This is a genomic window from Flavobacterium sp. YO64 (assembly GCF_004119505.1).
In the GTDB taxonomy this organism is placed as follows: domain Bacteria; phylum Bacteroidota; class Bacteroidia; order Flavobacteriales; family Flavobacteriaceae; genus Flavobacterium; species Flavobacterium oncorhynchi.
On the sequence record NZ_NRQV01000005.1, the window covers coordinates 1 to 115,343 of the forward strand.

Annotated in this window: 95 protein-coding genes and 1 pseudogene (1 of these 96 running past the window's edge); 34 read left to right on the plus strand and 62 right to left on the minus strand. The window is 37.2% G+C overall.

Annotation, left to right across the window (positions count from 1 at the left end):
* Positions 1-666: 666 nt before the first annotated feature.
* Complete coding sequence (locus BOW57_RS04750) at positions 667-2,244, plus strand: arylsulfatase (protein ID WP_241687381.1); 1,578 nt, start codon at positions 667-669, stop codon at positions 2,242-2,244.
* 74 nt (positions 2,245-2,318) lie between these two features.
* Here the strand turns inward: BOW57_RS04750 and BOW57_RS04755 are convergent, their stop codons facing one another.
* Complete coding sequence (locus BOW57_RS04755; RefSeq protein ID WP_129053219.1) at positions 2,319-2,729, minus strand: helix-turn-helix transcriptional regulator; 411 nt, start codon at positions 2,727-2,729, stop codon at positions 2,319-2,321.
* A 181-nt stretch (positions 2,730-2,910) separates the two neighbouring features.
* Here BOW57_RS04755 and BOW57_RS04760 point away from each other — a divergent pair, with 181 nt between their 5' ends.
* The 10 genes from BOW57_RS04760 (at position 2,911) to BOW57_RS04805 (ending at position 16,491) form a co-directional block, all read left to right on the plus strand.
* Complete coding sequence (locus tag BOW57_RS04760; protein ID WP_129053220.1) at positions 2,911-3,468, plus strand: hypothetical protein; 558 nt, start codon at positions 2,911-2,913, stop codon at positions 3,466-3,468.
* A 223-nt stretch (positions 3,469-3,691) separates the two neighbouring features.
* The gene (locus tag BOW57_RS04765) at positions 3,692-4,525 is read left to right on the plus strand and encodes a universal stress protein (RefSeq protein ID WP_129053221.1); all 834 of its coding nucleotides are present in this window, start codon (positions 3,692-3,694) and stop codon (positions 4,523-4,525) included.
* A 19-nt stretch (positions 4,526-4,544) separates the two neighbouring features.
* Positions 4,545-5,591, plus strand: a complete 1,047-nt coding sequence (locus BOW57_RS04770; protein WP_129053222.1) for a beta-ketoacyl-ACP synthase III — start codon at positions 4,545-4,547, stop codon at positions 5,589-5,591.
* Between the two features lie 94 nt (positions 5,592-5,685).
* Entirely contained in the window at positions 5,686-6,771 is a 1,086-nt protein-coding gene (locus tag BOW57_RS04775; protein ID WP_129053223.1) for a sensor histidine kinase, read from the plus strand.
* Positions 6,772-6,776: 5 nt separating this feature from the next.
* The gene (locus tag BOW57_RS04780; protein ID WP_129053224.1) at positions 6,777-7,529 is read left to right on the plus strand and encodes a LytTR family DNA-binding domain-containing protein; all 753 of its coding nucleotides are present in this window, start codon (positions 6,777-6,779) and stop codon (positions 7,527-7,529) included.
* A gap of 520 nt (positions 7,530-8,049) precedes the next feature.
* The gene (locus BOW57_RS04785; protein ID WP_129053225.1) at positions 8,050-9,183 is read left to right on the plus strand and encodes an efflux RND transporter periplasmic adaptor subunit; all 1,134 of its coding nucleotides are present in this window, start codon (positions 8,050-8,052) and stop codon (positions 9,181-9,183) included.
* A gap of 31 nt (positions 9,184-9,214) precedes the next feature.
* A complete protein-coding gene (locus tag BOW57_RS04790; RefSeq protein ID WP_129053226.1) occupies positions 9,215-12,370 on the plus strand; it encodes an efflux RND transporter permease subunit in 3,156 nt (1,051 codons plus the stop codon).
* Between the two features lie 2 nt (positions 12,371-12,372).
* Positions 12,373-13,782, plus strand: coding sequence for an efflux transporter outer membrane subunit (locus BOW57_RS04795; protein WP_129053227.1), 1,410 nt, complete (start codon positions 12,373-12,375; stop codon positions 13,780-13,782).
* Between the two features lie 535 nt (positions 13,783-14,317).
* Complete coding sequence (locus BOW57_RS04800; RefSeq protein ID WP_129053228.1) at positions 14,318-15,817, plus strand: S41 family peptidase; 1,500 nt, start codon at positions 14,318-14,320, stop codon at positions 15,815-15,817.
* 338 nt (positions 15,818-16,155) lie between these two features.
* A complete protein-coding gene (locus BOW57_RS04805) occupies positions 16,156-16,491 on the plus strand; it encodes a DUF5367 family protein (RefSeq protein WP_241687391.1) in 336 nt (111 codons plus the stop codon).
* A gap of 1,371 nt (positions 16,492-17,862) precedes the next feature.
* On the opposite strand, the gene BOW57_RS04810 is transcribed toward BOW57_RS04805, so the two are convergent.
* The 6 genes from BOW57_RS04810 to BOW57_RS04835 form a co-directional block, all read right to left on the minus strand.
* On the minus strand, positions 17,863-19,047 hold the full coding sequence (locus BOW57_RS04810) for a DUF3570 domain-containing protein (RefSeq protein ID WP_129053230.1): 1,185 nt from the start codon (positions 19,045-19,047) through the stop codon (positions 17,863-17,865).
* 17 nt (positions 19,048-19,064) lie between these two features.
* The gene (locus BOW57_RS04815; protein ID WP_129053231.1) at positions 19,065-19,298 is read right to left on the minus strand and encodes a DUF4266 domain-containing protein; all 234 of its coding nucleotides are present in this window, start codon (positions 19,296-19,298) and stop codon (positions 19,065-19,067) included.
* A complete protein-coding gene (locus BOW57_RS04820) occupies positions 19,295-20,245 on the minus strand; it encodes an FAD:protein FMN transferase (RefSeq protein ID WP_241687382.1) in 951 nt (316 codons plus the stop codon). Before BOW57_RS04820 ends, BOW57_RS04815 begins: the two co-directional genes overlap by 4 nt.
* Positions 20,229-20,666: a thioredoxin family protein gene (locus BOW57_RS04825; RefSeq protein ID WP_129053232.1), complete on the minus strand. Its 438-nt coding sequence runs from the start codon at positions 20,664-20,666 to the stop codon at positions 20,229-20,231. Before BOW57_RS04825 ends, BOW57_RS04820 begins: the two co-directional genes overlap by 17 nt.
* 112 nt (positions 20,667-20,778) lie before the next feature.
* Positions 20,779-21,468: a VIT family protein gene (locus BOW57_RS04830; protein ID WP_129053233.1), complete on the minus strand. Its 690-nt coding sequence runs from the start codon at positions 21,466-21,468 to the stop codon at positions 20,779-20,781.
* Complete coding sequence (locus BOW57_RS04835; protein WP_241687383.1) at positions 21,458-21,847, minus strand: hypothetical protein; 390 nt, start codon at positions 21,845-21,847, stop codon at positions 21,458-21,460. Before BOW57_RS04835 ends, BOW57_RS04830 begins: the two co-directional genes overlap by 11 nt.
* A gap of 464 nt (positions 21,848-22,311) precedes the next feature.
* Between BOW57_RS04835 and BOW57_RS04840 the strand changes: the two genes are divergently transcribed.
* Entirely contained in the window at positions 22,312-22,914 is a 603-nt protein-coding gene (locus BOW57_RS04840; protein ID WP_129053235.1) for a murein L,D-transpeptidase catalytic domain-containing protein, read from the plus strand.
* 174 nt (positions 22,915-23,088) lie between these two features.
* On the opposite strand, the gene BOW57_RS04845 is transcribed toward BOW57_RS04840, so the two are convergent.
* The 5 genes and pseudogenes from BOW57_RS04845 to BOW57_RS04865 all read right to left on the minus strand — a co-directional run bounded on the left by BOW57_RS04845 (position 23,089) and on the right by BOW57_RS04865 (position 31,326).
* The gene (locus tag BOW57_RS04845; RefSeq protein WP_129053236.1) at positions 23,089-24,525 is read right to left on the minus strand and encodes a TolC family protein; all 1,437 of its coding nucleotides are present in this window, start codon (positions 24,523-24,525) and stop codon (positions 23,089-23,091) included.
* The gene (locus BOW57_RS04850; protein WP_129053237.1) at positions 24,515-27,721 is read right to left on the minus strand and encodes an efflux RND transporter permease subunit; all 3,207 of its coding nucleotides are present in this window, start codon (positions 27,719-27,721) and stop codon (positions 24,515-24,517) included. Before BOW57_RS04850 ends, BOW57_RS04845 begins: the two co-directional genes overlap by 11 nt.
* Before the next feature lie 21 nt (positions 27,722-27,742).
* On the minus strand, positions 27,743-28,825 hold the full coding sequence (locus BOW57_RS04855) for an efflux RND transporter periplasmic adaptor subunit (protein ID WP_129053238.1): 1,083 nt from the start codon (positions 28,823-28,825) through the stop codon (positions 27,743-27,745).
* A 158-nt stretch (positions 28,826-28,983) separates the two neighbouring features.
* On the minus strand, positions 28,984-29,373 hold the full coding sequence (locus BOW57_RS04860; RefSeq protein ID WP_129053239.1) for a hypothetical protein: 390 nt from the start codon (positions 29,371-29,373) through the stop codon (positions 28,984-28,986).
* Between the two features lie 181 nt (positions 29,374-29,554).
* Positions 29,555-31,326 (minus strand): annotated as a pseudogene (locus BOW57_RS04865) (chloride channel protein).
* Between the two features lie 483 nt (positions 31,327-31,809).
* Between BOW57_RS04865 and BOW57_RS04870 the strand changes: the two are divergent.
* On the plus strand, positions 31,810-33,123 hold the full coding sequence (locus BOW57_RS04870; protein WP_129053240.1) for a DUF389 domain-containing protein: 1,314 nt from the start codon (positions 31,810-31,812) through the stop codon (positions 33,121-33,123).
* A 158-nt stretch (positions 33,124-33,281) separates the two neighbouring features.
* On the opposite strand, the gene nhaA is transcribed toward BOW57_RS04870, so the two are convergent.
* Both nhaA and BOW57_RS04880 read right to left on the minus strand, forming a co-directional pair.
* Entirely contained in the window at positions 33,282-34,463 is a 1,182-nt protein-coding gene (nhaA, locus tag BOW57_RS04875) for a Na+/H+ antiporter NhaA (protein WP_129053241.1), read from the minus strand.
* Between the two features lie 99 nt (positions 34,464-34,562).
* Positions 34,563-35,636 carry a succinylglutamate desuccinylase/aspartoacylase family protein gene (locus tag BOW57_RS04880; RefSeq protein ID WP_129053242.1) on the minus strand — a complete coding sequence of 358 codons (1,074 nt, stop codon included), beginning with the start codon at positions 35,634-35,636 and terminating at the stop codon, positions 34,563-34,565.
* A 361-nt stretch (positions 35,637-35,997) separates the two neighbouring features.
* Here BOW57_RS04880 and BOW57_RS04885 point away from each other — a divergent pair, with 361 nt between their 5' ends.
* The gene (locus BOW57_RS04885; RefSeq protein WP_129053243.1) at positions 35,998-36,399 is read left to right on the plus strand and encodes a hypothetical protein; all 402 of its coding nucleotides are present in this window, start codon (positions 35,998-36,000) and stop codon (positions 36,397-36,399) included.
* 158 nt (positions 36,400-36,557) lie between these two features.
* On the opposite strand, the gene BOW57_RS04890 is transcribed toward BOW57_RS04885, so the two are convergent.
* The gene (locus tag BOW57_RS04890) at positions 36,558-36,926 is read right to left on the minus strand and encodes a hypothetical protein (RefSeq protein ID WP_129053244.1); all 369 of its coding nucleotides are present in this window, start codon (positions 36,924-36,926) and stop codon (positions 36,558-36,560) included.
* A 330-nt stretch (positions 36,927-37,256) separates the two neighbouring features.
* On the opposite strand from BOW57_RS04890, the gene BOW57_RS04895 reads away from it, so the two are divergent.
* From BOW57_RS04895 to BOW57_RS04910, 4 genes are all read left to right on the plus strand, one after another.
* A complete protein-coding gene (locus tag BOW57_RS04895; protein ID WP_129053245.1) occupies positions 37,257-37,691 on the plus strand; it encodes a hypothetical protein in 435 nt (144 codons plus the stop codon).
* Between the two features lie 17 nt (positions 37,692-37,708).
* On the plus strand, positions 37,709-38,296 hold the full coding sequence (locus BOW57_RS04900) for a hypothetical protein (protein WP_129053246.1): 588 nt from the start codon (positions 37,709-37,711) through the stop codon (positions 38,294-38,296).
* Positions 38,297-38,553: 257 nt separating this feature from the next.
* Entirely contained in the window at positions 38,554-39,858 is a 1,305-nt protein-coding gene (hemA, locus tag BOW57_RS04905; protein ID WP_129053247.1) for a glutamyl-tRNA reductase, read from the plus strand.
* A 315-nt stretch (positions 39,859-40,173) separates the two neighbouring features.
* The gene (locus BOW57_RS04910) at positions 40,174-40,617 is read left to right on the plus strand and encodes a response regulator (protein WP_129053248.1); all 444 of its coding nucleotides are present in this window, start codon (positions 40,174-40,176) and stop codon (positions 40,615-40,617) included.
* 67 nt (positions 40,618-40,684) lie between these two features.
* Here BOW57_RS04910 and BOW57_RS04915 read toward each other — a convergent pair whose 3' ends face one another.
* Positions 40,685-40,888 (minus strand): hypothetical protein, encoded by a 204-nt coding sequence (locus BOW57_RS04915; protein WP_129053249.1) that lies wholly within the window; start codon positions 40,886-40,888, stop codon positions 40,685-40,687.
* Between the two features lie 509 nt (positions 40,889-41,397).
* Between BOW57_RS04915 and BOW57_RS04920 the strand changes: the two genes are divergently transcribed.
* From BOW57_RS04920 to BOW57_RS04960, 9 genes are all read left to right on the plus strand, one after another.
* The gene (locus BOW57_RS04920) at positions 41,398-42,081 is read left to right on the plus strand and encodes a DUF1080 domain-containing protein (RefSeq protein ID WP_129053250.1); all 684 of its coding nucleotides are present in this window, start codon (positions 41,398-41,400) and stop codon (positions 42,079-42,081) included.
* Positions 42,082-42,135: 54 nt separating this feature from the next.
* A complete protein-coding gene (locus BOW57_RS04925) occupies positions 42,136-43,872 on the plus strand; it encodes a DUF6377 domain-containing protein (RefSeq protein WP_129053251.1) in 1,737 nt (578 codons plus the stop codon).
* A gap of 472 nt (positions 43,873-44,344) precedes the next feature.
* The gene (locus BOW57_RS04930; protein ID WP_129053252.1) at positions 44,345-47,416 is read left to right on the plus strand and encodes a TonB-dependent receptor; all 3,072 of its coding nucleotides are present in this window, start codon (positions 44,345-44,347) and stop codon (positions 47,414-47,416) included.
* Between the two features lie 10 nt (positions 47,417-47,426).
* Positions 47,427-48,905 (plus strand): RagB/SusD family nutrient uptake outer membrane protein, encoded by a 1,479-nt coding sequence (locus BOW57_RS04935; protein WP_164973668.1) that lies wholly within the window; start codon positions 47,427-47,429, stop codon positions 48,903-48,905.
* 12 nt (positions 48,906-48,917) lie between these two features.
* The gene (locus BOW57_RS04940; protein WP_129053254.1) at positions 48,918-50,381 is read left to right on the plus strand and encodes a SusF/SusE family outer membrane protein; all 1,464 of its coding nucleotides are present in this window, start codon (positions 48,918-48,920) and stop codon (positions 50,379-50,381) included.
* Between the two features lie 2 nt (positions 50,382-50,383).
* On the plus strand, positions 50,384-52,144 hold the full coding sequence (locus BOW57_RS04945) for a glycoside hydrolase family 66 protein (protein WP_129053255.1): 1,761 nt from the start codon (positions 50,384-50,386) through the stop codon (positions 52,142-52,144).
* A 286-nt stretch (positions 52,145-52,430) separates the two neighbouring features.
* Positions 52,431-54,788, plus strand: a complete 2,358-nt coding sequence (locus BOW57_RS04950; RefSeq protein ID WP_241687384.1) for a glycoside hydrolase family 31 protein — start codon at positions 52,431-52,433, stop codon at positions 54,786-54,788.
* Positions 54,789-54,896: 108 nt separating this feature from the next.
* Complete coding sequence (locus BOW57_RS04955) at positions 54,897-56,957, plus strand: glycoside hydrolase family 97 protein (RefSeq protein WP_129053257.1); 2,061 nt, start codon at positions 54,897-54,899, stop codon at positions 56,955-56,957.
* A gap of 235 nt (positions 56,958-57,192) precedes the next feature.
* Positions 57,193-59,097, plus strand: coding sequence for a glycoside hydrolase family 65 protein (locus tag BOW57_RS04960; RefSeq protein ID WP_241687392.1), 1,905 nt, complete (start codon positions 57,193-57,195; stop codon positions 59,095-59,097).
* 723 nt (positions 59,098-59,820) lie between these two features.
* Here the strand turns inward: BOW57_RS04960 and BOW57_RS04965 are convergent.
* Positions 59,821-63,003: a M1 family aminopeptidase gene (locus tag BOW57_RS04965; RefSeq protein ID WP_241687385.1), complete on the minus strand. Its 3,183-nt coding sequence runs from the start codon at positions 63,001-63,003 to the stop codon at positions 59,821-59,823.
* A gap of 189 nt (positions 63,004-63,192) precedes the next feature.
* A complete protein-coding gene (locus BOW57_RS04970) occupies positions 63,193-64,080 on the minus strand; it encodes an ABC transporter ATP-binding protein (protein ID WP_129053259.1) in 888 nt (295 codons plus the stop codon).
* A 204-nt stretch (positions 64,081-64,284) separates the two neighbouring features.
* On the opposite strand from BOW57_RS04970, the gene BOW57_RS04975 reads away from it, so the two are divergent.
* Both BOW57_RS04975 and BOW57_RS04980 read left to right on the plus strand, forming a co-directional pair.
* On the plus strand, positions 64,285-65,115 hold the full coding sequence (locus tag BOW57_RS04975) for a sensor histidine kinase (protein WP_129053260.1): 831 nt from the start codon (positions 64,285-64,287) through the stop codon (positions 65,113-65,115).
* Positions 65,115-65,819 carry a LytTR family DNA-binding domain-containing protein gene (locus tag BOW57_RS04980; protein ID WP_129053261.1) on the plus strand — a complete coding sequence of 235 codons (705 nt, stop codon included), beginning with the start codon at positions 65,115-65,117 and terminating at the stop codon, positions 65,817-65,819. Before BOW57_RS04975 ends, BOW57_RS04980 begins: the two co-directional genes overlap by 1 nt.
* Here BOW57_RS04980 and BOW57_RS04985 read toward each other — a convergent pair.
* Together BOW57_RS04985 and BOW57_RS04990 are read right to left on the minus strand one after the other, a co-directional pair.
* On the minus strand, positions 65,814-66,518 hold the full coding sequence (locus tag BOW57_RS04985; RefSeq protein WP_129053262.1) for a LytTR family DNA-binding domain-containing protein: 705 nt from the start codon (positions 66,516-66,518) through the stop codon (positions 65,814-65,816). The genes BOW57_RS04980 and BOW57_RS04985 overlap by 6 nt on opposite strands.
* Positions 66,515-67,636 carry a sensor histidine kinase gene (locus BOW57_RS04990; protein ID WP_129053263.1) on the minus strand — a complete coding sequence of 374 codons (1,122 nt, stop codon included), beginning with the start codon at positions 67,634-67,636 and terminating at the stop codon, positions 66,515-66,517. Before BOW57_RS04990 ends, BOW57_RS04985 begins: the two co-directional genes overlap by 4 nt.
* 216 nt (positions 67,637-67,852) lie before the next feature.
* On the opposite strand from BOW57_RS04990, the gene BOW57_RS04995 reads away from it, so the two are divergent.
* Positions 67,853-69,106: a S41 family peptidase gene (locus BOW57_RS04995; RefSeq protein WP_129053264.1), complete on the plus strand. Its 1,254-nt coding sequence runs from the start codon at positions 67,853-67,855 to the stop codon at positions 69,104-69,106.
* Between the two features lie 447 nt (positions 69,107-69,553).
* On the opposite strand, the gene BOW57_RS05000 is transcribed toward BOW57_RS04995, so the two are convergent.
* The 41 genes from BOW57_RS05000 to BOW57_RS05195 form a co-directional block, all read right to left on the minus strand.
* Positions 69,554-70,750: an alginate export family protein gene (locus BOW57_RS05000; RefSeq protein WP_073414691.1), complete on the minus strand. Its 1,197-nt coding sequence runs from the start codon at positions 70,748-70,750 to the stop codon at positions 69,554-69,556.
* Positions 70,751-71,214: 464 nt separating this feature from the next.
* Entirely contained in the window at positions 71,215-72,003 is a 789-nt protein-coding gene (locus BOW57_RS05005) for a cation transporter (RefSeq protein ID WP_035691042.1), read from the minus strand.
* Positions 72,004-72,007: 4 nt separating this feature from the next.
* Positions 72,008-74,188 carry a TonB-dependent receptor plug domain-containing protein gene (locus tag BOW57_RS05010; RefSeq protein WP_008463705.1) on the minus strand — a complete coding sequence of 727 codons (2,181 nt, stop codon included), beginning with the start codon at positions 74,186-74,188 and terminating at the stop codon, positions 72,008-72,010.
* Positions 74,189-74,261: 73 nt separating this feature from the next.
* Entirely contained in the window at positions 74,262-74,585 is a 324-nt protein-coding gene (locus BOW57_RS05015; protein WP_012025079.1) for a DUF6660 family protein, read from the minus strand.
* Positions 74,586-75,148: 563 nt separating this feature from the next.
* The gene (locus BOW57_RS20840) at positions 75,149-75,355 is read right to left on the minus strand and encodes a GDCCVxC domain-containing (seleno)protein (protein ID WP_012025078.1); all 207 of its coding nucleotides are present in this window, start codon (positions 75,353-75,355) and stop codon (positions 75,149-75,151) included.
* Positions 75,352-75,951 carry a mercuric transport protein MerTP gene (gene merTP, locus BOW57_RS05025; RefSeq protein ID WP_008463709.1) on the minus strand — a complete coding sequence of 200 codons (600 nt, stop codon included), beginning with the start codon at positions 75,949-75,951 and terminating at the stop codon, positions 75,352-75,354. The genes BOW57_RS20840 and merTP overlap by 4 nt, the downstream gene beginning before the upstream one ends.
* Positions 75,948-76,322: a metalloregulator ArsR/SmtB family transcription factor gene (locus BOW57_RS05030; protein WP_008463711.1), complete on the minus strand. Its 375-nt coding sequence runs from the start codon at positions 76,320-76,322 to the stop codon at positions 75,948-75,950. The genes merTP and BOW57_RS05030 overlap by 4 nt, the downstream gene beginning before the upstream one ends.
* 133 nt (positions 76,323-76,455) lie before the next feature.
* Positions 76,456-76,629: a hypothetical protein gene (locus BOW57_RS20570; protein ID WP_157498527.1), complete on the minus strand. Its 174-nt coding sequence runs from the start codon at positions 76,627-76,629 to the stop codon at positions 76,456-76,458.
* Between the two features lie 128 nt (positions 76,630-76,757).
* Positions 76,758-77,321 (minus strand): RNA polymerase sigma factor SigZ, encoded by a 564-nt coding sequence (sigZ, locus tag BOW57_RS05035; RefSeq protein ID WP_008463713.1) that lies wholly within the window; start codon positions 77,319-77,321, stop codon positions 76,758-76,760.
* Between the two features lie 33 nt (positions 77,322-77,354).
* Positions 77,355-77,918, minus strand: coding sequence for a hypothetical protein (locus BOW57_RS05040; RefSeq protein WP_073414693.1), 564 nt, complete (start codon positions 77,916-77,918; stop codon positions 77,355-77,357).
* Between the two features lie 73 nt (positions 77,919-77,991).
* Positions 77,992-78,564: a Crp/Fnr family transcriptional regulator gene (locus tag BOW57_RS05045; RefSeq protein ID WP_129053266.1), complete on the minus strand. Its 573-nt coding sequence runs from the start codon at positions 78,562-78,564 to the stop codon at positions 77,992-77,994.
* Positions 78,565-78,585: 21 nt separating this feature from the next.
* Positions 78,586-79,320: a metallophosphoesterase gene (locus BOW57_RS05050; protein WP_129053267.1), complete on the minus strand. Its 735-nt coding sequence runs from the start codon at positions 79,318-79,320 to the stop codon at positions 78,586-78,588.
* Positions 79,321-79,327: 7 nt separating this feature from the next.
* Positions 79,328-80,413 (minus strand): ACR3 family arsenite efflux transporter, encoded by a 1,086-nt coding sequence (arsB, locus tag BOW57_RS05055; RefSeq protein ID WP_129053268.1) that lies wholly within the window; start codon positions 80,411-80,413, stop codon positions 79,328-79,330.
* Position 80,414: 1 nt separating this feature from the next.
* On the minus strand, positions 80,415-81,029 hold the full coding sequence (locus BOW57_RS05060; protein WP_129053269.1) for a low molecular weight phosphatase family protein: 615 nt from the start codon (positions 81,027-81,029) through the stop codon (positions 80,415-80,417).
* Positions 81,030-81,071: 42 nt separating this feature from the next.
* Positions 81,072-81,545 (minus strand): DUF6428 family protein, encoded by a 474-nt coding sequence (locus BOW57_RS05065; protein WP_008463724.1) that lies wholly within the window; start codon positions 81,543-81,545, stop codon positions 81,072-81,074.
* A gap of 33 nt (positions 81,546-81,578) precedes the next feature.
* A complete protein-coding gene (locus tag BOW57_RS05070; RefSeq protein WP_008463732.1) occupies positions 81,579-82,085 on the minus strand; it encodes a GNAT family N-acetyltransferase in 507 nt (168 codons plus the stop codon).
* Positions 82,076-82,408, minus strand: a complete 333-nt coding sequence (locus tag BOW57_RS05075; protein WP_008463735.1) for a helix-turn-helix transcriptional regulator — start codon at positions 82,406-82,408, stop codon at positions 82,076-82,078. The genes BOW57_RS05070 and BOW57_RS05075 overlap by 10 nt, the downstream gene beginning before the upstream one ends.
* Before the next feature lie 465 nt (positions 82,409-82,873).
* Positions 82,874-85,378: a multicopper oxidase domain-containing protein gene (locus tag BOW57_RS05080; RefSeq protein ID WP_041515707.1), complete on the minus strand. Its 2,505-nt coding sequence runs from the start codon at positions 85,376-85,378 to the stop codon at positions 82,874-82,876.
* Between the two features lie 28 nt (positions 85,379-85,406).
* A complete protein-coding gene (locus BOW57_RS05085; RefSeq protein ID WP_241687386.1) occupies positions 85,407-85,895 on the minus strand; it encodes a DUF305 domain-containing protein in 489 nt (162 codons plus the stop codon).
* A gap of 155 nt (positions 85,896-86,050) precedes the next feature.
* Positions 86,051-86,923: a DUF2911 domain-containing protein gene (locus tag BOW57_RS05090; protein ID WP_129053270.1), complete on the minus strand. Its 873-nt coding sequence runs from the start codon at positions 86,921-86,923 to the stop codon at positions 86,051-86,053.
* A gap of 11 nt (positions 86,924-86,934) precedes the next feature.
* The gene (locus BOW57_RS05095) at positions 86,935-88,179 is read right to left on the minus strand and encodes a hypothetical protein (RefSeq protein ID WP_041515709.1); all 1,245 of its coding nucleotides are present in this window, start codon (positions 88,177-88,179) and stop codon (positions 86,935-86,937) included.
* 29 nt (positions 88,180-88,208) lie between these two features.
* Positions 88,209-90,746: a heavy metal translocating P-type ATPase gene (locus tag BOW57_RS05100; protein WP_041515710.1), complete on the minus strand. Its 2,538-nt coding sequence runs from the start codon at positions 90,744-90,746 to the stop codon at positions 88,209-88,211.
* A 178-nt stretch (positions 90,747-90,924) separates the two neighbouring features.
* Positions 90,925-91,464, minus strand: coding sequence for a DUF3347 domain-containing protein (locus BOW57_RS05105; protein WP_072953512.1), 540 nt, complete (start codon positions 91,462-91,464; stop codon positions 90,925-90,927).
* 18 nt (positions 91,465-91,482) lie between these two features.
* The gene (locus BOW57_RS05110) at positions 91,483-92,697 is read right to left on the minus strand and encodes an efflux RND transporter periplasmic adaptor subunit (RefSeq protein WP_041515712.1); all 1,215 of its coding nucleotides are present in this window, start codon (positions 92,695-92,697) and stop codon (positions 91,483-91,485) included.
* A 3-nt stretch (positions 92,698-92,700) separates the two neighbouring features.
* Positions 92,701-94,041: an efflux RND transporter periplasmic adaptor subunit gene (locus BOW57_RS05115; protein WP_041515713.1), complete on the minus strand. Its 1,341-nt coding sequence runs from the start codon at positions 94,039-94,041 to the stop codon at positions 92,701-92,703.
* Positions 94,019-95,269, minus strand: a complete 1,251-nt coding sequence (locus BOW57_RS05120) for a TolC family protein (protein WP_240475519.1) — start codon at positions 95,267-95,269, stop codon at positions 94,019-94,021. Before BOW57_RS05120 ends, BOW57_RS05115 begins: the two co-directional genes overlap by 23 nt.
* Positions 95,253-97,187 carry an efflux RND transporter permease subunit gene (locus BOW57_RS05125; RefSeq protein WP_008463755.1) on the minus strand — a complete coding sequence of 645 codons (1,935 nt, stop codon included), beginning with the start codon at positions 97,185-97,187 and terminating at the stop codon, positions 95,253-95,255. The genes BOW57_RS05120 and BOW57_RS05125 overlap by 17 nt, the downstream gene beginning before the upstream one ends.
* On the minus strand, positions 97,174-98,484 hold the full coding sequence (locus tag BOW57_RS05130) for an efflux RND transporter permease subunit (RefSeq protein ID WP_008463756.1): 1,311 nt from the start codon (positions 98,482-98,484) through the stop codon (positions 97,174-97,176). Before BOW57_RS05130 ends, BOW57_RS05125 begins: the two co-directional genes overlap by 14 nt.
* Positions 98,485-98,488: 4 nt before the next feature.
* Entirely contained in the window at positions 98,489-98,959 is a 471-nt protein-coding gene (locus tag BOW57_RS05135; protein ID WP_008463760.1) for a heme-binding domain-containing protein, read from the minus strand.
* A 1-nt stretch (position 98,960) separates the two neighbouring features.
* A complete protein-coding gene (locus BOW57_RS05140; protein WP_008463761.1) occupies positions 98,961-99,473 on the minus strand; it encodes a DUF3347 domain-containing protein in 513 nt (170 codons plus the stop codon).
* A 239-nt stretch (positions 99,474-99,712) separates the two neighbouring features.
* Entirely contained in the window at positions 99,713-100,405 is a 693-nt protein-coding gene (locus BOW57_RS05145; protein WP_008463762.1) for a DUF3347 domain-containing protein, read from the minus strand.
* Positions 100,406-100,536: 131 nt separating this feature from the next.
* Positions 100,537-101,607: a hypothetical protein gene (locus tag BOW57_RS05150; protein ID WP_008463763.1), complete on the minus strand. Its 1,071-nt coding sequence runs from the start codon at positions 101,605-101,607 to the stop codon at positions 100,537-100,539.
* A gap of 14 nt (positions 101,608-101,621) precedes the next feature.
* Positions 101,622-102,473, minus strand: coding sequence for a DUF3347 domain-containing protein (locus tag BOW57_RS05155; RefSeq protein ID WP_008463764.1), 852 nt, complete (start codon positions 102,471-102,473; stop codon positions 101,622-101,624).
* A gap of 149 nt (positions 102,474-102,622) precedes the next feature.
* On the minus strand, positions 102,623-102,994 hold the full coding sequence (locus BOW57_RS05160) for a hypothetical protein (RefSeq protein ID WP_035690951.1): 372 nt from the start codon (positions 102,992-102,994) through the stop codon (positions 102,623-102,625).
* Between the two features lie 274 nt (positions 102,995-103,268).
* On the minus strand, positions 103,269-104,024 hold the full coding sequence (locus BOW57_RS05165) for a PcfJ domain-containing protein (RefSeq protein ID WP_241687393.1): 756 nt from the start codon (positions 104,022-104,024) through the stop codon (positions 103,269-103,271).
* A gap of 368 nt (positions 104,025-104,392) precedes the next feature.
* Positions 104,393-105,130 (minus strand): IS21-like element helper ATPase IstB, encoded by a 738-nt coding sequence (istB, locus tag BOW57_RS05170; RefSeq protein ID WP_073411995.1) that lies wholly within the window; start codon positions 105,128-105,130, stop codon positions 104,393-104,395.
* Positions 105,131-105,142: 12 nt separating this feature from the next.
* A complete protein-coding gene (istA, locus tag BOW57_RS05175) occupies positions 105,143-106,696 on the minus strand; it encodes an IS21 family transposase (protein ID WP_073414698.1) in 1,554 nt (517 codons plus the stop codon).
* 317 nt (positions 106,697-107,013) lie between these two features.
* Positions 107,014-107,307, minus strand: a complete 294-nt coding sequence (locus tag BOW57_RS05180) for a putative quinol monooxygenase (RefSeq protein ID WP_073411759.1) — start codon at positions 107,305-107,307, stop codon at positions 107,014-107,016.
* A gap of 101 nt (positions 107,308-107,408) precedes the next feature.
* Entirely contained in the window at positions 107,409-108,269 is an 861-nt protein-coding gene (locus tag BOW57_RS05185; RefSeq protein WP_129053271.1) for an AraC family transcriptional regulator, read from the minus strand.
* A gap of 73 nt (positions 108,270-108,342) precedes the next feature.
* Positions 108,343-108,909 carry a hypothetical protein gene (locus BOW57_RS05190; protein WP_073411755.1) on the minus strand — a complete coding sequence of 189 codons (567 nt, stop codon included), beginning with the start codon at positions 108,907-108,909 and terminating at the stop codon, positions 108,343-108,345.
* A gap of 458 nt (positions 108,910-109,367) precedes the next feature.
* Entirely contained in the window at positions 109,368-109,706 is a 339-nt protein-coding gene (locus tag BOW57_RS05195; RefSeq protein ID WP_129022524.1) for a hypothetical protein, read from the minus strand.
* Positions 109,707-109,869: 163 nt separating this feature from the next.
* On the opposite strand from BOW57_RS05195, the gene BOW57_RS05200 reads away from it, so the two are divergent.
* On the plus strand, positions 109,870-110,868 hold the full coding sequence (locus BOW57_RS05200; RefSeq protein WP_241687387.1) for an MFS transporter: 999 nt from the start codon (positions 109,870-109,872) through the stop codon (positions 110,866-110,868).
* A gap of 507 nt (positions 110,869-111,375) precedes the next feature.
* Complete coding sequence (locus tag BOW57_RS05205) at positions 111,376-112,089, plus strand: hypothetical protein (RefSeq protein WP_129053272.1); 714 nt, start codon at positions 111,376-111,378, stop codon at positions 112,087-112,089.
* Between the two features lie 632 nt (positions 112,090-112,721).
* Here BOW57_RS05205 and dcm read toward each other — a convergent pair.
* Positions 112,722-113,771: a DNA (cytosine-5-)-methyltransferase gene (gene dcm / locus BOW57_RS05210; protein ID WP_129053273.1), complete on the minus strand. Its 1,050-nt coding sequence runs from the start codon at positions 113,769-113,771 to the stop codon at positions 112,722-112,724.
* A 626-nt stretch (positions 113,772-114,397) separates the two neighbouring features.
* Between dcm and BOW57_RS05215 the strand changes: the two genes are divergently transcribed.
* Complete coding sequence (locus tag BOW57_RS05215) at positions 114,398-115,096, plus strand: hypothetical protein (RefSeq protein WP_129053274.1); 699 nt, start codon at positions 114,398-114,400, stop codon at positions 115,094-115,096.
* A gap of 189 nt (positions 115,097-115,285) precedes the next feature.
* A protein-coding gene (locus BOW57_RS05220; RefSeq protein WP_129022521.1) for a hypothetical protein crosses the window boundary here: on the plus strand, positions 115,286-115,343 show its start. It continues 1,325 nt past the right edge of the window; 58 of the gene's 1,383 nt are visible here — the first part of the coding sequence; it begins with the start codon at positions 115,286-115,288; the stop codon falls past the right edge of the window.

Consider the following 115,343-nt stretch of genomic DNA (forward strand, 5'->3'; position numbering starts at 1 on the left):
CTTATCATATCATTTTGATAAGAATTTATAAATGACATCATAATTTTTATTTGGTATTGAATTGATAATTAATTATTTGATGTTTTTTAAGATTTACTGGCATGCAATTTGACTTCATTTATCAAAAATAATTCAACTGTTTTGCATAATAATATAAGATTACATCAATTTTGAAAACGATGTAATTCATTACAGCTGTAATAATAGAATTATAACCCCAAAACAGTATCAATTTTAAAGAAACATGAAAGCAAAAAAAACTAGAAATAAGGAGATTACAAAACGATATTTATCAAATAAATCTATGCTGAGAAAAGATAGAGCCATTAACTTAATTGTGTTTGCTATAGTTTCCTTTATTACCGTTTTGCTAATCTGGCAAATAGTATAGATTGTATTTAATTAGCCTATTTTCAAAATGATACAATTGTATCATTTTGATTTTTTTTCTAGAAATTACATCTAATAAATTTAGTTTTAAAGTCAGATACATTTGCGGAGCAGGGATTTTACGGGACAATTTATTCTGAAAGTTTTTTATTAAATTGTTCTTTCATAGTTTGATAAAATTGTTTCAAATTATAACTTGCAACATCTTCTCGGAATTTTGCTTACTACTTGTTTGTAAATTAGTTATTTAATAACAAACACTTTAAGCATTATATCATGAGAAAGTCTATAGTTTTATTAATGGCACTTGTTTTTGCCACCGAAATCTCTGCACAACAAAATTATTTTAATCCCACTGTAAAAGTAAAAGATTATCTCGAACCAGCAATTCCTCACCCAAATCAGGATAAGGAAATGCAGGATAAAATGAACAAACTGAAGAAAAAACCTAATGTTTTGATCATTTTAATAGATGATATGGGATATGGAGATATTGGTGTTTACGGAGGAGGAGTCGCTATTGGCGCACCAACTCCAAATATGGATAAATTGGCACATGAAGGATTGCAGCTTACTTCGACCTATGCACAGCCAACTTGTACACCAAGCCGGGCAGCAATTATGACGGGCAGAATTCCAGCAAGATCAGGACTCACAAGACCAACTTTGACAGGAGAAAACCCAAAAGTAAATCCATGGGCTTCTGAAAATACAACGGCTAAAATACTTTCTCAAAACGGATACAAAACCGCTATTTCAGGAAAATGGCATTTGGGCGAAAGCAAAGGAAGTCTTCCAAATGAAGTTGGTTATGACGAATGGCTTGGATTTGGTTCTGTTCAATCCGAATATGCACAGTTTGTAAATGAATGGATTTATCCAGATTTAATAAATAAACCAGAAAGGCTTGCTGCGGTTAAAAAAATGGTAGACCAAAACATACTAACAGGTCTAAAGGGAGGAGAAAATAAGATAGTACAGCCAATATCTAATATCGAAGAACTTTCTAAAGTCGATCAGGTTTTTGCTAATTATAGTGAAGATTTTATTCGACGTTCTATTAAAGAAAATAAACCATTTTATTTAATTCATTCTTTTTCTAAAGTGCATAATGACAACTATGTGTCTGAAGGATATAAAGGAAAAAGCCCTGCTGCAATTCCGTATAAAGATGCTATTGTTGAAGTTGATGATATTGTAGGTAGATTGATGAAACTTTTACAAGATTTAAAAATAGATGAAAATACATTAGTATTTCTTACTTCTGACAATGGACCAAATGAAGATGTTTGGCCAGACGGAGGTTATACACCATTTAGAGGAGGAAAGGGAACGACGTGGGAAGGAGGAGTTAGGGTTCCGGGAATTGCATACTGGAAAGGAATGATTGCTCCGGGTCGTATCAGCGATGGTTTATTTGACATTTGCGATATGTTTAATACTTCTCTTTCAGCTGCAGGAGTTCTGGACAAAATACCTTCGACCAATTATATTGATGGAGTAGATCAGTTATCGTTTTTTTTATCTGATAAAGGAGTATCGAATCGAAATGCAGTTTTCATGTATTCAGAAACTAAATTTATGGCTGTCCGCTGGCAGGAATATAAATTACATATGAATGTTTTTAATACTTCGGCCACTAGAAGAAACCTAGATCAGTCCACTATCCAAAGTATCGGAATGAGTCCGTGGGTATATAATATTTACGCTGACCCAAAAGAACAATTGAGTCAAGGGCACCGTTATTTTGAATGGGGAATTCCAGGGGTTATGGGGCTTATTTCTGCACATTTAGCAACCTATCAAAAATATCCAATGAAAGACATCGGTTTAAAGAAACCAGGTGCCGAGTAATATCTTCGACCATTTAAAACTTAAAAAAAAGAGACTCGAAAGTCTCTTTTTTTTGTTGTATTTTTTATAAATAATTATTTGTCCTTAATTAATTTCTCAAGCCTAACCATCATTTCATCTTTCTCTTTCAACATCCTTTCATACAAAGCAATTTTTTCTTCGTGTAGTTTTAAAACCTCTTTTACAGGATTAAAAGTTGGTTGAATATTAATTGCCGAAGCTCCATCTTTAAAATCTGAAAAAGTATTAGAAATAATATTTATCGCCTGCTCTTCATCAAAATTCTGAAAAGCTTCAACAGGAATTTTTAATACTGCCGAGATTTGTTTCAGCAAACTGTCTTCAATTACATCTTTTTGCTCCAGCATAGAAATTTTCTTTTGGTTCCAGTCTTCGCCCAGATCATAAGCTAATGCTTCCTGCTTTATGTTAAGCATTTCTCTAAAACGTTTTACGTTTCTTCCCTGATGTATTTTCTGTTCCATAATGAATATTGGTTTTCTAAAAGCTCAAAGATAAAGCCATTTGGTCTAAAAATGATGAGTTTCAAAGATAAAAAAATATTTTAAAGAAGAATTATTTTGTAAGAATATTATAGTTGTTTGTCGAATAGATTATCCTTTTGAAAGAATAGAATTTCGCTTGATAATTTTAAATGTACTGATTATGAAAAAGAATAAAATATCTTTCGAAACCAGATATTGGGCAGGATATACGACAAAAAATCCGTTTAGAGCAATTAATGCCTTTTTTGACTATGCAGATCTTGATTATTATAAACAGCATTTAAGCGAAATGGTAATTTACAGCTATAAAAGAAAAGTCTATTTACAGGACAATCCCGCTAGTGTTTTTGTTTTATATACTGCATTTAACTCTTTTCTGAAAATTTGTTACTGCCTGCAAGAGAAAAACAAAAAATGGAAGATTAAAGAATCTTTACGCTCTGAAAAGGTTTTTCATCTTTTGTCGCTTACAAAGGAGGAATACGAAAATCCTTTTATTGTATTTCAAAAAGCATTTGATGAATTAACTCTTGAGGAATTTTCGCTATTTCTATGTCAAATCCTCGAGCTTTCGTTGTTTCCTTATGCCGAAGATCCTGATTTTGACCTGACGACGCCTTATATTCATTTAATAAAAATGCTCGATGCCGTGGAGTTAATAAGAGAAAGAGGAGTTGAGAAAATCAAGAAAGTAAACCAGATTAATGCTGTGATGTAATTATTATTGAATATTTTTTTAAGTAAAAATAAACAACCTTAACATTTTGTGGCAAAAAAGGTGTCTACTCCAAAGTAATATTAAATAAAAAAAGCTTCAGTGAAAATTTTCAGAATGTAAAAATTACGGTTGAGTCTAAAAATATGATTCTTCAGTAATTTAAAAAAAAAGGAAAAGTTTAATTCAGCAATTTTACGGCAATAATTGCTTAATCTATATATCTATGATAACTCCACTTACTATAATCGCCGCTACAAATTTTTCTACTATCGCAGACAATGCTGTAACTTATGCTGCAGGACTTGCAAAAGCAACAGGTGCTAAACTTATTTTGTTCAACTCATTTTCGTTAAGTGTTCACAGTGCCAATTCTTTGATTACTGCCGAATCGATGCAGAAACAAATGGATAAAGCAGCTTTACGAGTTCAAACTTTAGGTGAGGAGATCGCAGATTTGTTTAAAATTTCGGTAGAAAGCATTTGCAGTTATTCTTTTTTAGAAGATGAACTTCCTGCTATCATTGATCAAACCAATGCTGATCTTGTTGTGATGGGAATGGCAGAACGTTCGCTGGAGCAGGATTTGCTGGGAAATACAACCACTTCGGTTATTAAAAGTTTAAATATTCCCATTTTGGCTGTTCCACAAAATGCCCGTTTTCAAAACGCAAAAAAAATTCTGTATGCCTGTGATACACTAAGTTTATCATCAATTAGAAGATTTACATGGATTAGAGAGGTGATTGGCAATTTAGGTTCTGAGATTGAATTTTTCAGCGTTGACGAAAAATTGGACGAAATAAGAGAAGAGCAAGGCAAAGTTTTACTAAATTCTTCAATTGGAAATAATTTTGAAGATGTAAAATATATTTATAAAAACGTAAGATCAAATGCGGTGATCGATGAAATTAAGAAAGAAATCAAAAATTTTGAAGCCGATATTTTAGTAATGGTACCTCAAAAATATGGTTTCTGGGATTCACTGATTCATAGAAGTAAAACCAGAATTATGGCCGCAGGTTTAGATATTCCATTATTATCTATTCCAAAGAATTAAAAAAATAAAAAACAAAAAAATGAAGGCAGTAATTACAGCTATCGGCGGTTTTGTACCCACTTCAATCCTAAACAATAAAACAATTTCAGAAACTGTTGAAACTACAGAGCAATGGATTGAGAAAAGAACAGGAATAAAAGAAAGACGAATTGCAGTAGGTAAAAGTACATCTGACCTTGCCTGTGGTGCGATCGAAAATTTAATAAGCAATTATGATGTCGATGCTTCTGAAATTGAAGTTTTGATACTCGCAACAGCCACACCAGATCATATTTTGGCGCCAACAGCCAGTAAAATATGTGAACTGAGCGGCCTTAAAAATGCTTTTGGTTTTGATATGAATGCAGCTTGCAGTGGTTTTTTGTATGCCCTTGAAATGGGTGCAACAATGATTGAAAGCGGACGTTATAAGAAGATTATTGTAGCTGGTGCAGACAAAATGAGTTCGATTGTTGATTATGAAGATCGAAATACTTGTATTCTTTTTGGAGACGGGGCAGGAGCGGTACTTTTAGAAAAGACCGAAACAGAATACGGATTAATGAAGAGTATTTTAAAAACTGATGGAAGCGGTACTGAATCTTTAATTGTACCAGCTGGAGGGTCTAAATTTCCTGCTAGTATGCAGAGTATTCTGCACAAAAAACATTTTATTACACAAGAAGGATCATTTGTATTTAAAAGGGCTGTTGAAGCAATGTCAAGCGTTTCAAGAGATGTTTTGATTAGTAATGGTCTAGATGCAGATGAAATTGACTGGGTTATACCACATCAGGCTAATCTGAGAATTATTAATGCCGTGAGCGAAAATCTTGCTATCGATAATAAAAAAGTAAAAGTTAATATCGAAAGATATGGCAATACAACCTCGGCGACAATTCCGTTATGTTTATGGGATTATGCTGCTGATTTTAAAGAAGGACAAAATCTGCTTATAACTACATTTGGAGCTGGGTTTTCTTGGGGTGCGACCTGTTTAAAATGGGGCATTATGAGAGAAAGAAAACCGCAAAAGTCTAATAAAGCAATTCAAAAAAGGAAAGTTTTAGAGCCGCAATTATCGTAATCTTATAGATTAATGAAAATAGGATTTTTTCAATTTTTATCTTTGTTTAAAATTAAAAGTATAAATTTATTCATAAACCAGTTGTTATATATAAATGGGGGCAAGTATTCAAAATAAAATTACAGGGAAGAATTTTTTCTACAAATACTATAGAATTATAGTTATTCCAGTAGTTTTTTTAGTGTATCTGTCTTCCTATTATCTGTTGAATCCGTATCAGGAAGAATCTTTAATATCGCTTGACTCGACATTCGATATTTTTATTATTCTGATATACTGTGGTGTACTTACAGAATTAAGTCTTTTTGTTGGACGAAGTTTAAATCGTTTAATACGTTGGGAACATAATCCTATTTTTAGAGCAGTTGCGCAATTTATATGCCTCATAGCAGGAAATATTCTTTTAAACTATGTTTTTTCCTATTTATGGAACTATCTCTATCCCGAAGCTTGTTTAGAAGAAAATGAACTGCTTATTATTTGGCAGTCTAATATTATGGCTGTGATATTATCTCTTTTTATTAGTTCAGTGCATACCGGAATTTTTTTATTGAACCGCTGGCGTGTGACCTCAAATGAAGCAGCCGAGCTCAAAATTAAAGCTTCAGAACTTCAGGAAGCCGTAACACGATCACAGTTAGAATCACTAAAATTGCAGTTAGATCCTCATTTCATATTTAATAATTTCAGTACATTGACAGAACTGATTCATGAAGATCAACAAGCTGCAGGATCTTTCTTGGAAAATATTACGCGAGTGTATCGCTATATGATTTCGAACTTAGATAAAGACACTATAACGGTAAGAGAAGAAATGGAGTTTTTAAATGCCTATTTCTATCTGCTAAAAAAACGATTAGGTGAAAAAATTGACTTACATTTAGAAGTGGACAGCGATTGTCTTGATCTTCATTTACCGCCATTAACTTTACAGTTGTTGGTCGAAAATGCCGTAAAACATAATATGGCAACATTATCGAGTCCGTTAATTATATCCATTCATTCAGAAGAAAAAAGTTTAATAGTAAAAAATAATTTACAGCTTACTTCTGGAAAATCCCTAGTTTCTACAGGTGTAGGGCGCAAAAATATAGAATTTCGTTATAAGATTCTATTCAACAAAAAACCTGTTTTTTCACAGTCATTAGAAAGTTTTACAGTGCGTTTACCATTAATATAGAGAGTATGAGAATTTTGATTATTGAAGATGAGAGTATTAATGCCAGTCGACTTAAAAGACTCTTAGAAGAATTAGAACCCAATTGCGAGATCCTTGCTATTATTGATACCGTTGAAGGGGCTGTAAAGTGGCTTCGCGCAAACGAAAAACCGGATTTAATAACCATGGATATTCGACTGGCAGATGGAATCAGTTTTTCTATTTTTGAAGAAATAAAAATTACAAGTCCTGTTATTTTTACCACGGCTTACGATGAATATGCGGTAAGAGCCTTTAAGGTTAACAGTATCGATTATTTGATGAAGCCTATTGATAAGAGCGAATTGGAATTTGCTTTACAAAAGTTTAAAAAACTATCTAAATCTGACAGTAATATTGATATTGCCGAAATTTTAAAAGGTTTTATAAATAAACCGAATTTTCGTCTTCGCTTTTTAGTAACGCATCGTGACGGCTACAAAAGTGTGAATGTTACCGATATTGATTTTATCTATTCCGAATTTAAAACATCAAATTTGGTTTTAAAATCGGAAATGGTGATACCAATTCCACAAACAATGGAAGAATTGGAGCAGGAACTTGATCCAGATGTTTTTTTTCGTGCCAACAGGCAGTTTTTCATACGTGCCGAAAGCATAAAATCAATTGCTAATTATTTTAATGCCAAACTTAAAATTCAGTTAAAAGCTGATCCAGAGCGCGAAGTAATTATAAGCCGCGAAAAAGCACCCTATTTTAAACAATGGATGGATCGATAGGAAAGGTTTAAAGATGCAAAGGTGCAAAGTGACAAAGTTTTTTTATTTTTTTGATGAAAAGCTCTTTTTTTATTTTTTCCTCCGTCAGGAGAACAAAATAGGTGCTAAAAATCCTTTAATCTGCGGTAAAAAAAACTTTGCGACATAATATTGCTAGTGCATTATTAAATCTGCTGAAATCTGCATAATCTGCGTGAAAAATAGAATCTTTTCAATCCTTTAATTCTATCTAACTCTTTTGAAGTTTTTTGTAATAAACTTAAAATTATATGTCTATTTCTAGTTGCTGAGAAAAATCGTTGTGATTTAACCTTCGTTCAAAATAATTATAAAAAAGCCTTTCTATAGCGTATAATCCTATAGCATAAGGTTTTTTTTATGCGCTATTATTTGGGTAGACTTACGTCTTCGTTTCAGTATCGAAAAATTCCGTTTGGGTAAGTTTATCCCGTAAAAAGGCTCTTTTGAGTTGTTAATTTGCTGTCAAATTTCAGGTAATTCATTTAAAATGAAAAGTAAAATGACAAAACAGTTTTTTAAGAATAATAAAGCAATTGGCAGGATTGCGGTTTTATTGATAATCATTTCTTTCTCTTCGTGTGGGAAAAGTGCAGATGCGCAGATGGCGCCTCCAAAACCAGAAGTTGACTTTTTACAGACCAGTTCCGTAACAGGCGATGTCGAAAAAAAATATCCTGGAACAGTCGAAGGTACTGTAAACGTTGATATAAAAGCGCAAGTATCCGGTTATCTTGAAGCTATCTATGTTAAAGAAGGAGATTATGTAAACAAAGGACAATCTCTTTTTAAAATTAAAGGCGACATATATGCCGAGCAGGTAAACAACAGTTATGCCGCCTATAAAAGCGCTTTGGCAAACCAAGCCAATGCAAAGCTGGAAGTAGAAAAAATCAAACCGCTTGTTGAAGGAAAAGTTTTTTCTGATATGCAGTTAAAAACAGCGCAAGCCAGTTACGAAGCGGCGACAGCACAAGTAGCACAAGCTAAGGCAGCTTTAGGATCATCAAAGTTAAATGCCGATTTTTCTTTAATTAAAGCTCCTGTAAGCGGATATATTAGTCGTATTCCAAATCGTATAGGAAATTTAGTTACACCAAACGATGCCGTTCCTTTAACTACGCTATCAGAAATTAACAATGTGTTTGTTTATTTTTCGCTGACAGAAGCCGATTATCTGGCTTTCTCAAAAGATTCAAAAAGCGATCAAACAGTAAGTTTAATTATGGCTGATGACAGTCTATACGATCAAAAAGGGAAATTAGAAGTTGCCAGCGGAAATATTGATCGTGCAACAGGTACAATTGCTTTAAAAGCTATTTTTCCAAACCCGAAAAAAGAATTGCGTTCAGGAGGTTCAGCAAGAGTGGTATTGAACAAAAGTTTATCATCTGTAATTACAGTTCCAATGGCAAGTGTAAAAGATATTCAGGATAAATTTTTCGTTTTTGTTTTGAAAGAAGGCAATAAAGTAGCCATGGTTCCCATTGAAATTGCAGGAAGCGCCGGAGTAGATTACTTCGTAAAATCAGGTTTAAAATCGGGAGACAAAGTAGCTTTAAATTCTATCGATGTGCTTTACGATAATATGGAAGTAGTTCCAAAAATCGCTGGTAAAGCCATAAGCAGTAAATAATATTTGATTTAAACCTATAATAACATTTTCCATGTTAAAGAAAATAATAGACAGGCCGGTATTGGCCACAGTTATCTCTATTGTATTGGTAATCTTGGGGATCATTGGTCTTACGAGATTATCTGTAACGAGATTTCCTGATATTTCGCCGCCAACTGTAATGGTAAGCGGTACGTATCCAGGAGGAAATAGTGAAACCGTTATTCGTTCAGTGGTAACCCCATTAGAGGAACAAATTAACGGAGTTGAAAATATGGAGTACATTAAATCTACTGCCAGTAATGATGGATCTTTTTCGATCAGCGTTATTTTTAAACAAGGCGTAGATCCAGATCAGGCCGCGGTAAATGTGCAGAACAGAGTGCAGCAAGCGACGCCGAAATTACCGCAGGAAGTAGTTCGTATGGGACTTACGACCTCGAAACAGCAAAATAGTATGATTGTTATCTTCAACTTATATACAGAAGATAATGCTAAATATGACGAGTTGTTTTTGCAGAATTATGCTAATATTAACTTAGTGCCTCAAATGAAACGTGTTCCGGGTGTGGGACAGGTTCAGATTTTTGGACAGAAAGATTATTCGATGCGAATCTGGCTGGATCCGCGTAAAATGGCAAATGCAGGTTTAGTTCCGTCAGATGTGACGCAGGCTATTGCAGATCAAAGTTTAGAATCGGCTCCGGGAAAATTAGGAGAAGAATCTAAAGCAGCTTTAGAATATGTAATTCGTTACAAAGGAAAAAAGAACAAACCAGAGCAGTATGAAAATATTGTGGTTAAAAATAACGGAAGCAATGTGCTCCGATTAAAAGATGTTGCACGAGTAGAATTTGGTTCTATTTCTTATAGCGGAGATAACAAATCGAACAGTAAAAATGCGGTTACGATGGCAATTTTACAGACTTCGGGATCGAATGCAAACGATATTGAAATTGGGATTAATAAAGAAGTAGAAAGACTTTCAAAATCTTTTCCTCCCGGTATTAAATACGTAAACGTCATGAGTACCAAAGAACGTCTCGATGAAGCAACAGGACAAGTAAAATCGACTTTGTTTGAAGCTTTTATTCTGGTATTTATTGTTGTATTCATATTTCTGCAAGACATTCGCTCGACGATAATTCCAGCTATTGCAGTGCCAGTGGCGATTGTTGGAACTTTTTTCTTCTTGTTGGTTTTCGGATTTACCATCAACATTCTAACACTCTTTGCGTTGGTTCTGGCCATCGGAATTGTAGTGGATGATGCTATTGTTGTGGTTGAAGCTGTTCACAGTAAAATGGAAGAGGATGCTGGAATTTCAGCCAAAGAAGCTACTCACGGGGCAATGGCAGAAATTACTGGAGCAGTAGTTTCGATTACTTTGGTCATGTCGGCTGTATTTATTCCAATTGGTTTTATGACAGGATCTTCGGGGATATTCTATAAACAATTTGCCTATACATTGGCAATTGCGATTATTATTTCAGCAGTAAATGCTTTGACTTTAACTCCTGCATTATGTGCACTTTTGCTTAAAAATCATGGAGATAAACATGGAAATCACGAGCACAAAACCAGTTTTAAAGACCGTTTTTTCGTTGGATTCAATACAAGTTTCAACAATTTTACGGGAAGATATATTAAAGGGGTTCGTTTCCTTATCGGAAGAAAGTGGATCGCAGCAGGATTGGTTACTGGAATAACAGCTCTTGCAGTTTACATGATGATGTCTACACCAAAAAGTTTTGTTCCGCTTGAAGATGACGGATTTATGGTTTATAGTTTATCTATGCCGCCGGGAACCGCACTTGATCGTACCACTGAAGTAGTTCAGAGAATGGAGAAAATATTAGAATCAGAAAAAGCGATTGATGTAAATACCAGTATTACTGGATTTAATATTTTGAGTAACAGTTCCAGTACCGCATACGGATTAGGTTTTATTAAATTAAAGCCTAAAAAAGAAAGAGGTGAAGTTAAAGATATCGATGAAATTTTGAACAGTGTAACGGCTAAATTATCCAAAATCAAAGAAGGTTCGATTATGGTGTTCAGAATGCCGCCTGTTGAAGGATTTGGTGTAACAAGTGGTGCAGAAATTGTATTGCAGGACAGAATGGCAAGAAGTCCGGAAGCTTTAAAAGCAATGTCAGATAAAGTAATCGGACAGATTATGCAGCAACCTGGAGTTCAATATGCGTATACAACTTTTAGAGCCGATTATCCACAGCTGGAATTAGAAGTTGATGAAGACAAAGCCCGCCAGATGGGAGTGAATGTGAAAGAGCTGTTAGGAAATATCCAAACGTATTTTGCGGGAGATCAATCATCAGATTTTACAAGATTTGGTAAGTTTTACAGAGTAAATGTAAAAGCCGATGGAATATTCAGAATGGATCAGGATGCCTTTAATGAAATTTTCGTTAGAAATGCAGAGATGCAGATGGTTCCTGTAAAATCAATTGTAAAATTCCATAAAGTGTACGGACCAGAATCGGTAAACCGTTACAACCTTTACAATTCGGTGAATATTACTGCAATGGCATTACCAGGTTATAGTAACGGTCAGATTATGGGTAATTTAGAAAAGGTTTTGGATAAACTTCCTTCTGATTACAGTTACGAATGGACAGGTTTAAGTTTGGAAGAAAAAGCAGGAGGAAATCAAACCGTTGCCATTTTCGGATTATGTCTGTTGTTTGTATTCTTTTTATTAGCAGCACAATACGAAAGTTATTTATTACCGTTAGCGGTTTTACTTTCAATTCCAACAGGAATATTAGGTGCTTTTGCCGGAGTAAAAGCAGTTGGGTTAGATAACAACATTTACGTTCAGGTTGGACTCATTATGCTTGTGGGACTTCTCGCTAAAAATGCCATTTTGATTGTAGAGTTTGCATTGCAAAGACGTTTATCAGGCTTAAGTATTGTTGAAGCGGCAATTGAAGGAGCAAGATCAAGGCTGCGACCAATTATTATGACTTCATTGGCCTTTATTGTAGGTATGATTCCGTTGATGTTTGCTTCTGGAGGAACCGCAGTTGGAAACAGATCGATTAGTGTCAGCGCTTCAATCGGAATGTTGAGCGGTGTTATTTTAGGAATTTTTGTAATTCCGCTGCTTTTTATCGTATTCCAATATTTACAGGAAAAAGTATCGGGTAAGAAGGTTACGGTGCAAGTTCAAACTATAAAAGAATAATAATGAAAACACTATATAAAATTGGAATGGTTTTACTTACCGGAACGCTCATGACATCATGTGTGGTAGGAAAAAAATATTCCCGTACAGATTTACAAGCGCCGGAAAAATACCGTGAAGAAATTGCGGTTACCGCCGACACGGTTTTACTGCCGTGGAAAAATTATTATAAAGATCCTTTGTTGGTTAATTTGATTGAAAAAGCCCTCGTTAAAAACAACGAGGTGCTTATTGCAGTCAAAAGTATGGAACAGCTTGATCTTGCTTACAAGCAAGCCAAGTTGTCCTTACTTCCAACACTTGATTTTGATGCAGGGGCAAGCCGTTCCTATCTTTCAAAGAATTCGTTAAACGGATCTTTAAGTTCACAGTTTACAAGTAAAGATTATATGGACGATTATAACGCTTCTTTAAAAATGTCTTGGGAAGTTGATATTTGGGGAAAAGCAGCCATGCAGAAAAGAGATGCAAAAGCGGCTTATTTTGCTCAGAAAGAAAACCTATCTGCTTTAAAAACAAGAATTATTGTTCAGGTGGCACAATCGTATTACAATCTTTTAGGATTGGATGAACAATTGAAAATTGCTGAAAAGAATATTGAATTAAGTGATAATACACTTAAAATGATGAAACTGCAGTACAATTCGGGCTCTATAAGTTCTTTGGCAGTAAATCAGACTGAGGCTCAGAAAAAAACAGCAGAATTGCTCGTTCCTTTAGCAAAAGCCAATATAGCTGTTCAGGAAAATGCTTTGCAGATTTTGTGCGGCGAATATCCAAACACAATAGAGCGTTCAGGAAACTTAAATGTTGATGAATTTGCTTTCAAGATGCCATCAGGAATTCCAGCTTCACTTTTAAGCCGAAGACCCGATGTAAAAGCGAGTGAATATGCAGTTATGTCGGCAACAGCAAAAACAGGTTTAGCTGAAGCCACCATGTATCCAACGTTGAGTTTAAGTCCGTCAATTGGAATCAATTCATTTGAGTTTGATACTTGGTTTAATTTTCCCGGATCAGTTACAAAAAATATAGCAGCGAATCTGGCACAACCGATTTTTCAGAAAAAAGCTTTAAGAACAGCTTATGAGGTTGCCGTTTTAGAACAGGAAAAAGCAGTTGTATCGTTTAAACAATCGTTTATTACTGCTGTTGGTGAAGTTTCAGACGCCATGTCAAGATTGAAATATGCTGACCAGCGTATTGAACTGGCTCAAGAAAAAGCGGCTTCTTTAGACAAAGCTACTGCCGATGCTTCCCTTTTATATAAAAGCGGAATGGCAAATTATCTTGAAATTATTGCAGCACAAAACAGTGCATTGCAAAATGATCTCGATTTGGTTACTATAAAATTAGAAAGATTAAATGCGTCGGTGAACCTTTACCGTGCTTTAGGTGGAGGAGTGGAGTAAGCTCCAAATAGAATTAATTCATCATCTCTATCAAGGCAGATTGAGATGATGAATTTTTGTATGTTAAAGAAAAAAAAAGTCAACTATAATTAAACTTTTTCAATTAGTCTGTGATTAATTTGAATTTTACAGGTTGAAAAAAGATATTTGAATTTTTCTCAAAATAAATTCCATTTTCGTTTTCATCAAATTTTACTTTGTAATTATGAATTATGCTAGTTTGTGCAATCATATTTATCTGGTAAGTATCTCCAATTTTATTTGCTTTGGATATATCTTGAACAATACCATTAATCACAACCGATTTAGGAACAACAGCAGTGTCATTTAATTTAAAACTAACTATATATCCTCTTTCACTATTGCTGTTATAACTTTTATACGTTTGATTTTTAATATCTAAAAGTTGTCTTGAACAAGAAAGAAAAAAAGTCCAAAAGAAAATAATAAAAACACGGCTTTAGGGATACTATTTTTCATAATTTTAGCGTTTTACACTTACAAAATTAACTTAAATTAAACGATTGAAAAAATAATGAAATTAGAATATATTGTTAAGACATTACTTGTAGGATTGGTTTTTACAGCTTGCAGTAAAGATTCTGATTCTGACGCTAAAGAAGCTACAGTTACCAAGCCAGACGAGATTAACAACTTTGTTTGGAAAGCTATGAATTCTTGGTACTACTGGCAGCCCAACGTTGCCAATTTGTCCGATGACAAAATCACTTCTACCGAAGTATATAACAATTTAGTCAACGGAAAAACTCCCGATGCGCTTTTTTATTCACTCTTATATCAAAGAGGAACTGTCGATAGGTTTTCCTGGATTGAAAACAGTAATGAGATAGTGCGTGTTTCAAAAATTGCAGAAGTGGAAAAAGAAGGTGGTTTTAACTTCGCAATCTACCCTAAAGATGCATCCAATACAAATTTGGTAGCCTTAATTAACTACATTGTACCTGGCTCGCCAGCAGCTTTGGCAGGATTGAAAAGAGGTGACGTTATTACAAAAGTAAATGGAAGCCAGCTTACTTCAAGTAATTATGACCAGCTGGAAAACACACAATTGACAATTACTTTGGCAGCAAACGTGCAATTTTCAAGCGGTGGTTTAGTAACCATAGACAAAGCAGGAACTGTGAGTGTGTCAAAAGCCGAAATTGATGAAAACCCAGTGGCTTATTACGAAAAGAAAGTATATGGAGCAAAGAATATTGGTTATCTTGTTTTTAATGGTTTTAAATCTGATTATAATGATGAACTCAATTTGGCTTTCGCTAAAATGAAATCGGATGGAATTAATGAATTGGTTTTAGATTTAAGATACAATGGAGGCGGTTCATTAGAAACAGCAGTTGCCTTGGCTCAAATGATTAATGGCAGTTTTACCAATCAACCATATATTTATTTAGACTTTAATAATAAACACAATAGTGAAGACGGTTATGAAAATCTTTCTGAAAAAGTAAACATTTTTAACTTGGTTGATAACAAACCAACTTTTCAGAGAGAAGAAAGTATAAACAGCCTTGCTTTGACAAAAATATATGTACTGGTAAGTTTTCAAACCGCTTCTGCCAGCGAGCTCACGATACAATGTCTAAAAAAATACATTAACGTAATCACAATAGGCGAAGAAACCGTTGGCAAATTTGTTGGCTCAAACACACTATACGATTCTCCTGCTAGTGATTATATGTCCTATGCCAATCGAAGCACTAAACACAAATGGCAATTGCAACCCATAACTTTTTCATATTACAATAAAGACAAAGATGCAAATCCAGTGAAAATTGTACCTGATTACGAAATCAATCCTTACAGTACTTTCTTAAACCTGGTTGAATTTGGAAACGTAAAAGATCCTTATTTGAATAAAGCTCTCGAATTAATTACAGGTCAAACTGTGCGAACTACAGCAAAAACCGCCAATTCTTCTTTTTCATTAAAAATTGATAATCTTGCCGCATTCAACCCTACAAATACAGTCAAAGGTTTATATATAGAGGATTTTAAAAGGTTGAAAAAATAATAAATAGCAACGAAACTAAATTTAGAAATTTAAAACATCAATCTTAATTAAGGCTATTTCAATTTAGATAAAATTCGTGTTTAAAGTATAAATTAGCTCTTTTATTTTTGATAAAAGAGCTTTGCTTTTTTATAGGAATAAATCTTTTTGTGCCTCAGTTGAGGAATAATTAATAATTGAAAGTACGCATGTTTTAAAAGTGTTTTTTTTGTTAAATTTGCTATCAATGCGATTGATAACTACTGAATTTATACAAAATATAACACACAATTTTAAACCAGATAATTATAATGAATTACAAAGTTTTGAGCTTCTTGGTCGGTTTCGGCATTTGGTTAATGGCAACAATTACATTTAGGCTTTTTGGACATTATTTTTTTATAACAGACAATACTTTTATTTTGATAGCATTGTACATTATTTTAATTCCCGTGCTTGGAATTATTGTTAATAGTGTAATTAATAAATACAAATTGAATAAATTGGAGGCGATTCACTCTACCGTGATTATGATCCTTCCGGGAATGCTATTAGATACATTGTGCATTTATTTTTTTTCATTAGTTTTTCCCAATTTGCCAACGACTGATGGTGTTGTATTTAGTTCCTGGCTCATGTGGGCCTATTCGATCGTCCTTATTTTTGGCTTACTAAGAAAAAAGATAAAGACATAATCTTTTATGGTCATTATAGCGCTATTTTATTAGATGCTATATCTTGTTTTTACAATAAAGTTATTACATTTTATTATTAAGACAAAATATATTATATCTAAATAAAATTACCAGCTCTCCGAAGAGTTCTTATGAAAAGCTGTGCGGATGTCTCCTGACTTTGTACATTTTTTTGTTTCTTAGAAATTAAAAACCAGATAGAAGTCTCCTGACTTCAAACATATTTGTATATCCAAGTTGTAAATAAAAATTGATGTATAATTCAATTTTTAAAAGCTGCAAGATCTAAGATAATCAACTAAGTACTTTACAAAAATGCATAAAAAAATCCCATTTCGTTAGAAATGGGATTTTAATTTTGTGACGGGGACAGGACAAATTACAACATCATTTTTGGATGATTTGAAGAAATTGGCTTACTATATGTAGTGTCTGTCTTTCATTGGCTTTATGAATTTGGTTTGGATGTCCTGTTGGGGATTGATGCAAAAAAACATAAAAATTCGATTGAATTATCGCATTAAACTATTATACAATTCTACAACTATTATCGAGGATTTGAAAAGATTATTATGCTTAAGGCAAAATTGTCTTTCTTTGGATCTGTGAATTACTATATGCGATTTAGGTTTTGTGTCACAAATGTAATCCCTTTCAATAAGAACAAGCTTTTTTATTCTGCGGCGGCACAAGCTTTTTACAATGCAGAAAAACCGGAATATGTTGGAAACTGGCAGACAGTTTTTCAGTTTCAGATTATATTTTAGTAAAGTTTTAAAAATTTAAATTGCAAATTTTCTGTATAAATTGAAATATCTAATTTAACTCATTAACTGTCGTTCGATTGAGGTTAAAAATTGATTTATTTCTCTTCTATTGTGTTTATTTGCACGTACAGAACGGAAGGGAATAAATCGACTTTTTGCTTCAGTCGAGCAGCAATTCTATGTAATAAAAAAATGGCGCAAATTCTCTTCAATTGGAGCCATTTGGCGTTGTGACCACGAGCAGGACAAATTACCACATCTTTTTTGGATGATTTGAAGAGATTGGCTCTCTATATGTAGTGTCTGTCTTTCATTGGCTTTGTAAATTTGGTTTAGATGCCCTGTTGGGGATTGATGTAAAAATTATAAAAACTCAATTGGTTTATGGCAGTTAACTAATATACAATTCTGCAGGTATTATTTAGGATTTGGGAAGATTGTTACAGTTAAGGCAGGATTGTCTTTCATTGTACGGCATGAATTAATTGATTGTTGTTCCCTCAGAGCTAAAAATTGATTTATTTCTGATTTAAAACCATAGAGTTGTTTCAAACAAATAAAAAGCCCGATAGTTAAAATCGGGCTCCTTGTTTTTATTCTAATTTTATTTGTATTTAATATTGATGCTGATAATATCCGAGGTCATATTAGTGGTTCTGGTATAATGGCCGTAACGAATCTCCAAAGTATTCCAGTGTTTTAAACCAAATATGCCATTTGGAGGAGTAAATTTCATTCCCATTCCAAAGAAGCTGCTGTCAAACTTGGACAGATCATAATTGCTGGTGTAGAATTCATCAGCGGCTGTATGCTGGCCATAAGGCTTGAAATACTTGGTTCCGCTTTGGGTGTAATAGCGGTAAAACGGGCTTAGTGAAAAGGCCTGGGTCAATTTTACCGGAATTTCAAGATCAGCGGTATGCGCTTTCAGGCTCCAGTTGTCTGTGTAATATCTGTAATAGGCACGAATAATTATATTGTCCCCGAAGAAATAACTGGCCCTGATGCCAAGTGGAATTTTAAGTCTGGTGTCAGGCATTTTCTCCTGATGAACAGAGCCGTCAGCAAAATAAACCCTGTGAAAAGGAAGGCTTAAGTAGCCATTCTGGCTTATTACATCTCCTACAAGCAATATTTGTAAATTTTTATTGATGATCTGGGAATAACTCAGTGTTCCGGCAAAAGTATTTCTATTGGCACTGCCGTAGCCCTCGCTTCCTGGAGGACGGAGTTCAACAGGCTCAATGAGTTTCAGCTGATCGATAAAAGTCTGAAACCTGGCTGTAAATTCACCGTTTTTGTTTTTGGTTTTTTGAGAGAAGGCGATATTCCCTCCAAAAGACTGGTAATCAAACTCGGTTGAAGAGGAAACTCCAACAGCGTAAGTTCTTCCTTTCTCTTCATTTTCTCTCAGATAAGTCAAAGAAGGGTAGAAGCGATTGTCAGAAGAGGATGCAGATGAGTTCGCACTCAGATCAATCATGTCTGAAGATGCAGAAGTATAATGGTCAATTCCCGCTTCAATATCAAAAGTATGCTTGATCCCTGTCTGGCCGTACTTTACCAGTTTTACATCAATGGTATTGGCAATATCGGTAAGGTGCTCCGAACCGATTCCGCCTGTAACGGCAGAATTGTTTCCGTCCTGCTTGTAATAGCTTGATACCAGATTCACCTCTTCGAGTTTTAATTTTTTGCTTTTATAAGCCGTTGAATCAGCGGGAACGTTTTGCGCCCTCAACTGGAACAACGCCAATAAGGCATATCCTGTTATGAATATTCTTTTCATTTTTCAGCGTATGAATATTAGTTGCAGCCGCAGCCACCGCCGCTTTTTCCTGAATTCGCCCCGGAAGCTCCCTCGCGGTAGGATTGGAAACTGAGTTCGGTCTTTTCGATTTTCCTGTTGGAGAGCACCATTTCAGAATCGTTGAGTTTTCCCTTCTGGTATTCCTTCACAGAAGAGCAGGAGGCAAGCAGCAGCACGGCAAGAGCAGTACCGCATAATGGTGCGGGAATTTTTTGCTTTGGCTTTTTCATTTCAGATTAATGTTTTTGGATGTGTAAATTTTATTGTGGTCATCAATTATTATGCAGTACAGATCAGGGATCTGATCTATTAGAAACAAGCCTGCCTTGATGCCCATAACAGCAATTGGAGTGGCCATTGCATCAGCAAATTCTGCATTTGAAGCTATAATAGTGACGCTTTTTATTCCAGTTATGGGAAGACCTGTTTTTGGGTCGATGGTATGCGAATATTTTTTTCCGTCAATGGTCACGAATTTTTCATAGTTGCCGGATGTCGCCACAGCTTTGTTGGATATTTCCATATAAGAAAAAGCGGCATTGGGCGAGTCGGGATCGGCCACCCCGATGGTCCATTTCCTGCCGTCGGGCTGCAGTCCCCAGGCGGAAAGGTCTCCGCTGGCATTGATGATGCCGCTCTGCACATTATGTTTTATAAGGATTTGTTTTGCCATTTCTGCGGCATATCCTTTTCCGATACCTCCAAAACCGATCCTCATTCCTTTTTCTTTTAAGAATACGGTTGTATTTTTCCTGTCAAGGATGATATTTCGGTAATCAATAAGGTGTACCATTTTGAGAGCGGTCTGGGCATCAGGAAGGCTCGTCATGGTTCTGTCAAAATTCCAAAGGCTCTTGTCGATGCTTCCGTATGAAATATCAAATGCACCTTGTGTGATTCTCGAAATTCCGATAGACCTTTCGATAAGGCTGAAGACTTCCAGATCCACTTTTACGGGCCTGATTCCTGCATTATCATTGATCAGATTGGTCTGGCTGTCTTCTTTAAAAGTGGTCAGAAGCCTTTCGATGCGTCTGATTTCTTCAATGGCCAGATCGATATTCTCATTTCCTGTTTTTTCATTCACGGCAACAACTGTTATGGTAAAGCTGTTGCCCATCAGTTTTAGGGATTTCGAATATTTCTGCTTGTTTGCTATGTTATTTTCGGCTCTCACAGATCGCTTTTATTTCGGCAGTCCACTGTTCAGGCGATGCATCGGGTTTTCCGTGCCAGGTTTTGATCACCCTGCCATGTGCATCAAGAAGAAGCGTCAGGGGAAAGCTTCCTTCCTTGTTGTATATTTCGGCCAGATCCTCGTTGCGTTTTACCTGATCAGCTGTTCCTATATTTTTCTTTTTTCTTGGAAAATCAGCATTGACCAGCACCAGGTTTTCATTTGCCATATCGGTGAATCCCTGGCTTTCGAGATAATCCCTGCGAAGCACAATGCATGGACCGCACCAGTCTGAGCCCGAGAAGTTCAGAAGGATCAGTTTATGGTCTTTTTCCGCAGTTTTTTTCGCATTATTGAAATCGGGTTCCCAGTTTATGGAAAACGCCATTGCCATTGTAAGGAATAAAGTAATCAGCTTCATCTTTTTCTTTTTTTGATATATACGAAATAACGAAAGGTATGGTTTGTTATTTTTGCGGTTCGCTTAAGATTAGATTAATGTTTTAAGCGGTTATAAGCCCTGTTTTCTTGCTTCAGGCAGTCTGGACTCCAAAAATATATCCGACCAGGGCTGAGGCTGCCATAGCAAAGGTGCCCCAGATGCAGATCCGAAGGACTGCTTTGGGGATATTTGAGCCTCCGGCCTTGGCGGCCAATATTCCTGAAAAAGCCAAAAAGACAATCGAAAAACCGTATTGATAAAAAATCATGTCTTTAAGGGGAGCAAAAATTGCCACCAGCAGCGGAAGAAAACCTCCAATGATAAAAGATACTGCCGATGCAAAGGCGGCAGTCAGGGGATTGGCCTGCGTGATTTCGTTGATCCCCAATTCATCCCTTGCGTGGGCTTCTAGGGCGTCATGAGTCATTAGTTCAGAAGCCACCTGCCTGGCCAATTTTTCATTGAGCCCTCTTTTTATATAAATCTCTGCCAATTCTTCCAGTTCCTCCTGGGGCATATCCCTTAGGGCCATTTTTTCCCTTTCCAGATCAGCGGATTCAACATCGGACTGCGAGCTAACTGATACATATTCGCCTGCTGCCATGGACAGGGCGCCTGCCACCAGGCCTGCCACTGCAGCGAGAAGAATAGGTTCTCGGGTTACACTTGCTGCTGCAACACCGATCGTAAGGCTCGTGGTTGAAAGGATCCCGTCATTTGCCCCAAGGACTGCGGCCCTTAGCCAGCCGCTTCTGTTGATGTAATGAATTTCAGATTCCATAATTTTTATTTAGCAGTTTTACCCAGTCGCGGTCTTCAGATTTTTTTTGAGTACCGCCAAAATTGGTTTTCATCATTTCCCTGATCTGGAATTGAGTTTTATTTCTGGTGCTGTTTTTCCATTCGTTGAAGTCATAGATATGAATCTGCTGCGCATGGGGGTTTACCACAAAAGAGATCCCGGAGATTGAATTTTTGAAATTTTTGATTTCATTCAGGATATTGCGGCTGGGTACAACAATGAGGATGCTTTCCCAGTCAAGGAAATCTTTGGGGATATCTTCTCTGTCCCTGAGTCCCATGGCATCAAATAAAGCAGTTATTTTCTGATTGTTCAAACTGTTGATTTTTTTATCTATTTCCATAAGGACTCTCTGCATACGGTCTTTATCAGCAATACTCATTTAAGGCGGCTTGAAATTCATAATAAAATTAGCTTAAATCCTCTTTGGATATGGCGATAAGGCCATTAGAATGATTCTAAATTTAACAGGAAATCGTATTCTTATTCCATATCGTCGCATGTCAGCCTGCAATCAAAGCAAGACTGCAAAGGACCTGAAAGCTTTGCACACAGGGTTGTTAATAACCAAATAAACATGCGGGCTGGTTTGAGAACTGTATTGTCTTTAATTGAATATGACAAGGGAGTGACGCGGCAAGGTCCCGGATTTTTATATGCAGTGCAAGAGAAAAAAGGCTACAATGTATTGATTTTTGCAAAAATTATGATATCTTTAACGCAAGAAATGGTAATTATGAAAATGCATACTTAATTTATGCAGCATCATTTCATTTTATATTCATATGCAATCAACCACTACTAAATTACAGCTTACAGTATATGAGACTATTTTTTATTGCGATGATTTTCTCTTTAAGCTCCTTTTCTTCTTTCCATATTTCAGAGCGGGAAGATGCGCTGGATGAGCTTGAACTGGCAAGGCTCACTGATCATGTCAGTGACATAAAAGCCTTCATTTCCTCAAATCCTAAGTACAACAGCAGAATTGCTTTTCTGGTGGATATGAAGATCAAGTCGGGGAAAAACCGTTTTTTTGTTTACGATCTTGAGCATGGCCAGATTATCGACCAGGGACTGGTGGCCCATGGAAAAGGCTCGGAGACCGGCATTAAGGGCGACATTCTACAGTTCAGCAATATGCCTGAATCCAACTGCACCTCTCTTGGAAGATATTCTGTGGAGAGATCTTATAAAGGCATTTTTGGAAAAGCTTACCGTCTTGCGGGACTGGACCCGACCAACAGCAATGCCATGAAGCGTGCCATTGTGCTGCATTGCTATAAAGAGGTTCCCTCCGAAGAGCAGGGGTATTATATCATCAACAGCCATGGATGCCCTATGGTAAACGAAGCTTTTTTTAAAAGGCTTGAAAAAATCATCGAAAGCTCTCCTACAAAAATTATGCTTTCGGTCTATTATTGATATTGGGCAGCCGCAGCATATTTTTTTTACACCAAATTCTAAAGGGAGTCATGCAGGAGGCCTTCCTATTGCATTATGGACATAATAGCTCTTTACTCAAAAGATAAGAGGCTAATTCAAAAAGGAGACCAGCTTTCGGCCAATCTCCTTTTCAAAAAATGAAAATGAAAACTACTAATTCCAGCCGCCTCCGAGCGCTCTATAAACATTAACAAATGCGTTCATCTGCTGTTTTTTGGTTTCAATAAGTTCGAATTTGGATTCCAAAGCATCTTTCTGGGTCAATAAAACCTCCATATAATCTGCTCGTGCAGAACTAAACAAATTGTTAGATATCTGAATAGATTCATTTAAGGCCTCAACTTGTTTTGACTTTAAGTCATAGCTTTTTGCCGTATTCTGGATTTTAGACAATTGGTTGGCCACTTCAACATAAGCATTAACCAATGTCCTTTCATAATTGTAAACAGCCTGAATCTGTTTGGCTCCCGCGGTAAGATATTCTGCTTTAATAGCATTTCTGTTAATCAAAGGTGCTACTAAATCACCTGCAATGGAGTACAATAAAGATTCTGGAGAAGTCAGTAAATATTTGGTATTAAAAGCCTCATATCCAATTCCTGCTGAAATGCCTAGCGAAGGATAAAATTTAGCTTTAGCGGCTTTAATATCCAGTTTCGCGGCGATTAATTCCATTTCTGCCTTTTTGATATCTGGACGATTTTCTAAAAGCTGAGAAGGCACTCCCGCATGAACATCAGCTGGAGTTATCGTGCTGAAAGTACTGCTGTTTCTGGCAATTTTTTGAGGAAAACGTCCTAATAAAAAATTGATTTTATTTTCAGTTTCTGTAATCTGCTGCTGAATATCAAACTGAAGGCTTTGGGTGCTTAAAATCTGCGCTTCGAATCTTCGTACAGCCAATTCGTTTACCCTTGCGGCTTCTTTCTGTATTTTCACCACTTTTAAAGCATTCGTTTGGATATCAATGTTTTGTTTGATGAATTCTAATTGATTGTCCAAAGCCAAAAGTTCATAATACGAATCTGCTATTTCGGCAATCAGATTGGTAATTACAAAATTCTTTCCTTCAATAGAACCTAAATAACGGTTTAAAGCTGCTTTTTTAGCATTATGCAATTTGTTCCAAATATCGATTTCCCAGCTCGATGTAAGTGCAAAACGATAATTGGGAAGGGGATCAGGCGTTTCTCTGCCTGGCATAATATCTGTTGTTGCTTCTCCCGAACCTGTGCTGGTGTATCTTCCGGATTTGGTTACATCAGCACCAGCGCTAAAGCCTACAAAAGGCAGATATTCTCCTTTTCGTGCTTTTACTTCGCTTTTAGCAATTTCAATTTCTTGAAGCGTAATATTCAATTCCTGATTGTTTTTCAATGCTATATCAATCAGATTTTCTAAATTTTCATCTGTAAAATAGCTTCTCCATTTTACTTTTCCTGTATTTAGAGTATCTAAACCATTATCTGCATAGTTTTCTGGTACTGTTTTGTTTTCTGTTTTTTCTACAATAGAAGTTGTTTTACAGCCCGCTATAGAGAGTAATACGCAGGCAAGACCTGCGTATTTTATGTTTCTGTTATTCTTCATTTTCCTCCGTTTGATTGTTTATTGAAAAATCATCTACATGATGTATGAAATCATCTGACAATGAACTTTCTTCTTCTCCTTTAATTAATTTTCGGCCTTCGGCCATTGAACCAAAAATGTAATATAGTCCAGGAACTATGATTACTCCGAAAATGGTTCCGAAAAGCATTCCGCCAAGCGCAGATCCTCCAATAGTTCTGTTGCCGATTGCACCTGCTCCAGAAGCAAAAATTAATGGGATCAAACCAGCAATAAAGGCAAATGATGTCATTAATATTGGTCTAAAACGCACCTTTGCACCTTCAATCGCTGCTTCGAGAATTGTGGCGCCCTGCTGATGTTTGAGGACGGCAAATTCGACAATCAATACGGCATTTTTACCGAGCAATCCGACGAGCATAATAAGCCCAATTTGTGCATAAATGTCGTTTTGCAAGCCCATCATCTGCAGAATGACAAAAGAGCCTAAAATTCCAACCGGAATAGAGAGAATTACTGATAGCGGAATAATAAAACTTTCGTACTGTGCCGCCAATACAAAGTAAACGAAAGCCAATACGACTAAAAAGATATAAAGCGATTCATTGCCTCTTCCAGCTTCATCATAAGAAAGACCTTCCCATGCAATATCGTATCCTTTAGGAAGTGTTTTAAGAGCGGTTTCCTGCACTGCTTTAATGGCATCTGCCGTGGTGTATCCTTTTGCAGGCTGACCCTGAATAGCGGCAGAATTATACATGTTGTAACGCGTGATCTCATTAGGGCCCTGCGTTTTTTTGAGTGTCATGAATGCCGAATAAGGCACCATTTCTCCGTGATCATTTTTTACAAAGAGATTCAATACATCTGATGGTAGCCTTCTGAATTTTGGATCAGATTGGACATACAATTTAAAAAACCTTCCAAATTTGATAAATCCCTGTTCGTAGGTGCTTCCGATTAAAATATTTAGGTTTTCCATTGCCTTGCCGATAGAAACGCCTTTTTGCATAGCCAGATCATTATTAATCTCTAGTTCGTATTGCGGATAATTGGCAGCAAAGAAAGTAAACAGACCAGAAAGTTCTTTACGTTTGCCCAGTTCGGCCATAAACTGCTTGTTGATTTTATCAAATTCCTGATAATTGGTGCTGGTTGTTTTGTCTAATAAACGCATAGAAAAACCTCCAGAAGAACCAAATCCAGGAATTGCTGGCGGTTCAAAAAATTCTACAACAGCACCCAGATCTTTAGATTTCTTTTCGAGTTCTTCCATGATTTCTGTTACAGAATGTTTTCTGTCTGACCATGATTTCAAGTTAATCAGACAGGTTCCAGCATTAGAACCACGACCTTCGGTCATGATTTCGTAACCTGCCAGAGAAGAAACCGATTCAACGCCTTCAACCTTTTCGCAGATTTTCTGCAATTTCTGAGCAACCTGATTGGTTCTTTCTAATGTAGCACCTGGCGGCGTTTGTATGATTCCGTAAATGGTTCCCTGATCTTCACTAGGAATAAATCCTGAAGGAAGCACTTTGTTTTCTATAAAAATGAAAGCGCAAAACGCAATCAGGATTCCAAAAGTCAATACTCTTCGGCTTACAATTGTTTTTAGAACAGCAACATAACGGCCTGTAAGCCTTTCAAACCATCTGTTGAAAGCATCAAGCGATTTTGTCAAGATATTTCCTTTTTTCTCTTTTCCATGGTTGTTTTTCAAAAGAATGGCGCAGAGAACAGGAGTAAGGGTCAAAGCTACAATAGCAGAAATGATAATCGAGCTGGACATGGTAACCGAAAACTGTCTGTAGAAAGTTCCCACCGGTCCCGACATAAACGAAACGGGAATAAAAACAGAAACCATAACGGCTGTAATAGCAATAATGGCACCTCCAATTTCGCCCAATACTAATTTAACGGCATGATAAGGCGTAATATGCGGGAATTCTTCAAACTTGGCATGGACGGCCTCGACGACGACAATGGCATTATCTACTACAATTCCGATTGCCAGTACCAAAGAAAACAGCGTTACCAAGTTGATTGACATTCCAAACAGCTGAATAACAAAGAAAGCCCCAATCAACGATACAGGAACCGCTATAATCGGAATTAAAGTAGAACGCCAATCTCCTAAAAATATAAACACAACCAAAGCAACCAAAATGAATGCATCTCTCAAAGTATGAACCACTTGATCAATAGAAGCATCTAAGAATTGCGAAACGTCATAACTGATTTTATAATCCATTCCTGGAGGAAAACTCGCTTTCATTTCTTCCAGTTTTGCTTTTACATCATTGATTACGTCACTTGCATTACTTCCGTAGTTTTGTTTTAATACAATTGCGGCAGAAGGATGGCCATCTAAATTGGAGTAAATATCGAAAAACTCACTTCCTAATTCTACTTTTGCAATGTCTTTTAAGCGAATGCTTTCACCTTCAGAATTGGCGCGTACAATTACATTTTCATATTGTTTAGGTTCGTCGTATCTCCCTTTGTAAGTTAATACGTATTCTAGAGATTGCGCTGCTATACCAGAACTTTGTCCTAATCGACCTGGACGGCCAATGATACTTTGTTCCTGAAGTGCTTGCATAACTTCTTCAACAGAAATTTTATAAGCTCTCATTCTGTCCGGATTCAGCCATACACGCATGGCGTATTTGCGGCTTCCTAAGATCTGTGTTCTCGCAACACCTTTTACACGGCTGATTTCTGGAATCATTTTGACATCGGCATAGTTATAGAGGAATTTCTCATCCATGCTTTTGCTTTTCGAGTAAAGATTGACATACATTAGCATACTTGGCTGTATAGGAGTAATAACAACTCCTTCACGCTGAACCAGTTCAGGTAATAATGGCATTACCTGATCTACCCTTGTTTTAACCCTGATTACGGCTTCATTAGGATCTGTTCCTGGTTCAAATATGATTCTAAGTGTCGCTTCTCCAGCACTCGTGGCATCTGTTGCCATATAACGAACGCCTTGCGTGCCGTTTAGTGAATTCTCTAATGTAATTAAAGTGGATTTTACCAGTACATCGGCACTTGCACCCGGATAAGCGATAAAGATGTTTACGGTCGTGGGCGCAATTTGCGGGAATTGCGATATTGGAAGCTGCTTGATTGAAAGCGTGCCTATAAAGACAATTATAATCGAAATTATAATTGCAAAAACGGGTCTATGAATAAATTTATTAAACATGTGTTCTTTTTTTAGATTCGGTTATTCTGCATAGAGTCCTAAATTTGACAGTACCGACTGAGGTTTTACAACTTCGTAGTTTATCTTTTCATTTTCTTTTACAAGACGAAGTCCCTCTAAAAGTATTTTATCATTAATTGACAAGCCTTCTTTAATTACGAATAGGTGGGGCATTTCGGCAGCAATAACAACTTCTCTGGATTTTACTGCATTGTTTTTGTCAATCACATAGACATATTTTTTATCTAAAACCTCAAATGTGGCTTTCTGAGGGATCAGCATTGCATTTTTCAAATCAATAGGCATCTGAATGCTTCCCGTTTCACCGTGTCTTAATAATCTCTTCGGATTAGGAAAAACAGCTCTGAAAGGAATGTTTCCCGTTTCATTGTCAAAATCGGCTTCAATAGTTTCTACTACACCGGTGTAGGGAAACTTTTTGTTGTTGGCCATTAGAAGATTTACTTTCATTTTGCCGTTTTTCTCTGCTTTTTCTTGATAATCCAGATATTCAGACTCAGGAACATTATAGTAAACCCACATTGAGCTGTTGTCTGCCAATTCTGTCAGCAATTCTCCTTCGTCAACTAGACTTCCCTGACGAACATGAAATTTGTCTATAATGCCGTCAAAAGGAGCTCTGATTTCTGTAAACTGAAGATGAACTTTGCTTAAGGCCAGTTCGGCATCTGCTTTTTCCAGTTTGGCTTTTGCCATTGCCAGTTCGTTTGGAGAAACCACTTTTTCATCGGCTAGTTTTTTGGCATTTTGGTATTCAATTGCGCTGAAACTTACTTCTGCTTTAGATTTTTTCATTTCTGCTTCGTAAAGTGCAGGCATGATTTTAAACAAGAGCTGTCCTTTTTTTACCATTTGTCCTTCGTCAACGTAGATTTTTTCAAGATAGCCGCGCTCTTGGGCTCTTATTTCAATATGTTGGATAGAGTGTATCTGAGATACATAATCTTTTGTAATTGTAGTATCTTTTTCAATCGGACTGGTAACCAGAAATTTGGTTTTTTCCTCTTTTTCTTCTTCTTTTTTTGAATTGCAGCCCGCAAAAACTAAGGCGCATAAAGTCATGATCATGAAAATTCTCTTCATAATTATTTCAGCATTAAAACGTAATTTATTTTTGATTTTTAAGTAAAAAGGCCTTTGAAAACAGACCATAGCAGCTCGTATCCTTCTATTTTCTAAATTAGAACACAGAGGATAGAACAATAAAGGAATCGGCTATTTTGAAATAGCGATAGCAAAAATCAAATTCTGAAAACCTGAAACAGGAGATATACTTTATTATAAAGTAAACTAAAGATTTTGCAGTCATTTACTTTCTGGGTAAAAGCAGTCGCAGAAACGGCAAAATGATTGCTGATGTGAAAAAATGAAAAGTAATTGCTTTTGACAAGCTGTTTTTGCACCGAAGAAAAGTTCTCTTCATTTTCTTCATTATCAAAAAGGCACATTTTCCTTTTAAAGGATTCAAATGAACGTCCACGATTTAAACTGGCTTCATTTTGAGCATTATTAATAACAGTGCAAAAAGAAAACTTTTTAAATAAAACAATGTTATTGTGTGCATAAGTGCTGCCATATCCATTTAAAAGAATGACAATAGAAACGAATAATTTAGTGCACCAATTCTTCATAAGAGCTACAAATTTACTGAAAGGATTCCTTAAAAGCAATGCCTGAGATCTAAAATAAACATAGAAATGCTGATTTCGGATTTTATGCTTCCTTTATTTTGCAGATTGATTTTTTTACCAGCTTCAAGAGATTAAATTTTTATCTTTTGGGTTTTATCTGCTGTATTTCTACTGGGGGAAATTATTCAAAAATCATGGATTTAAGCTGATTTCGGTAGGCTTCCAATGCAGCGCCCTTGTCTATATAGCCGCAATAGAGATCCTCCTTGAGAACCGGAAGATAGGATCTGCTGCTTTTTTCCAGCTTCTGCATTACGGTCTCCATACTGTCATTATAATAAACGATTTCCATCGGGGCGGCCATTAGGTCTTTCGCCCTGATATCGGTATCATTGAATATAAATTCCTTTATATCGCTGAAATAGACCACGCCGAGCAGTTTTTCCCCAGAAGTCACGGCAAACATTCCCTGATCGGAAGCTTTTATCACACTGCGAACCATGTGGATGTCATCCTCAGGAGCAAGCGTTTTGGGATCATTCTGCAGTATGGCGTCCATTTTAAGGGTCCAGAGGATATTGGTGTCCTTGTTGCTGGTAAAGACATTCCCTTTTTTTACGAGCCCTTTTACATCCAGGGAATGCTTTTCAAAACGTTTTGAGATTGCAAAGCTTATCGAGGCGACAATCATAAGCGGGATGATCAGATCATATCCGCCTGTGATTTCTGCAATAAGAAATATGGCTGTAAGAGGGGCATGAAAGAGTCCGCTGAGTATTCCCGCCATGCCCACTATGGCAAAATTGCTTACCGGAAGGTCGGTCAGTCCGGTAAGGTTAAGGAATTTAGAAAAAAAATATCCGGCATATGAGCCCAGAAAAAGCGATGGCGCAAAATTTCCTCCGTTGCCTCCGCTGCCAAGGGTAATGCCTGATGCGAAAGCCTTGAGCATCATTGATGCCCCCACAAAAGCCAGAAGCACCCATTGATTGGAGCTGAAGTCCTTGAAGAGGGTATTTTCCAGAAGTTCGCCCGGATTGCGGTCGGCCAGAGATTTGATGCTTTCGTATCCTTCACCAAACAGGACTGGAAATGCAAAAATGAGAAGTCCGAGGACCAGAGCGCCGAAAAGCGCTTTTTTATATGCACCGAGCCTTAGGTTTGCAAAATAGTGCTCGGTTTTGAGAAAATTCCTTGAATAATAGACCGAGAGAAAAGCTGTAAACAGGCCCAGAAGGATATACAGTGGGATGTTGTGGTAATCAAAAGTCTGCTTTTGGCGGAAGCTGAGCAGTATATTTTCGTTAAGCAGGATTGCAGAAACCAGGGCGCCGGTTGCGGCGGCGATCATAATCGGTGTAAAGGCTGCTATGGTCACATCCACCAGAAGCACTTCAACGGCAAACAGCACCCCTGCTATGGGCGCATTAAAAGCAGCGGCGATTCCGGCCGCGACTCCGCAGCCCAGAAGGAGCGTCCTGTCTTTGTAGCTTAATCGGAACTGCTGGGCAAAATTGGAACCGAAAGCGGCTCCTGTAACCACAATTGGGCTTTCAAGCCCGGCCGAGCCTCCAAGCCCCACTGTGAGGGAACTTGTGAGAATCTGCGCATAAAGCTGTTTTTTGGGAACAATACTGGCTTTGCGGGCTACCAGATACAGGATTTGGGAAGTGCCTTTTTCAATGGTCCCTCCAAGGAGCCTTCTGGTGGCCATCACCGTGAGCAGGATCCCTATAACGGGAAGCACTGAGTTGATAAAGCTCAGCTTTAGTATGCTGTTGGCATATGCAGCGGCCTGATAAACCGAATGGGCAAATGATTTTAGGAGTATGACGGCCAAGGCGGAAGTGATCCCGACAAGGACGCTGGCCAGAAATATAAACTGTTTGGGAGACATTTTTTTCTTCCTACAATAAGAAGGGCCTCAATCTGTAAAAGCTTTTTTTTAAACATGAAAGTGAAAACTGTGTACGCGCGCCCGTGCATTGATTTTAAATGCGGCAATAAGCGCTGCGGGATTATAGGGGCAATTTTTTCAAAGATACGCCACAGCTTTGTTTCAGCATCAGATTTTAACAAACAATTTATTAATAGCACTGCTTTTAGCTTCCATGAGGTATCCAGAGCCGATAATTCCTTATCCTTTACAGAGTTCTGTTTTTCCTTTCTCTATGCGGTTGGGAGCGCCGAATTTAAAGGAATGCTGATTTTCTAAGTTCAAAAAAGGCTATTGGGGGAAAATGCATAATATCAGCTTCTTCCGCCTTATTTCATGGGGATCCAGCTTTCGATCTAAAGTCCCAATATACATGCCGCAACACTGTACCTGCATCCGGTCTTCTCCAGATGGTCTGCAGGGCAATTTCACAATTGTTTTGGATGATATGCATATTTTTTTTAAATTCAAAATACAGAAATTTTATCAAGAAGCAGATTATGGAGAAATTTTCAGGATTTTTCACCCTCCATGAGGATGAAGACGACAAGGGTAAGACCCTTGAGAGTGTCAAGAAAAATATTGATTTCAAAGGCGCCAATCTTTGGATACTGGCCTGTGCGATCATTATTGCCTCTGTGGGGCTTAATGTGAACTCTACAGCGGTGATCATAGGTGCGATGCTGATTTCCCCGCTGATGGGACCGATAGTGGGGGCGGGTTTTGCCCTGGGAATCTATGATTTTTCCCTGCTAAAAAAATCGTTGCGCAACCTGCTTAATGCCACTCTGGTAAGCCTTCTTTTCTCGACGGTCTATTTTTACCTGAGCCCCTTCAAGGAAGTGCAGTCCGAACTGCTTGCACGCACATCTCCCAATATATATGATATACTTATTGCCTTCTTTGGGGGGCTGGTGGGCGTGATTGCCGTCACCAGGACCGAAAAGGGAAATCCCATTCCCGGGGTCGCCATCGCCACGGCCCTCATGCCGCCGCTCTGTACGGCAGGCTACGGCATTGCCACTATGCAGTGGCCTTTTTTCCTAGGCGCTTTCTACCTGTACTGCATAAATTGCGTGTTTATCGGCATATCCACTTTCCTGATTGTAAAATATCTTAAATATCCTGCCAAAGAGGCTGTGGACAAGGGACAGCAGAGAAAAGTCAGAATTTTCATTTCCGTACTCATTTCCGTTATGATTATCCCGAGCGCCTATCTTGCCTATACGCTGTATGAGAAGCAGCAGTTCATCAAAAGTGCAGACCTTTTCGCCGATCAGGAGTTCACAGCTAAAGGCTACACGATGGTTTATAAAAAGACTTCCTATGCTCCAAAGGGGAAAGTGCTGGAGCTGGCTTTCCTTTCCAAGAGATTTACAGATTCCGAAATGGGCCTTCTGAGAAAAAAAATGGGTGAGAACCAGTTTTTGAAGGGTGCCCAACTGATTATCAGGCAAGACAGCACCGACCGTTTCAGTGCGCTGAAGGGCGATATCCTGAGCCAGATCAAAAGCAGTGAGAATGAGCTCAATGCAAAGGATGTGAAGATCATGCAGCTCCAGAAGCAGCTCTCGCGCTATGAGTTCGATAATGCCTCATTTCTGAAGGAAATCCGAATATTGTTTCCCGAAGTAAGTTCCCTGGCCATTGTGCGCCAGCAGGCCGCATTAAAAAACGATTCGCTTGCCGAGGTGACTGCTGTGGCATATGACGCGGCAAAACCAATCAGACAGGCCGATAAGGAGAAGTTCAGGACCTGGCTCAATGAAAGGCTGGGCGTCAAAAACGTGGTGCTCTACCGCCGCGAGAAGTAGCCTTATGGCGCATAGATCAAGGTATGATTGCCTGTGCACGCGTAAAGGATGGCGTAAAAAAGGGCCTTATTTTTGCAAATAAAACCCTTTTTCGAATAAAGCAAAAAAAAGCATTTCAAGCTGCACGGGCCCAAAATAGCCGCTGCATTGAAAATTTGTTATGATTTTTCGGATCTTCTGCCATAGAGATATAAAATGGCATAGCCCAGCGCGCCGGCCAGAAGGGAAGCTGTAAGAACGGCAAATTTTGCCTGCAGCTGTAATTCAGGCTGCTTAAAGGACAAAAGGGCAATAAAGATAGACATGGTAAAGCCGATGCCGCCCAGAATGCCTAGTCCAAGTACATGAGGCCATGATGTCTGGTCGGGCAGTTCTGAAATTTTGAGCTTAACGGCTAACCAGGACATTAAAAAAATCCCGGCGGGCTTGCCGAGAAATAATCCCAGTATGATACCCATCCCGATGCTTCCTGCAAGCCCTTCGATCATTCCGCTCTCAAAAGTGATGCACGTATTGGCAATGGCAAACAGTGGCATTATGAAAAAGTTTACCGGAATGGTAAGGCTGTGCTCAAGTTTTTCCAACGGGGATTCGGTGTCATCCTCATTGGTGGGCAGGGCGAGCGCCGTCAGTACCCCTGCAATGGTGGCGTGGATGCCTGAATGATGCACCAGATACCACATTGCTGCCCCGGGAATGATATAGCAGAATATGTTTTTTACCCCGCATCTGTTAAAAATGATCAGAAGCGACATGATGCCTGCTGCATAGGCAAGGTAGATAAGATGGATTTCGCTGGAATAGAATATTGCGATTACCAGTATGGCGATCAGATCGTCAACGATGGCAAGTGCGGCCAGAAAAATTTTAAGCCCGTTTGGGACTCTGCTGCCCAAAAGGGAAATAATGCCGAGTGCGAAGGCAATATCGGTGGCCATGGGAATTCCCCAGCCTGCGGCCGTCTGCGGATTTGAGGCATTCAGCGAGGCGTAGAGCAGGGCCGGCACAGCAACACCGCCGATAGCTGCAAGCACCGGCAGGGACGCCTGTCTGAAGGAAGAGAGTTCCCCTTCGATGATTTCCCTTTTGATTTCCAGGCCGACCAAAAGGAAAAATACAGCCATAAGGCCATCATTAATCCAGGTAATAAGGGGATATTCCAGATCTATGGCTCCAAAATCCCTGCCAAGTTTCATCTGCAGCAGACCATTAAACGATTCTGCCCACCCGATGTTGGCTATAGTGAGCGATATAGCTACGCAAAGCAGCAGGATGACACCTCCGGCTGAGGAGGAGGAGAAAAATCGTTTGAAAATATTTAGGTTTATTAGTTTTGTCATATCTGCAAATTTAGCCGGTAAGGGCAGAAAAAACAAATCGGGATTGATTTTTAGAAGAATCCAAAGAGTTTTTCGTTAAGGAAAATGCGGGCAGCAGTCTTATTTTTCCTGTTCTTTTTCATTACTGCTTCTGCTGCGGCCGATCCAGAAAAGCGGGGCAGATGTGCTGGCGGCAAGTCCGGTGCTTTTTTTAAGGATTGTTCCGTCTGCCGGCGCGGTTATTATTTTTACGTTCCTGCCGAAAACATCGGTTATATAGCCTATTTCCTCGCCTTTGATAATGCTGCTGCCGGCCTTTGCGCTGCTGTAGAACAAGCCTTCTGCAGGTGAGGCTACAAGCAGCTGGTCATTAAAGAATCTTTTTGGAAGCACTGCCTGCGGAGCCAGTTTATGCTGATACATTTTGAGCTGGGCCAGCATATTATACACAGCATTCATGGCCGGGCCTATTTCAGATCTGGCGGCGGCGGCCTGCTTTGCCGCCGTTATGCTCAGGGCTGGAATGCCAAGGCGCACTGCCTGTCTGGAGATCTGCTTGGAAGGCTGCCCGCAAGGCTGAAGATAAGGCCTGGCAACTACGGTTCCCAAACCGCTGATTTCGCACAGGCGCGAGCACAAGAGGGCCTGCTGGGGAAGTTCACTGTTATGATAGTAGCTGGCATATGATATAAGGTCTTCATTGCTGCCCGCTGATCTGATATCCAGAAGAATATCAGTAGCATCAAAAATATGGGTGGTTATAAAATCGGCTGCAAGCCCATTGACGATGCTTTTTTGGGCTTCTGGAAAATACTGATCCAGATTTAAATCCGTATTCAGGCCGTTATTTTGGCAGGAAGAAAAAAAGGAATCCAGATTCATTATCGGAATTATGATCAGGCTCCCGGCCAGTTTTTCAGGGTTTATCTCGCGGCGCAGTTTTAAAAGTGATTGTACTGCCGATTGTTCTGAGGGCCGCGCTCCTGACACGATGGCAAAGGTCGGTCCCTTAAATCTTCCGCATATCAATGTTGCCGGGAGCCCGGCTTTGATGCTGTCAGAAGTGCCGATGCGGAATATGGTGTCAATTTTTTTGCCCTGATGCTGTTCAAGGTAGAATTTCAGCGATTTTTTTTGAGACGCCGCCGTCTGGCATATAAGCAAGGATATGAAAAGCAAGAATAAATGTTTCATGGAATTTTGAGAGCGGATACGGGTATCCTGATTAATAAATGATTAAAACCAATTAGGCCTGCAGAGATAAAACACGATTAGTTTTGCAATAGGAAACGACTTGAAATGATATCCAGCAGATGTGTAGGAAAAACATTGAATGGTAAACAATTCACGGGATCTAGTGGCCTATGGGGCTAAAAATGGTGAAGATGCAGCGAGTCTTAAAAGATTAAGGAAATTTAGCGAAGTGAAAAGCCGGCCCCCAAAGGCCGGATATGCGGTACGCTGTTTAAGGGATTTCTAGAAAAGGTGAAATAGGTGAAGCAGGCTGCTGCTGTCCAGCCGGCAGGCTATTTTGTTCTTGAAAAGCGAGCTGTCTATGGCGCAGTTCGCCAAAACAGCATCAAAGCGGAATTTTTCATTTTTCAAAACACAAACGGACGGCTTGAGTTTGGTTTTCCGTTCATTGGATGAACTATTTATTCTCACTTTTTTTTTAGCGCCCGGTGCACTGAAAACTGAAGCTGTTCCATCTGAGCCTGCAAGGATTTCCATGGACGGATCAGAGAATACAGCCGATGAAAGCTTTTCAGGCTCACTGCCGTGGAGAAGACGCAGGGCGGTAAGCAGGAAGATCAGTATGTTCTTGCAGGGCGGCATTAGGGGAGATGAGATGATTTTATTTCTTTTTGATATCCGAAACGGCAAATATAGCTCTTATTATGCTTATGAGATAATTATTGGGCATCAAATCGCCTTTAAATGGGATTTCATTTTCTGAAATTGAATGCTGACCAGAGGTTCTCTAAGGGGTATTTTTAACCACTATACATTAAGGTGGCGACCCGCGCACCGGAGCAGGCTCCTGCATTAAATCTGCCTGCGGCGGGATCATTTAACCGCCCGGGGCAGAGTATAGTATTGCCGCGGATATTAAAATCATTTTTCAAATAATCCGTCCTTTTCCCATTGCTTGACTATATCTATAGTTTCCTGGGGCATTCTGGGGCCTCCCTTGGGCATCAGCACGCTATTGCCGTTTTCAAGGGAAATGCGGATGATGAGGCTTCGTTTTAAAACGGCCTCTTTGACCTGGGCATATGTGGCAAGGGATATGGGCGCACCGTTTGTGGGAACCGCCGCATGGCAGACAATGCAGTTATTGTCAATAATTGATTTCACATCCTTGTCATAGGTTGCTGATCCGGCAGGGGCGGTGGTGTCCGTCGGAGCCGCGGAATCATCATTGGAGCAGCCTGCAAGGATTATGGCAGCTGATAAAACGGCACATGCTTTTTGTAGTTTCATAACGTTTTTTTTTTGGTTTGCAGAGCAGAGATGATTTTCATCTCAAGGAATGCTTTTCACCTATATACGCCAAAAACTCTTTTACAGATTGCAGGAAGACCTCTTTTTGTCCATTGAAATCCGAATCATGGCTTTTGCCGGCGATATCTCCAAAAACATGGGCAGTATGAAAAGATGATGCGGGATGCTGTTTTAGGCATGGCTGATGCTGTGGAAAGGATTCAGATTATTTAAAACAATTCTAAACTAAAGTTTTCTTTTTACTTGTTAAAACCATCCTAAAAAAGTTTCCGTATATGACCTTAAATCTAACCGCTATAAAAATCACGTATGAAAATCAACAAGCACATCAAAAAAGGACTTTGGATCGCAATGGGAACGACGGTCCTGTTTTCGGCAATTCTTCTTTTCCATATCATTACTGCCAAGCCTGCGGTTTATGACACTCCAAACCTGCAGGTAAGCCGCATTGATTTCAAGCAAGCTATCGATTCTGCGCAGGCCAGACAGATCTGCGCTGATCTGAGATCCATCAAAGGGCTGACCTCGGATTCCATCATTATCAAGAGAAACGTGGTGGTTTACTTCCATAATAACCGGATCACCAATTCAAAAAAGGTCTATTCGCAGCTGATGGCCAAAAGGCATTATGAGGCCCAGCCTTATGTGCTGCCTGAAAATCTGGCATCCAAAGAAGTCTGTCCTATGGACCAGAACAGTCTGGGCTACAAGCTGTCCCAGAAGATCAATCATTTTTTTAATTAACCTTTAATATTATTGTTATGAAAAATTATTCTAAAATCGCCTTAATCGCGTTATTCCTTTCAACGGCTGTTTTTACATCCTGCAGCAATGATGATGAGACTCCGGCTCCTGTAAAAGCATCCATATATGAGCGGTTGGGAGGCACTAAAATGGTTGCCGATCCTGATAATTCAGGACAGATGATCGAGCAGGGACGCCTTAGCTTCCGCAAAGTGGTCAATTCAACAATCGGACTGATAGTTGCCGATATCCAGTCCAATGCATCAGGAAACCTGCAGGCGCATTTTGCGCCCCTTCTGGCCGAAACCGGTACGACCCAGGCTACAAATATTGCAAAATTATCCGATAACCTGACTGATTTCTTTTCCTTCAACACCGGAGGGACAAATGCAGTGAATACGTATTCGGGCCTGAGCATGGCAGCAGCGCACAACCCTGCGACAAACCCTAGAATGGGAACAAAATCCAGCAGTGCCGACTATACGAAATTCGAAGGTTATGTGGGAGCTGCCGCCAATGCGAACGGCGTTGCTTCAAACACAGAACTTTATACGGATATTGTGGCAGTTTTGGAATCATTGAGAACGCCCATCGTCCAAAAATAATTCATCTTCCCAAAAAACGCCGCCTTTTTATGCGGGCGGCGTTTTATTTATAAGTCATTGTCTTATTCCAAAACAAGCATGTCTGCCTAAAGGAATCCCTTTGCAGTTGCAAGTTTGCTGAATGGCATCTTTGATCATATATCATATAAGGACCATACTGATTGGAGGCGCTTGTCCGCATGGCAGCACATACGGGTGCGGACTGATTTTCCAGAGCAGAACTCCCTTTTTTTCGAATTTTTAATCAAAGCCATCCCATGGAAAATTTTAAGCTTTCCCAAAACACCACTTTCTACGCCTTAGGATTAAGCTATAAAAAAGCAGATGCCCTGATCAGGGGGAAATTCAGCCTGGATGCTGAAGGCCAGTCTGATCTGCTGGCGCAGGCCAAAACCGAGGGCATAGAGTCGTTGATTGTAATTTCCACCTGCAACAGGACTGAAATCTATGGATGGGCTTCTCATCCGTATGAACTGATAAAACTGCTTTGCGGCCATACGAAAGGCAGCGTGGAGGAATTTCAGCAGTCGGGCTATATCTATAAAAACAGCCAGGCCGTCAGCCACATGTTCCGGGTAGGGACAGGTTTGGAGAGCCAGATCCTGGGCGATTTTGAAATCATCAGCCAGATCAGAACCGCTTTTAACCGCAGCAGAGAGAAAGGTTTGGCCGACACATTTCTGGACCGCCTGGTAAACACTGTAATCCAGGCGAGCAAAAAAGTCAAGACAGAGACTAAGATTTCCTGCGGCGCGGCGTCGGTTTCTTTTGCATCGGTGCAGTATATAATCCAGAATGCCGCCGATGTAGGGAATAAAAATATTCTGCTGCTGGGGACAGGAAAAATAGGCGGCAATACCTGCGTAAATTTATTAAAGCATACCAAAAACAGCCATATAACCCTTATAAACAGAACAAGACACAAAGCCGAATTGCTGGCGCGAAGACTCAATGTCATCGTAAAGGATTACGGCGATCTGAAAGAAGAGCTGCAAAAGGCGGATGTGCTGGTTGTGGCTACGGGAGCGCAAAGCCCCACTATTGATAAAACACTTCTTGGCCTGCATAAGCCCTTATTGATCCTGGACCTGTCCATTCCGCGCAATGTGGATGCCGATGTGGAAGGGATACCGGGGGTAACCTTAATACATCTGGATGATCTCTCCCAGATTGCCGATGAGACGCTGGAGAGAAGAAAACAGCATATCCCTGCCGCAGAAGCCATTATTGAGGATCTGAAATCAGAGCTGTATGCCTGGGTGAACGGCCGAAAATGCGCACCGACCATCCATGCATTGAAAGCAAAACTGAATGAGATTGTATCGACTGAGTTTGCTTTCCAAAAGAAGAAAGCAATCCATTTTGACGAGGTTCAGATGGATCTGGTCAGTTCCAGGATTATCCAAAAATTGATAGGCCATTTTGCGAGCCACTTGAAAGACGAGAGTACGCCAGTGGACCAGAGCATAGAATTTATTGAAAAAGTATTCCAGATAGGGCGGTTTATGCCCGATAGATCTTCTTGGCCTACAGAAGAAAAATACAGAATCAATCTGTCATAAAAATAAACTGGAATTCAAGCGCCAGACAGACCAGGCAGAGCCGGGCATCTAGGGCATATCTATAAATGATGCGCTTGAGGTGTTTTTTGAAGCGGAATTCTTATTCTGATTTTACATAATTCACATCTTTAAGGTGGAAATTATGTAAAATATGTTTCCGTATTTGTTTCAGGGCGCCAGAATTCCTAAATTGGAAAATTATTGAACCAAGAGCCGAATAATTCGATTTTCAGGGATTTGCCCAGGGCTGTGGCGCAGCCGGCTTGAGGGATCCTTGTATGATGGTTTTATTCGGCAGCGAAAAACCGACAGATCATGGATGAAGACCCGAAAATAATCATATGCCTAGCCGATGACGATGAGGACGACCGCATGCTGCTCCATGAAGCGCTTCTGGAGCTCGATCGGCCTTTCAGGATATTTGAGCTCTGCAGCGCACAGCAGCTCATCGAGCATTTTTCCAAACCGGAGCAGGAGCCTGCCGATTTCATATTCCTTGACCTTTATATGCCGGGCATGGACGGCTTTGAGTGCATCGAAAGGCTCAGAGGCATGGGGCTGGTCAGCAGAAATGCAAGGATCATCGTCTATTCCATCGACAGTGCCGGGAAGACAATGCAGAAGGCATTTGCCCTGGGAGCGGATTTTTATGCCGTGAAGCCCAGCACGTATGCAGATCTTAAGAATCTGGTGGCAATAGTAATGGGAGCATCGTGGGAGGATTTATCAGCTCAAGAGCGGATATTCCATATCAGGTAGGGGGCTGAAACAGCCGGGAGCCGGCTTATCGTGCAGTTCCACACGGCAATAGTTTTAGGTTTGTTTTTTAGGTTTGTTTTTTAGGTTTGTTTTTTTTTGGGAGCTTTTTCCCGCTATGCGCTTCAATCTTCTGCGCCGAACCCCGGCGCAGAAGGATTTCCGCTGCTATCGGGGCTATTTTGTGCTTTATTTTAGTGAGGAATAAATCAATTTTCAGCTGTAGTCCATCAGCAATTATGTCTAATAAAAAAATGGCGCCAATTGTCTTCAATTGGCGCCATTTGGCTTTGTGACAGGGACAGGACATATTACAACATCATTTTTGGATGATTTGAAGAAATTGGCTTTCTATATGTAGTGTCTGTCTTGCATTGGCAATGTAAATTTGGTTTGGATGCCCTGTTGGGGATTGATGCAAAAATTGTAAAAACTCAGTTGATTCATCGAATTAAACTGATATATAAATTTACAAATTTTATGGAAGATTTTAAAAGATTGTTTTAAGTTAAGATAGTATTGTCTTTCTTTGGCTCTATGAATTACTTTATTCGATTTAGGTTTTGTGGCACAAAAGTAATTCCTTTCAAGCACATTGATCTTGAATTAGCAGGCTTTTGTTTCAGTAATTGGAAAAACATAAATAATGGCTGAAAATTTTATAATTGGCTATATCTTGTTTGCGCAGAATAAAATTTTAATTTTACTTTTTTGAAAGATTTGGTTTCTCTCCCGCCTGTTACAATAAAAGAATAGTTTTAACTGATTAATAAAAATATTGAAATGAAAAAAATTATAGTTTCATTAGTTGTTTTGTTTGGACTGCAAACGATGCAGGCACAGAAAAGTTTCAAGCCCCTTTTTGACGGCAAATCGACAAAGGGCTGGCATTCCTATGGCAAAAAATCCGCTGGAAAAGCATGGAAGGCGGCAGATGGCATATTGCATTTTGATTCAAAAGAAGCAAACAATGGGCAGGGCGGGGACTTAGTAACGGATGCTGAATTTAGGGATTTCCATCTTAAATTGGATTGGAAAATAGCCCAGGACGGGAACAGCGGTATAATTTTTTATGTAAATGAGAATCCTGTAAAATACCAAAATACTTATAGTACTGGACTCGAAATGCAGCTTTTAGATAATGAGGGCCATCCGGACGGAAAAATTCTTAAGCATCGAGCAGGAGATTTGTATGATTTGGTTCAAGGCAGATCAGAGCCTGTCAAACAGGCTGGAGAATGGAATACTGCCGAAATTGTCAGCAGGAAAGGAAAATTAACACTTATTCTTAATGGAGTTACAGTGGTAGAGACTATTCTTTGGGATGATAATTTCAAAAAAATCGTAGCGGGAAGCAAATTTGCAGATTGGCCGGATTTTGGCACATTCAATAAAGGAAAAATTGCTTTGCAGGATCATGGAAACGATGTCTGGTTTCGCAATATTATGATTAAAGAATTAGATTAGTAATATAATGTGCTGATATTATATGTATCAGTGAAAATTTGTTGACTAAAAAAAATGTTTAATTTAAAATCACTAATGTATGGCATGGTTAAGCAATTTTTTATAGAAAAATTCCTTTTACGTTTTAGCTTAAATTTCATTTTGATTGCTATTCTACTATTATGTTCAAACAGTTTTTATGGACAAAGCGAGCAATTGTTAAAAAGGCTCGATCAGGTAATAGATTCCTCGAGCATTTATGATAAAAGCAAGAGAAAGGCCATTCAGGATTTAAAGGATCAGCTTAGGCTGGTTAAAGATGATCGCCACAAGTTATTGGATTTAAACCAGCAGCTTTTTGATCAGTATGTACTTTTTAAGAGAGATTCTGCTTTTGATTATGCCTTAAAAGTCAAAGAGTTATCAGAAAAAATTAATGATAAATCCTTTTTGATGAAGTCCAATATTAATTTGGCCAATATCAGTGTTTCTGCGGGTATGTATAAAGAAGGGTTGGATTACCTTCTTTTGATTAAACCCGAAGAGATAAACAATGAGAACGGATCTTTATATTATGGACTGCTTGGCAGGTGCTATAGTGATATGGCAGAATACAGCAGTATTCCGATCTTTAGTAAAAAGTACAACCAGCTTGCTAAGGAGTGCAGAATTAAGGCATTAAATTTAACAGCTGAAGGTACTTTTTTCAATTCATTTTTAAAATTTTTTAACGAATATAAGGATGGTGATTTAGCTTCTGCTGAAAAAGGCTTTCTGTCCCTTCTTAATTCTGATGTTAGTGATAGGGATGAAGCCTTATTAAATTACATGCTTGGAGAGATCTGCAATGAGTCGGGCAGGGGAGATCGCGCACTTGATTATTACAGCAAAGCCGCTATTTCAGATATTCGTATCTCAACAAAAGAATCACTGGCTATAATAAGGTTATCAGAGCTCTTGTTTAGAAAAAAGAATCTGCAGAGTGCATCTTCGCTAGTGAAAAAAGCATATGATGATGCTGTTTTTTATGGGGCACAGCAGAGAAAACTACAAGTAGGAGCGATCCTGCCGCACATTGAAGAAGAAATAGTCCAGAATATTGAAAGAGAAAAAAAGAGACTTTACTTTCAATATATAGGTGCAATTGTTTTTTCAGTAATTGTAATCTGCTTTTTAATCCTTACTTTTATGCAATTCAGGAAAATTCAAAAAGCAAAAAAGATAATTGCAGTTGCGCATACAGATCTGCAGAATGTAAATAAACAACTTGTTGTTGTAAACGAAGAAATAAAGGCGCGTAACAGCCAAATTGAATTGATTAACAATCGTCTTTCAGAAGCTAATAAGATTAATGAAGAATATATTGGTTTTTTCTTTACGGAATATGATGATATTTTTGAAAAGTTTAATGAATTTACATCTTACATAGAAAGGGATATTGATTCAGGAGATTATGCTAAAGCAAAATACAGAATATCAAGATATGATTTGAAGAAGGAAAAGGATAAACTGCTCAATAATTTTGACACAGCGTTTATCAATCTGTTTCCTGATTTTATTGCTGAATTCAATTCGCTCATGAAACCCGGGGAGCAGATAAAGCTAAAAGAAGGGCAGATTCTTAATAAAGAGCTGAGAATTTTTGCCTTGATCCGTTTAGGGATCAAACACAATGAAAAAATTGCCCAGATTTTAGGTTATTCGGTCAATTCAATTTATGCCTATAAAACTAAAGTTCGTAATAAGTCCATAATCGAAAATGAAGGATTTGATAAAAAACTGATGGAAATGACTTCTGTAAAAATTAACTAATTAAGCAAATATTTAAAAAAAAATCCCGCTATTCAATAGCGGGATTTTTTTGTTTGCAACCGTTTTGTTTTGTTGTTTTTAAATGAGAATAATATATTTTTTATAGTAAAATATTACAAAATATGTTTTTTTGTGCTTGAATAATTGCTGTTTTAAAATTTAAAATCTATATAATTCTTGATGCTTAAATTTTGTTAATAGATTTAATATCAATAATATACAATTGTTTTAATGAATTTCACCCCTTGTTTTTTCTATACGTTTTACATACAGACATTTTTCGCATGTGTTTTTTTGTTCCTTTGCTTTGATCCGAATCTATTATTGGATTTCGTAGTTTTTTAAAGGCCTTTTAAAACACGTGAAATATTAATTTAAAAAGTATGTAACAAATTATAATCGGGATTATAGAAAAACCAATCTTACTTCAAAAAACCAACACTAACAATTTACTAACCAAACAAAAAAATAAATGAGATCATATCATGAAATCGATGTTTACAGGACATCTATTAAAGATTTTATCCTGGTACTTTTTATGCTTGTCGCGTTTTGTGGCAGCAGTAGTGCTTTTGCTGTAGTAAAACAGCAAGAAGGACCTGCGATTAAAAGTGCGCAAAAGATAATTACAGGAACTGTTTATAATGAAAAGCATGAGCCTTTACCTGGTGCGACAGTAACAATAAAGGGAACTGCATCAAGTACTACTACAGATTTCGACGGAAAATTTTCTATTAAGGTAAATACTGTCGATGCTGTTTTAGTAATATCATATATTGGATATTCTAACAAAGAAATTTCTGCAACCGGCACAAATTTGGAAATTCAGTTAGTACCAGAAGCAGTATCACTGACAGATATTGTAGTAATCGGATACGGAAAAGCCAAAGCTAGAGATTTAACTGGGGCTGTTGCTTCAATCGATGTAGCCAAAACGAAAAATCAGCCTGTTGCTAATATTGGCGAGGCTATGCAGGGAAGGGCTGCCGGTGTACAGGTCATTTCGAGTGGGGAACCGGGATCCAATGTCACTTTTAGAGTGAGGGGAACAGGTACAATTGCTAATAATAACCCTCTTATCGTAGTGGACGGAATGCCTTTAAATGGAGGCCTTAACCAAGTAAACATGAATGATGTAGAATCGATCAGCGTACTTAAAGATGCCTCTTCCACAGCAATCTATGGTTCCAGGGGAGCAAATGGAGTTGTGATTGTAACCACTAAAAGAGGCGGAACAAAAGAAGGTTCAACTTTGACTTTTGATACTTTTACGGGAGTACAAAATGCTTCAAACGTGGTAAAGATGCTGAATGCTTCACAATACGCATCTTTAAATAATGATATGATGACTAATGGAGGACTTACTCCTAATCCATTATGGACAAATCCCGCTTCATTGGGAACAGGAACTGACTGGGTTGGAACATTATTCAATCCTGAGATGATGTCTAGTTATACTTTATCTTATGGGAATAAAACAAAGAAATCTAATATCTATGTTTCAGCTAATTATTTTAACCAGAAGGGTATCGTTTTAAATACTGATTATGAAAGATTCATTGTTCAGTTTAATTCTGATACTAAAGTGACAAGCAAAGTAAAATTTGGAAACAGTGTTAAAATTGCACACGATATAAAAGAAAGCGGTGCATATGATATCCGTAGCACGTTATTGGCGAATCCTACCCAGCCTATATATGATGAAAATGGAAATTTTACTGGACCTACAGGAAATACTCTTTATTATGGAGATATTACAAATCCAATCGGAAAAGCCACAACTGTAGAAAGATCAACAAAAGGATATAATCTTCAAGGTAACCTTTTCGCAGAAATCAATTTGCTGAAAAACTTAGTGTTTAAGTCTTTAGGTGGGGTTGAGGCAAATATCTGGTTTGACAGAACATGGTCGCCTAAATATTCATGGGGTTCGAATGTTCAGACCAACTCATATCTTTATGAAGGGACAAATAAAAGCATTACTGTTCTTTGGGACAACACCCTGACGTATGATGCTCATTTTGGCGCACATAATGTAAATGCAGTTGTGGGAAGCAGTTCGCAGTCTAATAAGTATGATTTCTTAAACGGCTCTATTCAGAAATTTGCGAGTGATGAAACACAGCAGATAGACAATGGTACATTGCAGCCGACAGTAGGAGGTAACGCTTCTGAATGGGCAATTATGTCTTATTTGGCAAGAGTAAATTATGACTATGACGACAAGTATTATATAACCGGTACAATCAGAAGAGATGGGTCTTCTCGTTTTGGTGAAGGAAATAAATGGGGATGGTTTCCATCAGGTGCTTTATCATGGAGGATCTCATCAGAGAAATTTATGGAGAAAGTAACAGCTATTAATGATTTGAAATTAAGAGTTGGTTACGGTATTACCGGAAATCAGGATATTGGTAATTATGCTTTCTCTTCATCATACAATACGGTTATGTATAATTTTAATAACAATTATGTAAGCGCAGTTGTGCCGACTGTACTTCCGAATACAAATGTAAAATGGGAAGGTCAGGAACAATTTAATGTTGGTTTGGATGCTTCATTTTTCGACAGCAGAATCAATTTAACTTTTGATGCTTATGTAAAAAACACCAATGATATGTTAGTCCCGATGTCTGTTCCTGTAACTTCAGGCTATTCAGATATTTATGTGCCATCAATAAATGCAGGGAAAATTCAAAATAAAGGTATTGAATTGTCATTATCAACAAAAAATCTGGTCCATGAATTCAAGTGGTCTTCAGATGTTGTTTTTTCTTATAACAAAAACAAAGTTGACAGTATAAACGGTGATACGCCAATTATAACGGGAAGCACAGGATTGAACAGTACCATTTCCCTAATTCAGGCTGGGTACCCTGTAAACGTTTTTTATGGGTATGTAACTGACGGTATTTTTCAAACACAGACTGATGTAAATAATCATGCAGTGCAGATGCCTGGCTCTAATACGGCAACAAGTACTGCGCCTGGAGATGTAAGATTCAAGGATCTTAATAATGATGGAATCATTAACGATAAAGACAGAACGTTTTTAGGCAATCCTAATCCAAAATTCACCTATTCGCTTAACAATACATTTTCTTACAAGAATTTTGACTTAACAGTTTATTTTCAAGGAGTATACGGAAATGACATCTACAATGCCAATCGTATGTATACAGAAGCTATGTCGGTTGCAAATAATCAGACAGTGGCAACTTTAGGAAGATGGACAGGCATTGGAACGAGTAATAGTATGCCAAGAGCAGTGTATGGTGACCCTAACAGCAATGCCAGAGTTTCTGACAGGTTTGTAGAAGATGGTTCATATCTGCGACTAAAAAATGTGAGTTTGAGTTATAATTTTCCAGAGAGCGTATTTAACAATGTATTTTCATCAATTCGATTATACTTCTCAGCGCAGAATGTTTTGACTTTTACAAACTACAAAGGATTTGACCCTGAAGTTTCGGTAAACGGTATCGATAATAGCGTGTACCCGGTTACTACAAATTACTCTATTGGACTTAATCTTGGATTTTAAAATTATGAAAATGAAACACATAAAAATAGGCTTAATGGTAATGCTGTCATTTGTAATGGTGCAGTGCAGTGATGATTTTTTAGACAAAACGCAACCCGATACTATCAATACCGGAAATTATCCTACCAATGCTGAGGAATTAATCACAATGGTTAATGGTGCTTATCAGCCATTGCAATGGCCAAAACTATATAATTTCAGAATGTGGACCAGTGATATATTTGCAGGCAACAGTATTGTTGGTGCCGGTGGAGGTGAAGATGGGATTGAAACCACGAACTTGTCTAATTTCGTTACAACTCCAAGCAACGAAGGGGTATTGGATTTATGGCGTGGACCATGGCCAGGAATATTGAGATCCAATATTGTATTATCGGTCGGACCAAAGTTAAATATTGACGAATCAGTTAAGAATAGATGTTTAGGTGAGGCGTACTTTTTAAGAGCACAGTATTACTTTATTTTAGTTCGTTTTTTTGGCGACGTTCCATTAATTACTGAGCCGCAAAATTCAAACAGTGATCTTTATCCGTCACGTACATCAAAAGATAAAGTATATGCTTTGATATTAAGCGATTTGGAAAAAGCTGTTGCCATGCTTCCTACTAAGCAGGAAATGTCAGAGGGAGATAAAGGACGCGCAAGCAAAGGATCTGCAATTGGTCTATTGGCTAAAGTAAATCTTACATTGAGCAATTGGCAGCAGGTTGTCGATTTAACGACAAAACTGGAAACAATGGGATATGGATTGAATGCAGATTACAGCGACAATTTCAGGACTGAAACCGAAAATTCCAAGGAATCTCTTTTTGAAGTTCAATATGCCGCCAATGCAGGATATGATTTTTGGAGCAATGAAAATCAGGCTTCATGGGCAAGCACTTTTACAGGGCCAAGAAGTTCTAATATGGTAGCAGGAGCTTACGGATGGAGCCAGCCGACTCAGGAGTTTTTTAACAGTTATGAGAACGGGGATCTTCGTAAGGATAAAACTGTATTGTATCAGGGATGTCCTGATTTTGCCGGAATTCCTTACAGTGCTTCCTATTCCTTGACAGGATACAATTTAAGAAAGTTTTTAGTGCCACTGAGCATTTCACCTTCTTATGATAACAGCCCGCTGAATTTCCCTGTACTTCGCTATTCGGATGTTTTATTAATGAAGGCAGAGGCTCTTAATGAATTAGGTAATACCTCACAGGCAGAAGCACCGCTTAATCTGGTGCGCAGACGTGCAGGTTTGGCCAACATTACTACTGGACTTGGCAAAGTTGCATTCAGAGATGCAGTTCTGCATGAGAGGAGAATAGAATTAGCATTTGAAGGGCAAAGATGGTTTGACCTTATAAGAGTGGAAAATGGACAATATGGATTGGATTTTCTTCATTCTATTGGTAAAACAAATGCTGATCAGCATCATTTGCTTCTTCCAATACCACAAATTGAGCGTGACAGAAATCCTAATTTAAGCCAAAATCCAGGTTACTAAAATTGCACTGCTATGAAAAAAAATAAAAATTATATAGTTTGGACAAGATTCGCGATTGTTTTCTTGTTGTTTTTATCTGCAGCTTTATCAAGCTGCAGCAATGATGATCTTCAGGCTAAAAATTTTAGTGCTGATGTGTTAAAGCTGACGCTGAGCAGCACCGACATGGTTTTGGACCAAAGCATGTTTCAGCAAAAATTCAGTTTTAAGTGGAGTACAGGCGATAACAAGGGAACAGGCGCTTCGATTTCATATAAACTGGAAATTGATAAGAAAGAAAATAATTTCGCTAATGCGGTCGAATATGATTTTGGAAAAAACAGATACGACTTTGATATCAATGTGGCAACATTAAATTCAATACTCCTTACTACTTTCAACGGAGAGGCTGGAAAAGCGATTGCTTTGCAGGCAAGGATTACAGCAACTTTTGGAGATAAGAGCGTGACGCCTCAAACTTCAACAGTAGATTTTAACTTAACACCTTACAAGCCATTATCAAGCGAATTGTATATGGTGGGTGATGCCTCGCCAAATGGATGGGATATTACAAAGGCTTCTGCTTTGACTGCTCAGACATCGAACCCTGTGGTCTTTATTTATTCAGGCCAATTAAGCAAAGGTAAATTTAAATTTGCAGTAAATACGGACTCTTGCTGGTGCCAGGACTTTTATACAAAAGATGCCACTGATTCGGGGAAGATAGTTTATAACAGCGGCGGAAGCGGTTCTGATCTTCAATGGGAAATTACAAAAGCAGGATTGTACAAAATTACAGTCAACTTATTAAAATTGACTATAGTTATTGAAGAACAGGAATCTCCGGCTTTTACACAATTATGGATTGTAGGCGATGCAAGTCCGAGCGGATGGAATGTTGATACGCCGGAAGCCTTTATGGTTACAGACAATCCTTTTATTTTCACGTACGAAGCTACCTTAACGCCAGGAAACTTTAAAATAATGGCCGGTACAAAAGGAAGCTGGTGCGGACAATGGTACAGACCATTGGTGGATAACCAAGGCCTTACCGAAACAGGTGTAGCACAGAATTCCGGTTGTGATGTCGATAATAAATGGCAGGTGACAGCACAGACTGCAGGCAGATACAAAATTACACTTGATATAAGTACGAATGTTATCAAAATTACCCCTGTTGAAGTTTATCTGATCGGCAGTGCCACGCCAAATGGATGGAATATGGGGTCATTGCTTCCGATGACCAAAAGCGGCAGCGTGTATACTTACAGCGGGCCTTTGACAGCAGGTGAATTTAAATTTACAAAATACAATACCAATTGGTGCGATGGTACTGAGATTACAGCAGTTTCAGCAAACCAGGCGATTACCAATACAAATTTTACTAAACGTGACAAATGTGATGGTGACGATAACAAATGGGTGGTAAGCGCAGCGCAGGCCGGCAACCATACCATTACATTAGATCTTTCAACAAATGTCCTTACAATCAACTAAAGATGAGTATTAAAAATAGAATAATAAAGCTGTTTTTTCTTTGCCTCTTTCTAACTTTTGCATCATGCCAGAGTGAGGATGATAATGGAAAGATTGAATATGCAGAAGACGCAGTTACTGCAAAAATTACCCTTAAAACAGATAAAGCCACTTATAAACCAGGTGAAACGGTAAACTTTACGGCGGATAAAGTTTTTAATAGTTCTCTTATCCGTTATACCCATCTTGGAAAAGTTATTAAGGAGGAAGCTTTTAGCGGAACTTCATGGAGCTGGGTGCCGCCTTCTGATGATTTTCAAGGGTACATGGTTGCCATTTACCAAACAAATACTGATGGTACCCAAACTATTTTGGGTACCGTAGGTATTGACGTGTCATCAGATTGGGCTAAATTCCCTCGTTATGGATTTCTCTCAGAGTTTGGCAATATTTCAGAATCGGACAGAGCAGCAGTGATAGATAATCTAAAGGATTATCACATTAACGGGATCCAATTCTATGATTGGCAGTACAGACAGCATCAGCCATTGGCAGGTACAGTCTCAAATCCAATGGCGGTATGGAACGACATAATTAATCGCAGCATATACGGAAGCACAGTTTCTGGTTATATAGCTCAGGCCCACAGCAAAAATATGAAAGCAATGTTTTATAATCTTGCTTACGGAGTTTTGAACGATTATGATCCAAATCTTATCAAACCGCAGCAGTTTGTCTATAAAGATGCTAATCATAATGATAAGGACAAGCATGAGTTGGGATGGCCCTTCATTAGCAACATCTACATTACTGACCCTGCCAATACAGCATGGCAGGGGTATCTGGCGCAGAAAAATGATGATGTGTATAAAGTTTATGATTTTGATGGCTTCCATATTGACCAGCTTGGCGACAGAGGTAATGTTTTCAGATATGATGGCACAAATGCTGATTTGAAAAATGCATTCCCTTCTTTTATTTCAGCCATGAAGTCTGCCAATACCGATAAAAAGCTGGTTATGAACGCAGTCAATCAATATGGGCAGAAAGAGATGGCCGGTAAAGAGCTGGACTTTTTGTACACTGAAGTCTGGTCTCCTAATGAGGGCTTTAAAGATTTAACACAAGTTCTGGCCGACAATGCGGCTTACAGCAATAATACTAAAACTACCGTATTGGCAGCCTATATGAACTATAATAAAGCCAATAATCAGGGAATGTTTAATACTCCGGGAGTACTACTGACGGATGCTGTCATATTTGCTTTTGGAGGATCGCATTTGGAATTAGGCGAGCATATGCTGGGCAAGGAATACTTTCCAAACAAAAACCTAAGCATGAGTGCAGAGCTGAAATCATCATTGCTGGAATATTACGATTTCATGACGGCTTACCAAAACCTTCTTCGTGATGGCGGAACTTTTACAAATCCGACTATTGCTACAGGTGACGGAAAGTTGAATCTAGGAATTTGGCCCCCAACTATGGGCAAAGTTGCTGCAGTAGGAAAACAAGTTGGAAGCAGAGAAGTAATCCATCTTTTGAATTTTACCAATGCTAATTCTTTGAATTGGAGAGATACTGATGGAACGCAAAAAGTTCCGGATGTAATTAAGCAGGCAATGCTTAATTTGAACCATAGTGGCAAAGTTACCAGAATCTGGTACGCTTCACCAGACTATAATGGAGGTGCAGCTGTTGAAATTTCATTTTCTCAAAATGGGGACAAGGTGAATTTTAAAGTGCCGTCACTTCAATATTGGGGAATGATTGTAATTGAATAACCCAAAGGTATAGAGGATTGCCCTATTTCCATGGGGCAATTTCTATAACCCCGCGTTAAGCTTTTCAAGCGGAACACATTTCTGCAAGCGCTGGATATTATTTCAGTGCTTAAACTAATCGATATGTTATATTATGAAAAAATCTATTTTTTACTGCTGTGTAATTTTCTGTATTCTGGTCTCTAAAGCATACACGCAAAAGAAAGAGCAGTATTTGGGGAATTGTACCGCTTATTCAGTAAATGGAAACAAAGTAGTCTTCAACTGTGCAAATAATTCAAAAGTCATGCTTCAGTTATGCAGCGGCGAAGTCGTTAAAATATGGGTGTCCGCTGATGGCAAATTTGTCAGGAATAATGAATCTTTTGCAGTTATAGAAGAAGATCTGGGCTGGAAAGGTACAGTTAATGTAAAGGAGGAGCCATCGACCTATGAAATTTTTACCGAGCAGCTGAGAATACGGGTAAATAAGGCTCCATTCCAATTGCAGATATTTGATAAGTATCAAAAACTTCTTTTCAGCGATTATGCTGAAAAAGGATTTGTTTATGACAATGGCAAAATAAGAACCAATAAAGTCTTGCGAAATGACGAGCAATTTTTTGGATTGGGTGAAAAATCAGGGAACCTGAATCGTCGCGGAAGTGCTTATAAAATGTGGAACAGCGATCAGCCATGTTATGGCGTTAATGAAGACCCGCTTTACAAAAGCATTCCTTTTTTTATGAGCAGCTACCGTTACGGCATTTTCTTTGACAATACCTATAAGACAGAATTTAAGTTCGGAAGCGAGAGCAATGACTATTATTCATTCGAAGCGCCGGCTGGCCAGATGGTCTACTACTTTATGTTTGGTAATGATTACAAACAGATTATACAAAACTATATAGCCTTGACAGGGAAACCGATTATGCCGCCTAAATGGGCACTGGGCTTTTCGCAATGCAGGGGAGATTATACACGTGAGGATCAGACAAGGGAAATTGCTGCAGAATTCCGAAAAAGAAAAATCCCATGTGATATTATCTATCAGGATATTGGCTGGACGGATGGACTGCAGGATTTTGACTGGAGAAAAAACAATTATACCAATCCAAAAGGAATGGTAAAAGATTTAAGCGATATGGGCTTCAAAATGATTGTTTCACAGGATCCTGTCATTTCGCAGGCAAACCAGAAACAGTGGAAAGAGGCTGATACGCTTGGCCATCTGGTAAAAGATATCCGTACAGGCAAATCTTATGATATGCCATGGCCTTGGGGAGGCAATTGCGGGGTTGTAGATTTTACAAAACCTGAAGTTGCAGATTGGTGGGGCAGCTATCAGCAGAAGCCTTTAAATGATGGGGTCCGCGGATTTTGGACAGATATGGGGGAACCGGCATGGAGCAATGAAGATGCTGTTGACAGACTCAGTATGAAACATCATCTTGGAATGCATAACGAGATTCATAATGTATATGGATTTACTTGGGATAAAGTTGTTACAGAGCAGTTTTACAAGCATAATCCAAATAAAAGAATATTTCAAATGACCAGATCCGCCTATGCGGGATTGCAACGTTATACTTTCGGATGGAGCGGCGATTCGGGAAATGGAAGTAATGTATTGGATGGATGGAAACAAATGGCCAATCAGATTCCTGTGGGTCTTTCTGCAGGTATGGGATTAATTCCGTTTTGGACTTGTGATATTTCAGGTTATTGCGGGGATATAAAGGATTATGATGCTATGGCGGAATTATATGTAAGATGGCTGCAGTTTGGTGTTTTTACTCCATTAAGCCGCGCCCATCATGAAGGCGGTAACGCAGTTGAACCATGGAAATTCGGAACGGAGGCAGAAGATATAAGCCGAAAAAGCATAGAGATGAAATATAAGCTTTTCCCATATCTATACACTTATGCCCGCGAAGCTCATGATACTGGACTGCCGATAATGAGAGCCTTGCTGTTGGAATATCCGAATGATAAAGAAACATTTAAACTAAATGGACAGTTTCTTGTTGGAAAAGAACTGCTGGTAGCACCGGTCGTAGAACAAGGTGCTGTTACTAAAGATGTATATCTTCCTGAAGGAGAGTGGATTGATTTTAATAATGGTAAAACCAAGTATAAAGGCGAGCAATGGATTACTGTTGATGCCCCCTTAAATACAATTCCTGTCTTTGTGAAGAAAGGAAGTATAATTCCGCAGTTGCCTGTAATGCAGTATATTGATGAAAAGAAAGTGTATCCGGTTACATTTGAAATATTTCCAGCTAACCTGAATAAAGAGACTTCATTTACATTCTATGAGGACGACGGGGAAAGCCGTGACTACGAAAGAGATATCTTCTGTAAAACCAAGATAAGTGCAAAGGCAACAAATGAAGATATCAAGATTACTGTAGGTGAGCGTGAATCTAAAGGATATAGTCCTGCCGGCCCAAGAAATTTCAATCTAAAAATTCATGTATCCAGCAAACCTAAGGATGTTTTTGCAGGTGGAGAAAAACTTAGAAATGTTAAACCGGATGCGTTGGAGAAAAATATTGAAGCCGATTTTACAAAAATAAATTGGAGCTGGAATGAAGCTGAAAATGTTATCTCCGTAAGAATTCCTGATTCAGGAAAAAATGCAGTAATCACAATTAAAAATTAAATATTATTACACTCACAATGAAACACTTTTTTCTCACCGCTATTTTGTGGTTTAGCATTTTTTTCTGTCAATGCACAGGATTTAAAATCGCCTGACGGCAAATTTTTAATGCACTTTTCTCTGGAGGCAGATGGAACTCCAGTTTATAAACTAACATATAAAGGGAAGGATGTCATTAAAACAAGCAAGTTAGGTTTTAACCTTAAAAATGATAATAAGTCCTTATTAAATGATTTTAAAATAGAAGATACCAAAGCCAGTTCTTTCGATGAAAATTGGAAACCTGTATGGGGAGAAGTTGCATCAATTAGAAACAATTATAACGAATTGGCGGTAAGCCTAAGCCAAAAAGAAACAGATAGAAAAATGATCATTAGATTTCGTCTGTTTGATGATGGACTAGGTTTCCGTTATGAATTTCCCCAGCAAAATAACCTGATTTATTTCACCATTAAAGAAGAACGCACCCAGTTTGCTATGGCGGGGGATCATACCGCTTATTGGATTCCAGGAGATTATGATACACAGGAATACAATTATACTACTTCAAAACTTTCGGAAATAAGAGGTTTGATGGAAAAGGCATATACAAAAGGAAATGCTTCGCAGACCTCATTCTCTCCAACTGGCGTACAGACTTCACTAATGATGAAAAGCCAGGATGGATTGTATATCAACCTGCATGAAGCGGCCCTGATTAATTATTCCTGCATGCATCTTAATCTGGATGATAAAAATTTTGTATTTGAATCATGGCTGACTCCTGATTCGCATGGGGATAAGGGTAAGATGCAGGCACCTTGCAAAACGCCATGGAGAACAATTATTGCAAGTGATGACGCACGTAATATTTTGGCTTCGAAATTGACTTATAACTTGAACGAACCAAGTAAAATTCAAGAAACTTCATGGATCAAGCCAACAAAATATGTGGGTGTATGGTGGGAAATGATTTCAGGAAAAAGCACCTGGTCTTACACTGATGAATTTCCTTCAGTCCAGCTTGGAGTTACAGATTATTCAAAAGCCAAACCTAATGGGAAACATGGCGCAACTACTACCAATGTGAAAAGATACATAGACTTTGCGGCAAAAAATGGATTCGACGCCGTTCTGGTCGAAGGATGGAATGAAGGCTGGGAAGACTGGATCGGCCATGAGAAAGATTACGTTTTTGATTTCGTAACGCCATATCCTGATTTTGACCTGAAAGGGTTAAATGATTATGCGCATTCAAAGAAGATAAAACTCATTATGCATCATGAAACTTCGGGAGCTGTGCGCAATTATGAGCGTCATATGGATGCTGCGTACAAATTGATGAAACAATACGGATACGATGCTGTAAAAAGCGGATATGTAGGCAATATACTGCCGCTTGGTGAGACGCATTACAGCCAATGGACCAATAATCATTACCAATATGCCATCGAAAAAGCAGCAGATTACCAGATTATGGTAAATGCGCACGAAGCGGTGCGTCCAACCGGTATTGCACGCACTTATCCAAATCTTATCGGAAATGAATCTGCGCGCGGAACTGAGTATCAGGCTTTCGGTAATGACAGAAATAATGCAAACCATGTTACAATATTGCCTTTTACAAGATTAATAGGGGGACCGATGGATTATACTCCGGGAATTTTTGAAATGGATGTTACAAATGGTTCACATGTAAATGCGACTATTGCAAACCAATTGGCACTTTATGTGACGATGTACAGTCCATTGCAGATGGCAGCTGATTTTCCTGAAAATTATGAACGTTTTGCAGATGCTTTTCAATTTATTAAAGATGTTGCGGTGGATTGGAATGACAGCAGATATCTTGAAGCTGAACCGGGACAGTATATTACAGTTGCAAGAAAAGCCAAAGGAACTGATAACTGGTTTTTAGGAAATGTGAATGGAGAAACAGGACGTGTATCCACAATCGATCTTGGATTTCTTGAAAAAGGGAAAAAGTATACCGCTACAATTTATGCTGATGCCAAAGATGCAAATTATAAAAATAATACCCAGGCGTACACCATCCGTAAAGTTGTTGTGACAAGTAATTCAAAGATTTCGCAATATTCGGCTCCGGGCGGAGGATATGCAATCAGTTTTTATCCGATAGCTGATTCAGCTAAAAAAAATGATAAAGACCTAAACGGGCTAAAAATTTAATTAATTAGTTTTTTTAAAGATCGTTGCTGTTAAAAGACTGCAGCGATCTTTATGTATTATAACTAAACTCTTGAATATCTAAAACTTAAGAAAGATGAAAAAATACATACTTAATCTTGTTTTCTTTATTTTGATGCTATGCGGCAGCAATTATCTGTACAGCCAGGATCCATGGAAGCTTTCGGCTGACAAGCCGGATTCCAATAATTATTATGGAGAAACGGTGGCTAATGGCATGATCGGAATTGTATCATCACCAGAGCCTTTAAAGGTGAAAGAAGTTGTATTGGCAGGAACTTATGATGTCTATAAGCGCGGCAGAGTCAGCAGTTTCATTCCAAACTACAATCTGCTGAATATGAGACTGGCTTTTAATGGTGAATCCGTGCAGACTTATAATATTAATAATTACAAGCAGGAATTGGATATGCACAATGGAGCTTTCACCGGTTCTTTTCAATTTAAGGATTTTGCTTCTGTAACTTATTCCTACTATGCTTTGCGGCATCTTCCGCATTGCGTGATGATGGTGGTGAATATAAATACGCAAAAAGATGTGGATATCAATGTGGAGAATCTTTTGGAGACTCCTTCCTCACTTAATAATCAGCAGAATTACTTTCAGAATATTACAAATGCCCACGTCAATATACCATTATTGACCTCTGTAGCCTATACGCCGAAAGGAAGATCTAAAATCGCTGTTTCAAATACATTTCTGTTTGATGAAGGCAAAAATGGACAGCCCGAAATTCTGCATAGAATGAATGATGCTGATATGCATGCCATGTCATTTGACAAAAAACTAAAAGCGGGCCAGACTTATTCTTTTACTTTAATAGGCAGTTTGATATCTTCAGATCATATAAATGATCCTTATAATGAAGCTGAAAGGCTGACCATTTATGCAGCCTTGGAAGGAAAGTCAAGGCTTTTAAACAGGCATATTCAGGAATGGAATAGCCTCTGGCAGAGTGATATCCAAATAGAAGGAGATCCGCAGGCTCAGCAGGATGTTAGAAGTATGCTTTATCATCTTTATTCTTTCACAAGAAAAAGCACATCTCTTTCTCCGTCACCGATGGGGCTCAGCGGGCTGGGATATAACGGTCATGTGTTTTGGGATACCGAAATCTGGATGTTTCCTCCCATGCTGCTGCTTCATCCTGAAATAGCAAAAAGCATGATTGAGTATCGTTTTCAGAGGCTGGATGTGGCCCGTAAAAAAGCTGCGCTATATGGATATGACGGAGCAATGTATCCTTGGGAAAGCGCAGATTCAGGATCTGAAGAAACTCCGGTCAATGCTTTAACGGGTGCATTTGAACACCATATTACAGGAGATGTTGCTATAGCTGCCTGGCAGTATTATCTGGTTACGGGGGACAAGGAATGGCTGAAAGAAAAAGGATGGCCGATATTAAAAGCAACTGCAGAATTTTGGGCGAGCAGAGTAGAGAAGAATGATAAAGGTGAGTATGAAATAAAGAACGTCGTTGCAGCAGATGAATGGGCTGAGAATATCGACAATAATGCTTACACGAACGGAACAGCCATCAGGAATCTGCAGTATGCATCTAAATGCGCAGCTGTATTGGGCGTCACAGCTCCAAAAGAATGGAATCTGATTGCCGCTAAAATTCCTATTTCCAAGATGAGCAACGGTGTGACTCGGGAACATGACAGCTATTCAGATCAAAATATCAAGCAGGCCGACGTCAATCTGCTGGCATATCCATTGCAGATTATAACTGACAGAAATCAAATAGAACAGGATTTAAAATTCTATGAAACTAAAATACCGCATTCCGATACACCAGCTATGACGCAGGCCATATTTTCTTTGCTTTATAGCCGTTTAGGTGACAGCAACCAGGCTTATCATTGGTTTAAGGATGCTTATCAGCCAAACCTTAATCCTCCTTTTAGGGTCATTGCAGAATGTAAGGGGGGTACAAATCCTTATTTTGCAACAGGCGCTGGCGGTGTTCTGCAGGCGGTTATGATGGGATTCGCAGGTTTAGATATAGATACAGCAGGCGGCGTTAAACAAGTCAAATCAGTACTGCCTAAAAATTGGAAAAAATTAACAATAATGGGAGTTGGAACAGAAAAGAAGACTTTCATTAAAGCTCAATAAATTTCGTATCTTAATTAATAGAAGATAAAATAGGCGGTTTGGGTAATTCCAATACCGTCTTTTTTTTGTTAATAGTTAAAGTTTTTGTAGTTAAATGGTATTATAGAATATTTTCAAAATTTTATTAAAATAGAGATAATTACTTTGTTGTAGTTCCAAAGAGGGCATTCAGGTAGGTGGCAAGGAAGCTAAAATTATTTTAAAATTACTATATTTAGTATCAAAAAATTACGATAAACCAAAAGAGAAAAAAATCCTATATCCTTAACGGGATTTCGAACCATCGTTCAACTTCGATTAAATCTCTGATAGCGCCACTTTAAGACTGTTTAAGCTCAGCGTCGTGCTGATATAAACAAAGCCAAATGGCGCCAATTGTCTTCAATTGGCGCCATTTGGCTTTGTGACCTCGACTGGACAAATTTCAACATTTTTTTTGGATGATTTGAAGAAATTGGCTTATTATATGTAGTTGTCTGTCTTCCATTGGCTTTATGAATTTGGTTTAGATGTCCTGTTGGGGATTGATGAAAAAATATCTAGTTTTTTTGCAATGAGCTATAAATGTTCTATTCATGTTCTTAACCCTTTATCAATGTGGTTTTTTAATTGTTACAATACTTGCCTGAAAATGTACAGGTAAGTATTGTAATGAGAATAATTCCAGTAGAAATTTTAGCCATTTTATTTAATCTTTTACTATAAAGATTAAATAAATTACATTCATTTATCGTTAAATATAATATTAGTATCGAATTTCGTTTTTTCAAACAAACTATACACTTTATGACGCAAAGAAACGGGGGTGACTTCAATAAAATAAGTCAGCAGTTCTTTTGTTGTTGGGTAATTAGAAGTTTTTGATTTCAATGTTCCGTTAGAATTGTTCCAATCCCGGATAAAACTTTTTAAAGCAAGATTTACCTTTTCTTCGCCAATATAATTTTGAAGAGCTGACATTGCTAAAATTCCTTTTGCATTGAATATATAATCTTGTTTTTCAGCTAATTCTAAAGGAACTTCTTGTTTGTCGTATCTTTTCTTTGCCTGCATATAGACTTCTTGTTCTTTTTGCAAAAGCTGCTCTATTTTTTCTTTGGGATATTTCTTTTTCATGACCATTAAAGCAGAATATTGGGCCAGGGTTTCCAAAATCATATTTTTTCCTTGAACATTTGCCGCCTGCAGCTGCATTCCCCACCATTGGTGTGCTAATTCATGCGCTGTTCTGTAGAGAATAATATCGACATCTGATTGGTCATCAATATTGACCATAAACTCATTGGATTCAGAAAATGGTATTGTTCCGGAGAAAGACTCTGCTTGTTCAATGTAATTAGGAGTTTCTATGATACGCATATTGCTATGTTGATAAGAGCTAAAATTCGTAGAAAAATAATCAAAAGATAATTTGACAGCCTGGGTCATTCTGTCCACATTATAGTAATGTCCTTTTTGATAATAGATTTCTAAATCTACCGGAGTTGCCGAACGATCATTTTTAGGAAACCATCTGCTCTTGGAAACTTCATAATCTGCCGATATTATCGCATACCTATTTACTATTGGTTTATCTGTTTTATAATGAAAATAGGAACGATTACCTACTGTCCATCTCTTTTGTAAAGTGCCAGAAGAAATTGCTTTTTGACTTTTGTCTGTCCCGATAGTAACTTCAAAATTGATTAAATCAGCGCTGCCTCCAGTACTTGAATAAGTTAATTCCGTTTTATCATTTCTTTTGGCCATTCCTTTTGCAGGCGGCAGTTCAAATTCTGCCCTAATTCTAGTATCATCAAGCTCATATTCTTTGCTGTAGCCCAGAGTTGGAAACGCTTTATTTGTAAAGAATGCACCATTTTGAAGGACACTGTTATTAGAATCATTTTCTTTAAAACCTTTAGTCGTATACCTCTGCTTAAATTTCATTTTAACAGCTTCACCTGCTTGTAATGGTTTTTTTAAGGTGTAGATATAAAAGCCGTATTGGTTATATTGTTTATCGACAAAAGCTTCTCGCTCAAAACTTACTTCTTGTAAATTTATTTCTGATCCTATCGGTTTTTGTAAATAGATTTTATAAATAGGTTCTTTTAAGGTATTGGTAAGTATGTAATAACCTTCAAGGGTATAATCTCTGGTTTTTGGATACAGCTCAACTTGCAGCTTAACATCCGTAATTTTAGGCTGTGGCAGATATTCAAACCTTTTGAGCGTTTTTTCATAATCTGCCCTAAATTCTAATTTATCATTGGTACTTTCATATTTGTTCAGGATATTGGTATTGTAGAAAATATAACTTCCTAGTAAAGCAAATACCAGTAATACTGACAATACAAATTGGAGCATGGGTTTTGTTAATCGCTGTATACCAAACTCGATACGTTTTTTAAAACTGGTTTCAGAGCCCCTGACAGAGAGAATCGAAGCAAGGATTAACAAGAGAATGGCAAATACAATCCAATATGCCTTAATCCACAAATAGGATACTAGAAAGTGACCGTAACCATTCATGTCTGAATAGGAATCCAAACCACTCCCGCCAAATTTGTAAAGATCGTGCTCGAAACCAAAAAAATCCGAAACAGTATTTAGGATAACAAAAACCATTACTAAAATAAAGCCTGTGAATTTATTATTTGTTAGCGCCTGAAAGAAAAAAGATATAAAGGTGTACAAAACCAGAAAAGGAAAAAACTCAATAAAAAAGCCATAGAAATAAACATCCAGTTCATAGTGATACCAGCCATTTGCCGTTTGAAAGGTAATTCCAAATATAATTAGTGAGAGTATCAATACGATATAAATCAATAAAAGGCCCAGGAATTTACTCAGCAGGCTTATAATACCTGATACGGATGTTGCGTCATAGATTAAATCCAGCTTAATTTCTCTTTCTTTCCAAATGAGCTCGCCAGAATAGAAGATCAGTATTATTACAAAAAAATATAGCGATAATTCTTTTAATTCTTTTATAACAAGATAGGTTGTAGGATAACTGGCAACATCATATGCAATATTCAGATTAATAGAGTTTATTAAAATGATAATTAATGCACAGATGATAATAGCCCAGAACGATACCTGCTTACAAATGGATATAAAATAAAACCATGTAAGCTGTAATAGCTGAATACATTGTGATTTAAAATTATACTGTATTAATACTAACGGTATTTTGAGATTCTCGTTAGCGGCAGTATTTAAGTCATGGATAGTCTTTATTTTTTTCTCTTTAGGTTTTTTGTTTTTTGCTGTACTAAAATTAAACTTGAAGTACCCTACTATTAAAATAAGCATCCCTAGAAAAACCCAGAATAATTTATTGTAGAGAAGCACACCACTAAAAGGAACAAGCGTTGAATTACGTTCTGCCGCTGTAAACAAGGCATTCATATCAGTGAGCGTTGTCAGGGAAAAAGGATCTAAAAGGGCTTGCAGGAAATCGTTCTTTATAGATTTTGTCAATAGAAAGGGAACAAAAAGAAGTACTCCCTGTGTATAGACTACCATTAAGTTTCTGCTTAAAGCGCCACTAACAAAAAACAATGCCGATGCAAAAAACAGCATGGGCAGCACTACAATTATAAAGGGCTGCAGATAAGCTAAAAAGTTAAAAGGCATTAAATTTTCCGGATAACGCCAAGGCATAAATTCCCCAAGGGTAAATCCTAATAAAAGCCCTGTAAATACAAACAATAATACTGCAAAAGAGCCTAGAAAGCGACCTAATAAATAATCCCGCTTTTGGATTGGATTAACAAATAGTAGAGATTCTATATTGTATTGATAGTCCCGTAATACTGAAACACCCATAATCAAAGAAGTTACCATCATTAAAATTGCGGTAACAGCAGCCATTGCTTTTGCTATAACTATAGGCGCATTTGTTTTTACGGAACCCATATCAATCCCTTGAAAGACAAAGTCCACACCCGCAAGGGAAAAGAAGAATATAAAAATAAAAAAGATATAGGTGTCAGGGCGTTTTATTCTGTATTGGATTTCGAATTTAAAGATGTCGTACCACATGGTTAATCGTTAATTTTAATAGATTAGAATAGAAAATTTTACTTGATTAAGTATTCAGGAGAATTAAAGTTTCTTTTTAGAACTGGCAAGAATCTGCGAAAAGTACACATCTTCTAAGCCAGCATTTACTGAGATAAAACCATTTTCCGGATTGTTTTCACTTATGACATGAATTATAGGTTTTCCAAGAAATAATTTTTCTGCAATTACTTTATATTCTTTCTTATACTCTTCCAATTCATTTTTATGAATTGTTTTTTGATATATTTTTCCTTCAGTCTGGTTTATTAGTTCCAAAGGATTTCCTTTAAGAAGTACTTCTCCCTTATTGATGATGGCCATGTTGGTGCACAATTCCTTTACATCATCCACGATATGTGTTGATAATATTACCACTGTGTTTTCACTAAGCTCGCTTAAGATGTTATAAAACCGGTTTCTTTCAACAGGATCGAGTCCGGCAGTGGGCTCATCAACAATAAGTAATTTTGGGTTATTGAGTAATGCCTGCGCAATGCCAAAGCGCTGTTTCATTCCGCCTGAAAATCCGCTGAGGTTTTGGTTTTTTACCTCATATAAATTAGTCTTATTTAGAAGGGCATTCACTATTTCGCGGCGTTCTTTTTGCTTAGTAATTCCTTTTAACACCGCTAAGTGGTGCAGGAGAACATCAGCAGAAATTTTAGGGTACAAACCAAATTGCTGGGGCAGGTATCCCAATACTTTTCTTAGTTCATGTTTCTGTTTAAGGGCATCTATATCTCCGAGTTTCACGCTGCCGGAGTCTGCCTCTTGTAATGTGGCGATTGTTCTCATTAAAGTTGATTTTCCTGCACCATTGGGGCCCAAAAGACCAAACATGCCTACCGGAATATCCAGCGTTATGTTTTGTAGTGCGTTTACACCATTAGAATAGGTTTTGGAGAGATTGGAAATACTAAGACTGTTCATTTGTTCGAGTTTAAATTTTAAACAAACATATTTTCTTAGCTGATATCAATAAAGTAAATGTGATGAACCAGTCTATTTTGTGATACAAATATACAGGGTGCTCATAAAGTGTTTTCATCACCTATTTCTGGCCGTTGAAAGGGCTGTATGGATTGTTTGTCAACTTATTTTATCAATAATTTTTATTAATTTACATTTGTGATTATGATTTTAACAACTAACAATAACAAGAGGAATATCATCGGGGCAATTGCTTTAGTTTTAGCAGCAGTCCCAATAGTGGTAATATTTTTTATAGTAATTACCTCGAATAAGGATTCTGTAGTACTTTTTGAAAACTATAGTCCAAAAGTCAGCATTCCGATTATCAGTTTTTATTTCCTGCTTTATCTGGCATTATTTTGCTTTGGTATTTATTGGCTGGTAAAACAAATTTTGTTTATTATTAAATTAAAAAACGAAAACGGGAAAATGGAACTGCTGCATCTGCAGAATCAGGTAAATCCCCATTTCTTTTTTAATATGCTCAATAATTTGTACGGCTGGGTGGCAAAGGATCAAAAAAAAGCACAGGAGTTAATTTTGAAACTTTCTGATATGATGCGTTATAGTATTTATGAAGGCCAGAAAGATTTTGTTACCATAGGAGAGGAAATAGCCTATTTAAAAAACTACATCGACTTGCATACTTTACGTTATCACAAAAAGATAAACGTAAATTTTGAAACTACTGTGGAGGATGATCAGCTTAAAATAATTCCTTTACTTTATATAATGCTTTTGGAGAATGCATTTAAACACGGTGTCGAAAATTTAAGAGAAAATGCATTTGTTACTATTAAACTTACTTCAAATAATAATACTATATCTTTTAAAGTAGAGAATAACTATGATACGGATTTAGTAAGTCAGTCATCTGGTATCGGTATTAAGAATTTGAAAAGAAGATTAGAATTGGCTTATCCAAAAAAGCATGAGTTTTTAGTTTCAAAAAATAATACTACATACAAAGCACTTTTAATTTTAAAATTATAATGATCAGGTATTTAATTATAGATGATGAGCATATAGCGCATACTATTATTGAGGAGTATTGTAATATGCTTCCCAATATGCAGTTAAAAAAGAATTGTTATGATGCCTTAGAGGCTCTGGATTATTTAAGAGATCATACGGTAGATTTAATTTTCTTAGATCTAAATATGCCCAAATTAAAAGGATTTGATTTTTTAAAAACACTGGCATCTCCTCCCAAAATTATTGTTACGACAGCTTACCAGGAGTACGCAATTGAAGGTTATGAACTAAATATTATTGACTACCTCTTAAAACCATTTGGTTTTGAACGTTTTTTAAAAGCGATAAACAAAATTTCCAGTTTGACTTCTAAAGTAAGTATTAATCCTGTGGAGGATGAATATTCAAGAAGCCTTTTTTTACGTGCAGATAAAAAACACATACAGATTTTTATTGGTATGATCTTATATGTCGAAGCATCAGGAAACTACGTTAAAGTAATTACCAAAAATGACAATGCAATACTTGTTAGAGAAAAACTCTCTGATTTGATGGAATTACTGCCTAAAAATGATTTTATGCAGGTACATAAATCCTTTGCTGTTGCCATTAAACATATTAAAAGCGTGGAAGGAAACAGGATCAAAATCAGTGATTTTACAATTCCTATTGGGAAACTGTATAAGATGAATGTAAATGATTTATTAAATTCAAAATTATAAAAGTATCATAATGTTTTCTTTATAAGTTTGTCCAATAGGCACTTTGTATTTATCAATTAATATCCTGTTACCTTCGATCTGTTTAATTTTATCTTTTGCAACAATAAAAGATTTATGGGTTCTTATAAAATTAGATTTTGGAAGAAGCTGTTCAAAATCTGAAATTTTCTGATGACTTATAATCATGTCATTTTTTAGATATACTTTACAGTAATGTCCATAAGCTTCTATAAACAGTAAATCGTCAAAATGAATTTGATGGTACTTTTTATCACCCCTTAAAAAGAAGCTATTTGTTTTTGGTTCTGCTTCGTTTGTTGGCAATGCTGTTATACTTTTTTTATTTTGAGCAGTATCAATTGTTTTGTTAATTGCTTTTATGAAACGCTCAAAACCAAATGGTTTCAGTAGATAATCAGAGACATTAAGTTCATAACTCTCTAAAGCAAATTCTTTGTAGGCTGTGGTTACAATAATTTTGGGTGGATTGGGTAGTGTTTTTAAAAAATCGAAACCTGATAGTTTGGGCATGTTAATGTCCAAAAACAGTAAATCTACAGTGTCTTCATTCAAAAATTGTAAGGCTTCAAAGGCATTATAACAGCTTCCTTTCTTTTCCAAATGCATCAAATTTTCGCAATAGTTTTCAATAATACGATGTGCAATAGGTTCATCATCTATAATTAAATAGTGTATCATGTCATTTCTATTTTTAGTTGTAATTTATAAATAGAATCTGTAATGTCAATTTTCATTTGGTGTTTATTAGGATATAATAGTTTCAAACGCTGTTTTAAATTGTTTAATCCAATACCGGGAGTTTGAGATTCCCGCGTTTCAAAGTTATTCTCAATGTCAAAACAGATTAGGTCATTATCAGTTTTTATATTAATGTGAATATAAGCATCTTCCGTTAAACGCTCTACTCCATGCTTAAAAGCATTTTCTAAGGGAATAATAAATAGTAATGGCGCAATTTTATATTCAGCTTGCCCCTCATGATTAAAAGAAATATCGACCCTTTTTTGATATCGTATTTTATGTAAATCAATGTAATTCTTTAAATATTCTATTTCATCCTTTAGTGGTATGCTATCTTCTTTTCCCATATAAATGGTATAGCGCATTATGTCAGATAATTTTAAAACAACATTTGGAGCATCATCAGATTTCTCAATTATTAGACCATATAGATTATTTAAAGTATTGAAAAAAAAGTGTGGATTGATCTGGCTTTTCAATAAGGATAACTCTGCTTTGGCTTTTTTTGATTCTATTGTTTTGAGCCATTTCCATTGCTGATAAAACCATATAAAAAGTAACATAAAAAAGGGAAGCGTCAGGATAATTTTAATCTCTTTTTCCTGCTGAAAATAATTATTTACATCTTCAGTATAAACCCTTATATAATAGAAATAGCCTAAGGCCAGAACATAAAAACCGATTAGAATCAAGCCATGCTTCTTAAAATAGGAGGGTGCTATAATGGAGAAAAAAGATAATCCAACACCAACTAATCCTACAAATGTTATTGGATTATCAATTATTTTCGAATTCATATCGTTTACAATGATTGCCAAAAAAATGACAATCAAGACAAGTAACTTTAAACTAGTGGCTTTATGCTGTTTTAAAAATGAAAAATAATGGATAGGCAGTGAGATCAGTAGCCAGCTAAAAATGAAACTCAATGTGTTGGACAATAGTGCGGTATTATCTATGTAAATAAAATGAAAATGTAGCAAAACAGCCGCTATTATCCTTTGGATCACCAATCCATAGATAAAAGCTTTGTATTTTTTAAGAAATTCAGTCATGAGTCAAAATTAACAAAAATTGACTTTTTTACTCTACAATGTGCATCAATTCACTTAAATGAAACATAAACACTACTATTTTCGACTTCAACTAGATTTGATTATACAAATTAATTGTATGTGCTAACTATTTAAAGGTTCATGAAAGAAGTTTTAAATCATTTTAGTTTACAGATAGGTTTGCTGTAAATTATAAATATTTAAAAATAAAACATTATGAAAAACTATTTTAAAATGATCCTTCTGACACTATTTTTAATTGTACAAAACGCAATGGCACAAGATAGTAAACGGCTATTGGATACAAAAGAGAAAAAGGCCATTGTATCGGCAATAAAAACTCATATTGAAAAATCTTATATCGATTTAGATTTGTCAAAAAGAATGACAATTGAACTGGATAAAAATTTAAAATCTAATAAATATAAAGAAATTAAAAGTCCTGTTGAGTTCTCTAAAATACTAACCGAAGATTTACAACATATTAGCAAAGATTTACATCTAAAAGTTCGATTTGAACCGGAGCATATTGCCAGGGAAAAGAATGTTATTTCTCAGGAAGCGCAATTAGAAATGGAGAAAAGAATGGCTTTGCAAATGGCCGAAATTAATTACGGATTTAAAGAGGTAAAAATATTGGACGGAAATATTGGCTATTTAAACTTAAACCAATTTGCAGATATAAAATATGCAGAACAAACCGTTACGGCTACAATGAACTTCTTAAGCAATACTAATGCAATCATTATCGATCTGCGTGCTAATGGCGGAGGTGTTCCAAGTATGATGCAGTTATTATCGAGTTACCTCTTTGATGAAAAACCTGTTTTATTAAGTGATTTTTATGAACGGGAAACCAATCAAAAAACACAACTATATTCGTTTGAAAATGTAAACGGAAAGCGAAGTACAAACAAGCCGCTTTATATTTTAACCAGTAAGCACACTTTTTCAGCGGCAGAAGCATTTACTTACACATTAAAACATTTGGACAGGGCAACAGTAGTAGGAGAAATCACTAAAGGTGGCGCTAATAGAACAAAAAGAATTAATTTAAATACTGAATTCACAATATCAGTACCTTATTTACAACCGATTAATCCGGTTACAAAAACAAACTGGGAAGCAAAAGGTATTCAGCCCGACATAAAAACGAATGAAAAAGAAGCCTTTGTTTATGCCTATATAGACGCCATTAAAAAAACAATCAAAAAAAATAAGAGTAACGTATTAAACAAAATTGGTTACGCGTTTTTACAAGATAAACAGGGTGATAACGCACTGATTGTATTTCAGGAGAATGTAAAATTATTTCCAAATGATTCCAATTCGTGGGATAGTTTAGGTGAAGCGTATTTTGCAAATCAGGATAAAGAGAACGCATTAAAATCGTATAAAAAAGCTTTAGAATTAGACTCAGGTTCAGAATCGGCAAAAGCAATGATTCAGAAATTAGAAAGTATGAATTGATAAGAGACCTACAAATGAAACCAAGACAACTTATTAATCAAAAATTATAAAAAAAGACGCCAATTGTCTTCAATTGGCGCCTTTTGGCTTGTTGTGACCCTTACTGAACAATTTACAAACCATTTTATGAACGATTTAAAGAAATTGGCTTATTTTCAAGTGAATTTGTAAGATAATTTTTTGATTTTTTGTTTTGAAGCGGTTTGCATGTATCGTTAGGGTATGTATTGAAAAACGTTAAATAACTTTATGCTTTTATCTTTTAGCTGTAATAATTATTTGTTGGGTAGATACTTGCATATCCAGATAAAATATAGTGATTAAAAATAAAATATTTATTTAAGAAAATGAATATCAAAATTTGTTGATGATATAATTCAACCTTTCAGATAAAACAAACTTTAGATTTTTTAATTGTGTAAGATTTAATACAGGATATTATTTTATTTAATTTTTATAATGCTTTAAATTGATCGCGTTAAAAGAATATGAAATCATTAAGTAGCTCCAAATAGCAAGTTTATTTTCATCTTGTATTTTTGGCAGATATTGCATTGCGTTTGTTGATTTATAAAAAGAAAAGGCATAATTAATTTCCAGTTCTTTGACAGGTAAGTACTTCAAAGAAAAATCATTTTCATATCCAAGAAACTTTGTCATTTTTTGACCCAAATTATTTAAAAGCGGGTATCGAGTATAAAAAAGGTGAAAATCAGAACGAAGAGATAGTTTACTATTTAAGGGAATTACGGTAAATAGATAAGGATTTACTAAACCTTTTCCGTTAACGTCGGAGGGAAAACGGGTAAAGACATTCATATTTCCATTGAACTTCCATGTCACGCCATATAAGACATCAAAATCTCCCGAACTATTATCTGATAGATTAGGACTGCTGCCACTAATTATTTCTGCACCTAAACGCCAAGTAGATTTCAATAGAGATAATTTAACTTCAGGTTGAAAATAGTAAGCAAATAATTTTTGACCTTTTGAATTACGTCCAAACTGCCAATATGAATTTAAAGTATAATACCATTGTTTCGTTTTAAATTCTATTCTTCCGCCTGCTGTTGCACGAGTATACAATTTCCCTGAACTTGAGTTTTCTAAAAAATCAACAGCATTCAATGAATTAAATGAAAATCCATGATTGTTATTGTAATTGAGACTATTTACCAACAGGTATTTATACCTATTTGATGCAACAGGAGAGTAGGCTGACTCAAATTCAGTGCTGTAGTTTCTGGTAAACAAAAAGAAAAAATCATTAGAGAAATATTTTGAGTATTTCATTATCCGTATTCCTTCATGGGCTCTCCCTTGCTGTGCCCAAGGAGCATCAGAAAATAATCTGCCATTATCTAATAAAACACTTTGCCTTCCCAATCGTACATTTAGAGATTTAATCTTAGTCTCAAAATACAATTGATAAAAATTAATGCTTCCAACTTTGGAAGCTTTGCTGTTTTCATCCCAAAGATGAATTTCCTGTAAATCGGATTTAATAAGCCATTTTTCTCTAGCATACTGCATAGAAATTCTGTTTCTCTGGGTAATAATAAAATAAGGATCAATTGAATCGTTGGGAGGAAGAAAATAATTTGAAGTATATTCGACTCTTGGTCTGATTTCAATATTCATTAGAAACTGTTGGGATAAGCTATTTTTTTGCTGTGCGTATAATTGAAATACACATAAATTAATAAAAAGTAATAAGATTTTTTTACTCGCAAGTATTTTGACTATCATACTTCTAATATCCTATAGAATTAGTGTATAAAAGTAATAATAGTATTCATATTTACAATATTATAATTACGTTTGATAATCCGCATTTATAATTTGTTCTGTTAAATCAGTAATGCGATTAGAGCCGGCACTTCTACCAAAGAATCTATGACAAATGCAAAAGCCTGAACGATGATTATTACCAATACTCCATGCATGCAGCAATGTTAAGCTGGAAAATACTGCCCGTCGCTGTTAAAGAAGATCAAAATCTGTCTCACAATTTGTGTGAAACAGATTTTTTTTGGTTTCTCTATTGGTGCAGCGATAAAAAAAATAATTTTGAAGAACATTCTATACTTTTAAATTACCAAATATCATAACTGTAATATTTTTAATGCTCCTCTAGCGACTATGAAAAACACACAAACACCAATAATAAGATCGGGTACCATTGAATTAGTAAAGTATACTAATATACCAGCAATTATGACTCCCATATTAATTACAATATCATTCGAAGTAAAAATCATACTAGCTTCCATATGTGCCTCTTTACTTTTAGATTTTTGAAGCAGGTAAAGGCATAACGAATTACCTACAAGTGCAAATAATGAAACTATTATCATAGTTCCGTATGCAGGAATATGGTCTGAGTCTACAAATCTTCTTAAAACTTCAATAAGTCCCAAAACTGCAAGACCAATCTGAAAATAACCACTTATTTTTGCTACACTTCCTTTTCTTGAAGCTGTGCTCCCGACAGCAAACAGAGCTAAACCATATACAATGCTATCGGCGAACATATCCAAACTGTCGGCAACCAATCCCATCGAATTGGATATAAAACCTGTAATTATCTCTATTAGAAAGAATGAAAAGTTTACAATGAGAACCTGCCATAATAACTTACTTTGCTGTGAGTCACTGTTTGTCTCTACATGTTCTGATGTATGTTCTGATGCCAGCAGAGTGCTGTCCAGATTAAGAGTATCAATTGCATTTGTTATAAGAGTGTCGTCGTCCGTATGATAGATCTTTAATCTTCTGTTTGCAATGTCAAAATCAAGCTGTTTGATTTGTTCTAAACCAGCGAGCTTCATTCGTATTAATTGTTCCTCACTGGGACAATCCATTTTTCTTATATTATATATACTTTTTTTCATAAGACTATATTTTAATCTTAATACCTGCATTTACAACAAATCCGTCTAACGGTGCATAAATATCTTTGAAAACAGGATTTGAAATTGGTCCTGTGTAGATACTTCCAAATTTTGTCTGTCTGGTATCAGTAAAATTTTCAAAATTGGCAAAAATTGAAAAATTTTCCCAAAGCTTTTCTACCATGAAGCCGAAAATCCAATATTCCCTTCCAGTTGTACCATCACTTAACTTTTGAGGACTGTAATAATAAGCTTCTAAACCAGCTTTCCATTTATCTTCGACTTCATACATCAAAACATTATTTAATCTGTGTTTAGCAGTTAAAGGATTTTGAGATTTTATGCCATTGTTGTCTATCGAAGCATCAGTAAAAGTGTACCCAACAAATAGTTTAAAATCTTTATAGCCTAATTTCACATTTGTTTCTGTTCCTTTTGTATCTAAATATCCATTAATATTTACAAATTGGTAAAGGTCATTAGGAAGCGAAGTTAAAATCAGTGGATTATCAACATTTGTATAAAAGAATAATTGATTCAATGATAATGAAATATCTTCGGTAATTTTAGTTTTATAATTCACATCAAAGTTAAGTCCGTAACTTTTTTCAAGTTTATTGAAATCACTATTAATAGGGAGTACATTTTGATATTGAATACGCTCGCTTTCTTCGGTAAAAATAGTTGGTGTTTTGTAGCCTAAACCGCCACCAAGTCGTGAAGTAAGTTTGGAATTAATTTTAAATAAAGCTGAGATTCTAGGTAATAATGAGAATCCGTAATCAACAACATAATCACCTCGAAGACCAGTCTCGATATCCAGCCATTCTTTAGCTTTGACGGTATTCTGAACAAAAGCACCATAAGTGATCTGATTATAGTTTCTTAATGGAAAAGCTGTCTGGCTGTTTTCAGTAAACTTGTCAGTATATAAATTTCCACCAGCAACCCATTCTGCAATTTCTCCATTTTTAGAATAGCTGATTTCTGAGAAAGTACTGTTCTGCAGGCCATCAAAAATATAGTCAGGAATAGTTATAATGCGGCTGAAATTATTAAAACTGTTTTTAATGGTAATAGATTCCTGATCATTAAATTTATGAGTAAGGGTGAACTGAGTGCTTATTCTCTGCGTTTTATTTTTTTCGAAATAACTGTCAGGGTATTTATTTTCGTCTTTTATATAGTCAATATTCCCGCCGATACGATTTTCAAAAACTGTATTAATGCCAAAATTTAGTTTAGTGTTTTCATTAAAATTGACAAAAAGTTTTGGATTAAAATTAAAGCGTTCGAATTTTGGAATCGCAGTAAGCTGTATATCAGCAGGGTCATAAGGAGCGTTTCGGTCATGAGATGCAAAAACAGTCAATCCAATTTTATCAAACTGCTGGGAATAAAAACCATTAATATTCAAACCAAGAGCGGAAGTCCCATTAATTAGAAATCGCAATTCTCTTTCTTCGGTAGGGGTTTTAGATACAAGATTAACCAAACCTGCAATTGCACCACCTCCGTAAAGGGTAGAGGCAGAACCTTTAATTATCTCAACCTGTTTTAAATCTAACGGAGGAGTCTGCAGCAATCCCAGTCCGCTTGATGCACCTGAGTATACAGGAAAACCATCTTTTAAGATTTGTGTATATCGTCCGTCTAGTCCCTGAATTCTGATTGAAGAATTTCCAGAAGTAGCTGAAGTCTGCTGGGTCTGGATTCCGGTACTTTCATTAAGCATCATACGGATATCCCCCGGTTTCATATTTGCTTTTTCTTCAAGTTCTTCTCCTGCTATAAACTCAACTCTGGTTGGAATATTGCTGATTGTTCTTGTACCTCTTGTAGAAGTTACCACTATTTCTTTCATTTCTTCGGCTTCTTCTTCCATTTCACTTTGCAATGCAATTTCTATAAAATTGACAGCTGCAGGCACTTTAAAAAGTGTTTTATTGGGAGCATAACCCTCTATTGAGATCGATAATGTGTAGTCTCCATTTTTAAGGTTTTCGATAATGATGTTACCATTATTATCTGATGACAAAACTTCATTGGTTTCTTCAATTTTAGCTGAAGCACCTTTTACAGGTTCATTGGTTGATGTATTTTTTATATGGAATGTGATTTTATTCTGTGCCTGTACAGTGCCAATAGATGCTATTGCCACAATCAATAAAATATATTTAAACATTTGTGATTTCTTAATGTTAATAAAGGTGATAAGCCCGCTTAATTGAAGTTAAGCAGGTAAAAGCGGTATTTTATTAAGAAATTTTAGGAGGCTGCCAGATTTTGCAGATGAAAGAAGAATCGACAAATTTATAGTATGATAGTGTCTGTGAAGCTTCTTCAATTGTGAATTCTAATTTTTCGGTAATAATTGAAGAATTAAAGTTTATTGTAAAACCAATACAGGTTCCACAGGAATAAAATGGCGAACATTTTCCATTGCATTCATCACCGCAGTCATGAGACTCACCCTTGCAGTTTTTTTCCACTCTACACTCAGAGTGTTTAGCAAACGCAGAGCAAGGTACTGTCGAAAGAAACAGTACAATGAACGATAATATTGTTACCCATATTTTCACGCGTCAAAATTATAAATATTTTACTTAGTAATTTCATGTAATTGTTTTTCTTTCGGCTAAGTTTTCTGTTTTTTTGTTAATATAAATATAAAATTATTGTGCTAGTCTTATATAACAAGGATTAAAGTGGTTTGTATTCTGTCAAGTCACCTTTTAAAATATTCAAACCATATATATTTATAGGTAAAAGTCTGGTTAAATACAATTTAAAAGCATAAAAAAAACGCTAATTCCTCGGAATTAACGTTTTTTTAAGAAGTGACGTTTAGTTCACAATTTACAAATCATTTTATGAACGATTTAAAGAAATTAGCTTATTTTCAAGTGAATTTGTAAGATAATTATTTTAAAAGTTTGTTGATAAGCGGTTTGTATGTATCGTAAGGGTTAAATGTTAAAAATCGTTAATTCAGTAATAGATGTGATTTCTGTCATAATAACTTATAGATTTAAGTTGAAGAGAGCGAAAAAAAATGTCATCAGTAAATTTAAATTATTATTCTTAAAATTTTATAATCAAAATTTGTATATGGTAATCTATTGTCCATTAGAAATTATTCAATTTAGCAACATTTTTTATCTTGCTGAATTGGTGGACATGGCACAGTTCCATAACTGCAATATACACAGCAATCACCTTGATTTGGTTTAAGAGTTTGTTTGCAGTTCTCACATTCGTAAAAAAATTGGCATGCATCAGTTGGCATAGTTTCTTCTTTACTGTGGGAGCAAAGGGGGCAGGTTATTATTGATTGTAGAACGATTTTCATTTTAATTTTTTGTTAGTTACTGTATAGCCTGTTGAATTTATTGCTTTTTCAATTTCATTAATAGTAGTTTTGGAATTATCAAATTCTACAATTGCGTTACCATTAGTATAATTTACATTTGAATTTATTATTCCAATCAATTTATTCACTTCGTGATTCACGTGTTTTTCACAGCTGGCACAAGTCATTCCGCTTATTCTAAACTCAGCTTTTTGAGTGCTGGTCTTTTTCACGACCAAGACTTTCTTTTCTGTATTTGGATAAAAAATGCTTGAGTAGTAAGGAAACGAAAGCATGAGGGCTGCAATTACTGTAATTATTCCTAAAAACATTTTTGAATTAACGAATTTCGTATTTTCTTCTCTATCGCAGTTACAGTCTATCAGCTTTTTAGTTTTCAGCTTTTGATACCAAGATAAACCAATAATTATAACAGTCAGGCCGATGAAATAAGGCCTCATTGGTTCAAGCCATGAAAAAGCAGAAGCAATCCCGCTTGTTCCGGCAACTAATGCTAATATGGGAGTAATGCAGCACAATGAAGCAGCTAATGCTGTGAAAAATCCGGCTCCGATCATTTTATTCTCTGTTTTCATATTTTTTCTAAAATTTCATTTTGTGCTAAAATTTCGAAGAAAGGTTTCAGCATTTTTTCATATTCCTTTGTCAATGAATAGAAAATGGTCTGCGCTTCCCGTTTAGTTTCAATAAGTTTTCTGTCTTTTAGTTTCCGTAAGTGCTGTGAAATTGCAGAAATACTCATTTCAAGAATATCACTTATGTCACAGACACAGAGCTGTTTTTCTTCATAAAGTAAAAAGAGAATTCTTAATCTCACATTATTGCCAGCCAATTCAAGCCCACTTGATAAATAGTCAAATGAGGTATTGAGTTCTGATACTCTGTCTTTACAGCGGATTATTTGTTTAATATCTGCTTGCTGTCGTATACAAATTATATCTTCCATAATGCAAATTTATACTTTTTGCTTATTTAAGCAAATGCTAAAATACAAAATAATTGAATTAAAATTTTGAATGATTCCTGCCCATAAAAAAAGACAACTTTTTGAGTTGTCTTTTAAACAGTAAAGCGAAATATTACTTTTTGCAATCTTTCGGAGCACAAGTTCCCGAATCGTCACTACAGCAATGCGTAGAACATTTTTCAGTGCAGTTTTTCTTTGCATCAGTTTTTGATAAGTTCGCATAAGCGAAGATACTTCCAGCAGACAATACCAATGCTGCAAGAGTAATGTACATTTTGTTTTTCATAATTTTAATTTTAATGATTAATACTACTTAAGACGCACTAATCTAAAAATGATGCAGGCTTTGCTGATTTTTTTTTTTAACAGCCTGAATTTTCTATATATGAAGTTTTCAAAAATGATTCGGTGTTATCAGCATTTTCCTCCGCTGCATGATTTTTTAGAGGTAACGTTCATAATATTTCCACGGCGGTCTAATTCAATACTGCAGCAATCCAGAAGCATTTCCTTTAATTTGGATCTGCCTCTTTGCACTCTAGAACGGATGGAAGGGTAGGCAAGGCTGTATTTTTCTGTTAAGTCTTTCTGTTTAATTCCATGTATTTCGCTATCCATGATAATGTCCCGATAGTCTTCCGGCAACCGTTCAATGAATTTTATCAGACAACAGTCCAGGCCTTCCGAAGTATCAAGATCTGTTTCATGCATTATTTTTTGCATCATACAATCGGTCAGCTCTGATTTTTTATTATTGGAATTTTTTCTATAATAGTCAATAATGGAATTTCTTGTGATCGTGAAAATCCAGCTTTTTAGTTTGCCTTCGTCAGTTAGTGATCCTAAATTCTCGTTTATCTTTATAAAAACTTCCTGCAAAACATCAGATGCATCGTCGGTATCATTAATATGAGCCTTAATATACCTGCCCAAAATGATATAAAACTGATTGTGAATAGTATTTATTTCCAAACTCATAGATTTTATGTTCTGTTTATTAAGAAAGCAGGATTAGCAACAATTGATTTTAGCTCTGAAATTATTCCAGATATGGGCTGTTTTTGGCATGCATAAGAAAACATGAAGAATTGCCATTGCGATAGCTCCGGGTAAAAGATTTACAATTAACAAATTGAAGAAGCCTGGAGATTGATTGATATTAGAAATCATTATTTCCCCATTTTGAAAAGTAAGTCTGATGGAGAGGTAAACTGCAATTGACGCAAAATGAAACCCATTTACGAATAAATGGACAATATATTCCCAGCGCGGAAGCCCTCCCATAAACTGCCTGCTGTCTTTCTCTATAAAAGCGTCGTACCCTAGCACCATTATATCCAAAAGAACTATGGTTAAACCTATTACAAAACTAGTATGATTATCCTGTTTCAAGAACAGAAAATAAAGGATTGCCGGAAAGAAAACAGCTCTCAAAGTATGGGTAATATGCTCGGTTTTGCTTTCTTCCCGATTATGGAGCTGGTATTTGAAAATATGCAGATAAACGCCATCATATAAGGCTAAGACTGCAAAAAGAACAAGAAAGAAGGATGAAATGATAATTGCTGTTTCCATTTTATTTTAAATTGGTTATAAAAGCAAAACTATTGGAAAGTATAATCAGCAAAAAGGACAAATGTCCTCGAATTTACAGACTAATTTCTTTTCTGATCCTGCTCAGCGTCCTGCGTGTTATTCCAAGATAGCTTGCAATATCATTTACTGAAGCTTTGTTTATAACGGCAGGCTGTTCCTCAAGCATGCGCATGTATTTTTCCTTTGCGCTTTCATTGCACAAAACACTGGCATACTGCTCCATCACCATATACTGCCGCTCGGCAATTGACCTTCCGATATTCTGCCAGAGAGCACTCTTCTGATAGAGAATCTGCAGGTCATTGTAACTGATTGTTATAAGTTCCGTATCTTCCACTGCCTGAATGGAAAGTTCCGAATGCTGCTGCGAAATAAAGCTTTTATATGAAGCTGTCAGATTATTTTCTGCACAGAAGCAGGAAGTCACTTCTTCGGATTTTTCATTTATGTAATATGTCCTTAGCAAACCTTTTTTAATAAAAGCCGCTTCATGAGAGGTTTTGCCGATCTCTGCAAAATAACTGTTTCGGGCTAATGTCCTTGTTTTGAAATACTGACTGTACTTTTCAAATTCCTGATCGCTTAGAGGGACAATGCTCTTTAAAAATAATTTAAAACTTTCCATAGCAGGTTTTATTTCAATACATTAATATGCTTTTCTAAGCATAAAGGCGTAAATGTCCGGAAGAGGACTCTCTTCAATAGCGCGGGCTGCTTTTTCAATATCATACGGAACTCTTATGAATTCTACTTTAATGCCGTCTTTTTTGGAAATATTGCTGCTTTTTTCAATTGTTATCACAGCATAACAGCAGTGTGGATTTCTATCTTTAGGTTTTCCAACCGACCCTGCATTAATGGCGTGAAAATAAGTGCCTTTTTTATTTGGATTTTCCAATATGCGATGATACGGCAGATGAGAATGTCCGCAGATAAGAATGTCCGTATTGGAATCAAGAAAGATGTCGGTAAAATCTTTCTCATTTTTATCCTCAAGCAAATATTCCCTGTTGCTGTAAGGACTCCCATGGACCATCAAAATTTTTATAAGTCTGCTGGCCGTCTGGTATTCAAGTTTAATATGGGCAGGAAGAGCAGAAAGATATTTGATCTGCTCTTTGCCCACAATCTGATATGCGTAGCTTTGAATGTCATTTGAACCGTCATTATGTATCTCGACAGCTTTGACATCGTGATTTCCTGCAAGGGTAGGGATATGCTTTTTACGAATCTCATTGATCACGGCATTGGGGCATAAATTGTAGCCTACTAAATCTCCTAAGCAGTAAACGGCATCAATATTCTGCTCTTCAATACTTTTTAGGGTCTGCTCCAATGCGGGGAAGTTCGCATGTATATCCGATATTATTGCAATTCTCATATTTCTTTTAAGCAGTTTCTGCAGGCAGTTGTTTTGTAAAATACTTTTTTCTAAACCAAAATGCAAGGTTTACCAGTGCTATAAGAGCAGGTACTTCTACCAAAGGACCAATAACACCTGCAAATGCCTGTCCGCTGTTTATTCCGAATACTCCAATTGCCACGGCAATAGCCAATTCAAAATTATTGCCGGTGGCTGTAAACGCAATAGATGTAGCCTTTGAATAGTCAGCCCCAAAATATTTTCCTGTAAAAAAGCTGATGACAAACATTAAAGTAAAGTATATGACAAGCGGTATTGCAATACGCACGACATCCATCGGGATTTGAACAATAAGTTCCCCTTTCAGGCTGAACATTACAATGATCGTAAAGAGCAGTGAAATAAGAGTAATCGGTGAGATAAACGGCACGTACTTATCCTCAAACCATTCAGAGCCTTTTAAAGCTATCAAAGCATAGCGGCTTATGATTCCCAGAGCAAATGGAATACCTAGATAGATACCCACACTCTCGGCAATCTGTGCAATGATGATATTGACTTCAAAACCATCATATCCAAAATAGGGAGGTAGAATGGTTATAAAAATGTAAGCGTATACACTATAAAGCAGTACCTGAAAAATACTGTTTAGGGCAATTAGTCCTGCAGCATATTCGCGGTTTCCGTCTGCCAGATCGTTCCATACCACAACCATTGCGATACAACGTGCCAGGCCAATCAGGATCACCCCGATCATGTATTCAGGATATCCGCTTAAAAACAGGAGCGCCAACAAAAACATCAAGACAGGGCCTACAATCCAGTTCAGGAATAAAGAGGCGCCCAAGACTTTAGTGTTCTTGAAAACCTGTCCCATCTGTTCGTATTTTACTTTTGCCAGTGGCGGGTACATCATCAGGATAAGTCCTATTGCCAATGGAATGTTTGTTGTTCCGCTGGAGAAAGAATTGATGAAATCTCCGCTGGAAGGAATAAAGTATCCTATAGCCACGCCTATAGCCATAGCAAGGAAAATCCAAAGGGTCAAGAAGCGGTCAAGGAAGCTTAACTTTTTGCGTCCGACAGCTGGTGCACAGTTATTTGCTGACATTTTATTTTTTTATTTGTGAGAATATGTAAAACATTTCAGTTCCAATCTGCAGGCTTCGCTCCAGATAAGTTTCTTTCTGCTGAGGCGTTCCGTCGGAAATTTTTGGATCTTCAAAGGTAATCGGGATTCTTTTCTCAGCACCTGCTATAAAGGGGCATCCGCCGTCAGCCTGCGAGCAGGTCATTATTGCGGCGAATCCGCTTTCAGGATTGAAGTCATCATCATAGGTTTTGGAAAAACCGATGACAGGAAGTTCGTCAGCTGAATATTTTATTGAATAAACCGGGTTTGATCCCTCTGAAAGCGTTTTGATGTTGAATCCTGAATCCTTCAAAGTCTCCGCTGCCATTGGGAAAAGGGCGGTAGCCTCTGTTCCTCCTGAATAGCATGAAACGTTTTTGATGCCGTAATAGGCGGCAGCAGTCTGAGCCCAAACCTGCGAAAGATGGCTTCTTCTGGAATTGTGCGTGCAGATTAGGTTTAGTCTGGTTTCCAGCTTACTGTCCACTTTAGTCTGAATGAAGTCGATTAATGGCTGCAGGACTGTTTTGCGATCCTCGGAGATCTGCTTAAAATCAAATGATTTAACGGTATTCTCAATTTGTGGATATAACATAGTTTTTTGGCTGTAAAGGTTTATTGATTATCTGTTTAATGATTAGCAGCATCCTCCGCCCGGAGTGCATGAATTAGCATTGTCAGTATTTAACTGAGATAATTTTACTTTAGGCTTATCAGATGGAATACCGCACTGCTCCTGAGCAAGACAGGCTGTCTGTTTATTAAGCAGAGTGAAGTTTTTACCGTTAAAATCTAAATCGTATTTGCCGATAGTAGTGTTCTGGTATTCCACTTCAATTTCATTGTCTTCAATTCCTAACACTTTTTCTGAAAGCTCAATGATGTGGATCAGTTTCTGAGGTTTAAGCCTGTGCTCGTAGTCGTTGGCATCCCAAAGCTGGAAGTTTACAACTGTTTCTTTTCTTACTGTTCCTCCGCAGTCGATGAAGTTTTTGGTAACCAAGCCTACTTCAGTTACGTGAAAATATTCCGGTACAAATGTGCCGTCCGGCAGTTCAAAATTTACAGCTTCCACTGTTTTAAGCACTTCTTTAATTTCTGAAAGTTTCATAATTTTTTATATTTAGTTAAACTATATTTTTTATTAATTAATAACGGAGCTTCTTCTTTCAAGAAGCGCAGTATCTCTCCAGATACCATTCTGTTTTCCGATTTTTTCTCTTGTTCCCAGTATTCTGAAACCTGCTTTTTCATGGATTCGGAGGCTTGCCGTATTCTCAGGAAAGATCCCTGCCTGAAGCGTCCAGATTCCTTCAGTTTCGCTCTGTCGTACAAGTTCCTTTAAAAGGGTAAGCCCGATTCCTTTTCCCGAATGTGCAGGATCCACATATACGCTCACCTCTGCAACCCCTGCATAAACGCAGCGTGATGAAACAGGTGTAAGGGCAGCCCATCCAATTACCTTGCCATCTTCCTGCATCACAACCCGGCAGGACTTAAGATGCGACTGGTCCCAGTCTTCCCATGAAGGGGCACTGGTCTGGAAAGTTGCATTGCCGGTGTCTATCCCTTTTTGGTAAATTATTTTTACCTCATCCCAGTGTTTGTCCGAAAGTTTTCTGATTTCCATATTTTTATAGATTAGCAGCATTCGCTTCTCTTTTTTGCCAAATGATCTGATATGTGCTGAAAGAAGCCTTTTATCTTTTCCAGTCCAGGTTCATTGATGCAGTAGCAGATCGAGTTTCCTTCGATGCTTCCTTTAATCAAACCTGCATTTTTCAATTCTTTCAGATGCTGTGAAACGGTCGGCTGTGAAAGGGGGAGTTCGTTTACAATATCTCCGCAGATGCAGGCATCCACTTTTAATAAATATTCCATAATAGCAATACGCGCAGGATGGCCTAATGCTTTGGCTAAAACAGCCAGCTCGTTCTGGCTTTCTGTAAAGTGATCTGTTTTTGTTGCTCCCATCGTTTTATATTTATATTGCAATATTACGATAATAATTTAAATAAAAAAAAATATAAAGATTTATTTTTATGAAGATGAAGGCATCGGCTAAGAAAAAGATTCGATGCATATGGTTTTATAATATTGTTTGTTACCCGAATGCTAGTTTTATCAAACCAATGTATAAAGCAATAATTACATGGTTTATCGTTAGCTGATATTATATAAATACAATACAAACTGAACAACCCATAATTAGAAAGATGTTCAGCATTTGCAGTTATTTGTTATTAATAATACCAATTTTAAATTTAAAATTGGTATTATTAGATTTTCATACTGGTTCAATTTCGATCATTAATTTGAATGGACTTCCACACCGTTCAAATGAAAGACAATTTAAAAAAATTGATATCCTTCAATATTAACCGATTAATCTTAATTCTAGAATTTGGTCTTACAATAATTTACTATTGTACTTATAAGCTAGTAATTTAAAATAAATCCTGCACCAAAGCCCATATCACTGTCATAGTGTGAAGACAAAGAACCCCATCTGGTAATTATATAGCGTAGTCCTGCCATATATTCCTTGTCTGTATTCCACATCAAATTCATTCTAAGCCGTTTAGAAACGGGAATGTCTTTACGTTCAAATTGTAATCTGACTTTACCATCGGTAAAAACTTCAGCTTGTGCTACTATTAACATAGGTAGGATGTAGTTAACCCCTAGACTTACCACTGCACGTTTATCCTTAGTATTGGTTTGTCCAAAAAGATTATTTTCTTGTATATCTTCTCCCATTCTTCTATATCTCCAGTCAAATCCTATAAAAGGCATTAACCATTGCATTTTTCCAATATATCGACCAATATGTGTTTCTGTTTCATAACCATGCATGTCATTGTATCCTAACCTCCATTCGGTTCCAATGCTCCAGCGTGTACTTTGATACATTGCTTCACCGTCATTTCCATTGGTGGCAAAATCATTTTCTGCCATAAAGTGGAATTTTCTGTCGTCGGCAAAAAGTTTTCGCTGTGCTAGTTTTGGGTTTGGTATTTCAGGATTGGCCGGCTGATTTTCATAAGTAAAAACCCTGCCCATTCCGCTCATCATATGATATAAAATATGGCAGTGAAAAAACCAGTCTCCATCAACATTGGCATTAAATTCCAAAGTATCGGTTTCCATAGGCATTATATCAATCACATTTTTTAATGGTGCATATTCTCCTTGTCCATTAAGAACCCTGAAATCATGTCCATGCAAGTGCATTGGATGGCGCATCATAGAATTATTATGCAAAATTATACGTACATTTTCACCTTTTTTAATTAATATTTTATCAGCTTCTGAAACCACCTTATTGTCCAGACTCCATACATATCGATTCATATTCCCCGTAAGTTCAAATTTTAGTTCTTTAACAGGGGCATTTTCGGGAAGCGTAGTTTTTGTAGGTGATTTAAGCATTGCATAATTTAGTGTTGTAATATCCGAAAGTGCATTGGCATTATATTGCTCAGCATCCATTTTCATTCCTTCCATCTTTGTACTGGTTTTAGGCTTTGTTTCACCTGTAATCTCAGGATACATTACTACATTCATATCCATCTTATTAAGGCTCATGCTCATTCCCATGTCATCCAGATCGCCATTCATTTTCATCATGCCGTTCATCATTTTCATTCCTTCGAAATATTTAAGTTTTGGCAAAGGAGCTACTAATTGCTTAATTCCGCTTCCGATGTAAAGGGACGTAGATTTTGTTCGGTCTTCGGGTGTTGCTAAAAATTCATAAGCTGTTTTATCAGCTGGAATAGTAACAACTATGTCATAGGTTTCAGAAACTGCAATAATTAGTCGATCAACCTCAACGGGTTCTACGTCATTCCCATCATTTGCCACAACCGTAATTTTCCCACCGGCATAGGTTAACCAAAAGTAGGTTGATGCACCTCCATTGGAAACCCGTAATCGGACCTTATCACCTGCTTTAAATTGGGAAAGCTGATTTTCATTTTTCCCATTGATTAAAAATTTGTCGTAATAAACATCACTGACATCCATGGCATTCATTCGCTTCCATTCATTTTTTATTTTGTCGCTGAAATACCCCTGTTTTATAGCTTCTGCATAACTTTGTGTAGTGCCCTTTTTAATAGCAAACCAGTCTGATGCATTGTGCAGTAATCGATGTACATTTTCAGGTTTCATATCTGTCCATTCACTTAGTATTATGGGAACGGAAGGCAAATCATCGATTCCCTTGCGAAAGGTCGGATCATCTGTCCTTTTATTCATAATGAACGAACCGTACATGCCTATCTGTTCCTGAAGTTCCGTATGGCTATGATACCAGTGTGTGCCATGCTGAATAATGGGAAAAGTATACAGATGCGTCGTATGGGGTTTAATTGGCATTTGAGTTAGATTTGGCACACCATCATATTGATTGGGTAAGAATAAGCCATGCCAATGCAAGGAAGTATCTTCATCCAGCTCATTGTGAACATAGATTTCCGCAGTATCTCCTTCTGTAAAGGTCAAAGTAGGCATAGGTATTTGTCCGTTAACGGCAATGGCCCTTTTTGCTTTTCCTGTAAAATTTACAATTGTGTCTCTTATATACAGGTCATATCGGACTACACGCGGTGGCGAAGTATTTTCTTCAGCTCTTTTCTGAGAAATAGAACTACTATTGCCGTCCTGAAGTGTCTTATTACCTTGGTCAGTTTGCTTGGTGGCTTTATTTTCTGCTGTTTTTGTTTGCTTGTCTGACTTTTCCGGAACTAGTTTCATACCGCACTTGGGGCAGTTTCCTGGTTTGGCTTCATGAATTTCGGGATGCATTGGACAAGTATACGTAGTGGGATTTGACTCTTCTTTCGAAGGCTTTTTATCCATTTCCATTGTTTTCATATCCTGAGCATAAATTAGGACAGGAAGCATGATAAAAACTAGTATTGTAAGTATATTTTTCATATTGCTATTTTTATAGAATATTGTTCTGTTATTTTTTTTTCATTTCACCCAACTTGGCTTTCATCTGCGCAATTTCAGCTTCTTGTGCTTTTATAATGTCTTGTGCAAGCTGACTTATTTCTGGATCTTGAAGGGAAGCCTCTTTGGCCATGAGGATTGCCGCTGCATGGTGTGGAATCATTGATTTTAAGAACTCTTTATCGTCAACAGCCGCTTGCAGTCTGATGCAGGAAAAAAAAATAATTGCAGCAAGGCCGCCTATGGCAAGTAATGCCATGTTCCACTTTTTATTCATATACATACTGCCCATTACAATAATCTCAATTATGAGCATCGGCATAGTCATTAGTCCTGCCATGTAAAATTGATTTACATTGGGAATGACATTAGCAAAAACATCTACCATCGAGTACATTAGGATGTACATAGCAATAAATGACAATACGATCATAAATGCTAATTTTTTGTACATTTTTGGGTTTTTCTCTTTTGAATGCTGCTGTGTTGTGTGTTCCATTTTCATGATTTTTTTCCTTTAAAAGTTATTTAGATTAATAAATTTTCCTCCAAAACAAATCTAATGGCACTATAATATAATACAGCATTAGCTTAAGTGGCGGGGATTTTTTCTGCGCTTGTATTTTTCAATGTGATATTGTAATAGCTTAATATTTATTTGCTTTTAAGTAATAATTGTAACTCTTCAAGCTGGTTTTTTAATTTTTCCGTGCCTTTCATTTTTTTCTGTTCTGCAATTGCAAGGGCTTTTTTTGCAGCCTCGATGGCATTGGGATAATCCTTGAGTTCTACTGAGATTTTCTGTCTTAAAGTCGGATAATAAAAATTTTCAGGATCTAATTTTTCAGCTTCAGCTAACCACGATACTGCTTGGTTGTTTGCTCTGCACGTGGCTGAATAATAATTTGCTGCCTGAAACAATAAAGTAGCATTTTGACTTTTTTCTTTAATAATATATTTGTCAATTAGGGCTAAAATTTCTTTGTCAGCTTTGCTTTTCATAGGTATTTTAACCATTGTGTTTTCCCATTCTATTTTAAGGAAGCCTTCTCCTTTACTGTTGATGTCATTTAATTCAATGGTAAAAGTTTCATAAAAACCAATCGTTTTTTCTGTGGGAACGGTAAAACGCATAACATCTTTTTTCTCATCATAACCAGTTTCGCCATGTAAAGTAATATCACTATTGATAATTATAGTCCACTCATTTTCTGAAGGAATTGAGAATACAGAATAAGTTCCTTCTCTTAAAATATTGTTTCCAAAAGCAATATCTTCATTAGTACTTATGGTCGTACAATCGCTGGCGCCTGTTCGCCAGAGTTTACCAAAAGGCACTAATTCGCCAAATATTTTTCGCCCTCTTACTAAGGGTCTGCTATAGGATATTTTGACTGTAGAACTTCCGATTTCTTGTTGAAATGATGCAAAGGGACTTGCAGGGGTAAGTTTAATTTGAATTTTTTCTTGTGCAGAAATTGATAACGATTGCATAATAATGAAGCTTAGCAGAATTATTTTTTTCATAGTTTTTAATTTTAAATTGATTTTGATATTTTTTCCATTATCGAATGGTCGCTGCCAAATTTGCATATAGCATCACAATTGGCTCTTAGTTCAGAAAACAGGATATACTTAATATTCATTTTAGAGTTTTTTATAACAGGTCTATTGAGTTGAAGGACTAAATCCTTTTCCCGATTATTTGGAATTATAATATAAAAAACTTCCTGTCCGTTTGAAATAGTAAAGTATAGGTCAGACAACCGTAGTATGCCCGAATAGATACTAGTGCTCTTTTCTACTTCAAAGGCTCCTATAATTTTGTTTGTGCCTTTTTCGAACCACAACACATCAATTAACTTGATGGTATTTTGAGTGTCCTTGTCAGTAGGCAGCTCAGGGAATTTTCCAAGTGAAATAAAGGAGAAATTCTGCCCATCAAACGATTTGCTTTTATCATTGCTTGCCGGAGTAACATCGAAACCCAATGAAACTCCAATTTTTAATAAATGGTACTGCATTTCACTATGCAGATTTTCTTCTAGTTTTTCGTCAAGTATTTCTTTCTGACGTTTGTGTACGTTTTTTTCGAATCTTGCACGTTCTACTTCGCTTAAATATTCATCATTGCCTATTAGCATTTTCTGAGTTCCAATTTCAAAACACAATCCAGCGATGGCACCCAAATCATTTGAGAGCTGAGATTTATGCAAACTGTTAGTTTCCATTAAAACTTCTCTTATTTTAAGATATTCTGTCCAGCTTCCCAATTTTTTTTTGTCTTTAAAAAGAAAATTAAAACCATTTAGAATAGCAGTGTTGAATGGTGGGAACCAGGTTGGGTGTATGAAATATAGAATACTGGCAACCGCTGGCCCTAAGCCTTTAATTTTTAATTCATCGAGTCTTATGATTTCTTTTACAACCTGTTCTTCAGACTTGGCATTGATACAATTTTCAAGAAACTGACCAAAAGCCAATTTATTGTTTTGATTTTCATAGATATCTGGAATGCGTAATTTGGGTTTCCAGTAAAACGGATGTGAAACTCCGGCAAAGACTTGTTTTTGTTCAGCAATGCAGCTCAGTACAAATTCTAGGCTGCTTTCTTTGAAATCATTAGGAAAGGTTTTGCTTTTAATATCCTCAATGACTTGCAGAACACCGCGTCTTATAGTGCGAAATGCCTTTAATCGTTGATCGTTATATATAAACCAGGTATTGTAGACACTTTCGTTATCAATTTTATACTGCAGAATAATTTGTCCTAGATTGGTCATCTTTGTTTGTATAGTAAATTATTTATTCTTTAGAGTTTTAAACTTCTTAATCGCAATGCATTGACAATAACAGATACAGAACTAAAGCTCATTGCCAGGGCAGCAATCATAGGAGAAAGTAATATTCCGAAAAACGGATATAAAACTCCAGCTGCAACAGGAACCCCTAATACGTTGTATATAAAAGCAAAGAAGAGATTTTGTTTTATATTGCTCATTACAGCATGGCTCAGGTTTTTAGCTTTTACAATTCCTTGCAAATCTCCTTTTACCAATGTAATCTTGGCACTTTCTATTGCAACATCTGTTCCTGTTCCCATCGCAATTCCGATATCCGATTGTGCCAAAGCCGGCGCATCATTTATACCGTCACCCGCCATAGCAACAATTTTTCCTTCAGCTTGTAATTTCTCGATTACTTTTAATTTATCCTCTGGTAAACAGCCTGCTTGAAAAGAAGTCAAATGCAATTCGTCGGCAACAGCCTTGGCAGTATTTATATTATCTCCCGTAAGCATGATTACTTCAACTCCTTGACGCATTAATTCTTTTATAGCAGCAGCACTGGTTTCTTTTATGGCATCGGTTATCGTTACAAATCCCACCACGTTTTTATCTACAGCGATGTAAGAAACCGTCTTTCCTAATTTTTGCTCGGCAATAATTTTCTCTTCTATGACAGCAGAAACAATTGCCCCTGCTTGCTCCATTAATTTTTTATTGCCTAATGCCGTCTTCTTACCAATAGCAGTTCCAATCACTCCTTTACCTGCGATGTTTTCAAAATCATTGACTTTTGTCAAAGAGACATTTTTCGCTTTTGCAAATTTCACTACGGCCTGTGCCAAAGGGTGTTCGCTATATTGATTTAAAGAAGCAATAAATTGTAACAGTTCCTCTTCTGAATACTCGAAAGCAACAATTTTCTCTACAGAAGGTTTTCCTTCGGTAATTGTCCCCGTTTTATCAGTAATCAGAACATTTACTTTGTTCATATTTTCTAAGGCTTCGGCATTTTTTATGAGAATTCCCGATTGTGCTCCTTTACCAACCCCTACCATTACAGACATCGGTGTTGCTAAACCCAGTGCACATGGACAAGCAATTATCAATACGGCAATGGCGTTGATAAATCCGTAAACCATTGCCGGTTCCGGGCCAAATTTTGCCCAAATGAAAAAAGTAAGAACAGAGATAACAACAACAATCGGCACAAAATATTTGGCGATACTATCTGCTAGTTTCTGTATTGGTGCTCTGGAACGGCTTGCATTATTGACCATTTGTATAATTTGCGAAAGCAAAGTTTCCGAACCTACTTTTTCGGCAATCATAACAAATGATCTGTTTCCATTGATGGTTCCTGATGATACCGCATCTCCCATTTTTTTATCCACAGGAATTGGTTCGCCGGTAATCATCGATTCGTCTATTGTGCTTTCACCATCGGTTATCTTCCCATCCACAGGAATTTTGTCTCCGGGTTTTACCCGTAATAAATCACCTTTTTTGATATCATGGATTGAGATTATTTTATCGACTCCTTCAAGAACCAAAGTAGCTTCGGTAGGTGCTAATTTCAATAATTCTTTTATGGCACCACTGGTTTGACTGTGCGCTCTTGCTTCAAGCAATTGTCCTAGTAATACCAGTGTAAGAATTACCGTTGCCGCTTCAAAATAAAGATGAATTGTTCCGTGTTCCGATTTAAACTCCTCCGGAAATACATCCGGAAAAAACATTCCAACAATACTAAACAAAAATGCTACCCCAGTACCAATTGCGATAAGGGTAAACATATTTAAATTCCAAGTTACAATTGATTTCCATCCGCGAACGAAAAACATCCAACCGGCATAAAACATCACGGGGAGTGAGAAAATCAGCTGAACCCAATTCCATTTTTGAACGTCCATTATTTTCAATAATGGATTGTCATGCATCATCTCTATCATAGCAATAAAAAAGATAGGCACCGTAAAGAGTATTGCTATTTTCATTTTTTGCAGCAACTCCTTATATACTTTGTTCTCCTCTGTATCCGTTGGCTCCATAGGCACTAAGTCCATTCCACAAATTGGGCATGAACCAGGCGCATTGGTAATAACTTCCGAATGCATCGGACAGGTATATTGCTGTACTTGAATAGCTGCTGGCTCTTGTATCAAATCCATTCCGCACACAGGACAATCTCCGGCTTTATCATACATTTTATCACCTTCACAATGCATTGGGCAATAGTATTTTCCACCGGCATGATTATGAGGTACCGCTATTTTTTTATGATCCTTGTTGTGTTGATGATCATTAGCAGTACTACAGCATGATTTCTCAGCTGTTTTTTCGTGGGAATGAGTAGCATGAGTCATTTCAATGGTGTACTTTCCAACGGCAGTTAATGCGGCTTGAAGTTCTTCGGTGGCAATATGTTTTTCCATCGTAATGGTTGCCATCGGTGGATCTAATGTGACATTTGCCTTTATTCCTTCGACTGCATTTAATGTTTTTTCTACTTTGGTGCGGCATCCATCGCAAGTCATTCCTGATATTGTATAGGTATGTGTCATAAGGTTGTTTTTTTAGATACGATGTGTTATTTGTTTAGTATATAGAAAGTTAGTGTTTTTTTTTGAAGCTAATATGTATTTTAAACTTGTTTCAAATGGCTTGTTTCTCATCAGCTGTTTCAACCAATTGTTTAACACTAAAAAATAATTACAAACCGTCTTCAATCTTAGATTCTGATTATTTAATTGTTTCTTTCACCTCACCACATTTAAGCATTTTTTCTCCAAAGTAAGGGTTACGCACTTCTTTGGTAGTACTAATCCATACTGCCCCTTTATTATCAAAAGCCATTGGACAATAGTGCACATACAGCTCAGCGTCAGCCATTCCTGCTTTCTTCAGCAAGCCAACCATTTCATTACTTAGTTGAGAATAAGCTACTCGCTGCTTTTCAATATCCGGAGCTGAAACGATTGCCCCAGCACTTGTAACAAGATTACTGTTGGCGCTGATTTTTTGCGCTCCCGCCTCAATCGCATTAGCTGCCAGTTTTGCCTCTGCGATATTACCTTGAGTAAGGGCAACTGTTAAATGAGTATACTGGCTGTAAATTGCGTTTAAAAGATCATCATTTATCTTTACTTCGGATTCCTTAGTAATTGCGACTGACGTTTTCTTATTCTGTGGAATCTCTTTCTTTTTGTTTTCATTATTACCACAGGCAATAAGCAACAAGATTGATAATATGGAGATTCCTGATTTGATTAATTCTTTCATTATTTGCTTGATTAATTATTACATTTTCATTCCTGACATTGGGTTTTTGCCTTTTTTTAATATAAATTCACTGTACAAGAGATAGGCGCCAGTTGCAACCACAATATCACCTTTTGTTAAGCCACTGGTAATTTCGACTTCATCGAAGGTTTCAGAACCAATAGCCACCATTCTAGGCTGATATTTGCCTTTTTCAATTTCAATCCACACATGTGTACCGCTGCCGTCTCTTATTACGGCATCTACAGGTATGGTTAATTTCATTTTTTGTTCTGATGAAGGCAGTAAAACAATTGCCTGTTGACCTGCCTGCCATTGCTTGTTTGGATTGGCAATAGCACCTCGCAGCTGTATGAGCTGTTTGCTTGTCTGCAGGGCAGGATTTATAAAATCTACTGTCATTGTTTGGGGCTGATCTTCATAACCCGAGACTATAACTTTTACTTTTTGGCCTATTTTAACTTTACCAGCATCTGCGGGATAGACATCAGCTTCGACCCATAAACGGGTATAATCTTCCAGTTTCATAATAGAGCCTCCTTCTGCTACATATTGGCCTTCTGTTATGGAAAGTTCTGCAACTATTCCTGAATCCGGGGCATAATAAACAACATAAGGAGAAGCTTTTTGTTTTTTTAATAATTCATTAAGCTGTGCTTCAGATTGTCCATATAATAATAGTTTTTGTTTTGCAGCATTTTTTATTTGGGCAAATCGTTTATCCTCAGTAAAGCTTGCAGCCTGTGCCGTAGCTAGAAGGTACTCCTGCTGCAGGGCTGAAAGCTGCTCTGAATATATTTTGTACAAAGGCTGGCCTTTTCGAACGGGAACACCAGTTTCTTTTACATACAACTCTTCAATCCTTCCTGCCACACGACTTGAAATGTAAATAGTTTGCTCAGGGTCAGTAACCAAACGTCCGTTAAGATGAGAAGAATTTGAAAATTCATTTTCCCCAGCAGTTATTGTAGTCAGATTAGCTAGTGCCTGCTGGCTGGGTCCCAAGGTTAGAAAGTCCTGTGCGTTGTTTTTTTCGAAAGGCACTAAATCCATTCCACAGATCGGGCATGAGCCGGGGCCATCTTTTACAATTTGCGGATGCATGGGGCAGGTATAGGTTTGAGCTTTTTCCTGACTGGTTTTTTTTTCTTCTTTTTGGGCACATGCTGTAAATAGAAGTGGAAAAACCATTGCAATGAGCAAAATAGTACGAATTATTAGTTTATTGTTCATGGCTTAATTTTTTAATTTATTTTCTGAAGCTGTCTTGATAAAACTCTCACTGTCTATCATATAAGCCGCATTACTGGCGATATTCCAATTATTGATGTCTTGGTCTATTAGCACCATTCCATCACCATTATTTTTCGTTTTAACTTCTCTGGGAACAAACACGTCCTGCTCTTTTTTGAAAACGATGGATTTATTTCCTAAATTAAGAACGGCGCTTTGTGGAAGCCACCAGCCTTTACTGACAATAGGAATGGCTGCAGTTACTAATTTTCCGGTCTGAAATTTATTATCCTGCAAATAAATTCGGGCTATGGTAAAGTTGCTTCCCTCTTTAAAGACGGGTTGAATGAGTCCGATAGTACCAGTATACACGGTTTGCTTATCTGAGGGTTCATAAAACACCAACTTTTGTCCTTTTTTAATCTGGGATGATACCGATGGATCAAAAGCAAACTCAGCGATAAGGTTTTTGTTGGTATATATTGTAAAAAGAGATTGTCCTGCACCAACATATTGTCCTTCTCTTAGCATAATAGCAGAGGAAGCAGGGGCAGATGCGCTGCTATTTGATGCTGCACTGCTACTTGAACCCATTGCGCCCATACCATCATCTGACGGTGCGCTTTGAGGCGAAGCCGCAGGAGCTGTTGCAGAAGCATTTGCCGCTCCCGTGTTGTCTAAGATGTACCCGGTGGCATTACTGTAAACAGGAATGCGATAGGAGATTTTACCTGTTTTTAATACCTGTTGAATTTGCCCCTGTTGCATACCCAGCAGAGAGAGTCTGTCTTTTGCTTTTTGAAGCATCGGATTGTTTGGGTCAGATTGATAAATAAATAACAACTCTCTTTGCGCGGCAGCCAGATCAGGGGAATAGATTTCCATGATTAACTGTCCTTTTTTTACGGGCTGATAATTGTACTTAATCAGCAGACGCTCAATCCTTCCGCTTACCCTGCTGGAGATACTGGTCTGCTCGCGGGTATCGTAGGTAATAATTCCCTGTACCTGCATAGAGAATATTTTAGTACCCTCGTCAGGTTTTATGACAGATATGTTTGAAACAACTTGTTCGTTAACTGGTTTTAAAAGGTGTTTCAGGCTGCTGTCTATAGCTGTTTCCGTTCCAGGAGTGTGTCTTGCAACCAATTCCATCCCGCATATTGGGCAGCTGCCGGGCTTATCCTGAATAACTTCGGGATGCATTGGACAAGTATATTCCTGATTTGTACTATGCTGATGTGCGGGCTTACTGTTATGCTCTGTTTTCTTGTTACAGGCTGTCAATACTAATATCGAAACGAATAACAATCCGACTAACTTAGCGATAGAGTTCTTTTTCATAATCGACAATCATTTGATATAGTTTTAATTTTTCATCTAATAAGTTATTCTGCAGCATATTTAAAGCTTCCCAGGAGTCAATTACTACAGGAATCTGCAGTTTGTTTTCCTGATAGTTCAGAAAGTTTACATCCAGCGATTTTTGCATTGAAGGGATTATTTTTGTTTCGAGTCCCTGGATTCTTTTTTGCATGGTCAGTATTTCATATTGCATACCATATAACATACCCTGGGTTTCCTGCAGCATGGCGGATTTCTCTTTCTCCATTGCCTGTACATTATATTGCATTGCTTTAACATCTGATTTATACATTTTTGATGACCATGGAGCAATAGGAATAGACATCATTGCCATTACCGAATAGGCTTTGGGCATCATTTTATCGAAAGAATTCATGTGGTCAAACTGGATTTTAAAAGAGGGATTTTTCTCCGCTTTCATCGCCTGAATACTGAGCTGCATCGATTCAATTCCCGCATCCATCTTTTTAATATCTCCCCGCACAGCAGCAAGACTTGTGGTGTCGTGCAAAGCAGGGTTGAAGACAGGAATAATACTTGTGTCGATTGAAAAATCAGCATTGCCAGGCTGGTTCATCAAGCTGTTGAGCCATGCTCTTGCTTTTGCGATTTCACCTTCCTGCATGCGGATCATATTTTTGTTCTCTTCAATCCTTGCGTCAATCTTGTATACATTACCCAATTGCGACTGATTGTAAGGATAGCGTACTTCCTCAATCTTTTTCATGGTCAACATTATCTTTTCGTTCTGATCCAAAACTTTCATTCGCTCTTCGGCTACCATCCAGCTGTAGTAGAGCTGTTTGGCCTGCGCTTTATAGTCGTTAAGGGTAACGGTCCGCGTAGCGTTCTCAATATTTCCTTGGGACTGGATAAATTTTTTCTTCTTGTTTAGCTTTCCTATATTGGGGATATCTTGTTCAACTCTGAACATTAAAGATCCTTTGTCGCGGTCATCCATAACTTCCTGAAAAGGATAGGGTGTCATAAATGTCCCAACACCCACCATTGGTGCCATCCATGCCGTTGCGGCATCAGCACTATATTTGTACCCTTCAGCCTTTAGGCTATAGCTTTGCAGGAGCACGTTTTTTTTATCAATCCTGTGAAGGATTGTATCAAGAGACAAGACCTGTTGGGTCTGGCTCAATAGCTGTAATGGCAGTAAAAGCAATAGTACTGCCAGTATTTTAATGTTTGACATCATGTACTTCAAGTTTGCCATATTTTCGTAATTCATATTCTTTAGACATTAGGAAAATAAGCGGGGTTACTAATAAGATATGTACGGCAGAGGTAAATACGCCGCCAATCATAGGCAATACGATTGGTTTCATTACATCCATTCCGACACCATTGGACCAAAGGACAGGCACTAATCCAAATAATGAGACACAGACGGTCATTAGTTTTGGGCGTAATCTCTTTGCGGCGCCGTGTACCACATATTCTCTGAGATCGTCTTTAGTAATGGTTTCTCTTGAATTACCTTTGGCCTTGATAAGCTGCTCCATTGCATCATTGAGATAGATAACCATCACAATTCCGGTTTCCACGGCAATACCAAACAAGGCTATAAAACCTACAGCTACTGCCACTGATAGATTGACATCCCAGAAAAAAATTATATAGGCACCTCCAATCAAAGCAAAAGGCACTGTTATAAGACTTAAGAAGGCTTCTCTAAGGGAATTAAAGGCAAAATAGAGGGAGAAGAAAATAATAAGCAATACTATCGGTGCAATGATTTTAAGGGTCTTTTCTCCGCTGATCAGGTTCTCATATTGTCCGCTCCATTCTATAAAGTACCCTTCGGGAAGTATATTTTTGGCACTTTCTAATTTTTTCATAGCTTCTTGTACGGTTCCCCCCATATCACGATCACGTATGTTGAACATGACTGCCCCGCGAAGGAGTGCATTTTCTGAACTAATCATTGGAGGGCCATCTACGAATTTAATATCGGCAACAGAAGATAGGGGCACCTCTCCAAAGGTTGGAGACTGCAGGGGAATGCGTTTAATGCGTTCTACGCTATTTCTATAGTCCTGTGCCATACGAACGCTTATTGAAAATCGTCTTCGTCCTTCAACGGTATTGCCGATGGACGCTCCTCCTAAGGCAAATTCCACGGTTTGGTTTACGTCATCTACAGTGAGTCCATAACGGGCCAGTTCGGAACGATTGACATCAACATCCAGGTATTTGCCACCAGTAATAGGATCCACAAATAAGTCAGACACTCCAGGGGTTCCCTCTAAAGCCATTTTTACTCTTTCTGATACTCGCGCAATGGTATCGAGATTTTGACCGTAGACTTTAATACCCACGTCGGTACGAATTCCTGTAGCGAGCATATTGATACGGTTGATGATAGGCTGTGTCCAACCGTTTACCACACCCGGGATCTGCAGTTTGGTATCGAGTTCCTTAATAATGTCTTTTTTGTCTATTCCTTTACGCCATTCTGATTTTGGTTTTAGCATGATAATGGTCTCAATCATGCTCATTGGGGAATTATCGGTAGCTGTATTAGCCCGTCCGGCTTTGCCTAAAACACTTTCTACTTCGGGAACTGATTTTATTATTTTATCCTGTACCTGCAAGATGCGTTTGATTTCTCCATTGGATACATCAGGCAGGGTAACAGGCATAAATAAAATGCTCTGCTCATCCAGTGGGGGCATGAACTCTGTTCCCAGCCGCATCAATAATGGAATGGAAATCAATAACGCCAAAATATTAACCGTAAGGGTTGTTTTTCTCCATTTTAGGACCCAGCGTATGATAGGCTCATAACCTTTTTCCAAAAAACGATTTACGGGATGTGCATCAGTTGGACGGAATTTCCCTTTCATAAAAAAAGAGATCAGTACCGGAGCTAATGTAAGTACCAACAAGGCATCCACAATCAGTATGAAAGTTTTTGTATAAGCCAAGGGATGGAATAGCTTTCCTTCCTGTCCGGTAAGCATAAATACAGGCAGGAAAGAAGTAATTATAATTATGGTGGCAAAGAATACCCCGCGAGAAACCTGCTTGCTGCTTTTCTCAATTACTTTAAGCCTTTCCTCTTCGGATATCCACTGTGTTTTTTTGCGAAATATATTTTTAATTCTTTTCATCAGAGTTTGTTTCAGTTTTTTGTTCGGATTCCCATTGTGCATACCGTTGTGAGAGATGCTGGTAGGCATTTTCACTCATAATAATACCGTTGTCAACTATTACCCCAATGGCAAGTGCGATACCGGTAAGGGACATGATATTGGAGGATATTCCAAAGGCATTTAGAAGTATGAAACTCGCGGCAATTGTAATTGGGATCTGGATTATGATACTTAATGCGCTGCGCCAATGGAAAAGAAAAATAATAACGATAAGCGAAACCACAATCATCTCTTCAATTAAGGTGCGCTTAACCGAATCAATAGACTCTTTGATCAGATGCCCTCGGTCATATACAATATTGAATTTTACCCCTTTAGGAAGCCCTTTTGCGACTTCTTTCATCTTTTCTTTCACATTATCAATAACGGCATCGGCGTTTTCACCGTAACGCATCACGACGATGCCTCCAACAGCTTCGCCTGTACCATTATGATCAAAGATTCCCAATCGGGTTTCTCCGCTCATCTGGACTGTTCCTATATCGCTGACTTTTATAGGGATACCATTCTGGTTTTTCAGTGGAATATCCTCAATTTCTTTTATGGATTTCAGATAACCGGATGTCTTAATGATATAGCCAATATCACTCATGTCGAATTTTCTTCCGCCGCTTTCGTTATTATTGGCTCGTACGGCGCTTATAACCTCAGGGACAGACAGCTTATAATATAGCAGTTTGTTTGGATCAATGGTAACCTGGTATTCTTTTTGAAATCCTCCAAAAGAAGCAATTTCACTTACTCCGGGGACATTTTGCAAAGCAAATTTGACATACCAGTCCTGCAGTGCCCTTTGTTCGCCAAGGTCAATGCCGGGAGCGTCCAAAGTATACCAGAGTATATGGCCAACTCCGGTTCCATCGGGTCCCAATTGCGGTGCAACTCCTTTGGGCAGGGTGCTGCTAATTGTACTGAGCCTTTCCAGTACTCTTGATCTTGCCCAGTATACATCAACATCATCCTCAAAAATGACATAGATAAAACTCATTCCAAACATGGAAGCAGCCCTTACATATTTAATTTTAGGCAATCCCTGAAGGTTGGTAACCAAGGGATAGGTGATCTGGTCTTCAACGAGCTGTGGAGCACGTCCCATCCATTCTGTAAAAACGATTACCTGATTTTCAGATAGATCTGGAATAGCATCAATAGGATTTTTTTGAATAGAGATAATACCCCAAACAAATATTCCTGCTGATAATAGTAATATGATGAAACGGTTGCGCAGGGACCATTCTATTAATTTGTGTACCATAGATTTAATTTATTTTTGAAAGACTATCACTTACTTTTTCAATCCAATTGAGTAGCTGTTCTTTCTGAACAGTATTCAGTACTGCATCTTTATGGATCAGCGTATAGGAAGCCAAAGGCATTTGATTGGCTTTTATCTGCTTGGCAATTCGGTCTAATTTATTTTCCTGTTTTCGTTTCGAATAACTTCCCCATTGGCTGAAATTCAAATTTTCTTTTCCTTCCTTGATATGTCCTTCCATAAAGGTACGTGCCGGCTGGATGTAGGAGTACCATGGATATTGCGTGTTGCTGCTGTGACAATCGTAACAAGAAGTCTTAAGAATCGTTTGTATATTTTTGGGAATGGGATAGACTTTTGAAATGTGAATTGGTAAAACCTGCCCGTAATCGGAATTGCGGGCAGGCTGATACAATTGCATCAGTAGAAAAATAATTAACCCAATAAAAAGAATCTTTCTGATGAACCGTTTCATTTTACAATTGTTTTTTCATTGAACCGCAGGTAAGCATTTTAGAACCATAGTAAGGGTTTTTTATCTCTTTTGTTTCACTGATCCAGATAGCTCCTTTTCCACCATCATACATAGGGCAAGAATCCTGATATAGTGTTTTTGCAGCTCCAAAAGTTTTGATCAAATCATTTATGTCTTTACTCAATAGAGCGAAATGCTCTCTTTGATGCTCAATATTACCGCCATTGGCCCCAATATGTTCTGCATGCTCTTTGGCATCGTCAGCTATATCAAGATATTCAGCTTTGGATTTTGGATTTATCGATTTTACATTTGTGGTTTTGAAAGCCGAATACAGTGCCTTGCCAGCTTTAGCGGCCCCGTTGCTGTCATCTTTTGCGAGTGCATTTTTTAACGCTAAATAATCTGCAACAATTTGCTGAGTTGAAAATTTTGCTTCTGTTTTTTTGCTTTGCGCATTGCCAGAAACCATTACGCATACCATTAATATGGCTGAAAGAATTGTATTTTTCATTTTAATTATATTTTAAATTGTTTAAAAAATAGGTTGCTATTGATTTTTTTTCTAAATATCTATTGGACTGTCTACACAATAAACACATGGGAAATAAGTGAATATTCAGCAAAGAGTATCGCACGGCGTAGTCTAAAAAAATTAGATACATTTCAATAAATTATGAACATCATTAGTCACGAGAAAATTGAGTGGTCATTATGTAAACAGCCCGATAAATTTATTAGTACTTAGCTGTACTATAGTTCTTTTTTCATAGAACCACAGGTTAACATTTTTTTTCCTTGATATGGGTTTTTGATCTCCTTGGTTTCGCTTATCCAAATAGCTCCTTTTCCGCCATCATACATAGGACAAAAGTCCTGATACAATTTTTGTTCTGATTTGAAAGATTTTATCAAATCATTCATGTCTTTACTTAACACGGCAAAATGCTCTCTCTGGTGTTCAATATTTCCGCCGTTAGCTCCAATATGTTCTGCGTGTTCTTTGGCATCATCAGCAATATCAAGATATTCTGCTTTTAATTTCGCATCTATCGAATTGGGATTTACACTGTTAAAAACTGCATATAATGCCTTGCCTGCATCTGCAGCTCCTTTTGTATCATCTTTGGTTAATGCATTTTTTAGGGACAGATAATTACTCACGATTTCGTTTATAGAAAATGTTCCTTGAGCAGTCTGGGCTGTTTCTACTTCTGCACTTTTTCCGGCCGTTTCCTTTACTGGCTCGGTTAATTCCATTCCGCATTTGGAACATTTGTCTCCTTTTTTTCCTGTAATTTCAGGATGCATGGAACAGGCATACAATTGCGAGTCATTCTGAGCTGTCCCGGAAGCCGCTTCAGGAGCTGCAGTTTCTTTGTTTTTTGAATTACAAGCTGTAAGTACAATTGCCATTACAAGGGTTGAGAAAATTAGTTTTTTCATTTTTTTTAGTTTTTATCTCTAATGAATGTTTTTTTGTCTAACATTCCTTTGTTTGAGTGTTATAAGAATTATTCTTTTTTTGATTGCAAATCCAATCTCTATTTTGCCTTTTAAATGCCTTTATATCAGATTTATATTTTCAGCACCAATCCGTTGGGTTTTCTACCGACATTAATCGTTTTAGAGACCGTATGGTTTGATACATTAACAACAGAGACCGTATTGGCGGTCTGATTGGTCACATAGGCAGTATTTCCATCTGCTGTAAATGTTATAGCATGTGCACCGGCACCAGTAGTGAATACACCTCCATGAACCCACATCATCTTAGTCTGGTCCCAGGTCCAATAATGGACTTTTGCATTGACAGGATCACTTACCCAAAGTTCTTTCTTATTTCCATTGTGAGACGCTATTCCAGGCATAAATCCTAGATCAATGGTTTGGCCTACGGCATCGGTTGCCACATTGATTACCGAGATAGATTGCCCGTCTTCATTATCAACATACATTCTGGCGTCAGTTCCTGTCCAGGCACCCACAGGGTTTTTTCCCACAGCAACTGTGGCTGTAACCTGCTTGGTTGCGGTATTTATAACTGACACAGTATTGTCATCTCCATTAGCAATATAAGCCTTAGTCCCATCAGAAGAAAAGGTAAGCTCAGCGGGCATCATGCCAACTGCAATGGTGCTTTTCAATGCGTATGTTAAGGCGTCATAAACCAGAACTTTTCCATTGATGTCCATTTGCGGCACCCAGATTTCTGAACCATTTGGGCTGTATATTGTGTTGTGGTTCATCATTGGCAGGCTGATATTTTTTACTGTTGCCCCACTGGCTGGGTCAATTACAAGGAGTTTACCTGTCATTCCTCCCATACCTGCGGTATGGCCTGCAGAGAAGTCCATTCCGGGTACACCGATAGCCAGATGATTGGAATGTAAAGAAATGTGGTGCGGCCACATGATCATATCGTTGCCGCTGCCCATTAGGCTTAAGGTTTCTGTAACTTCATTAGTTTCCAATTTGATTACTGAAATTGTGCCGTCCTGACCATTGACCACATAAGCGGCAGGATAGTTTATATTCAGTTTTGGATCGGACATATTCATATCATCCATTTTACTGCAAGAAAACAGCGAAACGGTCCCTAAAATTAAAACTCCAAGCATTGAACTAACGGTTATTATATTTTTCATTTTTTGATTTGGGATTATTTGATTGTTTCTATAGTTGATCCACAGCTTAACATCTGTGAACCGTAATACGGATTCTTGATGCCGCTTTCTTTGCTGAGCCAATTCGCATCAACCATTGGACAATGATTATAATAAACCGGCTGCGGCTGATCAGCAGTTTTTATAAGATCGTACGTGTTTTTGGAAAGGCTTTTAAAGGATTCCCTTTGCTTTTTTACATCTTGGTTTTCAGAAATATTTGTGGCATCTGAAGCTAAACTTTTCATTGCATTCATCCATGCAGTATGTTCTTTTGGCTTTAGGTTCTCCATTTTAATAGCATTGATTGCAGTAAGGAGCTCTTTAGATTTCAATGCGGCAGTTTTAGCATCTGTTTTCACCAAAGCATCTTTTACATCAAAGTAGCTGTCGAAAATTGCTTTAAAAGGACTGTTTTCTTGTGCATCTGCAGGAACTGCGGCTGTATGCTGTGAATGATCCATTTTACCCATATCCATTTCGGATTTTTTTATTGGAGCCGCCATATTTGTTCTTTCATATTGGCAGCATTGTGGAAGTTTTGCATAGGCGTCACCAGGAGCTAAGAACTGGTCGCTGTCATATCCTGCTAAGGCAATTCTTTTCAGGACTTCATCCTGATTTGTTTTCTTCTCATCATAGGTAATAGCCGCTATTTTGGTGTTTTCATTCCAGTTTACCGAAGCGATATTTTTGATGTTTCCTGCTTTTTCAATAGCAGTTTTGCACATTAAACAATTACCATAAATTTTTGCATTTATGTTTTTTGCATTTTTTATAGGTGCGCCAAACACTATGACTGACAGCAATAGAGTGATTGCCATCAATCCTTTTTGAATTGATTTCATTTTAAAATGTATTTGAAGTGAATATTGCTTTTGAGAAATAATTGCATACAAGAACTGTATAGAGAATTATTCTACAAAAAGCGAAAAATAAAAAAATGAAGCAGTTAGGCTTCCTTTTTTGACACACGTATGGCTGTCAAAAAAGGTATTTAGCTTATTTTAGGGATAAGCCAGATAGTATAGAAACCAGAGAGAATGGAGGTTTCTGAACTGTGGAATTTTTGTTTTTTAGAAAAAACACTTATAGTGATGTTTTTAAAGTCAAGTTGGTTAAAGAAAGTAATTCCTCCGTTACAGATTGAGACACAACCGCATGACTTGTGCCCACATTTATGACCGCAGCAGCCATCATTATTTTTTTTGGAATGACTGCCATCTTTCGAGCAGCAATCATTGTCATGATTTTTGGAAGCTTCTTTAGTATAAGAAATCTTTCCAGAAAGTTTTCCACAAGCAAAAGTAGCCATTGGCATCAAGAAGAAACCTAAGGTAATAATTACTATGATGTGGAATCTTTTCATAAGACATGTAAAATCGTAAACAAAGATAATTATAAAAATATCTCTGTTTATAAATGAAATGTTAAAATTGTTATTTTTTCATAGTTTATTTAGAAATGGATTTTTCTTCCCCTGTTTAATAGTCTGCATTGAAGGCAGTACGCTATTGAACAGTAATTATTTTTTTTTGATTTGAACAATCTAAGAGGAAGATTGCTATAAATCAGCAAGGAAAATTTCAGTGTCTGAAATGTTATAAAGCGGAAAAACCGAAAGTTCTTCGGTTTTTCCGCTTTTAGCATTGTTCTGCTTTCTTCTTTTTCATTCGGGAGCGAATCTGATAAAGGTTTTTTTTCATCAAACTGAAAATAGCTTTATGATGTTTTGAATTGTGATTCCTCAAACCACGGCACTGTGCTATTTCCATTTTAGAAAGAGAAACCTCTATAGTTTCGATTGGTTTGTTGTCAATGCGTGCAGAGAAGAGCAGGGAATCTATCTTTTTGAAATACTCATTGGTAAAAACACAGTGTCTCAGGCTGTCGCCTTCGGTCATAAATTCAGAAACATTCTCCAATACTGAAATAGTAATTCCTGCCCCTGAAAAGCATAACCCGAAAAACTGTTTTTTCTCCTCAGCATACAGACCTTGCGCTTTTTCTATTTCCGCACGCATTTTCACAAGATATTTTTTTCTCAGCAACTGCTGTTTTTTCTCCACCAATCTGTCATGCTCCAAGTGTAAATCAGCAGGACAGACGAGCAGGGCGGAGGTTATGTCTTTTTTAAACCAACGCAAAAGTTCGATATAATCCTCCCAAATTCCAAAATCGGAAACTGTATAATTCTTTTTAAGACATATTTTTACGGCCTGCCAGTTACGCAGGACATGCTGATGGGGAGATTCAAGGTAATAGCGGAGCCATGAAATCTGCCTAGTTTTCAGCAGAGTTTCAGCACAGTGGTCTTTTAATAATGATGAAAGCAACACCTGAGGTGCTACCTCATAAAAACTTGTCTTAAAGCCATTTCGTTTCAATACGGGAAGCACTTTCAAGCGTGGATAAAACCTGTAGGGGTTGATTCGATACTTGGGAGAGTTCTGAAAATCCTTTGGGCGGATTTCAAGGGGCGAATAGTACTGCCATGCATCCTGGATACAATCAGCTGGAAATGTTGTTTCCTTTTCTGACCATTTGCGCGCCCATCCTTAGGATAAAAAACAGTAATGCTGCCGGGGCTGTAAAACGATAAAAGATAAATAAAGTGTAAAACTCAGTGATATTGACCACTGTTTTCCAATTTAAAGTGACCACTTCGTTTCGGTTTAAAGTGACCATCTAATTTCGGTGCAAAGTGAGCACCTAAAAAACTACTTTTTTTCGTGTGTTAATTATTGTTTCAAATATAGATAAATAATTATTCCTTGATTATGCTTTTTTTCTTTCTCATTGATTCCCCATGCAGCTCAACCCTGTGGGCCTGATGTATTAATCTATCAAGGATTGCATCTGCTATGGTTTTCTCGCCGATTATGTCATACCATCCCTGAACGGGGATCTGCGAGGTTACTATAATAGAACCATTGTTGTGCCTGTCCTCGATGATCTCTAAAAGTGTGATTCTGTTCTGGCTGTCCAATGCCTGGAGTCCAAAGTCATCTAGTATGATAACATCCTGCCTTTGTATTTTCATCAGTTCTCTCAGGTATGTACCGTCTGCTTTGGCCATTTTCAGCTTTGCAAACAATTTTGCAGTATTAAAATAACTTACTCTATAGCCTTCAATACAGGCCTGATAACCAAGTGCTGTTCCTAAAAAACTTTTGCCGACACCTGTGCTTCCTGTGATTAGTATATTTTCATTCTTTTCTACAAAACTGCATTCTGCAAGCCGGAGTATAAGATTTCTGTCAATGTTCCGGGACTGGTCAAAATTGATGCTTTCAATATTTGATTTGTAATGGAAGAGTGCATTGGTAATACTGCGTTCAATACGCCTGTTGTGGCGTTCATCCCATTCGGCATCTATTATCATTGACATAAACTGGTCAATGGTATAATGATCGGTTTTACCGCTCTCGATAGCTGTCATGAAGGCGTTATGCATTCCATGAAGCTTCATCTGTTTCATTTTTGCTACAGTAGATTCATTCATTGTAAATTGATTTTAGTTATAATAATTTTTTCCTCTGATATTGCCGTGGTCGGGAAGATCCTGATCTTCTTCCTTTTCGTGTTCCATAGGTATCTTATCCAGACTGTTTTCTAAGATGTTCTGTATGGTTTTAAAATTATAAATCTTAAAGTCCAGAGCACGTTTGCAGGCATTTGCTAATCTTTCTGCACCTACTTTCTTTTCAAAAGACAATATGCCTAGACAGCTTTTATAGGCCTGCTCGGGGTGGTTCCTGCTTTCTATTATCTGCATAATATATTCTCCTACTGCCGGATCAATGCTGTTGGCCCATTCAATAAACCTTAAGGCATTCCACTGTGCTACAAACTGATGTGTGCTTGCCATATGTTCTGGATTTGTGGTATAGATGTAGGGCTTTGGATTTCTGATGTGTGTGGCTATACGGTTGTATTTGAAGTATATTTCAACAGTAGAGCTGGTGTAGAGCAGCTTTACTTTTTTCTTTAAATATTGATAGGGCACGCTATAGTAGTTTTTATCCTGGCTTAACTGGACGTGCCCGTTCTGCATTACTGTTGCCAGAGACTGGTATTTAATCTCAAAGCGTTCCAGAGGAAGAGGCTGCAGTTCATGTCTTTCATCTTCCATAAAGAGTTCAAAACGAGAGTATGGTCTTCCGGTAAGTTTCTTGTTATTATGCGCATCGAGCAGATTCCATATTTCCTGGTTCAGTTCTTCTATGCTGAAGTATTTAGAGTCTTTCAGATTTGCATAAATTCTTCTGTAAAGTATCTTGACTGCTCCTTCAACTAAAGATTTGTCTCTGGGCCTGTAGGCTCTTGCGGGCAGAATAGTGGTTTCATAATGTTCAGCTAAATCTGCAAGAGTTTCATTAATGGTGGGTTCGAAGCGGCTGGTTCTGACTACGGCAGATTTTAAGTTGTCAGGCACAATTGCGGCAGGCGTTCCTTGAAAAAAACGCATTGCATTTTCTACCGAAGCTACAAAATCTTCCTTCTGCTGGCTCATTGACGCTTCTGCGTAAGTATACTGGCTGGCACCGAGTATGGCAACAAAAAACTGTACTTCCTGAACCTCGGACGTGTTTTTGTCTATAATTGAGAGTGTCTTTCCAGCATAATCCACATACATTTTATCGCCAGCCTTGTGATTCATATGCATCACAGGGTTTACCTTGTTGCTCCAGTCTCTGAAGCGGTTCCTGAACTGCGTTACTCTAAGACCATCGGGATGGGTTTCAATATACCTTTCCCACATAGTTTGTATGGTGATGCCCACCTTTTTTAATTCCCGTTCCATCTGAGGAAAATAAGCATACAGATCTTCGATTCTTGAGGAAACAACTTCTGTCGGACCCTGAGAAAACAGCTCGTCCAATTCAGTGTCAGTTTTCTTGTTGACAGTTTCCAGGCTTAATCCCAGCACTTCAAATAAAGAGATATATTTTTTCACAGTATTTCTGGAAAGAGATAAATATCGGCTTATAAACAGCTTGCTTTTGCCGTTGCAGTGCAACTTAATGACTTTTCTGATTTTGTTCATGTCTAGTTTGTTATTTGCCATAGTCTGTAGTTTTTATACAGATCCATGGTTTAACAGCATGAAAAGAAGTAGTGTTAGGTGGTCAATTTGAACCGAAACAAGGTGGTCAGTTTAAATTGAAAAGGGGTGGTCAGTTTGACCCGAAATCGGTGGTCACTTTATGCTGAAAAAGTGTGGTCAATTTGACCGCTTTTTCCACAAAGGACGTAAGCTTTTTTGGGTTGATTTTTTAGATATGTAAAAAATGAGGAAGAGAAGATATTTTTTTGAACAATTAAGGGAGGATTTTGCTGAGTTTTTGCAAAATCCTCCCTTAAATATAATGGTATTATCTTAGGCTATTTGGCAGCTAAAATGTCCAATTTTTCAATAGACGGAGGTGTTGCCAATAGGTCTGGTGCATTTTCCATTAATGCTTTTGCGATCTTACCGCCAAGGTGTGCCTCTCTGCCTTCTTCGTTTGAAAAAGTATCGTAAATACCGAAGGTAGAAGCATCAATACGGAATGCATACCACGTAACGGTACCGGCTTCTTCAAGAGCAAGCGGTAATGCTCCTGTAATAAAATCTTCAACGTTTTTTTCTTGGCCGACCTTTGCTTCCAACCGAACTAACAATCCTAATTTTTTCATTGTTTTTATTTTTTAGTTAAACAATTCTTTAATCAGACAAAATTAGAAAAAACCAGCGCTGCTTCGTTTATTAGTTTGGTTCAATAAGTTATGAAAAGAGGTCAATTAGAGTGGATGTGGTTGGGGCTATACCCAAATTCATTTTTAAAGGCTGCACTAAAATTTGACAAGCTGCCATAGCCAAAGTCCATAAAAATTTCGGAAGGTGTGACTTGGTTATTATGTAACAATTCTTTGGCCTTGTTAAGCCGTTTTTGCTGAAACCATTTCCCTGGAGATTTCTGGTATATACTTATAAATTTTCTCTTAAAAGTAGAGGCACTCATATTGCACAGAAAGGCTATTTCGTCAATATTCAAGTTCGTATAAAGGTTCTTTTCAATTACCATTTTAAATGATAATTCTCTTTCATTGATTAGTAAATAATGTAAGTAATCTAAAAATACCGTCCCATATTTATCAGCCAGATAAAGCATTATTTCTTCAAATTTCAGTTCCAAAATCTTTTGAGAGATAGATTGTTGCAAACCAAAAATCTGTTGGAGCGAATGAATATAATGGATGATAAAATTGTCTTTCTCTAAGAGGAAATAAGGTAGATCCGTTATCTTTTTATCTGAGGCATTCTGACTGAAAGAATGGGAATGTTTCAATAAAAAATCGGTGATGTTTTTGTGAGAAAAGAAGAAGAGTAAACAACGGTATGAGCTTACACCTACCAGTTCGGTAACCAAAACATTATTAGATGTGATAAGTAGCGATTGTGTTTCATTGATTGAAATGATATCATTAGAAAAGTGAATGTTTTTTTGACCATCCAATAAGAAACTGAATACATTTTTATTCAGGCCAATCTTGTTTCTAGAACCGTTCTTATACACTTCGTAATTGAAAATTTGCAAATCCGAAGTATGAGTTTCGTTATGTTCCCATAGATCTTCGGGAAGGTTTGTAATGTCCATCGTCAAAATTAAATTGATTTTTTACGGAGTGTTCTTTGGTTGTGTCATTAAAAAATTCGTTCCAAAAGCGATTTTAGCCATTTGAGTTTTTTCTTGCTGTAAGAAGGGTACTTGATAACGCCTTACCACCTGACGAATAGATAAGCTCAAAAAGCTGTTGCTTTCTTTCATCCATCTTTTTCGGGAATATTTCCAAAAGTTTTTCCGAAACCTTTTCTGCAAAGCTATCTAAGCTTGTAAGGTCTTCTTTAGAAATATCCCAAAAACCTGCGGGAAGCCGAATCTCATCTTTTCCAAAATCTGTCCCGTTGTATCCGAGCCGGTATTCGGCACCGAGCAAGGTAAGACATACCATAAAAAGCTTTGTTTGCTTTTTGAAAATATACCGCCTTGCTTTTTTATCCAGATTAAATAATTCGGCTACCAATGGTTCCTGATCTGTACAGCTAAACATAATGTCCACTCTTCCATCGGGAAAAATAATGACTTCTTTATCTTCATCGGTATGATTGGCGCATAGCAGGAAACTCTCCACAAAACCGGAGAGCCGTTTGTCAGGAACAATTTTTATGTACTCAAAATCTTGCATCGTTTTTATGTGCATCTGACCTGGGAAGAAATATTGGATATTCTTAATCAATCTGTCAGATGAATTATATATGCAAAACTAACAAAAAAAAAACAGTCTAAAATACACCACCACACGCGGCAAATGCTGAGTGTGGTGGTGTAAGATTTTACCATTAATGAGGTCGTATGGGCTGTTACAACTCATAGATTTCTTTTAATGCTTCTTTCAATGCCAAAGGTTTTCTTCCCAAAAGGTTTTCCAGATCGTTTGTTACCTCTTCAAACTGGTGGTTTTTCTGATCTTCGGCAAAACCGGCGGTTAGTAAAATGGCAAATTCGGGAACGCCAAACTGCTTTAGTTTTTCGGTAAACTCTGTTGGGGCGGCATTGGTGTAAGAAACCGATTTGCCTGAACGATTTAGTAACCTAACCTTGTCATTTTAAGCCCAAAACTTGTCGGACACCTACTTCCAAATTTTGCCTCACGTTTTATAAACCACTGTATATGAACGGTCTTAACCGTTTTGCTTATTTTTGCTTTCTCCTAATATTTTTAGCTAAAAAATCGACTTTCACCGCTACATATTCGGCATAGCCACGGGCATTTGGTGAAAGTGCAAAAACCGCTTCGCCTACTTCAAAACCATCGGCACCTTCCGTTTTTTCTACAATTTCGCCAGATATATCCCAACCTATGGAAAAGATGAAAGCTGAGAATGCCAGTTTTGAAACTGGAAAGGCTGCTCTGCAAAACTGGTACAACAATGATCGCGGGGAATCGCTTTTTGCGGAACTGTCATTTAATTTTAAAAAAAAGTATGAGGAATAAAATAAAAAAAAGATGGAGTACAGTTTTATTGTTTTCATCTGCCCAAGCTCTTTTTCAGACGGGCTCTATATTGGTTATGGCTTTATCTGGTCTTGTCGGTTTAGAGATTGCGCCAGAGAAAAGTCTGGCTACGCTGCCCATTGCTATGATTTCAGTTGGAACCGTTCTTATGATGATTCTCGCTTCTCTTATTATTAAAAGATGGGCCAGAGAAAAGCATTTCTTATTGGGACAATCATCGGCGTGCTTGCGGGAATGCTTTCATTTTACGCTATTTTAAAAAACTCATTTGTTCTATTTGTTTTAGGAAACACCCTTATAGGAGTCTGCCAGGCTTTTACACAATATTATCGTTTTGCAGCCGCCGATTCGGTTCCTCAGAAGATCAAAGGAAAAGCAATATCATTTGTGATCGGAGGCGGAGTTGTGGCCGCAATTGCGGGACCGGCCTTAGCCAGATCTACCCAGAATATTGGCGCGGTTTCATTTGCCTATTCCTTTTTATCCATCTCTTTTTTGAGTATCATTTCTTTTCTGGTTAATTTTGGTCTAAAAGAGAAAAAACGTATAACGGCGCAGCAGAAGGATTTTCAGTTTAAGCAATCAAGACCGCTGGGGGAAATTATGGGACAGAATAAAACCATTTTGGCTTTATTATCCTCGGCAGTAGGATATTCCGTGATGATAATGATTATGACCGCAACACCTTTGGCAATGCACCACTGCGGCTATTCCGGCGATGATTCGTCTGTTGTGATACAGTGGCATGTGCTTGGAATGTTTGTGCCTTCTTTTTTTACCGGCACTTTGATTGAGAAATTTGGCACGGGCAGAATAATTCTGTCTGGTGTAGGCATACTGTTTTTGCATTTATATCTGGTTCTGACAGGCACTGATTTTCTTCATTTTGTGTCCGGTCTTATCTTTCTTGGAATAGGCTGGAACTTTATGTTTGTAGGCGGCTCAACTTTATTGTCAAAGGTATATCGAGAAGATGAAAAAGAAAAAGTCCAGGCTTTTCATGATTTTTTTGTTTACATTATCATGAGCATTTCGAGCCTTTCAGCAGGTGGCCTTCTGAGCAGGTGGGGATGTAAAGGAGTAAACATAGCTGCAATTCCAATGCTTCTAATTGTTCTCGGGGCTTTTGCAATTATGAAAGCGAAACATAAAAGAGAAAAAAGAGTGGCTGGTTTTTAACGCCAAGAAAGCGAATCATTTCAAACAAATAAAAAATGGCGCCAAATTGTCTTCAATTGGCGCCATTTGGCTTTGTGACCTCTACGGGACAAATTACAATAAACTTTTTGGAAGATTTGAAGAGATTGGCTTACTATAAGTAGTGCCTGTCTTTGATTGGCTTTGCATTTTTGGTTTAGATGTACCGTTGGGGATTGTTATATAAATAATAAAAACTCAAGTATTATATGGCTGTACACAGATATACAATTGTACAAATATTATTGAGGATTCATAAAGAATGTTTTAAGTTATGGCGGGATTGTCTTTCTTTGGCCTTATGAAATAATTAATTGTTGTTCCATTGGAGCTAAAAATTGGTTTATTTCTCCTTGGAATACTATGATATTGAAATCGCTTCATAATGATATTTCATGTGACAAACGAGATGAGTTTGTCAAATATATACAACATTGAAAACACCGAGTAACAAAAATTTTGTTACTTTCATAAATTAAAATCCTTAAAATGAGTATAAATTTAATGCCAATAGTGGAAGCTGTATATAATCATTACAGTGAATTTCCATATGTAAAATTGCTTATACGATATGAATTCTCTCCATCTGGAAGTTACAAGTTTTTGGTACGATATATTTCAGAATCGGGAGAAACAGTTTCTACAGAAATAGATTCTGATCCTATTGATAATGAACTAGAAAAAATTTCGGAATATTTTGAAACACTAATTAAAACCGAAGAAAAATTTAACCGTTTTATCATAGAAATAAACAAGGACAAAACATATTCTCACAGACTTTATTGGGATTTTAAAAAAGAGAAACAGGATTGGTTAAATACGGCGGAAGTTTTCTATCAGTGGGTAAATCAGGCTATGATGTCTATGATATTTGAATATGAGAAAGATAATGCGCTTTTGTCGGTGCAGTATGATGAAGATGGCGACTTAGAATATTTAAGTTCGTGGGACAGCGGTGTATTTACCTTTCATGTGAATGATAAAGAGGAACTAAAACACAGTGTATTGCTTACAAAGGATGGAAAGGAAAGAGAATTAGCGATGCCTTTGAAAGATTATTTTATTCATGGAATTCTGGAACACCATAAAGTAACCAATACTGATTTGGCCGATGTGTGGAAACCTTGGAATACCATGAAACTAAAGTCACTACATTACGATATTCCCTATGATAAAAGGGAAGAGTTTGTGCGGTACCTTTAGTTAACTTATTTGGAATTACTACTTTTATTATCAAAAAATTACGATAAACGAAAAGAGAAAAAAATCCTATATCCTTAACGGGATTTCGAACCATCGTTCAGCTTCGATTAATTCTCTGATAGCGCCACTTTAAGACTGTTTATTTCAAACAGACTAAGAATTTCTTGCGAAAAAAAAAATCGAACCGCAAATATTAGGCTGTAAAGGCTTGAAAAATCCACACATAAGGGAATAAAAAAAGAGACAACTATTTGATAGTTGTCTCCTTAAGTGATCTACGGGACAAATTACAATAAATTTTTTGGAAGATTTGAAGAGATTGGCTTACTACATGTAGTGTCTGTCTTTCATTGGCTTTATAATTTTGGTTTAGATGTACCGTCGGGGATGGATGTAAGAATTATAAAAACTCTATTGATTCATGGCATTAAACTAATATTTAAATTTACAAATTTTATGGAGGATTATAAAACAATTTTTTATGTTAGGGTAAGTTTGTCTTTCTTTGGCTCTATGAATAATTACTTGATTGCTGAGATATAAATCAATTTTTGTGGCCCAATCGAGCAGCAAGCTATAATCGAAAATATGAGAAGCAACAAGACAGTTCTCGAACCATTTATAAATGGAGTTTAACTGCTTTTTAATATTGCGGCCGTTTCAGCGGCAATTTTCTGCACAAGACCTAGCGTCACTGAATTACCTATCTGTTTGTAAAGGCTGCTTTTTGAAATTTCGGGAAAAATAAATTGGTCAACGGGAAATCCCTGCAGGGCAAAACATTCTCGGGGAGTCAGTTTGCGTATGCCGTAAGAATCTTTTATTATCGGCACATTATGGCCGCCCGTGCCCATGTTTGCTGTTAATGCTGGACAGACACTGTTTTTGTTTTCCTGGACATAAGTCCTGCGCCACTGATAAACCGCGGTATTTCGGGTGACATTTTTTTCAAGCTTTGTGTAGATAGAACTCTTGGCGGAGTAATAATAGCATTCCAGTTGTCTCTCTGTTTCCAGAAAATCCGCTACAGTTTTTGTCAAAGGTATTTTCTTTGGAAATTTAAATCTGAAGTGATTCGCTACCTGTAAAGGATCGAAACAGACGATGAAAATCCGTTCCCGATTCTGCGGTATATTGGAATGGGTCATTGTGTTGAGGACTTTATAAAATACCTTGTAACCCAGATCCCCTTCAAGAATGTCGAGTATTGTTTTGAAGCTCCGTCCTTTGTCGTGTTTTACTAAATTTTTTACATTCTCCAGTACTACTGCTTTTGGCCTGTGTTTTTCAATTATTTTTTTTATTTCAAAAAATAGCAATCCTCTGCTGTCTGAGAATCCTTTCTGGAGTCCGGCAATTGAAAAAGCCTGGCAGGGAAATCCTGCACAGAGCACATCAAATTTAGCTGGAATGGAATCCTTAACGTCCTGCAGCATGATATCACCTAGAGGCATCTCACCGAAATTTGTAAAATATGTTGTTTTAGCCGCCTTGTCCCATTCACTGGAATACACGCATCTTCCGCCAGCAGACTGCATTGCCATTCGGAAACCTCCAATGCCTGCAAATAGGTCTATAAAGGTAAAAGAGGTTTTCTCAGATGACGAAAATGGAAAAGACTTTACCTCAATTGATTGTTTTGGTAAGGCATTATTTTTACCAGCGGAATTAGAGTATATCATATCTGCATTTTTTTCAACACTTCGTTGTCAATTATGAATTAGACGATGATTCAAACTTATTTTGTTTTATGGCTCAAACGATATGATGTCTTTAATTGTCTCTAATTTCCGCCATTTGGCGGCAATAGAGTTCGACCGCAAGAATTGCAGTAAATTTAATGGTAAATTTGAAAATAATGTATTGGATATTCTGCGGGCATCCTAAAGGAATAATTATTATAACCTGTTAAATGCAGCAAGCACTGCCGATACCTCGAGCAGAGAAATTTCTGTAGGCTGTTTAGTTAGACGAACTGCTTTGCAGGCAGCCGATGCCGCTCATTTGTTCTGGAAATTTTATTAACGCAGCTGACAGCGTAAAAAAGAACAAGAGCCAATTTATTTTTTTTATTTTTATTATTTTTATTGAATTGGCTGCACAAAGCATTTGAGCATAAGGGTTTCAACGAAAGTTAAAAATCATCAATCAGATCTAGTATGATAATTTTTTTTAGTTAATTTTTTGCGATATGAAAACACCGGAAGAATTATATAGAGAGCTTCAATTAATGAGTCTGGGTTCAATGAGGAACTACACATGCATTCTTCTCACTGATACCTCCAACTATAAAGTTCATGGGACAGGTGTGTTTATCCAGATTCAAGAGCATTATTTTCTTGTATCAGCCGCTCATGTTTTTGACAGGTACAGGGATTTATTTATTTTCTTATCGGAAGATTATGAAACGATCAGGCCAGGCGGGACAACTTTTTATATTGGTCCTGCAAATAGGGAGAGAGATGGAGTAGATGTGGCGGTCTTGAAACTCAATGATAATTGCGTCCAGCATATTTTAAGAAGATACAGTTTTGTCCAGGCAGATGATCTTGCAATCAACCACACATTCAAAGACGGGGAGTGCTACACTTTTCTTGGTTACCCTGCAACAAAGTCTAAAGTTTTGTACAAGACCGATATTTTTGATGCCACCACGTTTTTTCATTTTACTTCGCCGGCGAAACTCGATCAATATTCTAATTTAAATCGAAATCCGGCAGTTAATGTTGTTGCCCACTATAATAAAAAATCTGCGTATAACAGCAGGAATGGCACCTTTGGAACTGGACCAGACCTTCACGGAATCAGCGGGTGCGGCTTGTGGTATACGGATCCTTCGCATTTGATTTCGGGAACTGTAAAGCCAAAATTAACTGCAATAATGACCGATTGGCCTGTCAAAAACCGATCTGTGATTATCGGGACCCGCATTGATGTTATAACCGGAATCATAAAGAAATATCTTGACGTCGATTTTCCTGAATCTTCGGTTGTAAGGGTACATTAAAATGTGGTGTAAAATATTGATTTTAGCAAAAATCTTTAGATTGATTGGCTCTCCAGAAATAAGAGAAATTGAGATATCAGGTAATTCTACCTGCGTTTTTTTCTGTTTTATTTTAATAAGTTTGGCCAGCTGCATATTTTATTCTGCGCCGTCTAAACTTAAATAATGCTTTAATTATAATTTATAATAATGAAAGACTACTTTCAAAATGATGTGCCCATACTGCTAAAGCTGTCAGAGCATAAAG

Coding starts and splice junctions, on each gene's coding strand:
- BOW57_RS04750 (WP_241687381.1), top strand. CDS start 667: ATGAGAAAGTCTATAGTTTTATTAATGGCACTTGTTTTTGCCACCGAA.
- BOW57_RS04755 (WP_129053219.1), bottom strand. CDS start 2,729: ATGGAACAGAAAATACATCAGGGAAGAAACGTAAAACGTTTTAGAGAA.
- BOW57_RS04760 (WP_129053220.1), top strand. CDS start 2,911: ATGAAAAAGAATAAAATATCTTTCGAAACCAGATATTGGGCAGGATAT.
- BOW57_RS04765 (WP_129053221.1), top strand. CDS start 3,692: ATGATAACTCCACTTACTATAATCGCCGCTACAAATTTTTCTACTATC.
- BOW57_RS04770 (WP_129053222.1), top strand. CDS start 4,545: ATGAAGGCAGTAATTACAGCTATCGGCGGTTTTGTACCCACTTCAATC.
- BOW57_RS04775 (WP_129053223.1), top strand. CDS start 5,686: ATGGGGGCAAGTATTCAAAATAAAATTACAGGGAAGAATTTTTTCTAC.
- BOW57_RS04780 (WP_129053224.1), top strand. CDS start 6,777: ATGAGAATTTTGATTATTGAAGATGAGAGTATTAATGCCAGTCGACTT.
- BOW57_RS04785 (WP_129053225.1), top strand. CDS start 8,050: ATGACAAAACAGTTTTTTAAGAATAATAAAGCAATTGGCAGGATTGCG.
- BOW57_RS04790 (WP_129053226.1), top strand. CDS start 9,215: ATGTTAAAGAAAATAATAGACAGGCCGGTATTGGCCACAGTTATCTCT.
- BOW57_RS04795 (WP_129053227.1), top strand. CDS start 12,373: ATGAAAACACTATATAAAATTGGAATGGTTTTACTTACCGGAACGCTC.
- BOW57_RS04800 (WP_129053228.1), top strand. CDS start 14,318: ATGAAATTAGAATATATTGTTAAGACATTACTTGTAGGATTGGTTTTT.
- BOW57_RS04805 (WP_241687391.1), top strand. CDS start 16,156: ATGGCAACAATTACATTTAGGCTTTTTGGACATTATTTTTTTATAACA.
- BOW57_RS04810 (WP_129053230.1), bottom strand. CDS start 19,047: ATGAAAAGAATATTCATAACAGGATATGCCTTATTGGCGTTGTTCCAG.
- BOW57_RS04815 (WP_129053231.1), bottom strand. CDS start 19,298: ATGAAAAAGCCAAAGCAAAAAATTCCCGCACCATTATGCGGTACTGCT.
- BOW57_RS04825 (WP_129053232.1), bottom strand. CDS start 20,666: ATGAAGCTGATTACTTTATTCCTTACAATGGCAATGGCGTTTTCCATA.
- BOW57_RS04830 (WP_129053233.1), bottom strand. CDS start 21,468: ATGGAATCTGAAATTCATTACATCAACAGAAGCGGCTGGCTAAGGGCC.
- BOW57_RS04835 (WP_241687383.1), bottom strand. CDS start 21,847: ATGCAGAGAGTCCTTATGGAAATAGATAAAAAAATCAACAGTTTGAAC.
- BOW57_RS04840 (WP_129053235.1), top strand. CDS start 22,312: ATGAGACTATTTTTTATTGCGATGATTTTCTCTTTAAGCTCCTTTTCT.
- BOW57_RS04845 (WP_129053236.1), bottom strand. CDS start 24,525: ATGAAGAATAACAGAAACATAAAATACGCAGGTCTTGCCTGCGTATTA.
- BOW57_RS04850 (WP_129053237.1), bottom strand. CDS start 27,721: ATGTTTAATAAATTTATTCATAGACCCGTTTTTGCAATTATAATTTCG.
- BOW57_RS04855 (WP_129053238.1), bottom strand. CDS start 28,825: ATGAAGAGAATTTTCATGATCATGACTTTATGCGCCTTAGTTTTTGCG.
- BOW57_RS04860 (WP_129053239.1), bottom strand. CDS start 29,373: ATGAAGAATTGGTGCACTAAATTATTCGTTTCTATTGTCATTCTTTTA.
- BOW57_RS04870 (WP_129053240.1), top strand. CDS start 31,810: ATGGAGAAATTTTCAGGATTTTTCACCCTCCATGAGGATGAAGACGAC.
- nhaA (WP_129053241.1), bottom strand. CDS start 34,463: ATGACAAAACTAATAAACCTAAATATTTTCAAACGATTTTTCTCCTCC.
- BOW57_RS04880 (WP_129053242.1), bottom strand. CDS start 35,636: ATGAAACATTTATTCTTGCTTTTCATATCCTTGCTTATATGCCAGACG.
- BOW57_RS04885 (WP_129053243.1), top strand. CDS start 35,998: ATGGCGCAGTTCGCCAAAACAGCATCAAAGCGGAATTTTTCATTTTTC.
- BOW57_RS04890 (WP_129053244.1), bottom strand. CDS start 36,926: ATGAAACTACAAAAAGCATGTGCCGTTTTATCAGCTGCCATAATCCTT.
- BOW57_RS04895 (WP_129053245.1), top strand. CDS start 37,257: ATGAAAATCAACAAGCACATCAAAAAAGGACTTTGGATCGCAATGGGA.
- BOW57_RS04900 (WP_129053246.1), top strand. CDS start 37,709: ATGAAAAATTATTCTAAAATCGCCTTAATCGCGTTATTCCTTTCAACG.
- hemA (WP_129053247.1), top strand. CDS start 38,554: ATGGAAAATTTTAAGCTTTCCCAAAACACCACTTTCTACGCCTTAGGA.
- BOW57_RS04910 (WP_129053248.1), top strand. CDS start 40,174: ATGGATGAAGACCCGAAAATAATCATATGCCTAGCCGATGACGATGAG.
- BOW57_RS04920 (WP_129053250.1), top strand. CDS start 41,398: ATGAAAAAAATTATAGTTTCATTAGTTGTTTTGTTTGGACTGCAAACG.
- BOW57_RS04925 (WP_129053251.1), top strand. CDS start 42,136: ATGTTTAATTTAAAATCACTAATGTATGGCATGGTTAAGCAATTTTTT.
- BOW57_RS04930 (WP_129053252.1), top strand. CDS start 44,345: ATGAGATCATATCATGAAATCGATGTTTACAGGACATCTATTAAAGAT.
- BOW57_RS04935 (WP_164973668.1), top strand. CDS start 47,427: ATGAAACACATAAAAATAGGCTTAATGGTAATGCTGTCATTTGTAATG.
- BOW57_RS04940 (WP_129053254.1), top strand. CDS start 48,918: ATGAAAAAAAATAAAAATTATATAGTTTGGACAAGATTCGCGATTGTT.
- BOW57_RS04945 (WP_129053255.1), top strand. CDS start 50,384: ATGAGTATTAAAAATAGAATAATAAAGCTGTTTTTTCTTTGCCTCTTT.
- BOW57_RS04950 (WP_241687384.1), top strand. CDS start 52,431: ATGCTTCAGTTATGCAGCGGCGAAGTCGTTAAAATATGGGTGTCCGCT.
- BOW57_RS04955 (WP_129053257.1), top strand. CDS start 54,897: ATGCACTTTTCTCTGGAGGCAGATGGAACTCCAGTTTATAAACTAACA.
- BOW57_RS04960 (WP_241687392.1), top strand. CDS start 57,193: ATGATCGGAATTGTATCATCACCAGAGCCTTTAAAGGTGAAAGAAGTT.
- BOW57_RS04965 (WP_241687385.1), bottom strand. CDS start 63,003: ATGGGTTCCGTAAAAACAAATGCGCCTATAGTTATAGCAAAAGCAATG.
- BOW57_RS04970 (WP_129053259.1), bottom strand. CDS start 64,080: ATGAACAGTCTTAGTATTTCCAATCTCTCCAAAACCTATTCTAATGGT.
- BOW57_RS04975 (WP_129053260.1), top strand. CDS start 64,285: ATGATTTTAACAACTAACAATAACAAGAGGAATATCATCGGGGCAATT.
- BOW57_RS04980 (WP_129053261.1), top strand. CDS start 65,115: ATGATCAGGTATTTAATTATAGATGATGAGCATATAGCGCATACTATT.
- BOW57_RS04985 (WP_129053262.1), bottom strand. CDS start 66,518: ATGATACACTATTTAATTATAGATGATGAACCTATTGCACATCGTATT.
- BOW57_RS04990 (WP_129053263.1), bottom strand. CDS start 67,636: ATGACTGAATTTCTTAAAAAATACAAAGCTTTTATCTATGGATTGGTG.
- BOW57_RS04995 (WP_129053264.1), top strand. CDS start 67,853: ATGAAAAACTATTTTAAAATGATCCTTCTGACACTATTTTTAATTGTA.
- BOW57_RS05000 (WP_073414691.1), bottom strand. CDS start 70,750: ATGAATATTGAAATCAGACCAAGAGTCGAATATACTTCAAATTATTTT.
- BOW57_RS05005 (WP_035691042.1), bottom strand. CDS start 72,003: ATGAAAAAAAGTATATATAATATAAGAAAAATGGATTGTCCCAGTGAG.
- BOW57_RS05010 (WP_008463705.1), bottom strand. CDS start 74,188: ATGTTTAAATATATTTTATTGATTGTGGCAATAGCATCTATTGGCACT.
- BOW57_RS20840 (WP_012025078.1), bottom strand. CDS start 75,355: ATGAAAATCGTTCTACAATCAATAATAACCTGCCCCCTTTGCTCCCAC.
- merTP (WP_008463709.1), bottom strand. CDS start 75,951: ATGAAAACAGAGAATAAAATGATCGGAGCCGGATTTTTCACAGCATTA.
- BOW57_RS05030 (WP_008463711.1), bottom strand. CDS start 76,322: ATGGAAGATATAATTTGTATACGACAGCAAGCAGATATTAAACAAATA.
- BOW57_RS20570 (WP_157498527.1), bottom strand. CDS start 76,629: ATGAAAAACAAAATGTACATTACTCTTGCAGCATTGGTATTGTCTGCT.
- sigZ (WP_008463713.1), bottom strand. CDS start 77,321: ATGAGTTTGGAAATAAATACTATTCACAATCAGTTTTATATCATTTTG.
- BOW57_RS05040 (WP_073414693.1), bottom strand. CDS start 77,918: ATGGAAACAGCAATTATCATTTCATCCTTCTTTCTTGTTCTTTTTGCA.
- BOW57_RS05045 (WP_129053266.1), bottom strand. CDS start 78,564: ATGGAAAGTTTTAAATTATTTTTAAAGAGCATTGTCCCTCTAAGCGAT.
- BOW57_RS05050 (WP_129053267.1), bottom strand. CDS start 79,320: ATGAGAATTGCAATAATATCGGATATACATGCGAACTTCCCCGCATTG.
- arsB (WP_129053268.1), bottom strand. CDS start 80,413: ATGTCAGCAAATAACTGTGCACCAGCTGTCGGACGCAAAAAGTTAAGC.
- BOW57_RS05060 (WP_129053269.1), bottom strand. CDS start 81,029: ATGTTATATCCACAAATTGAGAATACCGTTAAATCATTTGATTTTAAG.
- BOW57_RS05065 (WP_008463724.1), bottom strand. CDS start 81,545: ATGAAACTTTCAGAAATTAAAGAAGTGCTTAAAACAGTGGAAGCTGTA.
- BOW57_RS05070 (WP_008463732.1), bottom strand. CDS start 82,085: ATGCTGCTAATCTATAAAAATATGGAAATCAGAAAACTTTCGGACAAA.
- BOW57_RS05075 (WP_008463735.1), bottom strand. CDS start 82,408: ATGGGAGCAACAAAAACAGATCACTTTACAGAAAGCCAGAACGAGCTG.
- BOW57_RS05080 (WP_041515707.1), bottom strand. CDS start 85,378: ATGAAAAATATACTTACAATACTAGTTTTTATCATGCTTCCTGTCCTA.
- BOW57_RS05085 (WP_241687386.1), bottom strand. CDS start 85,895: ATGGAACACACAACACAGCAGCATTCAAAAGAGAAAAACCCAAAAATG.
- BOW57_RS05090 (WP_129053270.1), bottom strand. CDS start 86,923: ATGAAAAAAATAATTCTGCTAAGCTTCATTATTATGCAATCGTTATCA.
- BOW57_RS05095 (WP_041515709.1), bottom strand. CDS start 88,179: ATGACCAATCTAGGACAAATTATTCTGCAGTATAAAATTGATAACGAA.
- BOW57_RS05100 (WP_041515710.1), bottom strand. CDS start 90,746: ATGACACATACCTATACAATATCAGGAATGACTTGCGATGGATGCCGC.
- BOW57_RS05105 (WP_072953512.1), bottom strand. CDS start 91,464: ATGAAAGAATTAATCAAATCAGGAATCTCCATATTATCAATCTTGTTG.
- BOW57_RS05110 (WP_041515712.1), bottom strand. CDS start 92,697: ATGAACAATAAACTAATAATTCGTACTATTTTGCTCATTGCAATGGTT.
- BOW57_RS05115 (WP_041515713.1), bottom strand. CDS start 94,041: ATGAAAAAGAACTCTATCGCTAAGTTAGTCGGATTGTTATTCGTTTCG.
- BOW57_RS05120 (WP_240475519.1), bottom strand. CDS start 95,269: ATGATGTCAAACATTAAAATACTGGCAGTACTATTGCTTTTACTGCCA.
- BOW57_RS05125 (WP_008463755.1), bottom strand. CDS start 97,187: ATGAAAAGAATTAAAAATATATTTCGCAAAAAAACACAGTGGATATCC.
- BOW57_RS05130 (WP_008463756.1), bottom strand. CDS start 98,484: ATGGTACACAAATTAATAGAATGGTCCCTGCGCAACCGTTTCATCATA.
- BOW57_RS05135 (WP_008463760.1), bottom strand. CDS start 98,959: ATGAAACGGTTCATCAGAAAGATTCTTTTTATTGGGTTAATTATTTTT.
- BOW57_RS05140 (WP_008463761.1), bottom strand. CDS start 99,473: ATGAAAAATACAATTCTTTCAGCCATATTAATGGTATGCGTAATGGTT.
- BOW57_RS05145 (WP_008463762.1), bottom strand. CDS start 100,405: ATGAAAAAACTAATTTTCTCAACCCTTGTAATGGCAATTGTACTTACA.
- BOW57_RS05150 (WP_008463763.1), bottom strand. CDS start 101,607: ATGAAAAATATAATAACCGTTAGTTCAATGCTTGGAGTTTTAATTTTA.
- BOW57_RS05155 (WP_008463764.1), bottom strand. CDS start 102,473: ATGAAATCAATTCAAAAAGGATTGATGGCAATCACTCTATTGCTGTCA.
- BOW57_RS05160 (WP_035690951.1), bottom strand. CDS start 102,994: ATGAAAAGATTCCACATCATAGTAATTATTACCTTAGGTTTCTTCTTG.
- istB (WP_073411995.1), bottom strand. CDS start 105,130: ATGAATGAATCTACTGTAGCAAAAATGAAACAGATGAAGCTTCATGGA.
- istA (WP_073414698.1), bottom strand. CDS start 106,696: ATGGCAAATAACAAACTAGACATGAACAAAATCAGAAAAGTCATTAAG.
- BOW57_RS05180 (WP_073411759.1), bottom strand. CDS start 107,307: ATGAAAAAATTAGGATTGTTAGTTCGGTTGGAAGCAAAGGTCGGCCAA.
- BOW57_RS05185 (WP_129053271.1), bottom strand. CDS start 108,269: ATGGACATTACAAACCTTCCCGAAGATCTATGGGAACATAACGAAACT.
- BOW57_RS05195 (WP_129022524.1), bottom strand. CDS start 109,706: ATGAAAACAATAAAACTGTACTCCATCTTTTTTTTATTTTATTCCTCA.
- BOW57_RS05200 (WP_241687387.1), top strand. CDS start 109,870: ATGGGCCAGAGAAAAGCATTTCTTATTGGGACAATCATCGGCGTGCTT.
- BOW57_RS05205 (WP_129053272.1), top strand. CDS start 111,376: ATGAGTATAAATTTAATGCCAATAGTGGAAGCTGTATATAATCATTAC.
- dcm (WP_129053273.1), bottom strand. CDS start 113,771: ATGATATACTCTAATTCCGCTGGTAAAAATAATGCCTTACCAAAACAA.